Below are 113,215 nucleotides of genomic sequence, written 5' to 3' on the forward strand. Positions count from 1 at the left end.
CGAGCAGGTCCTTGAGGCCGAGCGCGTAGAGGATCGTCCCGGTGACCATCGGCAGGTGCAGGAACGTGTAGACCGAGCGGCTCAGCCGCAGCCGGGCGTTCCGGTCCCGGGCGTGGTGCAGCGCCTGCTCCAGCGCGAACGCCAGCGTGTCGAAGTACGCCCACCACAGCGCCGCCACGATCGCGATGCCGAGCAGCGCGGCCACCGCCACCGGACCGGTCAGCGGCAGCCCGGTCTTCGGGCCGAGCCCCAGCGCGATGATCGACTCGCCGAGCGCGACGAGCACCATCAGCGCGTGCCGTTCCGCCCAGTGCCCGGCGGAGACCACCACCCACCAGTGCCAGGCCACGGTGGTCCCGACCCCGTACTCGACAAGCACCGCGAGCGTCCAGAGCGCCAGTTGCAGCCCGACCGCGAACCGGCCGTCGGGCAGCCAGGCCCGGACGACGCCGGCGAGCACGAGCAGCACGGTGGCCACGACCGGCACCAGGACGCGCAGCAGGAACCGCCGACGACGCACCGGGTCGGCCCGGTCCACCCGGCCGAACACGGTGAGTTGGGCCATCCGGATCACGAAGTAGCAGCCGGCGAAGACCAGCGGGCCGGGCAGGCCGCCGGGACGGTCCTGGAACGCGCCGGGCGCGCTGAGCACGAGCAGGAACGTGGCCGCCACGGTCACGAAGCCGACAAGCGGCAGCATGCCCTGGTCGGCGCGGCAGGCGTTGCCCACCCGCGCGAAGCCGGTCCACGACCACCAGAGCAGCGCCAGCACCAGCAGGAAGCGGTAGAGGTTGACCGGGGTCAGTACGGTGGCGGTCAGCGTGGTGACGCTGAGGAACGCGAAGACGAAGACCAGGTCGTAGAAGAGTTCCAGCCGGGTGGTGCGGGAGCCGGGCGCGGCTGCGCGTATCGCCCACGACCAGCGGGCGTCGCTCCGGTTCCCCACCCGGGCAGTCTGCGGGCACGACGCCGTCGCCGGACCCGGTTCCGCCGGCAACCACCGGAACGGGAACGGTCGCTCAGGCGATGACGCTCGGCTCCCGCCACTGCGGCCGGCCGGCCCGGTCCAGGTCGTAGCGGACCGCGGCGAGCCGCCCGACCGCCTCCGCCAGCTCCGCGGCGGGCAGCGTGAACGGCAGCCGGAGGAACCGCTCCAGCGTGCCGTCCAGGCCGAACCGTGGGCCGGGCGCCAGCCGTACGCCGACCTCCTCGGCCGCCCGGGCCAACGCGCTGGAGATCGGGCCGTCCAGCTCGGCCCAGAGCGTGACGCCGCCCCGCGGCACCCGGAACCGCCAGTCGGGCAGCCGGTCGGCGAGCGCGGCGACCAGCGCGTCCCGCTGGCCGGCGAGCTGGGTCCGGCGGGCCGCCACGATGGCCGGCGCCTGGGCCAGCAGGTGCACCGCGACGAGCTGGTCGAGGACCGGACTGGCCATGTCCACGCCGACCCGGGCCGCGGCCAGTCGCTGCACCTGCGGCGCGGAGGCGCGGACCCAGCCGATCCGCAGCCCGCCCCAGTAGGGCTTGCTCATCCCGCCGATGCTGATCACCCGGGAGTGCCTGTCGAAGACCGCCACCGGCGGCGGCAGCGGGGTGTCGTCCAGCGGCAGGTCGACGAAGGACTCGTCCACCACCAGGTCGGTGCCGGCGGCATGGGCCGCGCCGACCAGCCGCTCGCGCAGGTCGGCCGCCATCAGGTGACCGGTCGGGTTGTGGAACTCCGGGATCACGTACGCCAGCTTGGGCCGGGTCTGCCGGAGGCTGCCGAGCAGCAGGTCGGCGTCCCAGCCGTCGTCGGAGAGCCCGTGCGTGGCGATCCGGGCCCGCCGGGCGGCGAGCGCGGCGAGCGCGTTGGGGTAGGTGGGCGACTCCACGAGCACCCCGCCGCCGGGGGACAGCGCCAGCCGGAGCACCAGGTCCAGTGCGTGCTGGGTGCCGCTGGTGACCATGATCTGCTCGGGGCTGGTGGGGAGGCCACGCTCGGTGTAGCCGCGGGCCACCGCCTCGCGCAGCTCGATGATGCCGGTGGGGTGGTAGCCCGCGCCGCCGAGATAGCGGGGCAGGTCCTCGGCCGCCGCGCGGGCGGCGGGGACGAGCTGCGGCGGGGCGGAGAGCGCGGCGACCCCGAGGTCGATCATGTCCCGGTCGTCGAGCGGCGTCCAGAGGCCGGTGCTGGCCACCCGGTGGGTGCCCGGCAGCATGGTCCAGCTCCCAGCGCCGCGCCGGCTCGCCAGGTGGCCGCTCTCCCGCAGTTCCCGGTACGCCGCGGTGACGGTGGTCCGGCTGATCCGGAGCGCCTCGGCCAGTTCCCGCTCGGCCGGCAGGCGTACCCCCAGGGGCAGCCGGCCATCGGCGAGCAGGCCACGGACAGCGGCGGAGAGCGCGACGTAGTCCGGGCTGCGCCGCCGGCCGGGCAGCGCGTGCCACTGGCCGAGCAGCCGCGCCAATTGGACACCGCGCACCTGGCTGGTCATGGCCACTCCTCCCCGATTGGCCTCTCCGGCTCGGTCGATTGGACCCTAGGGTGGCATGCATGGCACAGCTTGGCAATCTCCGGGACCGGCCGATGCGGCGACTCACCCAGCTCTACGCCGGCCTGGTCCTCTACGGGCTCAGCATGGCGCTGATGATCCGGTCCGGGCTGGGCCTGGATCCCTGGGACGTGTTCCACCAGGGGCTGGCCCGGCAGACCGGCCTCTCCTTCGGCACGGTCACCATCGCCGTCGGCGCCGTGGTGCTGCTGCTCTGGATCCCGCTGCGGCAGCGCCCCGGGCTCGGCACGATCAGCAACGTGGTGGTGATCGGGCTGGTCGTCGACGGCACCCTGACCGTGCTGCCGCCGGGCGAGGGCCTGCCGGTACGCGCCGCGCTGCTCGTGGTCGGCATCGTCGCCAACGGCGCCGCCACCGGCCTCTACCTGGGCGCCGGGCTCGGCCCCGGCCCGCGCGACGGCCTGATGACCGGCCTGGTCGCCCGCCGCCCGCGCCTGTCGATCCGGCTGGTCCGGACCGTCATCGAGGTGAGCGTGCTCGCCCTCGGCTGGCTGCTCGGCGGCACCGTCGGTCTCGGCACGGTGGCCTACGCGCTCGCCATCGGGCCGCTCGCCCAACTGTTCATCCCGATCTTCGCGATCCCGGCCCGACCGGTCCGCGCCTACGCTGCGTGAGCGCGTTCGGGCCGACCGCCATCGTACGGGCCGGCCCGGAGCGCGCTGAGCTGCGACGACGCGCGCCGGCAAAACCGGGTGTTTTCTCCGCCGTCGCGGGCGGGCATCATTCGTGCATGGGGGACAACGGATGGCGTTGGAGCGACGCCTGGATCTTCGTGGCGTTGGTCATCGCGAGCGGCGCCGGCCGGCACCGCCGGGCCGCCGCCACACGCCGCCCCGAGGGGGTACGCCTCGCCGACGTCCTCTCCACCGCCGACCACCTCAACCAGGCCATTCCCGAACGACACGAGGTCGAGGGGGCGGTCCGGCGGCTCGTCGGCGCCGGCCTGGTCAGCGTCGCCGACGGCTGGTTCCGGGTCACCCCTGATGGCGAACGGCTCTGGCGCACCCGGCCCAGCGCCGGGCTCGGCACCACTGTCGACACCGTGCAGGGCGTGCTGACCCGCCGGCACCCGCCGGGCGAGTCCGAGTGGCAGCTCGCCGAGGATGACCACGCCGCCGCCGTCCAGGAGTACGTGGTCCGCTCCATCCCGATGCCCCGGCGGTCCCCGGAGGGTCGCTCCGGGCGGCAGTGACCCGTGGGCCCGGCCGGGTCAGCGCACCGGGTGCCCGGCGCCGCGCAGCGCGTCCTTGACCTCGCCGACGGTCAGCTCGCCGAAGTGGAAGACACTGGCCGCGAGCACCGCGTCGGCGCCCGCGCCGACGGCCGGCGGAAAGTGCGCCACCGCGCCCGCGCCACCGCTGGCGATCACCGGCACCTCGACCACGTCCCGGACCGCCTGGATGAGCGGCAGGTCGAACCCGGCCTTGGTGCCGTCCGCGTCCATCGAGTTGAGCAGGATCTCGCCGGCGCCCAGCTCGGCGCCGCGCGCGGCCCACGCCACCGCGTCCAGGCCGGTGCCGCGCCGGCCGCCGTGCGTGGTGACCTCGAAGCCGCTGGGCGTCACCCCGGCCGGCGCGCGCCGCACGTCCAGCGAGAGCACCAGCACCTGGCGGCCGAACCGGTCGGCGATCTCGGCGATCAGCTCCGGGCGGGCGATGGCCGCGGTGTTCACCCCGACCTTGTCCGCCCCGGCCCGCAGCAGCGTGTCGACATCGGCGACCTGCCGGACGCCGCCGCCCACGGTGAGCGGGATGAAGACCGACTCGGCGGTGCGCCGGACCACGTCGAGCATCGTGCCGCGGTCGCTGGACGACGCGGTGACGTCGAGGAACGTCAGCTCGTCCGCCCCGGCCCGGTCGTACGCCGCCGCCAGCTCCACCGGGTCGCCGGCGTCGCGCAGGTCGACGAAGTTGACGCCCTTGACCACCCGTCCGGCATCCACGTCCAGACACGGAATGACCCGCACCGCCACCGTCATGCCGGAAAGCCTAGCCAACGCGGAAGCGGCGGTGGCCGGCCGGTGAGGCCGGTCACCGCCGCTTCCGTGGGGGGGGTCAGAGGCGGACGAGCATCTTGCCGAGGTTCTCGCCGCGCAGCAGGCCGAGGAAGGCGTCCGGGGCCTGCTCGATGCCGTCGACCACCGTCTCGTCGTACGACAGGCGACCCTCGCGCAGCCAGCCGGCCACCTCCTGCACGAACTGCTCGCGCAGGTGACCGTGGTCACCGACGAGGAAGCCGCGCAGCGTCAGCCGCTTGCCGATCACCAGCGCCAGGTTGCGCGGGGCGGCCGGCGGCTCGGCCGAGTTGTACTGGGCGATCATGCCGCAGATGGCGGCCCGGCCGTGCAGGTTCATCGCCCCGATCGCGGCCTCCAGGTGCTCCCCGCCGACGTTGTCGAAGTACACGTCGACACCGTCCGGGGCGGCGGCCTTGAGCTGCTCGTACACCGGCCCGTCGTGGTAGTCGAAGGCGGCGTCGAAGCCGAGCGCGGCGAGCCGCTCGACCTTCGCCCGGGAGCCGGCGCTGCCGATCACCCGGCCGGCGCCGCGCAGCTTCGCGATCTGCCCGACCATCGAGCCCACCGCGCCGGCCGCGCCGGAGACGAAGACCGTCTCCCCCGGCTTCATGGCGGCCACGTCGAGCAGCCCGGCGTACGCGGTCAGCCCGGTCATGCCGAGCACGCTCAGGTAGGCGCTGACCGGCGCGAGGCCGGCGTCGACCTTGCGGACGGCCGTCGCGTCGACAAGCGCGTACTCGCGCCAGCCCAGGCCGTGCAGCACGATGTCGCCGGGCTTGACGCCCGCGGCCTCGCCGGCCACCACCTCACCGATCGCGCCGCCGTCGAGCGGGGCGTCGAGCGCGAACGGCGGGACGTACGACTTGACGTCGTTCATCCGTCCCCGCATGTACGGGTCGACGGACATGAACTGGTTGCGCACCACGACCTGACCCGGCCCCGGCGTCGGCACGTCGGTGGTGACCAGCCGGAAGTTGTCGGCGGTCGGCCAGCCCTCGGGGCGGGACGCCAGGTGGATCTCCCGGTTCACGCTGCTCACAGGGCCTCCTTCGATCGCGACTGCGGGGCTCGCAAACCCGGCTCGCTCCTCGCGCTCACAGGGCCTCCCGGACGGTCAGCGCGACCTCGATGTTGCCGCGGGTCGCGTTCGAGTAGGGGCAGACCTGGTGGGCCGCCTCGACCAGCTTCTCGGCGGCCGGGCGCTCGACGGCGGGCAGGTCAACCACCAGTGTCACGGTCAGGCCGTAGCCGCCGCTGCCGTTCGGGCCGATGCCCACCTCGGCCTCGACGACCGAGCCGGCGACGTCCGCCTTGGCCTGGCGGGCGACGATGCGCAGCGCGGAGTGGAAGCAGGCGGCGTAGCCGGCCGCGAAGAGCTGCTCGGGGTTGGCCGCGCCGCCGGCGCCGCCCATCTCCTTCGGCACGGCGAGGTTCAGGTCGACGGTGCCGTCGGAGGTGCGGACGTGGCCGTCGCGACCGTCGCCGGTGGCCTTGGCGGACGCGGTGTAGAGGACCTGCATTGTCACTGCTCCTTCTGTCGGTGGATCGTCTCGGTGACCCGGGTGAGCGTGTCGCGGAGATTGACCAGTTCGGCCGCGGTGAGGCCGGTGGCCACGGCCACCCGCATCGGCACGTCCGCCATCCGCTCCCGCAGCGCCCGGCCGCGATCGGTGAGGCCCACCTCGACCCGGCGCTCGTCGGCGGCCGAGCGGGTTCGCACCACCAGGCCGGCCCCCTCCAGCCGCTTGAGCAGCGGGGAGAGCGTGCCGGAGTCGAGCCGGAGCCGCGCGCCGAGCTCGGAGACCGTGGGGGCGTCGTCGTCGCGCTCCCAGAGCACCAGCAGCACCAGGTACTGCGGGTAGGTCAGGCCGTGCTCGTCGAGGATGGGCCGGTAGACGTCGGTCAGGGCGCGCGACGCCGCGTAGAGCGCGAAGCACACCTGCCGGCGTAGCACCAGATCATCGGTCACCCGTCGAACTGTAGCGCGCAATCAAGTTGTGCACAACCTATAGCCGCCGCTTCGGCGGAAGGACGAGCGAGCGGCCCTGCCAACTTGATGGCGTAAACGACTCAACGCGCCGGAGATCGGGCGCACAGGCGTTGACCCATCCACGCCATCAAGTTGGTAGCGCCTCACGACCTACCTCTCTCCGGGTCGGAGAGAGGTAGGGCCGGGCGGGCCGGCTCAGGGCCCGGGGACGTACGCCTCCAGCTCGATCTCGACCAGATGCTCCGGGTCGAGCAGACCGGCCACCACCACCATGGTCGCCACCGGACGAACCGGGCCGAACACCGCGTTGTGCGCCCGGCCCACCTCGTCGACGTAGAGCCGGTCGGTCACGTACATCCGGGTCCGGACCACGTCGGCCGGTTCCGCGCCCACCTCGGCCAGCGCGTCCAGGCCGATCCGGATCGCCTGCGCGGTCTGCGCCGCCGCGTCCCCCACGTGCGCCGCCCGACCGTCCACCGTGGAGGTGCAGCCGGCGGTGATCGCCAGCGCGCCGGCCCGGACCACCCGGGAGTAGCCGTAGAGCGCCTCCCACGGGCCGCCCGAGCCGAGCCGGGTCACCACCGGCGACCCGCCCACCTCGATCGTCACGCGCCGGTCCGCAGCGTGGCGAGCGCCTGGGCGACCGTGAACGCGCCGGCGTAGAGCGCCTTGCCGGCGATCACGCCCTCCACGCCGACCGGCTCCAGCGTGGCCAGCGCCCGCAGGTCGTCGAGCGTGGACACCCCGCCGGAGGCGATCACCGGCGCGTCGGTGCGGGCGCACACCTCGCGCAGCAGGTCCAGGTTCGGCCCCCGCATGGTGCCGTCCTTGGTGATGTCGGTGACCACGTACCGCGCCGCGCCGGCCGCGTCCAGCCGGGCCAGCACGTCGTAGAGGTCACCGCCGTCGCGGGTCCAGCCCCGCGCCGAGAGGGTACGCCCGCGCACGTCCAGCCCGATCGCCACACGGTCCCCGTACTCGCCGCAGATCCGGTCGCACCACTCGGGATCCTCCAACGCGGCGGTGCCGATGTTGACCCGGGCCGCCCCGGTGCCCAGCGCCGCCCGCAACGACTCGTCGTCGCGGATCCCGCCGGACAGCTCCACCTTGACGTCGAGCTTGCCGACCACCTCGGCGAGCAGCGCCGCGTTGGAGCCCCGACCGAACGCCGCGTCCAGGTCGACCAGGTGGATCCACTCCGCGCCGTCGGACTGCCAGGCGAGCGCCGCCTCCAGCGGGTCGCCGTACGCGGTCTCGCTGCCGGCGGCGCCCTGCACGAGCCGGACGGCCTGGCCGTCGGCGACGTCCACGGCGGGCAACAGGTCAAGGCTCAACGGTTGTCTCCTCGCATCCTCAACGACGGTCCAACGCGATCACCACGATCGCCGGCAGGACCAGCAGCAACAACACGACCAACGCCAGACGCAGCGCGAGGTCGTCGACGAAACTCCAGATGCCGATCACCGCGACGGCGGTGAGCAGCACGATGGCCGCCCGCTCCCGCCGGCTGTGCCGGCGCAGCCGACCGGTGCGCCCCCGCCGCAGCCGGGGCGTCAGCCGACGTACCCAGGCCCGGCGCCGCTCCCGACGGGCCACCCGCCGGGCCCGGACGGCGCGTTCCCGCTCCTGCTCGGCCTCGCGGGCCGCCCGACGGCGGGCCCGCTCCTTACTCAACAGTGCCGAGCCAGTTGCGCAGGAGCGCCGCGCCCGTGTCGGCCGACTTCTCCGGGTGGAACTGGGCGGCGGACAGCGCCCCCCGCTCCACCGCCGCCACGAAGTCGCCGCCGTGGTGCGCGGTGGTCACGACGGCGCCGGCGGCGGCGAGCGCGGCCGGGTCGGTGACCCCGTAGGAGTGCACGAAGTAGAACCGGGCGTCGGCCGGCAGGCCGGCGAAGAGCACCGACCCGACCGGCGGGCGCACCGTGTTCCAGCCCATGTGCGGCAGGCGCGGCGCGGGCAGCTTCGTCACCCCGCCGGGCAGCAGGCCCAGGCCCTTGGTCACGACGCCGTGCTCGTCGCCGTGCTCGAAGAGCACCTGCATGCCGACGCAGATGCCGAGCACCGGGCGGCCCGCCGCCACCCGCTCGGCGATCACCGGGCCGGCGCCGAGCGCCTCGATGCCCGCCATGCACGCGGCGTACGCGCCGACGCCCGGCACCACCAGGCCGTCGGCCCCGGCGGCGGCGGTCAGGTCGTCGGTCACGGTGACGTCCGCACCGGCCCGCTCCAGCGCGCGCTCGGCCGAACGCAGGTTGCCCGAGCCGTAGTCGAGCACCACCACCCGCCGGGCCATCAGCCCTCCCCGGGGAGCAGCCAGAGCAGCCCGCCGGCGGTGGCCAGCACGGCCAGCAGGCCGGTGACCACCACGGCGGCGCGGGCCGCGCCCTGCTTGTACAGCGACCACGTCCCGCCGACCAGCACCCCGGCCAGGATCAGCAGCAGCGTCGGCAACACCTTCATCGCTACAGGGCGCCCTTCGTGCTGGGCACCACGCCGGCGCTGCGCGGGTCGATCGCGGTCGCCTCACGCAGCGCCCGGGACACGGCCTTGAACTGGGCCTCGACCACGTGGTGCGCGTCCGGGTGGCCGCCGGGCCGGGCCGCCCGCAGCACGTCCACGTGCAGCGTGACCCGGGCCGACTGGCCGAACGACTCCCAGATGTGCCGGGTCATGCTGGTCGGGTAGACCGGCCCGATGTACGGCGACAGCGCCGGCTCGTCGTGCACCACGTACGGCCGGCCGGACAGGTCGACCGCGGCCCGCACCAGCACCTCGTCCATCGGGACGGTGGCCGAGCCGTACCGCCGGATGCCGGCCTTGTCGCCCAGCGCCCGGTCGAACGCCGAGCCCAGCGCGAGCGCGGTGTCCTCCATGGTGTGGTGCGCGTCGATCTCCAGGTCGCCGACCGTGTGCACGGTCAGGTCGAAGCCGCCGTGCCGGGCGATCTGGTTCAGCATGTGGTCGTAGAAGCCGACGCCGGTCTCGATGTCGGCCTTGCCGGTGCCGTCGAGGTCGATCTCGACGAGCACCTTGGTCTCGTTGGTGACCCGCTCGATCCGGGCGGTGCGGTTCATGACAACTTCTCCATCGCGGACAGAAAGGCGTCGGTCTCGGCCGGGGTTCCGGCGGTGACCCGCAGCCAACCGGGCAGGCCGACGTCGCGGACCAGCACGCCGGCGTCGAGCAGGGTACGCCAGGCGACGCCTTGGTCGCCGCCGACGTCGAACAGCACGAAGTTGGCGTCGCTGTCGGCCACCCGGCGCCCCCGCGCGCGCAGCTCGGCGACGATCCGGTCGCGCTGGACCATGATCGCGGAGACGGTGCCGAGCAACGCGTCCCGGTGCGCCAGCGCCGCCCGGGCGGCGGCCTGGGTGAGCGCGGAGAGGTGGTACGGCAGCCGGACCAGCTGCACCGCCGCCACCACCGCCGGATCGGCGGCCAGGTAACCCAGCCGGCCGCCGGCGAACCCGAACGCCTTGCTCATGGTGCGGGTGACCACCAGCCGGGGGTGGCCGGGCAGCACGGCGAGCGCACTGACCGTGCCGGGCCGGGCGAACTCCGCGTACGCCTCGTCCACCACCACCATGCCGGGCGCCTCGGCCAGCACGGCGGCGACCACGGCCGGGTCGAGCGCGGTGCCGGTCGGGTTGTTCGGCGAGCAGAGGAACACCACGTCCGGGCGGTGCGCGCGAACCTGGTCGACCGCGTCGGCGGCGGTCAGCCCGAAGTCGGCGCCCCGGACGCCGGGGATCCACCGGGTGCCGGTGCCGAGCGCCAACAGCGGGTGCATCGAGTACGCCGGGGTGAAGCCGAGCGCGGTGCGCCCGGGGCCGCCGAACGCCTGGAGCAACTGCTGCTGGATCTCGTTGGAGCCGTTGGCCGCCCACACGTGGTCGGCGGTGAGGTCGTGGCCCAGGTACGCCGCCAGGTCGGCGCGGAGCGCCACCGCGTCCCGGTCCGGGTAGCGGTTGAGGTCACGCAGCTCGGCTGCGACCGCCTTGCCGATGGCCTCGACCACCGGCTCGGGCACCGGGTAGGAGTTCTCGTTGGTGTTCAGCCGCACCGGCACGTCGAGCTGCGGCGCGCCGTACGGGGAGCGTCCGCGCAGGTCGTCCCGGATCGGCAGGTCGTCGAGCGTGGTCACGAGTCGTCTCCGGGGAAGCGGACGCGGACCGCCTGGCCGTGCGCCGGCAGGTCCTCCACGCCGGCCAGCGTGACCACGTGCGGGGCCACCTCGCGCAGCGCCTGCTCGGTGTACTCCACCAGGTGGACGCCGCGCAGGAAGGACTGCACGGACAACCCGGAGGAGTGCCGGGCGCAGCCGCCGGTGGGCAGCACGTGGTTGGAGCCGGCGCAGTAGTCGCCGAGCGACACCGGCGACCAGGCGCCCACGAAGATCGCACCGGCGTTGCGCACCCGCAGCGCCCACTCGCGGGCGTTCTCGGTCTGGATCTCCAGGTGCTCGGCCGCGTACGCGTCGACCACCCGCAGCCCGGCCGCCAGGTCGTCGACGAGGACCACGCCGCTCTGCTCGCCGCGCAGCGCGGTGCCGATCCGTTCGGCGTGCTTGGCCGCCGGCACCTGCCGGGCCAGCTCGGCGTCGACCGCGTCGGCCAGCTCGGTCGACGGCGTGACCAGCACGCTGGCTGCCAGCGGGTCGTGCTCGGCCTGGCTGATCAGGTCGGCGGCGACGTGCGCCGGGTCGGCGGTGTGGTCGGCCAGGACGGCGATCTCGGTCGGGCCGGCCTCGGCGTCGATGCCGACCACGCCGCGCAGCAGCCGCTTCGCGGCGGTGACCCAGATGTTGCCCGGCCCGGTGATCATGTCGACCGGGTCGCAGCGCTCGTCGCCGGCCGGGTCGACCGTCGCGCCGTACGCGAGCATGGCCACCGCCTGGGCGCCGCCGACCGCGTACACCTCGTCGACGCCGAGCAGCGCGCAGGCGGCGAGGACCCGCGGGTCGGGCAGGCCGTCGTTGTCCTTCTGCGGCGGACTCGCCACCACCAGCGAGCGCACCCCGGCCGCCTGGGCCGGGACCACGTTCATCACCACCGTCGACGGGTACATGGCCAGGCCGCCGGGGACGTAGAGGCCCACCCGGTCGACCGGCACCCACCGCTCGGTCACCGTGCCGCCGGGCACCACGGTCGTGGTGTGGTCGGTCCGGCGCTGGTCGGCGTGGACCTTGCGGGCCCGGGTGATCGACTCCAGCAGCGCGGCGCGGACCTGCGGGTCCAGCTCGCCCTCGGCGGCGCGGATCACCTCGACCGGCACCCGCAGATGCTCCGGCGCGACGCCGTCGAACCGCTCGCTGGCCTCCCGGATCGCCGGGTAGCCATGCTCGCGGACCGCCTCGACGAGGGGGCGGATCCGCTCGACCGCGACGGAGACGTCGAGCTGGGCACGGGGCAGCAGGCGGCGCGGGTCGGGCACCCCGCCGCGCAGGTCGATCCGATTCAGCACACCTGCGAGTCTAGGCCGCCGCCGATCGGACCGGCCGGGGCCGCCCGCACGCCGGGACGGTGAGCCGGGACACCCAGGCCGGGCGCGGGGGAGCTACGCTCGATCACGTGAGCGCACGGCTGCCGGTGTTCCCGCTCGGGACCGTCCTCTTCCCCGGGCTGGTCCTTCCGCTGCACATCTTCGAGGAGCGCTACCGAGCCCTGGTCCGCCACCTGGTCGGGCTGCCCGAGGGCGCGCCACGCGAGTTCGGCGTGGTGGCGATCCAGGCCGGCTGGGAGGTCGCGCCGGCCGGGCCGCCGGGCCGCTCCGGGCTGGCCGGCGGCGAGATCACCCTGCACGAGGTGGGCTGCACGGCCGAGCTGCGGCAGGTCACCGAGCTGGCCGACGGCGGGTTCGACATCGTCACGGTGGGCCGGCGCCGGTTCCGCATCGCCGAGATCGACGACGACGCCGAGCCGTACCTCACCGCCGAGGTGGAGTGGCTGCCCGAGCCGACCGGTCCGGACGAGGTGGCCGACGTGCTGGCGGCCCGGGTGATCTCGGTGTTCCGGAACTATCTCGGCCTGATCCGGCCGGACCAGGAGGAGATCTCCGAGCAGCTCCCGGAGGACCCGACCGTGCTGTCGCACCTGGTCGCGGCGACCGCCGCGCTGACCGTCGCCGACCGGCAGCGACTGCTCGCCATCGACGACACCCCCGGTCGGCTCCGCGCCGAGCTGCGCCTGCTCAACCGCGAGTCGGCGCTGCTGCGCCAGGTCCGGGCGGTGCCGGTGCCGCTCAGCGAGCTGGCGGGTCTTCCGGCGCCGAACTGAACCCCGGCGGGTCCGACCGGTCGCCGTCCCTCGGCCCCGGGCCGGCCGGCCCGGGGCCAGCGCTCTCCGACGCCGCCGGCCACCCGCCGTCCGGGCCCGACGCCGCCGGCCACCCGCCGTCCGGGCCGGGCGGGGCCGGCCACCCGCCGTCCGGGCCGGGCGGGGCCGGCCACGCACCGGGCTCCGGCTCGGGGCGCAGCGACGGCCATCGCGACCAGCCGGCCAGCAACGTGTACGTGACGGCCGCGCCGAACGCCGCGAGCAGCAGGTTGCCGTGCGGCAGGGGCAGCGGACCGAACCAGTCGACACCGCCGGCGCGCAGGTCGGCCGGCTTGGTGAAGTCGGTGCCCGGTGGCGCGGTGTCCAGCAGCCGCTGGAAGGTGCCCAGCCCGATCCGCCGGCCCACCTGCCAGGCCACCACCGCCGCGCCGAGGCCACCCAGCGTCGCCGCGAGCAGGCCGGCCGGGCCGCGCCGGCGGCGCAGCAGCACCCACAGCGCGATGGCGGAGAGGACCCCGAAGCCGAGCGCGAGCAGGCTGAACCAGCCGTCGGCCGCGATCGGTTGCTCCGGCTGCGGGACCGCGTACACCGCGCCGTCCGGCGTCTGCCGCACCGGCGTGCCCGGCGCGGCCCACGCCCACAGCAGACCCAGCGGCACCCCGAGCGCGGTGAGCAGCGCCGCCACGCCGAGGACCGTCGCCACCGGCCGGCCGCCGTCGCGGCGCGCGCCGGGCAGCTCCTGGACGACGTCCGGATGGCCGGCGAGCGGGGCCGCGCCGGGCGCGGTGACCGGGGTGCCGGCGGGCACCGGAAGGCCACCGGGCCAGCCGGACGGCTGCTCGGCGGGCGGCTGCTCCGCGGCGCCGGGACGGTCGGCGGTCCGCTCGGGGTCAGGGGTGTCCGGGCTCACCCGGTGATCCTCTCAGGCCCGGGCACGGCGTGGGGCGGTGGTCGGGCGCTCAGCGCGCGAACGGCTCCACCATCACCGCCGCCGCCTTCAGCCAGGCGTGCCGGGTCTCGGCCTGGAGCTGGTGGTACTCGATCGAGGAGCCGGTCTCCAGCGCCGGGTCGTAGGGCACCACGGTGACCGCCCGGGTACGGGTGGCGAAGTGCCGTTCCAGGTCGTCCTGGAGCGAGGTGCGCCCCGGCGTCGGGCAGGAGATCAACGTGACCGCGTTGTCGGCCAGCTCGCCCATGCCCACCTCGTGCAGCAGATCGAGCATCCAGTCCGCGCTGAAGGCGGCGTCCTCACGCGGCACGGTGGTCACCACGAGCTGGTCGGCGGCCTGCATGACGGTGCGCCAGTTCGGACTCTCCACGTTGTTGCCGGTGTCCACGCAGACCACCTCGTGGGTGCGGCGCAGCAGCTCCAGCACCCGCTTCACGGTGAACTGGTCGAGTCGCTGGGCGAAGCGCGGGCTCTCCTCGCCGGCCAGCACGTCGTACGAGCCGTCGGCGGCGTGCCGCAGGTAGTCGTCGAGGTGGGACAGCAGGGTGTCGCCGTCGAGGATCTCGATCTGCGCGAGGTCGTGGACCAGGTGGCGGATGGTGCGGGCGTGTCGGGCGCTGCCGGCCCGCAGGCCCAGCGTGCCCCGCAGCTCGTTGTCGTCCCAGGCGAGCACGCCGCGCCCGCGCACGCTGCCCACGGTCGCGGCGGCGAGCACGGTGGCGGTGGTCTTGTGCACCCCGCCCTTGGGGTTGGCGAACGCGAGCACCCGGGGGGTGCCCAGCTCGCGGCGGAGCACGCCGGTGGCCCGTTCCAGCTCGGCGTCCGGCGCCGGGGCGCGCCACCGCGCCGGGGCCGCCTCGATCCGGCCCGGCCGTGCCTCGACCGGCCGGCGCGGGGTGGGCACGACGGGTGGTTCCGGCGGCGGCGGGATGCCGGGCCGGTACCGGCCGCGGTCCAGCAACGCGTAACGGGACTCCGCGGGCGGCGGTGCGGGACGGTAGCCGCCGTCGAGCAGGGAGTATCGCGACTCGACAGGCGCCTCGGCCCGCCCGCGCGGCTCCGGCTCGGCCCGCCAGGACGGCTCGACCGGCGGCTCCGCGGGGTACGACGGCTCGGGTCGCCAGGACGGCTCCGCGCGCGGCTCGACCGGGGACTCCGTGGCGTAGGACGGGTCGACGCGCCAGGACGGCTCGCGCGGCTCCGGGGCGTAGGAGGGTTCGGCCCGCCAGGACGGCTCGGCCACCGGCTCCGGATCGGTGCGGTACGCCGGTTCCGCCCGGTACGCCGGCTCGCCGTCGAGTCGCGGGTCGGCGCGGAAGGCCGGGTCCACCCGGAACGTGGCCTCGGCCCGGTAGCCGGGCTCGGCGACGTACGACCCGTCGGCGGCGCGACCGACGGCGGCGGCGCGGCCGGTCCAGCCGGTGCCCGCGCCACGGCGCGGCAGCGCTTCGGGGGGCGGCGGCACGGATTCCTCGGCGTGCCGGTCGGCGTCGGCGTGCTCCGCGCCGCGACCGCCGAGCCGGGCCCGGTCGAGCAGCGCCCGCCACCGCGGTGCCGGCTCACCCTGCCGACCCCAGCCGGTCTCGCTGCCGTCCAAGGATTCGCCCTCCCCCAGCCCATCGATCTGACGCCTGACAGGCTACGAACGAAACCCTATTCGGACCACTCCCCGCGCCGCACATCGCCCGGTGGCTCTGCTCACCGTGGCACCCGGCGGACCGGCGCGCATCCGGGCGTCTCAGGAGGTGGGAGTGGGATTGGCCGGAGCGGAGCCGGGGACCGGCGACCGACCGGCCGGTGAAGGTCCGCTCACTGTCGGTGCGGCTTCCGACGAATCGCCCATTCCGCCGTCCCCGGTCGGGCCGGTGTCGGCCGGTGGCCGGGCCACGTCCCGCTGCTCGGGCAGCGGCGGGGTGAACACGGTCCGGTCCAACCGGGTCACCTCCGGCGCCGGATCCACCACCCGTACGCCGGGACGGTCGGCGAGCGAGCGCAGCGCGTCCGGCGCGGCCCGGACCACCGCGGCGTAGACACAGGCGCACCCGGCCCGGTAGCCGGCCGCCTCCCGGGCCGCGACCGCCGCGCCGGTGTCGTACTCCCGACGCAGCCCGGGATCGGCGGTGGCCGCCGGGGCGGCGGCGCGGGCCCGGTAGTCGGCGGCCTCCCGGTCCTTGCGTGCGGCGACCCCGGCCATCCCGCCGACCACGTCGTCGGGCAGCCGCAGCGCGGCGATCCGGACGATCTCGGTCTGCCGGCCGGGCAGCGGCACGCGCGCGATCACCGCCGAGACCGGCGTCCCGGCCAACGCGGTCGCCACCCGGGCCGGCGTCAGGTAGGCGGCGAACGTGACGAGCGCCCAGCCGTCCGGCGCGTCCAGCCGGGCCAGCTCCGCGCCGGCGGCCCGCTGGTACGCCGGAACGGACCCGCCGGCGGCCACCCCGACGCGGGTCACCTCGCCGACCGTGCGGTCACCGACCGGCCGGTCCCGCCGCTGCGCGACGGCCACCACCAGCACCAGCAGCGCGCAGCCGAGCGCGAGCCAGGTGAGCGCCGCGGCACGCGCGCGGCGCGGCGGCGCGGTGTCGTCGTCGTCCACGGTCAGTCGCGCAGGATCTCCAGCGCCCGGGCCAGGTCGTCCGGGTAGTCGCTGACGAACGTGACCTCGTCGCCGGTGCGCGGGTGCCGGAAACTCAGCGAGCGGGCGTGCAGCCACTGCCGGGACAGCTTGAGCCGGGCCGACAGGGTCGGGTCCGCGCCGTAGGTCAGGTCGCCCACGCAGGGATGCCGCAGGGTGGAGAAGTGCACCCGGATCTGGTGCGTACGCCCGGTCTCCAGCCGCACGTCGAGCAGGCTGGCCGAGGGGAACGCCTCCAGCGTGTCGTAGTGCGTGATGCTCGGCTTGCCGCCGGAGACCACCGCCCAGCGGTAGTCGTGGTGCGGGTGCCTGTCGATCGGCGCGTCGATGGTGCCGCGCAGCGGGTCCGGGTGGCCCTGCACCACGGCGTGGTAACGCTTCTCCACCTCGCGCTCCTTGAAGGCGCGCTTCAACGCGGTGTAGGCCAGCTCGCTCTTGGCCACCGCCATGATCCCGGTGGTGCCCACGTCGAGCCGGTGCACCACGCCCTGCCGTTCGGCGGCGCCGCTGGTGGAGATGCGGTGGCCGATGCCGGCCAGCCCGCCGATGACGGTCGGGCCGGTCCAGCCGGGGCTCGGGTGCGCGGCCACCCCGACCGGCTTGTCGACCACCACGATGTCGTCGTCGGCGTAGACCACGGTCAGGCCGGGCACCGCCTGCGGCACCACGGTCGGCGGGGCGGCCGGCGCGGGCAGCGTGACCTCCAGCCAGGCGCCGGCCTTCACCTTGTGCGAGTTGGCCCGGGCCATGCCGTCGACGAGCGCGTCCCCGGCGTCCACGAGCGCCGCCGCGGCGGTGCGGGACAGCCCGAACAGCCGGGACACGGCCTGGTCCAGCCGCATGCCGTCGAGCCCGTCCGGGACCGGCAGGGAGCGGTGGTCGCCACCGGTGGCGTACGCGGCGGTCACGCGCGCTCCTTCTCGTCGGCCCGGGTGTCGTCGGTGGTGGGTTTCGCGCCGGCCCGGGAGCCGTCGCGCTGCCGGCCGGTCAGCTCCAGGAAGACCGCCAGCACCACGCCGCAGACCAGCGAGCTGTCGGCCAGGTTGAACACCGGGTAGTGCTCGCCGTACGGGCCGAACAGGCTGATCATGTCGACCACGTGGCCGACGAAGTGCCCCGGCGCCCGGAAGATCCGGTCGGTGAGGTTGCCCAGCGCCCCGCCCAGCACCAGGCCCAGCGACACCGCCCACGGCAGTGAGCGCAGCCGCAGCGCCATCCAGCCGATCCACCCGATCACCGCGAACGTGATCAGCGGGAAGATCCAGGTGTGGTCCGCGCCGATGCTCCAGGCGGCCCCGCTGTTGCGGGTGAGGGTGAAGTAGACGGCGCCACCGAGCACCGACAGCGGCTCCTCCCGGCCGGGCAGCTCGCTGAGCGCGAGCTGCTTCGTGCCCAGGTCCGCAAGAAGCGAGAAGAGGGCGACGCCGAGCAGCAGGCCGACCGCCGTGCGGCGGGGCGCGCCGGCCCCCGACTCGGTGGTGCCGGACCCGGCGGGCGGTGCTGCGGTCATCTGCTCCCCATCGACGTTCGCGACGGTGGCGGTCACCGTCTGCGGTTCGGCCGCCGGGGAGCGGACGACGTCAGCGCCGCTCCGCCAGCTGCTTGCAGCTCACGCAGAGGGTGGCCGACGGGAACGCGGCGAGCCGCTCCACCGGGATCGGGTTGCCGCACCGCTCGCACCAGCCGTAGCCACCCTCGTCGAGCCGCTCCAACGCGCGCTCGACCTGCGTGATCCGCTCCTTGATGCTGTTGGCGAGAGAGATCTCCTGCTCACGCTCGAACGTCTTGGTGCCGGTGTCGGCCTGGTCGTCCCCGGCCGAGTCGGTCAGCCGGTCGCGCTGCAGCTCGGTGATCTCGCTCAGCGTCTGATCGTACTCGGCGTTGAGCTCGTCCCGCCGCGCCGCCAGCGCGGCCCGGATCTTCTCGGTCTCCGTCGCGCTGCGGGTGGCCTTCGCCACCGGCTTGCGACCGGCGGTCCTGGTGTCGGCTGGCTTCGCCATCGTCAGCTCCCTCAGCCGCAGTGGCGCGGCGGTCAGCGGTACGTGGGCAGGGGGCACCGGCGCGTCCCCCGCGAACGGAACGGGGCACACGGCGCCCCGCCGTGCACTCCGGAGGTTGGCAAGAATACGGAACGTACAGGCGTCCGACAACGTGCCGCACCGTCGCTCCGGGTTTCCGCCCCGAAGTGCCAACTATCGGGGCAAAAGGAACGCTAGCAGATCAGCCGGTCCGGTCCTCGCCGTACTCCCCAAACCACCGGGCCAGGCGACCGCGACGACTGACCGCCCGCAGCCGCCGCTCCGCGGCGTCCCGCACCCCCGCGGTGGCCACGATGAGCAGGCTGTCCCCCACCTTCAGCCGGGTGTCCGGGCCGGGCACGAACCCGACCCCGTCACGCAGCACCAGCGTGACCGCCGCGCCCACCGGCAGCCGCAGCTCGTCCACGTGCACCCCGCCCAGCCGGGAGCCGGGCGGCACCTCCAGCTGGAGCAGGTCGGCCCGCATCCGCTCCAGCGGCGCGGTCTCCAGCAGGATCTCGCTCGCCTCCGCCGGCGCGGTCACGCCCAACCGGCGGGCGGCCGGAGCGAGCGTGCCGGCCTGGAGCAGCGTGAAGATCACCACCAGCACGAAGACCGCGTCGAAGAGCCGGTCCGCGCCCGGCACCCGCAGCGAGAGCGGGATGGTGGCCAGCACGATCGGCACCGCGCCGCGCAGCCCGGCCCAGGAGAGGAAGATCTGCTCGCGCCGGGAGACCCGGAACGGCAGCGCGGAGACCGCCACCGACAGCGGCCGGGCGAACAACAGCAGGGCCAGTCCGGTGATCACGGCCGGCAGCACCGCCGCGTCCAGCCGGGTCGGCGAGACCAGCAGCCCGAGCAGCACGAACAGGCCGATCTGGGCCAGCCAGGCCAGCCCGTCGGCGAACCCGAGGATGGCCTGCCGGTGCGGCAGGTTCGAATTGCCGAGCAGCACCCCGGCCACGTAGACGGCGAGGAAGCCCGAGGCGTGCAGCACCGAACCGGCCGCGTACGCCAGCACGGTGAAGCCCACCACCGCGATCGGGTAGAGGCCGGCCGAGGGCAGCGCGGCGCGACGCAGCGCGTACCGCCCGGCCAGGCCCGCGCCCACGCCGACCGCCGCGCCGGCACCCAACTCGTACCCGAGCAGCAGCGCCTCGTACCACCAGGGGTGGGCCGCCGCCACGCCGGCCCGGGACAGCAGCAGCACCAGCAGGACCACCGGGGCGTCGTTCATCCCGGACTCGGCCTCCAGCGTGGCCACCAGCCGGGGCGGCAGGCGCAGCCGGCGCAGCGTGGCGAAGACCGCCGCGGCGTCGGTGGAGGAGAGCACCGCGCCGTAGAGCAGGGCCAGCCGCCAGTCCAGGCCGAGCAACAGGTGCACCACCACGCCGACGACCACGATGCTGACCACCACGCCGACCGTGGAGAGCACGGCCGCCAGGCCGAGCACCGGCCGCAGCGTGCTCCACCGGGCGCTCAGGCCACCCTCGGCGATGATCACGATGAGCGCGCAGAAGCCCAGCACCCGGGTCAACTCGACGTCGTCGAAGCGGATGCCCAGGCCGGCCTCGCCGATGAGCACGCCGAGCGCCAGGTAGACCAGGAGGCTGGGCACGCCGAGCCGGGTGGAGAAGCGCACCGCGCCCACCGCGACCAGCAGCACGGCGGCGCCCACCAGCAGCGCGAGGTTCAGCCCCGGCGTCATCGCGTACCGGCCCGCCGGACCCTCATTCCGCGCTGCCGTCGCGCAGCCGACGCAGCACCTCGGGCAGGCGGTCGGCCGGGCGCTCGACCAGGAAGAGCTTGTCCCGGCTGGCGGCGCCGGACCGCAGCGACACCACCGCCGGCCGGACGCCGAGCGCGTCGGCCAGCGCGCGCCGGGCCGCCTCGGTGGCCCGGCCGTCCACCGCCGGCGCGTGCACGGCGACGACCAGGGCCGGGCCGTACGGCCCGTCGAACCGGCCGCCCACCCGGGCCCGGGCCGCGCCGGGCTTCACGCGCACCGCGACGGTGAGCGGGGTGTCCGCGGTCGTCATGGTCAGCGTGGCCGGGCGTCGGTGAGCAGCGTGGTGGCGGCGGCGCAGTACGCGCACGGCGTGAAGCCGAGCCCGACCGCCTCGGCGACCGGCAGCGACTCGGCCGGCCGGCCCACCAGGTGGGGACAGTCGGCCAGGTGGAAGCGGGGATGGCCGTCGACCACCTGAACCTCGTCGGGCAGTCGCACCAGCCGGGCGATCTCCCCGGCGGAGAGGAACTCGGCCGACGGATCGCCGGCGAGCGGCCCGCCCGGGGCGGGCGAGGTGGGCGTCGGCTCGGCCGACGGCGGCGCGACCTCCGACTCGACCGGCGAGTAGGCCACGAACGGCGCGGCATCCGGCCCCGTCGGCGACGAGTGGGCGCCGGACGACGGGACGTCCAGCCCCATCGGCGAGGAATAGTCGCCGGTCGACGGGGCATCCGGCCCGTCCGACGGTGGAAACCCACGGGCGTCCGACTCGTCCGGCGGCGGGTAGACCCCGCTTGACGGCTCGTCCGGCGGCGAGTAGGCGCGGGCGGGCGGCGCGTAGGGCTCGGCCGCCGGCGGCCCGGGCGGTTGCCGCCACCCGGGTCCACCGGCACCGACCGTGGACGTGTGATGCGGGACCGGGCTCACCGGCTCGTCCGGGGACGGGCCGGCGGGAACGGTCCGGGAACGCGGGCCGGCGTCCCGGCCCGCCGCGGCCCGGGCCGCGGCCGCCTGGCGGGCGAACACGACGAAGGCGACGGCGGACAGCAGGCTGGCCGCGATCGAGACGATCAGCAGCGAGCTGGACCCACCGGCCAGCCCGACCACCAGCAGCACGACCGCGACGAGGATGAGCAGGACGCTGGCGGCTATCACGGCTCACCCCCGGCCGCGTCGTGTCGGACTGGTGCCATCGGTGGCCGCCACGGGGACGGCCACCGACGTGGGATCAGCGGCCGGACTCGAGCGAGCCGGCGCCGCGGCCCCCGCCGAAGGAGCCGGCGAGGCCGGCGGTGGCGAGGCCGTTGCTGCCGCCGACGGCACGGGTGCCCTCGCGGTTCATCTCGACCTCGATGCCCTGGCCACGACCGTCGAGGTCCCGCAGCTGGCTCTCCAGGTACGCCTTGAGGCGCGTGCGGTACTCACGCTCGAACTGCTTGAGCTCCTCGATGTGCTTCGACAGCGCGGTGCGCTTGGCGTCCAGGCCGCCCATGGCCTCCTGGTGCCGCTGGCGGGCGTCCCGCTCCAGGGCGTCGGCCTTGGCCCGCGCCTCGCGGGTGACCTCCTCGGCCTTGGACCGGGCCTCGGAGAGCAGGCTGTCGGCCTCGCGCCGGGCGTCGGAGACGTGGTCGTCGGCGGTGCGCTGGGCCATCATCAGCACCCGCAGCGCCTGCTGCTCGCCGTCCCCGGTCACGCCCACCGGGCTGCCCTGGGTGCGGACCTGCTCCAGCTCGGCCTGCATCGCGCGGGCCGCCTGCTCGGCGGCCGCCTTGTCGCGCTGCACGCGGTCGAGCTGGGCCTTGACGTCGTTGAGCTCCGCCGCGAGCCGGGCGTCGCCGCCGGGGCCGGCGGGTGCGCCACCCCGACCGCCGCGCTCCACCTGGGCGCGCAGCTCGTTGTTCTCCTCGATCAGACGGGCCAGCTCACGCTCGACCTCGTCCAGGAAGGCGTCGACCTCCTCCTCGTCGTACCCCCGCTTGCCGATCGGCGGCTTTTTGAAGGCGACGTTGTGGACGTCGGCCGGGGTCAGCGGCATCGAAACTCCTCGGGTCAGTTGCGGCCGCGAAAGCGCTCTGGTCAGGCGAACGCCACGATCAGGCGCTGTAACACGAACTCCATCAGCACGAACAGGATAACCAGGAGCACAAGGGAGGCCAGGTCGATGCTCACGGTACCAATTCGCAGTGGTGGGATCACACGCCTCAACGCTCGCAGGGGCGGATCAGTGACGCTCCACACGACTTCCAGTCCCGCCGATGCCCCCCGGCCGGGTTGCCAGCGACGGCCGTAGGCGAGCACGGCCCCGAGGACAAATCGAGCCAACAGGACAAGCAGGAAGAAATACAGCAGCAGGTAGAGCACCTGGAACAGGATCGACAACACAGCAGGCGACGTCCCTCGGTCGTGCGGGCTAGCTCAGGCTGAAAAAGCCGCCCTCAGCGATCTTGGCCTTGTCCTCCGCGGTGACCTGGACATTGGCCGGTGAGAGCAGGAACACCCGGTTGGTCACGCGCTCGATCGTACCGCGCAGGCCGAACGCGAGCCCGGCGGCGAAGTCGACCAGTCGGCGGGCGTCCGCCTCGTCCATCTCGGTGAGGTTGATGATCACGGGAACGCCGTCCCGGAAGTGCTCGCCGATGGTCCGCGCCTCGCGGTAGGTCGTCGGGTGCAGCGTGGTGATCTGGTAGCGCTGCTCGTCCTCCGGGACCACCGTCCGCTCGCGCGGCGGGGCCTGCGGCGCCAGGGCCAGATTGTCCCGGGTGTGGTACGACAACGCGCCGGAACCCTCGCCGGCGGAGGAACGGGTGATGGAGCGGACACTGCTGGACCGCTCGGCCCGCTCCGGACGCTCCGGGCGCTCGACCTCGGAGCGGTCGGCGTCGACCGCGCGGCTGGTGGCGCGCTCGGTCAACCGGCCTCGCTCACCGGCCCGGGTCCGGGGTGCCGGCGGCTCCTCCGACTCCTCGTCGTCCTCGTCGGCGAACTCCTCGGCGTACCGGCTCGACCGGTAGCGCGACGAGTCACGGTAGCCACCCTTGTCGTAGCCACCGTCCTCGTACGCCCGCTCGTCGTCCTCCTCGACGAGACCGAGCCAGACCCCCGCCTTGCGCAGTGCACCCATCCCCGCGCCCTTCCGTCCGCCATGCGGCACGCGCCCCCGTGCCGTGTCGCTTGATCACGAGTGGACGATCATGCCCACCGGACCGGACCGGCAATCCCCTGACGTGCGGTTCGCGGCCCGCCCGCCACGGCCCCCGGGCTTCGGGAGACGCCGTCCTGAACAACACTGATGTAATTTGCTTCCGTCCGGGCCAGGCTACCCCAGCGTGGGGCGCATTCCGAGCAACGCGCTGCCGACGCGGACATGTGTCGCGCCGTGGCCGATCGCGCTCTCCAGGTCGCCGCTCATCCCCGCCGACAGCACCGTCGCGCCCGGATGGTCGGCGCGCAGCCGCGCCGCCACCTCGGCCAGCCGGGCGAACGCGCGGTCCGGCTCCCAGCCCAGCGGGGCCACCGCCATCAGGCCGGCCAGCCGCAGCCCACCCGCCCCGGCCACCGCGGCGGCCACCGGGTCGAGGCCCCGCTCCGGGTCGGCCACGCCCGGCAGCGCGCCGCCCCGGGCCGGGTCACCGTCCACGCTCACCTGCACCAACACATCCAGCGGGCGGTCCCGGGCACCGGTCGCGGCGGCGTCCAGGGCGGCCGCCAGCCGCACGCTGTCCACCGACTGGACCACGTCGGCGTACCGGACCACCGAGCGGGCCTTGTTGCGCTGCAACTGCCCGATGAAGTGCCAGCGCGGCACCGCCCCGGCACCGGCCACCGCCGCCGCCTTTCCGGCCGCCTCCTGGTCCCGGTTCTCCCCCACGTCCGTCACGCCGAGCCCGGCCAACGCGACCACGTCGGCGGCCGGGTACGTCTTGGTCACCGCGACCAGGGTGACCTCGTCGGCGTGGCGGCCGGCCGCCACGCAGGCGTCGGCGATCCGGGCCCGGACCCGGGCCAGCCCGGCCGCGAGTTCGGCGCGACGCTCGGGTCGCACCGCGGTGGATGAATCCGTCATCGGCGGGGTTCAGGACCCGTTCTTGAGGAAGTCGGGCACGTCGACGTCGTCGAAGAGCACCCGGCGGGACGGCTGCTGCGGCGCCGGCATGGTGGCCGGCGGGTTCGCCGGCGCGTTCGGCTGGGTGGGCGGGTTCTGGTTGCTCTTGCGCGGCGGGTCGACCGCCTTGTAGGCCGGGGTGCCACCGTCGAAGCCGGCCGCGATCACGGTCACCCGCACCTCGTCGCCGAGCGCGTCGTCGATCACCGCGCCGAAGATGATGTTGGCGTCCGGGTGGGCCGCGTCGGTGACCAGCTGCGCCGCGTCGTTGATCTCGAACAGGCCGAGGTCCGAGCCGCCGGCGATGGAGAGCAGCACGCCCCGCGCGCCGTCCATGCTCTGCTCCAGCAGCGGGCTGGAGATGGCCGCCTCGGCCGCCTCGACCGCGCGGTTCTCGCCCCGCGCGCTGCCGATGCCCATGAGCGCGCTGCCCGCGCCGCTCATCACGCTCTTCACGTCGGCGAAGTCGAGGTTGATCAGGCCCGGCGTGGTGATCAGGTCGGTGATGCCCTGGACACCGGAGAGGAGGACCTGGTCCGCGGTGCGGAACGCGTCCATCATGGAGATGTTGCGGTCGCCGAGCGCGAGCAGCCGGTCGTTCGGGATCACGATGAGCGTGTCGCACTGGTTGCGCAGCTCCTCGATGCCCGCCTCGGCCTGCACCTGGCGGCGCTTGCCCTCGAACGAGAACGGCCGGGTGACCACACCGATGGTGAGCGCGCCGAGCTTGCGGGCGATGTTCGCCACCACCGGCGCGCCGCCGGTGCCGGTGCCGCCACCCTCGCCGCAGGTGACGAACACCATGTCGGCGCCCTTGAGCACCTCTTCGATCTCGTCGCGGTGGTCCTCGGCGGCGTTCTTGCCGACGTCCGGGTTGGCGCCGGCGCCCAGCCCCCGGGTCAGTTCCCGGCCGACGTCGAGCTTGACGTCGGCGTCGCTCATCAGCAACGCCTGCGCGTCGGTGTTGATCGCGATGAACTCGACGCCCTTGAGCCCAACCTCGATCATCCGGTTGACGGCGTTCACGCCGCCGCCCCCGATGCCGACGACCTTGATGACCGCCAGGTAGTTGTGCGGAGGTGTCATCTCCGGTCCTTTCCCTTCGAGATTGGCATGGGCCGACCCCACACGGCTTGGCCGGACCAGAGGAGAACCCTCACCCTCTACTAGAGGCTTAGAGTTATGTCAACCACTGATCTCTTCGGGGCAACGTATGCGCCGCCGCGCCAGGAGCCAAGGACCCTTTCCGGCGTGTCGCCGACCGAGCGACCGGTCACACAGGCCCGTTCGCTGAGTGACCGGTCACTGGAACGTGACCACGTCCGGCGCGCTGACGTCGATCCGGTCCGCCCGGCGCGGCAACAACGCGGTCGCCACCGCCGACTTGTCCGCGCTGCGCGCGGCGTCCCCCCAGAAGACCTGCCGGTCGTCGCGCAGCAGCAACGTGATCCGGGCCAGCCCGGCCACGTCCACCGTGACCAGCTCCGCGCGCAGCTTCTCCCCGAGCGCGGCGAGCACCGCCAACCCGGCCCGGGTGCCCGGATCGTCCGGCCCCGGCCGGGCCACCCGGACCAGCGGCAACCCGGCCGGGGCCTGGTCCAGGCGCTGGAATACCACGCCGGCGGCGTCCACCACGGCGAAGCGCCCGCCCTGCGGCACCGCGGCCACCGGCACCCGCTCCTCGACCCGGATCACCAGCGTCGCCGGCCAGTCCCGCTCCACCGTGGCCCGGGCCACCGGCGGCAACGTGCCCACCCGGCGGGCCGTCGCGGCCAGGTCCACCCGGGCCAACGGCGCGTCGTCCGGAACCGCCGCGGCGTCCCGGATCTCCACCGCCGTGACCAGCCGCGCGCCGACCACCCGCACCTCACGGACGCCGAACAGCCCGGTGCCGAGCACCGTCCAGGCGACAAGCGCGGCCAACGCGGTCACCGCCGCGGCCAACGCCCACGGCAACGCGGCGCGCATCCGCCGCTGCCGGGCCCGGGCCATGAACCGACGGGTGGACGGCGGCACGGCGTCCGCCCCGGCCCGGACCAGCTGCCAGCGCCGGACCGGGCTGCGCCGCCCCGCGCCACCGTCCTGGCCGGGCGTGCGGCCCCGGGCCGGGCCGGGACTCATCCGGCGGTGGCCGCCGCGCCGTCCGGACCGACGCCGGCGCGGAGCGCCGTGGCGCCGCCGGTGCGGGCCAGCAGGGCGTCCAGCAACTGGTCACCCATCAGCGAGATCGGCGGCGCGCCCATGGTCACCACCACGTCGCCGGTCCGGGCCCGGCGGGCCACCTCGGCCGGCACGTCGTCCCACGCCTCGACGAAGACCTTCCGGTCCGCCGGCAGCGGCACCGCCTCGATCAGCGCGACCGACCCCTCACCGGGCTGGCGCGGCTCGCCGGGACCGAAGACCTCCAGCAGCACCAACTCGTCGGCGATGCCGAGCGCGGCGGCGATCTCCGCCTGGAGGTCGCGGGTGCGGTACAGCCGGTAGGGCTGGAAGACCACGATCAGCCGGCCGTCGCCGGCCACCTCGCGCAGCGTCTGCAAGGCCAGCGTCATCGAGGTGGGGTGGTAGGCGTACTCGTCGTAGACCAGCACGCCGTCCGCCACGCCCTTGCGCTCGAACCGCCGCCGCACGCCGGGGAACGCGCCGAGCGCGGCCTCCGCCGCCGCCACCGGCAGCTCCAGCAGGTACGCGGCGAGCACCGCGGCGGCGCTGTTGAGCGCCATGTGCCGGCCCGGCATCGGCAGCCGGATCTCGCCCAGCGACCGGCCCTCGACCTCGGCCAGGTAGCGCACGCCCTGCGCCGAGGAGACCACGTCGCTCATCCGCAGGTCGGCGTCGGCGGACTCGCCGTACGTCCACACCCGACGACCCTCCGCCCGGAGCGTCTCGGCCAGCCGCCGGCCACCGGCGTCGTCGGCGCAGGTGACGACGAAGCCGTCCGGGTCGGTGAGCCGGGCGAACTCGGCGAACGCCGCCTCCAGCGTGGCCAGGTCGCCGTACGTGTTGAGGTGGTCCGCCTCGACGTTCGTGATGATCGACACGTACGGGCGGTAGATGAGGAAGGAGCGGTCGCTCTCGTCCGCCTCGACCACGAAGTGCTCGCCGGTGCCGTGGTGCGCGCCGGAGCCGACCTCGGAGATCTCCCCGCCGATGACGAAGGACGGATCGGTGCCGGCCTGCTGGAGCACCATGGTCACCATCGACGTGGTGGACGTCTTGCCGTGCGTGCCGGCCACCGCCACCGTGCGCCGACCGGTCATCGCCGCCGCCAGCGCCTCGGAGCGGTGCAGCACCCGCAGGCCCCGCCGACGCGCCTCGACCAGCTCCAGATGGTCCTGCGGGATGGCCGAGGAGTAGACGACGGTGTCCACCCCGTCCAGGTTGGCCGCCTCGTGGGTGGAGTGGATCGTCCCGCCCAGCGCGCGCAGGCCGGCCAGCGACGGCCACTCCCGCAGCTCGCTGCCGGAGACCGGCAGGCCACGGGTGAGGAAGAGCCGGGCCAGCCCGGCCATCCCGACCCCGCCCACCCCGATCAGGTGGATGCGGCCCAGGTCCTCCGCGGTCATCGTGCCGGCGGGCGTGAACTGCGCGGTGTTCATGAGGGGTACCTTCCCGTCGCGGCGACGCCCATTACGGAGCCACCGTTGTTCGCGACTGCGGGGCTCGCAAGCTCACTCCTCGCGCTCACCGGCTCACCGCCTCGTAGACGAAGTTCAGCAGCGCCACGTCGCCGTCGCGGCGACCGTAGCCGGCCGCGGCGTGGCTCATCGCGTGGAGGCGTCGCGGGTCCCGGATCAGCGGGATCACCGTGCGCTCCACCCAGGCCGGGGTCACCTCGGCGTCGTCGACGAGCAGCCCACCGCCGGCCTCCACCACGGGCAGCGCGTTGCGCTTCTGCTCCTGGTTGCTGTGCGGGTAGGGCACGTACACCGTGGGCAGGCCGATCGCGGCCACCTCGGCGCAGGTCATCGCGCCGCCCCGGCCCAGCATCAGGTCGGCCGCCGCGTAGCCCAGCTCCATCTCGGACAGGTACGGCAGCGTCACGTACGGCACCGGTAGGTCGCTGGGGACGGAGACCGGCTCGTTGCGGGCGCCGATCACGTGCAGCACCTGCACGCCGTTGCGGGCCAGCTCCTTCGCCGCGCCGGAGACGGCCAGGTTGATCGAGCGGGCGCCCTGCGAGCCGCCGGCCACGAAGAGCACCGGCAGGTCGGGACGGAGCCCGAAGTGCGCGCGGGCCGCGTCCCGCAGCGCCGCCCGGTCCAGCCCGGCGATGCCCCGGCGCAGCGGCACCCCGACCACCCGCGCGTCGCGCAGCGCCTCGGACTGGGCCGGCTGGTGCGGGAAGCCCACCGCGACGTGCTTGGTGAACTTCATGCCCATCCGGTTCGCCACGCCCGGCGGCACGTTCACCTCGTGGATGACGATCGGCAGGTCGCGCCGCCACGCAGCCAGGTAACCGGGGACCGAGACGTACCCGCCGAAGCCGACCACCGCGTCGGCCCGCACCTCGTCGATCACCTTGCCCGCGGCGCGGGCCGCCTTCCACATCCGGTCCGGGGTGCGCACCAGGCTCATGTTGACCGAGCGGGGCAGCTGGTAGGCCGGGATCTGCCGCAGGTCGTAGCCGGCCGGCGGGATCAGCTCGTTCTCCAGCCCCTTCGGGGTGCCCAGGCAGGTGATCCGGACGCTCGGGTCGTGTCGGCGCAGGCAGTCGGCGAAGGCGAGCAGCGGGTAGATGTGCCCACCCGTGCCCCCTCCGCAGAGCACCACCGAACGCAGCGGACCCATCAGCGTCTCCTCTCGTTCGCCGCGCCGGCGCGCGCCCGGTCGGACCGGGCGCCGCGGGTCGCGGCCTGATCGTCCTGCCGACGCTGTCGGGACCGGGGCACGGGCCCTCGGTCCGCCGGAGGCGGCGCCGGTCGGCGACGCCGGCCGGGAAGCGGCGGCAACGGGGCCCACACTAGTCGGACCCATCGGGCCGGCGGACGGGCGTTCAGGGCCCGGGCCGCGTCCGGCTCGGCGCGGGCGAAGGAGGCGAGCATGCCGATCGCGGCCAGCGTCACCACCAGCGCGCTGCCGCCGTCGGAGATGAACGGCAGCGGCACGCCGGTCAGCGGCAGCAGCCCGGTGACGCCGCCGATGTTGATGACGGCCTGACCGACCAGCCAGGCGGTCACGCCGGCCGCGGCGAGCCGGCGGAACGGGTCCTCCACCCGGCGGGCGATGCGCATGCCGGTGTACGCCAGCACGGCGAAGAGCACCAGGATCACGGTGCAGCCCACCACGCCCAGCTCCTCGGCGACGATGGCGAAGATGAAGTCGTTGTGCGCCTCGGGCAGCCAGTCCCACTTGAAGACGCTCTGGCCCAGGCCGACGCCGAACCAGCCGCCGTTGCCGATCGCGTACCGGGCCATGATGGGCTGGTAGCAGTTCTCCAGCTTCAGCTCGATGCAGGTCTGCGGATCGGGCGGGTCGAGCCACATGGTGAGCCGGCCCAGCCGGTAGTTGTCGGCGTCCCGGGAACCGGAGCCGGCGCCGAGCGAGGCGGCGGCGACCAGCAGGCCGATGCCGGCCAGGCCGATCGCGGAGAGCGCGGCGAAGACCCGGGTCCGGACGCCGGCCGCCCAGAGCAGGCCCACCACGAGCGCCAGCAGGCAGAGCATGCTGCCCAGGTCGTTGTAGCCGACCAGCACGAAGATCAGGCCGACCACCGGGAACAGCGGCGTGGCCAGCTCCCGCCACCAGCCCAGCGCGGCCCCCTTGCGGGCCAGCACGTGCGCCGCCCACAACACCAGCGCGAACTTGGCCACCTCGGCCGGCTGGAGCGAGATCGGGCCGAGGGAGAGCGAGAGGAGTTCGCCCTTCAACGGCCCGATGGACGCCACCCCGAACAGTGATTCCAGCGCGACCAGCAGGTTCAGCAGGAGCAGCAGCGCCACCGCCACGCCGAGCGCGGGGCGGCTCACCGCCCGGAACGTGCGCGCGGGCAGCCGCTGGCAGGCCCAGAACGCGCCGACGCCGATCACCGCGAACACGGTCTGCTTGGTCAGCGAGGCGGCGGCGTCACCGCCCTCGGCGTAGTCCCGCACGCTGGTCGCGGAGAAGACCATGGTGAGGCCGATCAGCAGCAGCAGGCCGGCGCTGGAGAGCAGCAGGTAGTAGGAGGCCAGCGGACGGGCCAGCAGGCCGCGCAGCGCGGCCAGGCCGCCCGCCGGGTCCCAGCGCGCGCCGGCCGGCGGATCGCCCGGCGGCGTAGCCGCGGGCGCGCGGCGGGCCGGCGGTTCGGTGCTGACCTGGATGTCTCGTCCCTCCCCCACCCGCTCATCATGGCGGCTCGACCCGCCCGCCCGTGGCGCAACCCCACGGTCGGCGTGTCGGATCTGAAGGAGGGGCCCCCTTTTAACAGACGTCTGTTAAAAGGGGGCCCCTCCTTACACCGCTAGCTCACCGCGGCGAGGAACTCGCTGTAGAACAGGCCCAGCGCGATGGCCACACCGATGCCGGCGATGATCCAGAACCGGACCACGATGTTGACCTCGCTCCAGCCGGCCAGCTCGAAGTGGTGCTGGAGCGGCGACATCCGGAACACCCGCTTGCCGGTGGTCCGGAACGAGATGATCTGGATGACCACGGACATCGTGATGATCACGAACAGGCCGCCCAGGATCGGCAGCAGCAGGATCGTCCGGGTGGACATCGCCATGCCGGCGATCAGGCCGCCCAGCCCCAGCGCGCCGGTGTCCCCCATGAAGATCCGGGCCGGCGAGGTGTTCCACCAGAGGAAGCCGACGCAGGCCCCGGCCGCCGCGCCGGCGATCAGCGCGATCTCCAGCGGGTCACGCACCGTGTAGCAGTACGCCTCGGTGTAGTTCGGGTCCGCGCACCAGTGCCGGTACTGCCAGAACGCGATCAGCGCGTACGCGGCGAGCACCATCACCGAGGCGCCGGTGGCCAGGCCGTCCAGGCCGTCGGTGAGGTTGACGCCGTTGGTCGCCGCCATCACCACCATGATGATCACGATGACCGCGCCGATCTTGCCGATCTCCAGCGCCGGGATGTCCCGGATGAAACTCAGCGTGGTGCTGCCCACCGTCGCGGTGTTCGTCGCGTTGCCGCTGACGTCGGTCATGCTCGACGGGAAGTAGAGCGCCACCACGCCGAAGACCGCGCCGACCAGGATCTGCCCGGCCAGCTTGCCGCGCTTGTTCAGGCCGCCGCTGTGCCGCTTGCGGACCTTCAGGAAGTCGTCGACGAAGCCGACCGCGCCGGAGAACACCATCAGCCCCAGCAGCACCAGCGCCGTGATGGTCGGCTCGACCTGCGCGATCTGCGCGTCCGGCAGCGTGGTCAGGGCCAGGTGCCCGGCGACGTACGCGATGACGGTGGCCAGGATGAAGACCACGCCGCCCATCGTCGGCGTGCCCTTCTTGCCCTCGTTGCTGGCGAGCCCGAGGTTCGATCGGATCGGCTGGCCGGCCTTCAGCCGGGCGAACACCTTGATCGCGATCGGGGTGCAGAACAGCGAGATCAGGAACGCGACGCCGATGGCGACGATGACCGCCCTCATGCGGCGCCGCCCTCCGTCGCCGTCTCCCGGGCGTCCGCGCGCAGCGCGTCGGCCACGTCCCAGGTCCGGTACCGGGAGCCCTTCACCAGCACCACGTCCGACGGACGCAGCTCGCTCCGCAGCACCTCGACGGCCGCCGCCTGATCGGTGAGCAGCACCGACTCTCCTCCCCAGTTGCCTACCGCTGTCGCGCCCTCGTGGATCGGCGCCGCCGGCTCGCCCACCACGAGCAGCCGGTCGATTCCCAGCTCGGCCACGAGTCGGCCGACCTGCTGGTGTCCCTCCCGTTCGAAGTCGCCCAACTCGGCCATGTAGCCGAGCACCGCGACCGTACGCCCCGCGCCGCGCATGCTGGCCAGCGCGCGTAGCGCCACGCCGGTGGAGGCCGGGTTGGCGTTGTACGAGTCGTCGATCACGACCACGCCGTCGGGGCGTTCGAACACGTCCATCCGGCGGGTGGAGACCAGGCCCAGCTCGCCCAGCGCCGCCGCCAGCTCGGTCAGGGGCAGGCCCAGCTCGCGGGCGACCGCCGCGGCGGCGAGCGAGTTGGACACCTGGTGCCGGCCGGTCAGCCCGAGCCGCACCGGGGCGTTCCCCTCCGGCGTCACCAGCGTGTACGACGGCCGGCCCCGCCCGTCCAGCGTCACGTCCACCGCGCGCACGTCGGCCTGCGCCGACTCGCCGTACCGGACCACCCGGGCCGCGGTCCGGGCCGCCATCGCGTCGACCCGCGGGTCGTCGGCGTTCAGCACCGCCAGCCCGTCGGCGGGCAGCGCCTCGACCAGCTCCCCCTTGGCCAGCGCGATGGCGTCGACCGAACCGAACTCGCCCAGGTGCGCCACCCCGACGTTGAGCACCACCGAGATCCGCGGCGGCACCACGTCGCACAGGTAGCGGACGTGCCCGACGCCGCGGGCGCCCTTCTCCATCACCAGGTAGCGGGTCTCCGGCGTGGCCTGCAACGCCGTGTACGGGTGCCCCAGCTCGTTGTTGAACGAGCCGGGCGGCGCCACGGTCGGGCCGAGCCGGACCGCGAGCTGGGCGATCAGGTCCTTGGTGGTGGTCTTGCCGGACGAGCCGGTCAGCCCGATCACGGTCAGTGCGGGCAGCCGGTCGACCACCGCGCGGGCCAGCCGGCCCAGCGCGTCGAGCGCGTCGTCGACAAGCACCATCGGCACGCCCGGCAGCTCGCGGGAGCCGAGCACGGCGACCGCGCCGGCGTCCACCGCCCCGGCCGCGTAGTCGTGGCCGTCCACCCGCTCGCCGGGGAACGCCACGAAGAGCCCACCGGAGGTCACCTTGCGGGAGTCGAACTCCACCGTGCCGGTGACCCGGGCGTCCGGGTCGGCCCCGGCCAGCCGGCCACCGACCACGGCGGCCACCTCGGCCAGCGTCAGCGGGATCATCGGCCACCCACCAGGTCCCCGAAGCGGGCCCGCAGCGCCACCGCCAGCTCCACCCGGTCGTCGAACGGCAGCACCTCGCCGCCGATCTCCTGGCCGCGCTCCTGCCCCTTGCCCAGCACCGCCACCACGTCACCCGGTTCGGCCACCCGGACCGCCTCCTCGATCGCCGCCCGCCGGCCGGGCACCTCGATGACGCGGGCCGGGGTGGCCGCCGCGTACGCGCCGGCCAGCACCTCGGCCCGGATGGTGGCCGGGTCCTCGGTCCGCGGGTTGTCGTCGGTCACCAGCACCACGTCGGCGCCCCGGGCGGCCACCTCGCCCATCACCGGCCGCTTGCCCCGGTCCCGGTCGCCGCCGGCGCCGAGCACGCAGACCAGCCGCCCACCGGTGAGCCCGCGCAGCGCCGTCAGCACCGCCTCGATCGCGTTCGCCTTGTGCGCGTAGTCGACCACGCCGCGCACCGGGGCGTCACCGCTCACCAGTTCCAGCCGGCCGGGCACGCCGCCGCAGGCGGCCACGCCGCGCGCCGCGGTGTCCGGGTCGACGCCGGCCGCGACCAGCGTGGCGACGGCCAGCAGCGCGTTGGCCACGTTGTGCCGGCCCGGCAGCGCCACGCCGGTGGGCAGCGCCACCGCGTCCGGGCCGTGCAGCGTGAAGTGTTGCGCGTACCCCTCGCCGGAGACCTGGTCGGCCCACCAGGTCGCGCCCCGGTCGCCGGCCGCCGAGTAGGTCACCGTGCCGGGCTTGTGGAGCGGGCGCAGCGCCGGGTCGTCGTGGTTGAGCACCTCGACCCGGCAGCGCCCGTCGAAGAGCCGGGCCTTGGCGGCGAAGTAGTCCGCCTCGTCGGCGTGGAAGTCGAGATGGTCGGAGCCGAAGTTGGTGTAGCCGCCGACGTCGAACCGGACGCCGCCGACCCGGCCCATCACGAGCGCGTGGCTGGACACCTCCATCACCACGGCGTCCACGCCGCGCTCCCGCGCCACGGCGAGCATGGCGTGCAGGTCGGTGGCCTCCGGGGTGGTCCGGACGCTGTCCACCACCAGGTCGCCGAGGCGGGTCTCCACGGTGCCGATCAGGCCGGTGACGTGCCCGGCGGCGCGCAGCCCGGACTCGATCAGGTAGCTGGTGGAGGTCTTGCCGGCGGTGCCGGTCACGCCGATCACGGTCAGCCCGGCGGTCGGGTCGCCGTAGATGGTGGCGGCGACCGTGCCGAGCACCCCGCGGGCGTCGTCGACGACCAGCACGGGCAGGCCGGCGTCGGCGGCCAGCGGCACCCCGGCCGGCTCGGTAAGCACGGCCACCGCGCCGGCGGCGGCCGCGGCGGCGGTGAACTCCGCGCCGTGCCGGCGGGAGCCGGGCAGGGCGGCGTACAGGTCACCGGGGCGGACCTCGTGGCTGGCGTGGGTCACCCCGGTGACGGCCAACTCGGCGGCCCCCTCCGGCGTGGGAACGGCCAGTCGGTCGGCGAGGTCGCCGAGCCGGACGGGGAGCACGGTGGTGGGACGTGGATTGCCGGGCACGGCGTCAGACCCTACCCGGTCGTCCGGTTCCGACCGCACAGCCGCCCCGGTGGTTCGTCGCCACCCACCGATGATGTCGCGCCCGGCCCGCTCAGCGCGGAAAGACCTCGAACTTCGGCGACTTGTCGGTCAGCGACGGCGGCACCCGGTAGTGCCGGAGCGTGAAGCCCATCATCTCCCGGAACGCCGGCGCGGCGACCGCGCCGCCCCCGCCGTCGGGGCTCCAGACGAAGACCGCCACCACGTAGCGCGGCTTCTCCGCCGGGGCCATCCCGATGAACGAGCCGACCTCGCCGGGCTGCTGCTTGCCGTTGTCGTAGCGCAGGCCGGTGCCGGTCTTGCCGGCCACCCGGTAGCCCGGCACGGCGGCGGCCAGGCCGGTGGCCCGCCCGTCCGGGCCGTCGACAGTGGTGACCGCCTCCAGCATCCGGCGCAGCGCGGCGGCGTTGGCCGGGCTGAGCACCGAGCGGGAGGTCGGGGCGGCGCCCGGCGTCCGGGTGCCGTCCGGCCCGATGGTCTCCTTGATCAGGCGCGGCTGCACGTACGTCCCGTTGTTGGCGACCGCGTTGTACGCGGCGGCCATCTGCAACGGCGTGGCGTCCACGCTGTGCCCGATCGGCACCGACCCGTACGCCGACCCGCTCCACTGGTCGGCCGGGAGGATCCGGCCCGGCGCCTCGCCCGGCAGGCCCTCACCGGTCGGCTGGCCCAGCCCGAACCGCTTCTGGTAGTCGATCAACCGGTCCCTGCCGAGCTTCTCGGCGATCTCGATGGTGCCCACGTTGGACGAGAACGCGAGCATGCCGGGGACGCTCATGGTGCGGCCGTCGGCCGGGTGGGTGTCGCGGAACGTGACGCCGCCCCGGACGATCGTGTTCGCCACCGGGAACGTGGTGCTCGGCGTGATCACGCCCTCCTGGAGCGCGGCGCCGTAGGTGATCGCCTTGTGGATCGAGCCCGGGTCCACCACGAAGCTGGTGGCCGCGTCGTCCCGGTCGGCGGGCGAGTTGACCTTCGTCGGATCGGCCGCGTCGTACGTGGGCTGGCTGGCCTGGGCCAGCACCTCACCGGTCGGGACGTCCATGATCACGGCGGCGGCGACGCTGCCCTTCACCTGGGCGACCTGCTTGGCCAGGATCCGCTGCGTCATGAACTGGAGGTCCCGGTCCAGGGTGAGCTGCAACGAGCTGCCCGGCCTCGGCTGGGTGGTGCTGCTGTAGCCGCCCGGGATGGGCGCGGCCAGGTCGCCCTGGCCCACCTCGTACGTCCGCTTGCCGGCCTGACCGCGCAGCAGGTCGTCGTACTTCGCCTCCAGGCCCTCCAGGCCGTTCATGTCCTGGCTGACGAAGCCGAGCAGGTTCGCCGCCAGGTCACCGCCGGGCACCTCGCGCCGCTCGTCGCGGTGCACGTCGATGCCGGCCAGGTCGAGCGCCATGATCTGCTTCGCGGTGCCGATCTCGACGCCCCGGGCCAGGTAGACGAACTGGAGGTCGGTGTCGGTGCCGGGCAGCTTGCTCGGCTTCATCTTGTCGGCCAGGTCGGAGGCCGGCACGCCGAGCAGCGGGGACAACGCCCGCGCGGTGGCGAACCGGTCCTTGACCCGGGTCGGGTCGGCGAAGACGTACCGGGCCTCCACGCTGTGCGCCAGCGGCTCGCCGGTGCGGTCGAGGATGGCGCCGCGCGGGGCCGGCAACTCGACCACGGCGAGCCGCTTGGGCAGGCCGCCGTCGGCGTACGCCGGGGTGTCCACGGTCTGGAGGTAGACCAGCCGGACGCCGATGCTGGCGAACAGCGTCAGCGCCAGCACGGTGGCGAGCCGCAGCCGCCGGCGCGGGTCGCCCAGCCGGGGCGGGCGACGTGGCTTGCGGACCGGCCGGCGGGCCGCCGGCCGACGCGGGCCGGGCCGGCGGCGCGGCGGCGCGTCCTCCTCGTCGTCGAACGGCTCCCCGACCGGGCGGGCCGAGACGGTCCGCACCACGCCGGCGCGTCCGCCGGCCGCCGCCGCCCGGCGGCCGGCGCGGGCGCCCTCGCCGGAGGCGGCCGGCTCCCGGCGGCCGGCCCGCCCGGCCCGGCCGCCGTCGAGCACCTGCAACGCCGGCCGGAACGGGTCACCGGACCGGGTGCTGCGGGGGGTACGCCGCTGTTCCGCGCCGCCCTCGCGGATGGTCCGGCCGCGCGGGGTGTACGCCCGCGCGTCGGAGATCCCGCCGACGCCCGGCTCACGCGGCTCGGCCCCACGCGACGAGCCGCGCCGGGAGCCCGTGGGGTCCCGGCGCGGTTCGTCCGATCTCGGTGGCACCGATCAGCCTCCGTTGCCCTGCTGGCCGACGCCGGTGGGAGCACCCTCGGCGGGGTGCGGCACGCCGATCGTCCGCCCGTCCGGCAGCCGGATGTAGGCCGGGTCCGCCGACTCGACCAGGCCCAGCTTGCGGGCGTTGGCGGTGAGGTTGCCCGGCGCCTTCTGCTCGGCGATCTCCTTCTTCAGCTCCTGCTCGTCCACGTCGAGCTTGGCCTGCTGCTGCTCGAGCTTCTCCAGCCGGAAGGCGTTCTCGTTGATCTTGGTGTTGACCGCCAGGATGCCGAGCACCCCGCCGACCACGAGCACCAGGATCAGCCCGACGAAGGGCGCCCGCGGCACCCGGATCGGCGGCGGCGGGGCGACCCGCAGCCGCGGCGCCGTCGGCGGGGCGACCCGGGTGCGCTCGGCCGGCCGCAGCGCGGCGCTGCCCTCGGTCGGGTACTCGCGCGTCCCCCGGGCGCGGGTCCCCTCCCGACGGTCGGCCGCGGTCGTCGTGGTGTCTCGCATGGTGCGCGCCGTGGTCCGGCCCCCCGACCGCGGTGCGCGCTGCCCGACGGCCCCCCGGCCGTCGCGCTTCTCGACGTTCATGTCCCCTCCCCCTCCTCGTCCGTCCCGTTCCCCGGTTGGTGCATCGCCTTCACCCGGCGGCGGTACCGTTCGCGGTCGGTACGCCCCTGCCGGGTCGCCTCCGGGTCGAGCCGTTCCGCGGCCCGCAGCCGCACCGAGGCGGCCCGCGAGTTCGCGGCCACCTCGGCCTCCCCGGGCAGCTCCGCGCCCCGGCTCAGCAGCCGGAACGTCGGACCCGACCCGGGCAGTTCGACCGGGAGGTCGACCGGGCCCTTGCTGCGGACCCGGTCGGCGAGCGCCTGCTTGGTGAGCCGGTCCTCCAGCGAGTGGTAGGACAGGACCACCAGGCGGCCGCCCACGGTGAGCTTGTCCAGAGCGGCCGGCAGCGCCGTCTCCAGCGCCGCCAGCTCTCTGTTTACCTCGATCCGTAAAGCCTGAAACGTTCTCTTTGCCGGGTGTCCGCCGGTTCGTCGGGCCGGGGCCGGGATCGCGTCCCGCACCAGCTCGGCCAACCGCGCCGACGACGTGATCCGGGACCGCTCCCGCTCCCGGATGATCGCCGAGGCGACCTTCCCGGCGAACTTCTCCTCGCCGTACACCCGCAGCAGCCGGGCCAGATCCGGGTGGGAGTAGGTGTTGACCACCTCCTCGGCGGTCACCCCCCGGGTCTGGTCCATCCGCATGTCCAGCGGCGCGTCCTGCGCGTACGCGAACCCGCGGTCGGGCGCGTCGAGTTGCAGGGACGAGACGCCGAGATCGAACAGCGCGCTGTCGATCGCCGGGTAGCCGAGCCGGTCGAGCACCTCGGGCAGCTCGTCGTAGACGGCGTGCTCCAGGTGGATCCGGTCGGCGAACCGGGCCAGGCGGACCCGCGCGTGGGCGAGCGCCTCGGTGTCCCGGTCCAGGCCGATCAGGACCGTGTCCGGGTGTGCCGTGAGCACCGCCTCGGCGTGCCCGGCCAGGCCGAGCGTGGCGTCGACGTGGACGGTCCGGCCGGGGCGGTCCAGCGCGGGGGCCAGCAGCTCGAGACACCGCTCGAGCAGCACCGGCACGTGCGTGCCGCGAAGCTCCCCCATGTCGACCCCCACCGTTCGAAAACCGTCTGTGTGCACGTGTCCGTCGTCGCCACGACGCCTCGCCATACCGCCAGATCCCCATCCGCTCCCGCCCGCCGGAGGCCGCGGCCCTCCGTCTCGGATCGTGCGCCTGGCACCGGGGAAGGGGTGCCAGGAACTCGAAAGCGGCTGGAGATCTCGCAGTACGTCGGGCGCCGTCACGCCCTACAGACCGCCGGGCAGCACCCCCTCCTCGATGTCGGCGAAGTCGTCTTCGCTCTCCGCGAGGTAGGCCTCCCAGGCCGCCCTGTCCCAGATCTCCACCCGGGTGCTCGCCCCGATCACGACCAGCTCCCGGTCGAGGGCCGCGTACGACCGCAGGTGCCCGGGAATCGTGACCCGACCCTGCTTGTCCGGCACCTCGTCGTGCGCGCTGGCGAAGAAGACCCGGCTGTAGGCCCGGGCCGCCTTGCTGGTCATCGGCTGCGCGCGCAACTGGCCGGCGATCCGCTCGAACTCGGGCATCGGGAAGACGTAGAGGCAGCGCTCCTGCCCTTTGGTGATCACGACACCCCCCGCCAGCTCGTCCCGGAACTTGGCCGGCAGGATCAACCGGCCTTTGTCGTCCAGGCGCGGGGTGTGGGTGCCGAGGAACATCGGCCCAACCCCCTCGCCCTGAGCGGCGTTCGCGGCGCCGCTGACCCCCCGGGCCGGTGTGGCCCTCCCGGCCTCACCATCGCGCCCCACTCTACTCCACTTCCCTCCACCTGCAACCAGAATCGCCTGGTCGGCGCGGCGTTTCCGCGCGCAAAACCGCACGTCAACGCGGGTGGGGCCCAGTGGAGGGGGGTGACCGTCCCCGGCGGCGGTCCGTTACCCGACATCGGCCGCCCCCGTCCGGCCGAGCGCGCTCCGGCCGTCCGCCGTGCCGTCCCCGGCCGAACGGTTCGCCGTCGGCGGCGATCTGGCGGAGACCGTGGTCCGGTAACCTCGCTCGGGTGACGGACGCGAAGATGCCCTTGCGGGCAAAGGTGGCCAGCTCCGTGTCGCGCACCGCCGCGGCGCTGTCGCGGGCCGCGGGCCGTGGCGACGGCTCGGTGATCGGCGGCTGGATCGGCCTCAAGATCGACCCGGACCTGCTCGCCCACCTCTCGGCCGGGCGGGCCATCGCCCTGGTGTCCGGCACCAACGGCAAGACCACCACCACCCGGCTCACCAGCGCCGCGGTCGGCGTGCTGGGCCGGGTCGCCTCCAACGCCTTCGGCGCCAACATGCCCACCGGGCACACCTCGGCGTTGGCCAAGGCCGGCAGCACGCCGTACGCGGTGCTGGAGGTGGACGAGCACTACCTGGCGCAGGTCCTGGAGGCGACCGAGCCGCACGTGGTGGCGCTGCTCAACCTCTCCCGCGACCAGCTCGACCGCGCCAAGGAGGTCGCCATGATGGCGCAGCTCTGGCGTGCCGCCCTGGTCCGGCACCCCGACGTGCGGGTGGTGGCCAACGCCGACGACCCGATGGTGGTCTGGGCCGCCACCCCGCCGGCCGACCCGGCCCAGGGTCACGTGCCGCCGCACGTCACCTGGTTCAGCGCCGGCCAGCGCTGGCACGACGACTCGTGGGTCTGCCCCGAGTGCGGCTCCACCATCCAGCGCTCCGGTGGCCAGTGGTGGTGCACCGGCTGCCCGCTGCGCCGCCCCGAGCCGCAGTGGACGGTGGAGGACGACGGCGTGCTCGACCCCACCGGCGCCTGGCACAAGATCCAGCTCCAGCTCCCCGGCACGGTCAACCTCGGCAACGCGGCCACCGCACTGGCGGTCGCCGCCGAGTTCGGCGTCCGCCCGGTGGACGCGGTCTCCCGGCTCGGCTCGGTCACCTCGGTGGCCGGCCGCTACGCCCAGGTCGACCGGGACGGGCGCAACATCCGGCTGCTGCTGGCCAAGAACCCGGCGAGCTGGCTGGAGGCGTTCGACATGGCCGACGTCGCGCCGACCCTGCTCTCCATCAACGCGCGCGACCCCGACGGGCTGGACACGTCGTGGCTGTTCGACGTCGACTTCGCCCCGCTGGCCGGCCGGCAGGTGCTGATCACCGGCGACCGGGCGTACGACCTCGCGGTGCGCCTCGACGTCAACGGCGTGCCGTTCCGGCACGTGCGCACGTTCGACGAGGCGGTCCGCGCGGTGCCGCCGGGCCGGCTGGAGGTCATCGCCAACTACACCGCCTTCCAGGACATCCGAGCGGAGCTGGACCGTGTCAACTGAGAGCCTGCGCATCGTCTGGGTCTATCCCGACCTGCTGTCCACCTACGGCGACCGGGGCAACGCGCTGATCCTGGCCCGCCGGGCCCAGCTGCGCGGCATGCCGGTCGAGGTGCTGGAGGTCCGCTCCGACCAGCGGCTGCCCGCCACCGCCGACATCTACCTGATCGGCGGCGGGGAGGACGGTCCGCAGGCGTTGGGCGCCCAGCGCCTGCTCGCCGACGGCGGTCTGCACCGGGCGGTGGCCCAGGGCTCGGTGGTGTTCGGCGTCTGCGCCGGCTACCAACTGCTCGGCACCTCGTTCTTCGCCAAGGGCACCCGCTGCCAGGGGCTGGAGCTGCTCGACCTCTCCTCCGACCGGGGTCCGACCCGGGCGGTCGGCGAGCTGGCCGGCGAGGTCGACCCGCGGCTGGGCATCCCGCACCTGACCGGCTTCGAGAACCACGGTGGCCGCACCCATCTCGGTCCGGGCGTGTCGCCGCTGGCCCGGGTCACCACCGGGGTCGGCAACGACGGCGCCACCGAGGGCGCGTGGCGGGGCAAGCTGCTCGGCACCTATTCGCACGGCCCGGCGCTGGCCCGCAACCCGGACCTGGCCGACCTGCTGCTGCGCTGGGCGACCGGCATCCACCAGCTCCCCCCGCTCGACGACACCTGGGCCGACCGGCTCCGGTCCGAGCGCCGCGCCGCGGTGGCCGCCGCCGCCCGGGCATGACCGGGGCCGCCCGGCCGGGGCGGCGACCGGCGGTCCGCCGCCTCGTCGGGTTACTGGGGCAGCCGTCGGCGCGCCGGTTCGGGCTGCTGCTCCTGCTGCTCGCCGGGTTCGGCGTCACACTGCTGCTGGTGCCCCGGCCGGACGCGGCCGACCTGCCGCGGCTCGCCGACTCGCTCGGCGGGTACGCCCCGGTCGCGGCCGTGGTCGGGGGCGCGCTGCTGCTGGTCGCGCTGGTGCCCCGGACGTTCGTCACGCTGGCCTCGGGCGCGATCTTCGGGCCGGTGCAGGGTGCCGCGTACGCGCTCGGCGCGGCGCTGCTCGCGGCGGCGCTCGGCTTCGCGGTCGGCCGGCTGCTGGGCCGGGACTTCGTGGCCGAGCGGGTCCGCGGCCGGCTGGCCCGGCTGGACGGCTGGTTCGCCCGGCAGAGCGTGTTCGGGGTGATCACCGTCCGGCTGCTGCCGATCGCCGGCTTCGGGTTGGTCAGCTACGGCTACGGCACCACCGCGGCCCGGGTGCTGCCGTTCCTGGCCGGCAGCGTGATCGCCTCCGCCCCGACCGCCATCGGCTACGCCGCGATCGGCGCGGCGGTGACCAGCCCCGGTTCGATCAACTGGTACGCCGCCGCGCCGGCCAGCCTCGGCCTGATCGCCAGCGTGCTGATCATCCATCGCTGGTGGCGGGCCGAGCGACAACGCCGGCTCGGTCCGAGCTGACGTGGCCGGCACCGGGGGGACGCTGCCCGGCGGGTTCGTCGCCGCGCTGCTGGGTCACCTGGCGTCGACCGCGCCCGGGATCGCGCCCGCGTACCTCGGGGTGGACGAACAGGGCCGTCGCTGCCGGCTGCTCTGCGACGCCTACGAGGGCCCGGCACGCGCCGGTTGCGCACTCGCGGCGGGCCACCGGCCCGCGGCCCCGGGTCGCGTGGAGACACGTCCCCGGTGCGGCCTGCGCCTGGGAGTGCCTACGAACTTGATGGCGTAGGTGGCTCAGCCACGACGCCTCCCGGCGTGTGGTGCCGGCGAGTCATCCACGCCATCAAGTTCGTAGGCTCCGCGGAGTCACCTCTGCGGTCCCGGGCGGCGACCGGCAACGACCCCCGACCTCGGGTCAGGCGACGACCGAGACCATCCGGCCCTTCACCACGATCACCTTGCGCGGCTCCTTGCCGGCCAGCGCGCCGGCGACCGCCTCCAGCGCGACCGCGCGGACCACGTCCTCGGGCGCGTCGGCCGGCACCTCGACCCGGCCCCGGACCTTGCCGTTGACCTGCACCGGGTAGGTCACCGACTCGGCCACCAGCAGGGCCGGGTCGGCCACCGGGAAGTCCGCGTACGTCAGCGAGGTGTCGTGGCCCAGCCGGCGCCACAGCTCCTCGGCGATGTGCGGGGCGAACGGGGCGACCATCAGCACCAGCGGCTCGGCCACCTCGCGCGGCGTCTCCGCCAGCCTCGTCAGGCCGTTGGTCAGCTCGATCAGCTTGGCGATCGCGGTGTTGAACCGGATCGCGTCCATGTCGGCGCGGACCCCGTCGATCACCTTGTGCAGCAGCCGCCGGGTCGCCTCGTCGGCGGGCGCGTCGGTGACCCGCGACGCGCCGGTCCCCTCGTCGACCACCGCGCGCCAGACCCGCTGCAGGAACCGGTACGAGCCGACCACCGCCCGGGTCTCCCACGGACGGGACACCTCCAGCGGGCCCATCGACATCTCGTACACCCGGAACGTGTCGGCGCCGTACGCCGCGCACATCTCGTCCGGGGTGACCACGTTCCGCAGCGACTTGCCCATCTTGCCGTACTCGCGCCGGACCTCCGTCTCGCCGTGGAACCACCGGCCGTCGACCTCGACGACCTCCTCGGCCGGCACGTACGCGCCGCGCGGGTCGGTGAACGCGTACGCCTGGATGTAGCCCTGGTTGAACAGCCGGCGGTACGGCTCGAACGAGGAGACGTGCCCCAGGTCGAACAGCACCTTGTGCCAGAAGCGGGCGTACAGCAGGTGCAGCACGGCGTGCTCGGCGCCGCCGACGTACAGGTCGGTGCCCCCGCAGTCGCCGGGCCGCCGCGGGCCCATCCAGTACGCCTCGTTCTCCGGCTCGGCGAAACGGTCGGCGGCGGTCGGGTCCACGTAGCGCAGCTCGTACCAGCAGGAGCCGGCCCACTGCGGCATCACGTTGGTCTCCCGGGTGTACCGCTTCGGCCCGTCACCCAGGTCCAGCTCCACCTCGACCCAGTCGCGCCGCCGCGACAGCGGGGTCTCCGGGTTGCTGGCGGCGTCCTCCGGGTCGAACGTCTTCGGCGAGAAGTCGTCCACCTCGGGCAGCTCGACCGGCAGCATCGACTCCGGCAGCGCGATCGGCGCCCCGGTCTCGTCGTACACGATCGGGAACGGCTCGCCCCAGTAGCGCTGCCGGGAGAACAGCCAGTCCCGCAGCCGCCAGGTGGTCGCGCCGACGCCGCGCCCCTCGGCCTCCAGCCACCCGATGGCCCGGGCCTTCGCGTCGGCCAGCCCCAGGCCGTTCAGGTCCAGGCCGGCCGCGGGTGCGGCGCTGTTGATCCGCGGCCCGTCCCCGGTGTACGCCCCGCCGGTGAACCCCTCCGGCGGCTGCACGGTACGCACCACGGGCAGCTCGAAGACCTCGGCGAACGCGTGGTCCCGCTCGTCCTCGGCGGGCACCGCCATGATCGCGCCGGTGCCGTAACCGGCCAGCACGTAGTCGGCGATGAAGATCGGCACCGGCGCGCCGGTGACCGGGTGGTCGGCGTAGGCGCCGGTGAAGACGCCGGTCTTCTCCCGGGTGTCGGCCTGCCGCTCCATGTCCGTCTTGGCCGCGGCGGCCTTGCGGTACGCCTCGACCGCCTCGCGCGGGCCGGCGTGTCCGCCGGTCCAGGCGTCCCGGGTCCCCACCGGCCAGGCCGCCGGCACCAGCGCGTCGACCAGCTCGTGCTCGGGCGCCAGCACCAGGTAGGTGGCGCCGAAGATGGTGTCCGGCCGGGTCGTGAACACCCGCACCGCGGCGGCGGCGGTCGGGAAGTCGATGTGCGCACCGGTGGACCGGCCGATCCAGTTGCGCTGCATCAGCTTGATCGGCTCGGGCCAGTCCAGCGTGTCCAGGTCGTCCAGCAGCCGGTCGCCGTACGCGGTGATCCGCATCATCCACTGCTTCAGGTTGCGCTTGAAGACCGGGAAGTTGCCCCGCTCGGAGCGACCGTCGGCGGTGACCTCCTCGTTGGCCAGCACGGTGCCCAGCCCGGGGCACCAGTTCACCGGCGCCTCCGAGACGTACGCCAGCCGGTGGTCGTCGACGACGCGGCGGCGCTCGGCCACGGTCAGCTCCGCCCAGGGGCGGCCGTCCGGGGTGGGCCGGGTGCCGCCCTCGAACTCGGCGATCAGCTCGGCCACCGGGCGGGCCCGGCGCGCGTCCGCGTCGTACCAGGAGTTGTAGACCTGCAGGAAGATCCACTGCGTCCAGCGGTAGAACTCGGTGTCGATGGTGGCGACCGAGCGCCGCTCGTCGTGGCCCAGCCCCAGCCGGCGCAGCTGCGCCTTGTACCGCTCGATGTTGGCCACCGTGGTGGTCCGCGGGTGGGTGCCGGTCTGCACCGCGTACTGCTCGGCCGGCAGGCCGAACGCGTCGAAGCCCATCGCGTGCAGCACGTTGTGCCCGGCCATCCGCTGGTAGCGGGCGTAGCAGTCGGTGCCGATGTAACCCAGCGGGTGACCGACGTGCAGGCCCGCGCCCGACGGGTACGGGAACATGTCCAGCACGTACAGCTTCTCGGCGCCGGCTCGGGGGTGCCCCGGGTCGGCCAGCGGGCCGGTCGGATTCGGGGCGTGGAAGGTGCCCTCCCGTTCCCAGGTGTCCTGCCAGCGGTGTTCGATCTCCTCGGCCAGGGCGGCGGTGTACCGGAACGGGGGAATGTCGGTGGCCGGTGCGGCTGCCTCACTCATGGCGTCTCCTCAGGTCTGCTGGGGGCACAAAAAAGCCCCTCGCGCAGGAGGGGCGGCCGTGCTGTCGCGCGTTCAGCGCATCAGCACGGCTCGGTAAGAAGCAGGAAGACTCCGGCCATGGGTCGCAGTGTACCCCGGTCCCCCGTCCGGCGAATATTCCGGGCGTAACCGACCGACCACCTGCGGGAGTCGGCGTTCCCGGCAAACATGGTTAGCCTGAGAGGCCAGTGAGATGCGTGCGGCAGACGAGGCTCGGCGTCGCGAACCCAACGGCGGGTCCAGGTGCTCTATACAGAGCTGCCGTTCCGGCGACGAGGAGGAGGCCCGTGACACAACAGACCTGGGACGAGGTGGGCGGTCTGCTGCCGCACGACGAGTTCCGTGCCGCCAGTGAGGCCGTCGTGGCCAACATCGAGCAGGTCATCGAGGGCAAGACAGCCACCGTCCGGCTCGCCCTGGCGGTGCTGCTCGCCGAGGGCCACCTGCTCATCGAGGACGTTCCCGGCGTCGGCAAGACCAAGCTGGCCAAGGCGATGGCCCGCTCCATCGACTGCTCGGTCCGCCGGATCCAGTTCACCCCCGACCTCCTGCCCAGCGACGTCACCGGCGTCAGCGTCTACAACCAGGAGACCCACGACTTCGAGTTCCGCCCCGGCGCGGTCTTCGCCAACCTGGTGGTCGGCGACGAGATCAACCGGGCCTCGCCGAAGACCCAGTCGGCCCTGCTCGAGTGCATGGAGGAGCGGCAGGTCACGGTCGACGGGGTGACCTACCAGCTCCAGACGCCGTTCATGGTGATCGCGACGCAGAACCCGATCGAGATGGAGGGCACCTACCCGCTGCCCGAGGCGCAGCGGGACCGGTTCACCGCCCGCATCGCGATGGGGTACCCGGACCCGAACGCCGAGCTGGCCATGCTGGACGGACACGGCGCCACCGACCCGCTGTCCGGCCTGCGCCCGGTCTCCGACGCGGCCACCGTGCGGCGGCTGATCGGCCACGTCCGCCAGGTGCACGTCGCCGACGCCGTCAAGCAGTACGCGATCGCCCTGGTGACCGCCACCCGAGAGGCGCCCGACCTGCGACTCGGCGCGTCCCCGCGGGCCACGCTGCAACTGCTGCGCACCGCCCGCGCGGTGGCCGCGCTGGAGGGCCGCGACTACGTCCTGCCGGACGACCTCCAGGCCCTCGCGGTGCCGGTGCTGGCACACCGGATCATCCCGACCGCGGACGCGCAACTGGCCCGACGCACCACCGACGCGATCGTCGCCGAGTTGGTGCACCGCCTGCCGTTGCCGCACGACCGGCAGCGCTCCCCGTACGACACCCGGCCCGGCGGTGGCGCCGGCAACGGCAACGGCCGGGGGCCGTACGAGCCGCGGAGGCCGTGACGTGCGCGACGGGCTGCGCGGGCTGACCACCCGCGGGCGCTCCTTCCTGGCGGCCGCGGTCGCCGCCGCGCTCTCCGCCGCCATCCTCGGTGAGAAGGACCTGCTCCGGGTGGCCGTCCTGCTCGCCGTCCTGCCGCTGCTGGCCGCCGCGTACGTCGGCCGCAGCCGCTACAAGCTGGCCTGCAACCGCACGCTCGATCCGCACCGGGTGCCGGTGGGCGCCAGCTCCCGGGTGGTGCTGCGGCTGCAGAACCTGTCCCGGCTGCCCACCGGCACGCTGCTGCTGGAGGACCGGCTGCCCTACGCGCTGGGCAGCCGGCCCCGGGTGGTGCTGGAACGGCTCGGCGCGCACCAGGCCAGCTCCGTGGCGTACACGGTCCGGGCCGACGTGCGGGGCCGCTACGACGTGGGCCCGCTGGTGATCCGGCTGACCGACCCGTTCGGGCTGTGCGAGCTGACCCGCTCGTTCCCCAGCACCGACCACCTCACGGTGATCCCCCAGGTCACCCCGCTGCCCGCGGTGCGGCTGCCCGGCGAGTACGCCGGCAGCGGCGACAGCCGGGCCCGCTCGGTGGCCGTGCACGGCGAGGACGATGCCGCCACCCGGGAGTACCGGATGGGCGACGACCTGCGCCGGGTGCACTGGAAGTCGACCGCGCGCACCGGCGAGCTGATGGTGCGCCGCGAGGAGCAGCCCTGGGAGAGCCGGGCGACGGTGGTGTTGGACACCCGCGCCGCCGGGCATCGCGGCGAGGGTCCGACGGCCAGCTTCGAGTGGGCCGTCTCGGCCGCCGCCAGCATCGCCGTGCACCTGCGCCAGGCCGGCTACAAGCTGCGCCTGGTCACCGGCAACGGCGCCGACGTGGGTGCCACCGAGGCCGGTGGTGAGGGGGTGCTCCTCGATCACCTCGCCGAGGTGCACCTCGACCGACGCGGCGAGATCACCGCGCTGGTGCAGCAGGTCCGGCAGCGGGCCGACGGTGGCCTGATCATCGCGCTGCTCGGCACGCTCGGCGACGCCGAGGCGGAGCTGCTGGCCGGGCTGCGCGGCAACGGCGCCACCTGCGTGGCGTTCCTGCTCGACAGCAACACCTGGCTGAACCTGGCGCCGAAGGCACGGGCCGAGGCGGAGCGGGCGCACGGCAGTGCCGCGCTCGCCCTGCTGCAGAGCGGCTGGCGGGTGATCGGGGTGGAGCACGGCAACCGACTGCCGGCGTTGTGGCCGCAGGCCGGGCGCGGCTCCCAGGGCTTCGCCCTGCGGGCGGCGCTGGCCGAGACCGTCGCCGGAGGCATGCGATGACCGGAAGGGTGGTTCGGTGATCCCGCACCGCAACATCGGCTTCGTCGCCGCGGCGGCGACGCTGCTGGCGGCGGCTCCGCTGTCGGCGATCTTCGAACGCTGGACGTGGCTGGTCCAGGCGGCCATCGTGGTCGCCGTGGTGGCCGGCGCGGCGACGCTGGCCCGGCTGGGGCGGGCCCCGCTCTGGGGCCAGTTGCTGGCCATGCTGGCCGGCCTGACGCTGGGCCTGACGTGGGTCTTCCCGGGCGGCACCGAGGCGTTCGCGTTCGTGCCGACCCCGGCCACGTTCGCCCACTTCGGCGACCTGCTCCAGACCTCGTTGCAGGACATGCGCGGCTACGGCGTCAAGGTGCCCGACGTCGACTCGCTGCTCTTCCTCGCCGTGCTCGGCATCGGCGCGGTGGCCGTGGTGGTGGACGTGCTCGCGGTCGGGCTGCGCCGGCCGGCGCTGGCCGGGCTGCCGATGCTGGCCATCTACTCGGTGCCGGTGGCGGTCTACGTGGACAGCGTCCCGGCCACCCCGTTCGTGGTGGGCGCCGCCGGCTACCTGTGGCTGCTGGTCACCGACAACGTCGACCGGGTGCGCCGGTTCGGGCGCCGGTTCACCGGCGAGGGCCGCGACGTCGACGTCTGGGAGGCGTCGCCGCTGGCCGCGGCCGGCCGCCGGCTGGCCGTGGTCGGGGTGGTGGTGGCGGTGGCGCTGCCGCTGGCCGTGCCGGGGATGACCGGCGGTCTGATGAGCAACCTCGGCAGCGGCCCCGGCGACGGCAACGGGCGGCCCGGCCAGGGCGGCAGCACGGGCCGGATCGACCTGTTCGCCGCGCTCAGCGGGCAGCTCAACCAGAGCGAGCGGTTCGACCTGGTCAAGGTCACCACCAACGAGCCGAACCCGTTCTACCTGCGCCTCGGCGTGGTGGACGATCTGCGGCCGAGCGGTTTCCAGGCGCGCGTGCCCAGCGGGCAGCCGGTCACCCGCGGCCTGCCCGATCCGGCCGAACGCGCGCCCCGCGGGGTCGAGCAGCAGCGCTACCGCGCCACCGTCGAGGTGACGAAGAACCTGAACATGCCACTGATGCCGGTCTACGCCGAGCCGGTGAAGACCGATGACCTGGCCGGCAACTGGCGCTACGACCCGCAGCAGCAGATCGTCTTCTCCAGCCGGGACAACGCCCGCGGCAAGCGCTACTCCTTCGACTACGTGCGGTCGACGTTCAGCCCGGCGGCGCTGCGCGCCGCGCCGTCCCTGCCGTCGGACAGCGCGGTGCTGCGCCAGCAGACCGTCACCCCGTCGGTCCCGGCCGTCGACCGGCTGGTCGAGCGGCTGGTGAAGGGCCGGCAGACGGACTACGACAAGGTCCGGGCGGTCTACGACTACTTCTCGGTGGAGAACGGGTTCACCTACGCGCTCTCCACCCGCGCCGGCAGCAGCGGGGACGACATCACCGACTTCCTGGCCACCAAGGTCGGCTACTGCCAGCAGTACGCGGCGGCCATGGCCTGGCTGGTGCGGGCGGCCGGCGTACCGGCCCGGGTGGCGGTGGGGTTCACCAACGGCAGCAACGGCGGCGACGGCTCCTACGTGCTGACCAACCAGAACCTGCACGCCTGGACCGAGGTCTACTTCGGCGGCATCGGCTGGGTGCCGTTCGACGCCACCCCGGCGGCGAGCATCCCGGGTTCGGTGCGGTCGGCCTGGGCCCCGGACACCGACGCCCCGGAGGAGATCACCCCCGCGCCGGGCAGCAGCGCCGCGCCCGACGCGACCGACCCGTCGGCCGGCCCGAACGAACCGGACCGCCTGGACAAGGACGCCGACCAGGGCCTGGCGGTCGGCGACAACGGGCCGACCCGGCAGGACCGGGTCTGGCCGTGGTGGCTGGCCGGGGTGCTCGCGCTGCTGGCGTTGCTGGCCGCGCCGGCCCTGCGCCGCTCCGCGCTGCGTCGTCGGCGGCGGGTCCGGGCGACTCTGCCGGCGGCCACCGCGATGGCCGTGCCCGGGCAGCGGGGCCGCGGCCCCGAGATGGTGGTCGGGGTGGACGCCGAGGCGGCCCGCGCCGACGCGCACGCCGCCTGGGACGAACTGCTCGACACGCTTGTCGACTTCCATGTGCCGGTGGACGGCACGGAGACGCCGCGGGCCACTGCCGAGCGGTTGAGCCGGGAGGCGCTGGTCGAGGACGCCGGCGCGGTGACCGGGGTACGGCTGCTGGGTCGGGCCGAGGAGCGGGCCCGGTACGCCCGTGACCCGCTGACCGACGCCGAGTTGCAGCCGGCCCTGCGGACGGTCCGGGGAGCGCTCGCCGCCCGGGCGGACCGGCGGACCCGGCTGCTGGCGGCGGTGCTGCCGCCGTCGGTGCTGGCGCGGTGGCAGACCGCCCTGGCCGAGCGGTCGGCCCGCCTGGTCACCGTCACCGGGCAGGCCCGGCAGCGGATGCTGCGCTGGAACCCGCGTCGCCTGCTGGCCAACCGCCCCGCCCGCTGACCCCTCCCCCTCCCTCTCCCCTCCCCCGTCACTGATTGACGGAAAGAGTGGTTATCCGGGCCCGGATAACCACTCTTTCCGTCAATCAGGGGGACAACGCACGGGGTGGGGGGTGACGCGGCGAATGCGCTTGCCGGCACAGCCGGCAAGCGTCCGTCGCGGCCCCGCCCGGGTCAGGGGCGGGGCGTGGTCAGCGGTGGCCCTCCGGGCGCTGCCGCCAGCGGTCCTCCATCCGGTCGAGGAAGGAGCCCCGGCGGCCACTGCGGCCACGGGGACGACGCCGACTTGTCGTTGTGCCGCCCACCACGTGCAGGTCGGGCGACTGGGACCGGCGGTGCGACTGCACCGCGTAGCCCAACGAGGCCAGCATGACGACGAAGCCCGCCACGGCCACCGCAGGAATCTTGATCACGGCACCGTAGATCAACAGTGCCAGACCAGCGACGACCACGCCGGCAGCGACGAGCACGCGACGCCGCGCGTGGAAACGCGGGTCGCTGGCGCGCACGGCCGAGGCGAACTTGGGATCCTCGGCAAGCGACCGCTCGATCTGCTCGAACAGCCGCTGCTCGTGCTCCGAGAGCGGCACGGCACTCCTCCCCGGTCACGTTGGTCGGCCCGGTCGGGCCGACAGACCGTGGCAGCCAACCGGCTGCTTACCCGCAAGTCTACGAGGGGGCTCGCGCGTCGGAAAGCGGGACGACCTACGGCCGGGTCGGTTTTTCGACTTGTCGTGGATCGCGCCGGCCGAGAAGACTGGCCGGACCTATGACGGACCGCCCGAAACGGGCGGCCGCCGCGTCCGCCGCCGCTTCCGCCTCCCGCCACCCCCGCTCCGGCGCACCCAGGGTGAGCTGCTGCGGCGTCTCCTCCGCCGCGGCCAACCCCTCCATCCGTACGCCGACCAGGCGAACCGCCTCGCCAGGGGCGAGAGCGAGCCAGAGCGCCCACACCGTGTCGAACATCTCCCGTGCGGTATCGGTCGGCACGCCGAGCGTGCGGGAACGACTGATCGTGCGGAAATCGGCGAACCGGACCTTCAGCGACACCGTGCGACCCACCTGACCGGCCGCCCGCAGCCGGGCGCCCGCCTTCTCGGCCAGGGCGAGCAGCGCGCGCCGGATCTCGACCGGGTCGGTGACGTCGGTGTCGAACGTGACCTCCGCCCCGATCGACTTCTCCACCTGCTCCGGGGAGACCCCGCGCGGGTCCCGCCCCCGGGCCAGCTCGTGCAGGTGCGTCGCGGACGCCTCGCCCACCGCCCGACGCAGCAGACCGGCCGGCGCCTCCGCCAGGTCGCGCACCGTACGCAGGCCGAGCCGGCGCAACGCCTCCGCCGAGCGTTCCCCCACCCCCCACAGCGCCGACACCGGCAGCGGGTGCAGGAAGTCCAGCACCCGGTCGGCGGGCACCACGAGCAGGCCGTCCGGCTTGGCCCGGGTGGAGCCCAGCTTGGCCACGAACTTCGTCGGCCCCACCCCGACCGAGCAGGTCAGCCGCTGCTCCTCGGCCACCCGGCGACGGATCAGCGCGGCGATGGCCGCCGGTCGCCCGAACAGCCGGCGGGCACCGGCCACGTCGAGGAACGCCTCGTCCAGGGAGAGCGGCTCGACCAGCGGGGTGACGTCCCGGAAGATCTGCATGACCGCCCGGGACGCGGCCGAGTAGGCGGTGAAGTCGGGCGGCAGGTAGACCGCGCCCGGGCAGAGCGCCCGCGCCCGGGCGGTGGGCATCGCACTACGGACCCCGAATTCCCGGGCCTCGTAGCTGGCGGAGCTGACCACGCCGCGTGGACCGACGCCGCCCACCACCACCGGCCGGCCACGCAGCTCGGGGCGGCGACGCACCTCCACCGAGGCGAAGAACGCGTCCATGTCGACGTGCAGGATGGAACAGCCGGTGTCGTCGGCGTCCGGCCCGAAGCGCGGGTCACCGCCGCCCCGGGGCAACGACTGGCTGCGGCCCATGCCCGCAGGCTAGCCCGCCGGTCCGACAACCCCACCGGTCAGCCCCGTCCGGTTGGGCCCGGCCGGACCGGTCAGCCCCGGACCACCAGCAGCGGGACGGTCATCTCCGCGGCGGTGTCCGCGCCGTGGTACGCCACCAGCCGCGACACCATCGGCGGCTCGGACCGGGTGGCGACCACCGCGTACGTGTCCCGGCAGACCACCACCACGTCACCGATCCGGGCCAGGTGTGCCTCCGGCACCGGCCCGAACCAGCCGGTGGCCACCGCCTCCGCCCGGGTCAGCACGTCGGCCGCCCCGCCCAGCACCCCACGCCAGGCGGCCACCACGTCGGCCTCGGCGCCCGGCTCCACGTGCAGGTAACGGACCCGGGGCTCGCCGGCCACCACCCGCACCCCGGCCCGCAGCCGAGGATCGGCGTCCAGGTCGATCCGGTGCCCGGCGGGAATGTCGAGCTGGCCGTGGTCGGCGGTGACCAGCAGCGCGGCGTCCGGCGGCAACCCGTCCAGCAGGCGGGCCAGCAGCGCGTCCACCTCCGTGGCCGCGGTCCGCCAGGGCGCGGAGTCGACGCCGCTGAGGTGCCCGTGCCGGTCCAGGTCGGGGTGGTAGCCGGAGACCAGCGTGGGCCCGACGCCGGCGGCCAGCGCGGTGAGCATCCGGGCGGCGAGCGCGTCGATCCCGGCCGCGCCCCGGTAGTCGCCGCCCCGGTTGGCGGCCAGCGTCAGGCCGCTGCCGGCGAACTCGGGGCGGCTCACCACGGTCACCGCCACGCCGGCGGCGCGGGCCCGCTCGTACCAGGTGGGGACCGGTTGCCAGCGGAACGGGTCGGGATCGCCGGCCCAGTCGACGTGGGTGAGCACCCGGTCGGTGCCGGGCACCCGGACCGTGAAGCCGAGCACGCCGTGCGCGCCCGACGGGGCGCCGGTGCCGAGGCCGACCAGGCTGGTCGGGGTGGTGGAGGGGAACCCCACGGTGAGCGGCGTGCCGGTGGTGGCGGCCAGCCCGGCCAGCGTCGGCGCGTACCGGGCGGCGGTGGGGATCTGGTGCCAGCCGAGGCCGTCGACGAGCAGCACGGCGACCCGGCGGACCCCGGCGAGCCGGGGAGTCAGGTCGAGCCGGTCGACCGCGCCGGGCACGCCGAGCAGCGACAGCGCGCTGGGCAGCACGTCGACCAGGCTGCCGCCGTCGTATCGGGGCGCGACCCGGTCCAGTGGGGCCGGGACGGGGCCGGTCATGCCGGGCGGCGGGCGAACAGGTGCAGTTGGGCGGCCAGGTCCCGGTACGGCGACCGACCGGCCAGGGCCCGTTCCAACTCCACCAGGGCGGCCGGCTGACCGTCGGCCACGGCGGCCGGCAACAGGTCGGCGAGCACGCGTACGCCGTGGATCTCCTCGACGACGAGCCCGGCGGCGGTGAGCAGCGCGGTCGCGCCGTCGGCGTCGTAGCGGCGGCGCAGCGTGTCCCGGCCCCCGGCGGTGCCGTGCGGGTCGGCCGCCAGCGCGGCGGCAGCGTCGAGCTGCCCGTTCATCGCCCGGCCGAGCACCGCGGCGGCCCGCGCGGCGACCAGCACGCTGGCCGCGCCGCCGGGACGCAGCGCGGCGACCAGCGCCGCCGTCACCGGCTGCGGGTCGTCGACCACCTCCAGGACGGAGTGGCAGAGCACCAGGTCCACCGAGGCCGGTTCGACCAGCCCGGCGAGCGCGTCGGCGTCGCCCTGCGTCGCGCGTACCCGATCGGCGACCCCGGCCTCGGCGGCCCGGCGGGTCAGCGCGGCGAGCGCGTCGGGGCTGGCGTCGACCACGGTGACCCGGTGGCCGGCCTCGGCGAGCGGGACGGCGAAGCCGCCGGTCCCGCCGCCGACGTCGAGCACGGCGAGCCGTTCGTCGGCCCGCCGGCTCAGCTCGGCCCGGAGCACCGACCAGATCACGGCGGTGCGGGGGGTGAGGGTTCGGGTCTGCTCCACCCCGCCGAGCCTAGGGGTCAGGACTCGCCGCCGCCGGCCGGGTCCTCCTCGGCGCGGGAACGCTGGGCGTTGGCCACCGGGCCGTCGGTCACCTGGTGCTCGCGCGGCTCGATCTCGTGGGTGGGCGCCCACCCGGCGCCGAGCCGGGTCCGTCGGACGTTGGCCACGCCACCGGGGTACGTGCTGTGAAAGGTCATCTGGTTCATCCCCCATACCCGGGTGGGCCGCTCTGCCCACCCGTGTCCGGGAGTCTCCCGTGTCCGGCCCCGGGAAACCGTAATGTGGATCACTACGGTCAACGGAAATCCCGGGACGCCGGCGTGACGGGCGGCTCGATCGCGTCCAGCCGGTCCGCGGTGAGGTTCGTGACGCCCTCGTGCCGCTGCAACCGGCCCCGCACCACCAGCGCGCCGCTGGTGCGGGCGATTCGACGGTAGCGCTGCCACAGCCCCGGCGAACACGTGACGTTGAGCATGCCGGTCTCGTCCTCCAGGTTGAGGAACGTGACCCCGCCGGCGGTCGCCGGCCGCTGCCGGTGGGTGACGATCCCGCCGACCCGGATCCGCTGCCCGGGCGGCACCTGGCCGAGGCGGGCGATCGGCACCGCGCCCAGCGCGTCCAGCCGACCCCGGATGAACCGGGCCGGGTGGCTCTCCGGGGACAGGCCGGTGGCCCAGACGTCGGCGACCAGCCGGTCCACCGCCGCCATGCCGGGCAGCGTGGGCGGGTCCGCGCCGGTCACCGTGCCGGGCAGCCGGCCGGGCCGGTCCTGGGCCGCCGCGCCGGCGGCCCAGAGCGCCTGCCGCCGGGTCAGCCCGAAACCGGCGAACGCGTCCGCGGTGGCCAGCGCCTCCAGCTGCGCGGCGGTCAGACCGGTCCGTCGGGCCAGGTCCGGCATGTCCCGGTACGGCCCGTGCGCGACCCGCTCCGCCTCGATCCGCTCGGCCGCGTCGTCGCCGAGGGTACGGACGCTGCCCAGCCCGAGCCGGACCGCCGGCCCGCCCAGCCCCCAGGCGTGCGGCGGCTCCCCCGGCAGGCTCCCCCACCGGGTCTCCGGCGTCGACTCCAGCACCGCCCTGGCGCCGCTGGCGTTGATGTCCGGCCGGCGTACCTCCACCCCGTGCCGGCGGGCGTCGTCGGCCAGCGTCTGCGGCGAGTAGAAACCCATCGGCTGCGCGTTGAGCAGCGCGGCCAGGAACGGGCCCGGGTGGTAGCGCTTCAGCCACGAGCTGGCGTAGACCAGGTACGCGAAGCTCATCGCGTGGCTCTCCGGGAAGCCGTAGCTGGCGAACGCGGTGAGCTTGCGGTAGACGTCGTCGGCCAGCTCACCGGTGATGCCCCGCTCGGCCATCCCGGCGTAGAGCCGGTCGGCGATCCGGGCCATCCGTTCCACCGAGCGTTTCGCGCCCATGGCCCGGCGCAACTGGTCCGCGCCGGCCGCGTCGAAGCCGGCCAGGTCGATGGCGAGCTGCATGAGCTGCTCCTGGAACAGCGGCACACCGAGCGTCTTCTCCAGCGCGTTGCGCATCAGCGGGTGCGCGTACGTGACCGGCTCCTGGCCGTTCTTGCGCCGGATGTACGGGTGCACCGAGCCGCCCTGGATCGGGCCGGGCCGGATCAGCGCCACCTCCACCACCAGGTCGTAGAACTCGCGGGGTTTGAGCCGGGGCAGCGTGGCCATCTGGGCCCGGCTCTCCACCTGGAACACGCCGACCGAGTCGGCCCGGCAGAGCATGTCGTAGACCTCGGGGTCGTCGAGCGTCATCCCGCCCAGGTCCAGGCTCATCCCGATCATGTCGTAGCCGTAGTGCAGCGCGGACAGCATGCCGAGGCCGAGCAGGTCGAACTTGACCAGCCCGACCGCGGCGCAGTCGTCCTTGTCCCACTGGAGCACGCTGCGGCCGGGCATCCGACCCCACTCCACCGGGCACACCTCGATCACCGGCCGGTCGCAGATCACCATGCCGCCGGAGTGGATGCCCAGGTGCCGGGGGAACGTCTGCAACTCGTTCGCGTACGCGACCACCTGCTCGGGGATGTCCGCCACGTCGACCGTGGCGACCGAGCCCCACCTGTCGATCTGCTTGCTCCAGGCGTCCTGCTGGCCGGGCGAGAAGCCGAACGCCTTCGCCACGTCCCGCACCGCCGACCGGGGCCGGTACGAGATGACGTTGGCGACCTGGGCGGTGTGCTCCCGGCCATAGCGGGCGTAGACGTGCTGGATCACCTCCTCCCGCCGGTCGGACTCGATGTCCACGTCGATGTCGGGCGGGCCGTCCCGTTCCGGGGCGAGGAACCGCTCGAACAGCAGCCGGTGCCGGACCGCGTCCACGTTGGTGATGCGCAGCGCGTAGCAGACCGCCGAGTTGGCCGCCGAGCCCCGCCCCTGGCAGTAGATGTCCTGCTGCCGGCAGAACGTGACGATGTCGTAGACCACCAGGAAGTAGCCGGGGAAGCCCAGCTCGTCGATCATCCGCAGCTCGTGCTCCAGCTGCGCGTACGCCTCCGGGTACGCCTCGGGCGGGCCGTAGCGCTCCCGGGCGCCGTCCATGGTCAGCCGCCGCAGCCAGCTCATCTCCGTGTGCCCGGCCGGTACCGGGTACGCCGGCAGTTGCGGCGCGACCAGGTGCAGGTCGAACGCGAGTTCCGCGCCGAACTCGGCGGCCCGCGCCACCGCCCCCGGGTACGCGGCGAACCGCGCCGCCATCTCCGCGCCGCTGCGCAGGTGGGCGGTGGCCGCGGCGGGCAGCCAGCCGTCGATCTCGTCCAGGCTGCGCCGGGCCCGCACCGCCGCCAGGGTGGTGGCCAGCCGACGTCGCCCCGGCGTGGCGTAGTGCACGTTGTTGGTGGCCACCGTGGGCAGCCCGGCGGCGGCGGCCAGGTCGGCCAGCGCGTCGTTGCGGTCGGCGTCGACCGGGTGGCCGTGGTCGGTCAGCTCCACCGCCACCGTCTCCGCGCCGAACAACGCGGTCAACCGGTCCAGTTCCCGCGCCGCCGCGTCGACCCCGTCGGTGAGCAGCGCGGCCGGCACGTGCCCCTTGCGGCAGCCGGTGAGCACCAGCACGTGGTCCCTCAGCTCGGCGGCGATCTGCTCCAGCTCGCCGTAGACCGGGCGGCCCTTCTCACCGCCGCGCAACTGGGCCCGCGAGATGGTGGCGGCGAGGCGCGCGTACCCCTCGTGGCCGTGCGCGAGCACCAGCAGGTGCCGGCCGAGCGGGTCGGGTTCGCCGTTCTGCGGGCCGGGCAGCCCGAGCGACAGCTCCGCCCCGAAGATCGTCGGCAGCCGCAGCGCGCGGGCCGCCTCGGCGAAGCGCACCACGCCGTAGAAGCCGTCGTGGTCGGTGACGGCGAGCGCGGTGAGCCCCAGCCGGGCCGCCTCCTCGGCCAGCTCCTCGGGATGGCTGGCCCCGTCGAGGAAACTGAAGTTGGAGTGCGCGTGCAGCTCCGCGTAGGGCACCGTGCCGTCCGGGCGGGTCAGCTCCGGCGGCCGGTACTCCTCGCGTCTGCGGCTCCAGGCCGGGGCGTCGCCGCCGTCGGCGTCGACCGCGAGCGGGTCCACCACCTGCGGCTCCACCACGTGCAGGTGCCGCTCACCGCGGGCTCCCTCACCCTTCGCCCGTCCGGAGAGCACCTGCTCCAGCTTCGACCAGGGCATCCTCGGGTTGTGGAAGCTCATGCCGCGCTCCCCCGCGCGCGATCTGTCGAGATCTTGGAAGATTTCGGCCCCCAGAGGGGCCACGGGCTTCCCAGATCTCCCGCGCCAACCACGTGCACCGGCCGAGGGTCGACCCACGAGTGCCTACGAACTTGATGGCACGGATGGATCACGGCGACGACGACAGCGGTCAGGGGCCACGATCCGTTTACGCCATCAAGTTCGTAGCCACCGGCAAGTTTGTGGCCACCGGCGGATAGAAGTCGGCGCGGCACGGCAGCACGCCACCGAACCGGGGCGGGCTGCTCAGTCATAGATGGCCTCCACCAGCCACTGCCCGCCCTCGACGGCGAGCAGCAGGGCGGAGCCGTCGGCCAGGCAGACCTGGAACCGGGCCCGACGGCGGGCCTCGACCGGCGCCCACCAGCGCTCGTCCACCGGCCACGGGCCGACCCATCCGGTGATCTCGGCCGGCCGGCCGGTGCCCACGGTCAGCCGGGCCGGCGCCGCGCTGACCGCCAGCCGGGCACTCACCACGACCGGCTCCCCCGCCGCGTCGTGCACCTCGGCCGCCAGCGGGGTGGGCAGCACCACGGCCGGTGCCGGCGGCGGGATCCGCCCCGGCCACGGCGGCTCGGGCACCGCCCTGACCCGGCCAGCCCGACCGCTTTTGCCAGCCGGGCGACCGGTCCGCACCGCCGTCCGGCCCGGATCGGAGGACCCGACCGGTGCGAGGGCCGACCCGGCAGCCGGAGCCGGCACGGCGGACAGCCCTGACCCGACGGAGGAGGCCGGCCCGACGGACGGGGCCGGCCCCGGCACGGTGGGGCCGGGACGGGCGGGCACCCGCTCGTCGCCCCACGGGACCAGACGCACCTGGTCGGCCGGGGAGCGACCCCCACCCAGGACGGCGGTGACCACCGCCTCGGGGCCGAGGATGCCCTGCACCCGGTTCAACGCGCGGTGCGCCCGCTCCCGCTCCGCGCCGGTCTCCCCCCACAGCCCCGGTTGCAGGCCGGCCTGGGCGAGCACCCCGTCCGGCACCAGCCGCAGCCGGATGATCCCGGCGGTCGGGCGGGCCGGACGGGCCCCACCCCGGCCGTTGCTGCCGGAGAGCCACCCGTCGAGCTGCCAGCGGACCCGGTCGGCGATGGCCGCGGCGGTGAGCAGGCCGTCGTGCCGCCAGACCCGGTGCAGTTCCTGACCGTGCGCGGTGACCGCCTCGATCCCGAGCCGGGTACAGGCCAGCCCGTACGCGGCGAGCCGCTCGTGCAGTCGCTCGGCCAGCGTCCGCGCGGCGAACGCGGCGGCGTCGACCCGGTCGATCGGCTCGTCGTGCTCGGCGGTGACGGTCAGGTCGGCGGGCGGTCGCCGGACCGCGAGCGGTCGGTCGTCCCGCCCGGCGGCGAGCCGGTGCGCCAACGCCCCGTCGAAGCCGAACCGGGCCAGGACGTCCCCGGCGGGCAGCGCGGCGAAGTCACCGAGGGTGCGTACGCCGAGGCGGCGCAGCAGGTCGGCCAGGGCGGGCCGGCCGAGCGCCTCCACCGGCCGGGTGGCCAGGAACGCCGCAGTGCCGCCCGGGGGCACGATCCGCCCCTCCCGGGCGGCCAGGCCGGCCGCGAAGACCCCGTCGGCGATGCCGACCTGGCTCTCCACCGCGCAGCTCTGGGCCACGTGCTCGACGATCCGTTCGGCCGCCGCCTCCTCACCGCCGAGGTAGCGGCTCGGCCCCCGGGCGGCCGTCGCGCAGGCGCCGGGACGGATCACCTCGACGCCGGCGACCACCTCCTCGACGGCGGCCACCACCGGCTCGAACGCCCGCGCGTCCCGCCCAGGATCGTGGTCGACCACGGTGACCTGCGGGCAGCGTCCCTGGGCCTCCCGCCGGCGCAGCCCGCGCCGGATCCCCTCGGCCCGGGCCCGCTCGGAGCAGGCCACCACCCGGTTGGCGTGCAGCACCACGACCGGGTCGGTGGCGGGCACGCCGTCGACGATCTCGGCCGCGAGGACGGGCCAGTCCGGGCACCACAGCAGCAGCGCCCGCGCCGGGGCGCTCACGGCCCGGCCACCGGGGCGACCACGCGCAGCCGGCGGCCCGGGGCGGCGGGGGCGCCGGACCCGGCCGAGCGGGGGATCACCCGGGTCAGCTCGTCGCCGGGCAGCCACACCTTGATCTCCTTGGGTCGGGCGGCGGCGCCCCGGCCACGGGCCGAGACGGTCACCTCGCGGCGGCGCAGCCGCCCGCGCCCCGGCCCGAGCCCCTGCCAGACGCCCCGGACCACCTGGAGCGTCACGTCCGCCCCGTCCCACCGGCCGTACGGGACCAGCACGCTGCCACGTTGCCGGGCCCGGGCGGCCAGCCGGGCGGAGACCGAGGCGGCGACCGAGGCCGGCACGGCGGTGACCACCACGTCGACCCCGTCGATGAGCGCGGCGACGACGGTGGGCCACTCCGGCCCGGGATCGGGCACCAGGGCGAGCCGGTCCAGGGCGATCCCGGCCTCGGCCGCCGCGCCGGCCCCGAACGTGGGCACACCGACCACGGCGCACCACGAGCCGGCCCGGGACGCCTCGGCGAGCAGCGCGAGGATCAGCGAGGTGGCGCCGCTGTGCCGGGGTCGGCCGACGCCGACCGCGACGGTGCTGCCGCGTCGCAGCCCACGGTTGGGCAGCAGCCCGGTCAGCTCGGCCCGGACGGGGAGCACCCGGTGGCCACCGGCCGCGTCGGGCGCACTCGCCGGACGCACCAGTTCGGCCAGGGCGGCGGAGCCGACCACCATGCGGCCCGCCATCGGACCAACCCCCCGTCGTGTTTTCGCCACGGGCCGGCCCGTGGTTGGTGCTGTGGATCATGTGGTGCGCTGGACCGTGTGGTGCGGCGTCCGGCCCCCCGGGTCCCGCCGATGGCGGCCGGACGCCACGACTTCAGGCGGCGGCCGCCCCGGCTCGCGGCGCGGCAGCCGACCCGGAGCGCGGCGCGGTGTCGGAGCCGCCGAGGTGCAGGGGCCGGGGCAGGCCGTCGAGTGCCGGCTGGTGCGGCCGGCCGAGTGCGGTCTCCACCACGGTCACGAACTGTTCGGCGGCCCGGAGCAGGTCGTCGGCCTCCCGGGCGGTGACCACCCGGGGAATGCCGGCCTCGGCGGCGGCTCGCTTGCCGGCGCCGGCGGCGAAGTAGGCGGCCCACTCGTCCAGCTCGGGGGCGACGGTGGCGAGCAGCACCCAGACGCTGGTGATCCGGTTGCGCCGGGTGGGCGCGGGCCGGGCCCGGGCGGCCAGCACGGCGGCGGCGGCGCGCAGCGCCGCGAGGTGGGCGGCGGCGTACCGGAGACCGTCGGGGCGGGTGCGGGCGGCCTCGGCCAACCCCTCGCGGGCCACCGCGAGCAACTGGGCGGGGGTGCGGTGCGGCAGCACGTGCGCGGGCACCGTGGGCGCCTGGGCCGGACTGGTCGGCATGGGTCTCTCCTCCGCGTGTGGCCGGGGCGGGCGGTCGCGCGACGGGGGAAACCGTCGCCCGGTCGCCCGGAGCGGTCGGTGCGGAGGAAGACGCACCTCAGGTGGCGGCCGGCCGGATGTGGACGCTTCCCCACACCCACACCCGGCCGGCGTGCCGGCGGGTCCGTCGCCCGCCGCCCGGGGGTCGTGGGCGGCGGGCGACGACCTGCCTGACGGGCTCGGACTCGCGACTGTCCGAAGCCCGGTGCGGCCCGCGGAGCCGCACCTTGTCCGGAAGTCGGCGCCGCGAAACACCGCTTCCGGAGCTGGAGAACGGGTGGGCGACCCGAGCGCGTACGGAGCGGGTCAACCGCGACCCGCGTCAAACGCGATCCAATCGAACACTCGTTCTAACTACCCTGACAGTACACCTCCCCACCGACGAAAACGCAACGTGTGACGTGCCCGGGACACGCCGGGCGGGCGGCCGGATTCCCAGCCGGCGCACAGCCGCGGCAAAGGCGGCCCGGAACTCGTCGGACCAGGGTTACCCCCATGAACGTCAGCCGTACCGAAAAGCCCTTCCGGTGACCGCCACCGTGGCCGGCCGGCGCACGGTGCGCCGCACCCCGCCGGCCGCCCCCGCCTGGTGGGCCGACGTCGCCGGCGGCCTCGCCGCGCTCAGCCTGCTGGTCGTCACCGCCCTCTGGACCGCCGACCGTGGCGTGCAGGAGCTGCTGGCCGGCACGGCCTCCGGACTCACCTCGCTCGGCCGGCTCACCGGCCTGGTCAGCGCCGACCTGATGCTGATCCAGGTGGTGCTGATGGCCCGGGTGCCCCTGCTGGAGCGTCGCTTCGGCCAGGACCGGATCGCCCGTTGGCACCGGCTCGCCGGTTTCACCTCGTTCCACCTGCTCCTGGCGCACGTGCTGCTGACCGTCCTCGGGTACGCCGGCACCGCCCGCCAGGGGGTGCTCGCCGAAGCCTGGGACCTGGTCGTCACGTACCCGGGGATGCTGTTGGCCACCGCGGCGCTGGCGCTGCTGGTGCTGGTGGTGGTCACCTCGGTCCGCGCGGCCCGACGGCGGCTGCGCTACGAGTCCTGGCACCTGCTGCACCTCTACGCCTACCTGGGCGTCGCGCTGGCGCTGCCGCACCAGCTCTGGACCGGCGCCGACTTCATCGCCTCGCCGCTCGCCCGCGCCTACTGGTGGACGGTCTACCTGCTGGCGCTGGCCAGCGTGTTGATCTGGCGGCTCGGCCTGCCGGCCTGGCGCTCGCTGCGGCACCGGATCGAGGTGGCCGCGGTGGTGCCCGAGGCGCCCGGGGTCACCTCGGTCTGGCTGCGCGGGCGGGACCTGCACCGGCTGCCGGTCCGGGCCGGGCAGTTCCTGCTCTGGCGGTTCCTGGACGGGCCGGGCTGGTCCCGGGCCCACCCGTACTCGCTGTCCGCGCCGCCGCGCGGCGACCTGATGCGGATCACGGTCAAGGACCTGGGCGACGACAGCGCCCGGGTGGCCGCCCTGCGCCCCGGCACCCGGGTGCTGATCGAGGGGCCGTACGGGCGGCTCACCGGGCAGCACTGGCGGGGCGGCGGGATCACCATGCTGGCCTGCGGCGTCGGCCTCACCCCGCTGCTGGCGTTGCTCTGGGAGCTGCCGTACGCGCCGGGGCAGGCGGTGCTCGCCTACCGCGCGCGTACCGGGGAGGACCTGGCCTTCTCCGCCGAGCTGGACCGGCTCGTCGCGGAGCGCGGGCTGGTGGTGCACCACCTGGTCGGCCCCCGGGCGGCGCGGCCGTCCTGGCTGCCGGCGTACGCCGAGGGGCTCGCCGAGGCCGAGGCGTTGCGCCGGCTCTCCCCCGGCGTGGCCGGGCACGACGTCTTCCTCTGCGGCCCGGACGGCTGGGTCGACGCCGTCCGCGCCGCGACCCGCGCGGCCGGAGTGCCCGACGCGCACGTCCATCACGAACGGTTCGCCTGGTGACAGGCGCGAAGGGAGGATCCGTGCGACGGATCACCATCTGGCTGCTGTCCACCGTGGCCGCGTTGGTGCTGCTGTTCAGCTACCGGACCAGCACCATGGGCGCCGGGGAGAGCGGCGCGGTCGCGGCCGGGACCGACCCGGGCGGCGGCTCGTGGAGCGGCACGGACGGCGGCACCGGCGCCGACCCGTCCGCCGGCGGCGCCACCACCGACGGCGGCACCGGCACCGGCGACGGCGGCACCGGCAGCCCCACCGGCGGCGACAGCGGCACGGCCACCGGGTCGGTGGCGCAGACCCGGTGGGGGCCGGTGCAGGTGAAGATCACCGTCTCCGGCGGGAAGATCACCGACGTCACCGCCGTGCAGGTGCCCGACGGCAACCGGCGGGACCAGGAGATCAACGACTACGCGGTGCCGATCCTGCGGCAGGAGGCGCTCGCGGCGCAGAGCGCCCGGATCGACAGCGTCTCCGGAGCCACCGTCACCAGCGACGGCTACCGGGAGTCGCTCCAGTCCGCCATCGACGCGGCGCACCTCGGATGAGCGACCGGCGGGCCTGGGTGGCCCAGGTGATGGGGCTACCGGTCAGCGTGCACCTGCGCGGCCCGCGGGTGCGTACCGGGGCGGTCGAGGAGCGGGTGGCCCGGCTCTTCGCCGAGCTGCGTGCGGTCGACGCGGTGTTCAGCACGTACCGGCCGGACAGCGTGCTGGGCCGCCTGCGCGGCGCGCCGCCCGGTCCGGCGGCCACCGCCGACCCGCTGGTGCGCGAGGTGGCCGGGCTCTGCGAGACGGCCCGCGTGCGGACCGGCGGCTGGTTCGACGCCCGCCGCCTGCCGCTGCCGCGGGGCGGCACCGGCTACGACCCGTCCGGCCTGGTCAAGGGCTGGGCGGTGGAACGGGCCGCCCGGCACCTGACCGACCTGGCCGACCACGACCTGTGCCTGAACGCCGGCGGGGACGTGCTGCTGCGGGCCGGGCCGGGCCGGCCGGCCTGGCGGATCGGGATCGAGGACCCCGACCGTCCGGACCTGGTGCTCGACGTGGTCGAGCGGGCCGCCGGCGCAATCGCCACCTCCGGCACCGCGCGGCGCGGCGCGCACATCACCGACCCGCGCGCCGGGCGGCCGGCCGAGGCGGTCCGGTCGGTCACCGTGGTCGGTCCCGAACTGCTCTGGGCCGACGTGTACGCGACCGCGGCCGTCGCCCGCGGCACGGACGCGCTGGACTGGCTGGCCACCCTGGACGGGTACGCGGCCCTGCTGGTGGACGCCGCCGGCCGGGTCCGGGCCACCCCGGGCTGGCCCGGCTCCCGGGCCGTATCTTCTCCGCTGACGGACGGATGCCGGGGAGGATGAACTCGTGGGGACCGGTGAGGTCGACAAGAAGCGGCTGTTCGAGTTGCTCTGGGGCACGCCCGTCGGGCCCCGGCGCGGGCCGCGTCCCACGCTCTCACCCGCCGTCGTGGCCCGCGCCGGCATCGCCGTCGCCGACGCGGACGGGCTCGACGGGCTGACCATGCAGCGGGTCGCCGAGTCGCTGGCGGTGACCAAGATGGCGCTCTACCGCTACGTGCCGGGCCGGGCCGAGCTGGTCGCCCTGATGCTGGACGCGGCGCTGGGCGAGCCGCCTCCGGCCCCGGCCGTCGACCCGGCCGCACCCGACGTTCCGGCGCCGGGTGCGCGGGGTGAGCCGACGCCGGCCCCGACTGCCGACCGGGCCGCGCCCCCGGCGCCGGTCGGGGCGGGCTGGCGCGGGCAGCTCGACGACTGGACCCGGCGGCTGGTCGAGCGGTTCCGCCGGCATCCCTGGGCGCAGGCGGCAGCCGTCGGCGCGCGGCTGCCCGGCCCGAACGAGCTGGCCTGGGTGGAACGCGTCGTCGCCGCGCTCGCCGGCACCGGGCTCACCGCGTCCGAGCGGCTCGACGTGGCCACGCTGCTGGTCGGGCACGCCCGCAACCTGGCCGGCCTCCCGCCCGGGTCCGGCCGGGAGGCGGCGTTCGGCGCGCTGGTGCACGGCCGCGAGGACCGCTTCCCGGCCCTCGCCGCCGCCCTGTCCGACCCCGCCCCCCGGTCCACCGCCCCCACCCGCGACTCCCCCACCACCCCCGACCCCACCCTGGACTTCGGCCTCGCCCGCATCCTCGACGGCATCCAGGCCCTGCTCCACACCCGCACCCCGCACCCGCGCTCCACCCGCCACCCACCGGTCGACCATGAGGTTGACGGTCCGACACGCCGAGGGGCGACACCGCCAACCTCATGATCAACACACCCGGGTCCGGCCGGGGACCGGGTGGGGGGAGAATCGGGGCATGCAGTCACAACCACATCCGAACGTGCGGGCGGTGCAGCGGGCGCTCGACGACGCGGGCGCACGGGACGGGTCCGGCCGGGCCAGCGCCGTCCGGCTGCTGCCCGAGGCGGTGCACACCGCCGCCGCGGCGGCCGCGGCGCTCGGCGTCGACGTCGGCGCCATCGCCAACTCACTGGTCTTCGACGCGGACGGCAAGCCGCTGCTGGTGCTCACCTCCGGCGCGCACCGGGTGGACACCGCCGGGCTGGCCGCCACGCTGGGCGTGACCCACCTGCGCCGGGCCACCCCCGACTTCGTCAAACGGCACACCGGGCAGGTGATCGGCGGGGTCGCCCCGGTCGGCCACCCCGGGCCGTTGCGCACCCTGGTCGACACCGCCCTCGAGGGGTACCCGGAGCTGTGGGCGGCCGGCGGCGTGCCGCAGGCGGTGTTCCCCACCACGTACGCGGAACTGCTGCGGATCACCGGCGGCGACCCGGCCGGGGTGGCGTGAACCCCGACCTGGTCACGCTGCACGTGTGGCGCGTCCCCCGGCGGGCCGTGCCCGGGGCGCTGGCCCGGATGGCGACCCACCCGGCGCGGCTGCGCCGGCTGTCCGGTGTCCGCTTCGCCAAGCTGCTCGGCACCGGGACCGGCACCGGCTTCGGGCCGGGCGACGCCGACCTGACCCGGTGGGCCGCGCTGGTGGTCTGGGACTCCCCGGCCGACGCGACCCGCTTCGACACCTCCCCGGTCGCCCGTTCCTGGGCCCGGATCGCCGACGCCGCCGTCCGGGTGGACCTGCGCCCGCTGACCAGCCGGGGCCGGTGGTCCGGCCGGGAGCCGTTCGGCGCCCCGGCCGGCGGGCGGGTCACCGGGCCGGTGCTGGCGCTGACCCGGGCCCGACTGCGGGCCCGTCGGGCGGCCACGTTCTGGCGGGCCATCCCGCCGGTCGCCGGTGAGCTGCACGCCGCGCCGGGGCTGCTCGCCCGGTTCGGCGTCGGCGAGGCGCCGCTGGGCTGGCAGGGCACGGTGAGCGTGTGGCGTGATCCGGCGGACCTCGTCGCGTTCGCGTACCGTTCCCCCGAGCACCGCGCCGCGATCACCCGTACCCCCACCGAGGGCTGGTACGCGGAGGAACTGTTCGCGCGGTTCGCGGTGGGCGACGTCCGCGGCGACCGTACGGTGCTCGGCTGGGTCGCCGCCGAGGGCGACCCCGACTCCGCGAGAGGGAACGCATGAGGCTGGTGCGGTGGACGCCAAACGACCTGGTCCGGCGGCTGGACGACGTGGTCGCCGTCTACGGCGAGGCGATGGGCTACCGCGCCGACCTGCTGGAGGCCCGGCGCGGCTACATCGCCACCCACGTCCGCCGACCCGGGTTCCGGGCCGTCGCCAGCCTGACCACCGAGGGGCACCTGGCCGGCTTCGGGTACGGCTACCTCGGCGCCACCGGCCAGTGGTGGCACGACCAGGTGTACCGGGCGTTGAACGCGCAGGCCCGGCAACGCTGGCTGGCCCGCCCGTTCGAGGTGGTCGAACTGCACGTCCGCCCGCCCGCGCAGGGGCACGGTGTGGGCGCCCGTCAGCTCCGCGCGCTGCTCACCATGGCCGAGGGCGACACCACCCTGCTCTCCACCCCGGAGGCGGACGAGCAGGCGTCGCGGGCGTGGCGGCTCTACCGCCGGTTCGGCTTCGTCGACGTGCTGCGGCACTTCCACTTCCCCGGCGACGAGCGGCCGTTCGGCGTGCTCGGCCGGGACCTGCCGCTGCCCGCCCCCGAGCCGGGGACGACATGAGCCGCGCCCGGGTGCCCTGGGCGCTGCTGGCCGTGCTGGTCCTCGCCCAGATCTGCTACCCGCTCACCGGCGGCACGACCCGCGCCGGGCTGACCGTGGCCACCGTGGTGCTCGGCTGGCTGCTCTCCGTCGGCCACGCGCTGCTCACCCGGGGCGCCCGGGTCGCCGCCGCGCTGGTCGCGCTCGTCACCGGCGGCGGGTTCGCGGTCGAGGCGCTCGGCGTGGCCACCGGGTTCCCGTTCGGCAGCTACGACTACTCCGGCGAGCTGGGCCCGAAGCTGGCCGGCGTGCCACTGATCATCCCGCTGGCCTGGACCTGGATGGCCTGGCCGGCGTGGCTCACCGCGGTCCGGCTCACCCGCTCCCGCGCCGCCCGGGTCGCGCTGGCGGCGGTGGGGCTCGCGGCGTGGGATCTGTTCCTCGACCCGCAGATGGTGGCCGAGGGCTACTGGACCTGGCTCGACGCCACCCCGGCGCTGCCCGGCCTGCCCGGCATCCCGGTCAGCAACTATCTCGGCTGGCTGGGCTTCGCGGTGCTGCTCGCCGCCGCGCTGCCTCCGCTCGCCGGGCCGTCCGTCGACCGGGTGGACGGCCGGGACGGCCCGATGTTCGCGCTCTACCTCTGGACGTACGCCTCCAGCGTGCTGGCGCACGCGGTCTTCCTCCGGCTGCCCGCGTCCGCGCTGTGGGGCGCGGCCGGCATGGCGGTGGCCGCGGTGCCGCTGGCGGTGGTGCTGTGGCGGGCCCGACGCGACCGCGCCGCCGCCCCGGATGCCGCGCCCCGGGTCGACGCGCCGGCATGACCGCCGCGCTCGCGCTGGTGGTGGCGGTCGCCGCGCTCACCGGGCACACGCTCGTCAACGCCGTCGCCTGGCTGCGCCGCCCGACCGGCGGCCCGGCCGAGGTGACCGAGCCGGTGGCGGTGCTGCTGCCGCTGCGCGACGAGGCCGACCGGGTCACCCCGTGCCTGCGCGCGCTGCTCGCCCAACGCGGCGTGCCCGGGCTGCGAATCGTGGTGCTCGACGACGGGTCCACCGACGGCACCGCCGACGTGGTCCGCGCGGTGGCCGGCGCCGACAGTCGGGTCACGCTGCTCACCGGCGTCGCGCCGCCGCCCGGCTGGCTGGGCAAGCCGCACGCCTGCTGGCAGCTCGCCACCCGCGCCGACCCGGAGCCGACCGTGCTGGCGTTCGTCGACGCCGACGTGGTGCTCACCCCGTACGCGGTCGCGGCGGCGGTGACCGAGTTGCGCGCGGCCGGCGCGACGCTGCTGTCGCCGTACCCCCGGATCGTGGTGCGGACGGCGGCCGACCGACTGGTGCAGCCGCTGTTGCAGTGGTTGTGGCTGACGTTCCTGCCGCTGCGCGCGATGGAACGCTCGCGGCGGCCCTCGCTGGCCGCCGCCGGCGGGCAGTTCCTGGTCGTGGACCGGGCCGGCTACCTGCGGGCCGGCGGGCACGCGGCGGTGGCCGACAAGGTGCTGGAGGACATCGAGCTGGCCCGGGCGGTGAAGCGGTCCGGCGGGCGGATCGCGCTGGCCGACGGCTCCCGGCTGGCCTCCTGCCGGATGTACGAGGACTGGCCGCAGCTACGCGACGGCTACACCAAGTCGCTCTGGGCCTCGTTCGGGCATCCGGCCGGCGCGGCCGTCGTGCTGGCCCTGCTGCTCCTGCTCTACACCGCGCCGCCGCTGCTGGCCGTGGCCGCGCTGGTGGCCGGCGCGCCGACGGTGGCCGGGGTGGCGTTCGGCGCCTACCTGGCCGGCGTCGCGGGACGCGTGGTCAGCGCCCGGGCCACCGGCGGCCGGGCCTGGCCCGACGCGCTGGCGCACCCCGTGTCGGTCGTGGTCCTGGGTTGGCTGACCGTCCGGTCGTACCATCTGCGGAAGCGACGCCGGCTCACCTGGCGGGGTCGCCCGGTCACCTAGGAGGGGCACCCCATGGCGCGCATCGTGGTCATCGGCGCCGGCGTGGGCGGGCTCGCCACCGCCGCCCGGCTCGCGGTCACCGGGCACGAGGTCACCGTCCTGGAACGGGCCGGCACGGTCGGCGGCAAACTCGGCCGTTACACGCACCACACCCCGGAGGGGGCGTGGCGCTTCGACACCGGGCCGAGCCTGGTCACCCTGCCGCAGGTCTTCTCCGACCTGTTCGAGGCCACCGGCGCGAAGCTCGACGAGTACCTCGACCTGGTCCCGCTGGACCCGATCGTGCGGCACGTCTTCCCCGGCGGCGGTCCCGCGCTGGACTCCTGCGCCGACCCGGACGAGTTCGCCGCGCGGATCGGCGCCGTGTTCGGCGACCGGTCCGCCGCCGACTGGCGGCGGCTGTGGCGCCGGGCCGAGCGGGTCTGGGCGGCCTCGCACCGGGACATCCTGCGCCGCACCGTGGACTCGCCGCGCGACCTGGCCGCGCTGGCCTGGCGGCTGGGCGACCTCGCCGCCATCGGCCCCGGCCGCACGCTGCGCGGGTTGGGCCGCAGCTACCTGTCCGACCGGCGGCTGCGGATGCTGCTGGACCGGTACGCCACCTACACCGGCGCCGACCCGCGCCGCGCGCCGGCCGCGCTGGTCGCCGTGCCCTACGCCGAGCTGGCGTACGGCGGCTGGTACCTGCGCGGCGGGCTGGGCACGCTCGCCGACGCGCTGCTGTCGCGCTGCCTGGACCTGGGCGTGCTGATCCGCACCGGCGCGGCGGTCACCGGCATCGACGCGGCCGGCGGCCGGGTGCACGGGGTACGCGTCGCCGGGTCGGCCGCGCCGGTCCCCGCCGACGTGGTGGTGGCCAACACCGACGCGCTCACCGTCTACCGGGACCTGCTGCCCGACCCGCGCCGGCTGGCCGCGCTCACCGACCGCAGCCTGGCCGGTTTCGTGCTGCTGCTCGGTGTGCGCGGCGACTCCGGGCTGGCCCACCACAACGTCTTCTTCCCGCGCGACTACGACGCCGAGTTCGACGCCGTGTTCGGGGCTCCCGGTCGCGGCGTACGGGCCCGCCCGGCGCCCGACCCGACCGTGTTCGTCACCGCCGCCGACGACCCGGCGGTCCGGCCGGACGGCCACGAGGCGTGGTTCGTGCTGGTCAACGCACCTCGGCACGGCACCGCCCCGGACGCGGTGGACTGGCGGCGGCCGGGGCTGGCCGAGGCGTACGCGGACCGCGTCCTGGACGTGCTGGCCGAGCGCGGCGTGGACGTCCGGGACCGGCTGGTGTTCTCGGAGATCCGCACCCCGGCCGACCTGGACGCGGCCACCGGCGCGCCGGGCGGGGCGATCTACGGCACCGCGGGCGGGCTGCTGCGCCCGGCCAACCGGGGCCCGGCCGCCGGCCTGTGGCTGGTCGGCGGCTCCACCCACCCCGGCGGCGGCCTCCCCATGGTGACCCTCTCGGCCGAGATTGTCGCCACCGCCATCGGCCCGGCCTGGTGAAAGGAGGGGCACCTTATTAACGCCTCCGGTAGAGAAGGGGCCCCTTCTCACCACCTCGGCAGGGGTCAGCCGGCGTCGACGAGGGCGCGGCGGACCGCGGCGAGCAACTGCCCGAGCCCGAAGCCGGCGAGCAGCACCCACACCGTGGTGGCCATGGTGATGGTGCCGGCGGTCAGGTCGGCGTCGATCAGCCCGGTGAGCCCGGCGACCAGCAGCCCGACCAGGGCCACCGAGACCCGGGTGGGCCGCTCCCCCACGGTGACCGCGCCGATCTCCCGCATCCCGGCCGAGACGGACCGCGCCCGCACGTACTCGTGCAGCCAGGACAGGCCGCCGGCCGCCGCGACCAACGCGCCGGGCGCACCGAGCAGCCAGAACGCGACCAGCCAGGCCACCTCGCCGAGCCGGTCGGCGACCGAGTCGTAGACGTAGCCCAGCCGGGTGGTGCGGCCGGTGGCCACCGCCACCGCGCCGTCGACGCTGTCCGCCACGGCGGCCAGCAGCACGAACAACGCGCCCAGGAACGGCCCGTCGCCGGCCCGCCCCACCAACAGGGGTACGCAGAAGCAGAGCAGCACCCCGAACACGGTCACCGCGGTCGGGCCGACGCGCAGCCGGCCCAGCACGAAGCCCACGTGATAGGCGAAGCGCAGCCAGGCGCGCACCACCGGCGCGGCGCCACGGGGATCGAACCCACCGTGCAGCCGCGCCCACGCTGTCGCGTACTGGTCCCAGTTCAGCTGTGTGCCCACCACGGATCAACCGTAGAAGGGTGGCCCGGGTGTCGTGTGTGGCGGGTGGTCGTCACACCCGAGCGTCGGCCCGCAGCCGCTGCCACACCTCGCGGGTCGCGGTGGACCGGTTGAGCGTGATGAAGTGGATCCCCGGCACGCCCTCGTCCAGGAGCTTCCCGCACATCTCCCCGGCCTGCTCGACGCCGAGCCGGCGGACCGCCTCGGGGTCGTCGGCCACCCGCTCGAACCGCTCGGCCAGCGCGGGCGGGAACGGCGCGCCGGAGAGCTGCACCGAACGCGCGATGGTGCCGATCTGGGTCACCGGCATCACCCCGGCGAGGATCGGAGTGTCGCAGCCGGCGGCGGCGACCCGGTCGCGCAGCCGCAGGTAGTCGTCGGCGTCGAAGAACATCTGGGTGATGGCGAACTCGGCGCCGGCCCGGCACTTGCGGACGAAGTGCGCGGTGTCGCTGTCCACGTCCGGCGAGCGCGGGTGCTTGTACGGGAAGGCGGCCACACCGACGCTGAAGTCACCGCTGTCGCGGACCACGCGGACCAGGTCCTCGGCGTACCGGACGCCCTCGGGGTGCGCGATCCACTCGCCACCCGGGTCGCCCGGCGGGTCGCCCCGCACGGCAAGCACGTTGCGCACCCCGACCGACGCCAGCCGACCGATCACGTGACGCAGCTCGGCGGTCGAGTGGTTGACGGCGGTGAGGTGCGCCATCGGCAGCAGCGTGGTCTCGGTGGCGATCCGTTCGGTCACCGCGACCGTGGTGTCCCGGGTCGAGCCGCCGGCGCCGTAGGTGATCGAGACGAACGAGGGACGCAGCGACTCCAGCTCGCGGATCGCCTGCCAGAGCAGCTTCTCCCCGGCGTCGGTCTTCGGTGGGAAGAACTCGAACGAGAAGGTCGGTTGGCCGTCACGGATCAGCTCCCCGATGGCCGGCTGGGGGTTGGGGAGGACCGAGGGTAGACCGAGCGCCACGGACCGACTGTAGCCGGACCGGGCCGCTGTGCCGAGAACCTTCCCAGTCCACGAACGGGTCGATACCGGAACGTCGCACCCCCGGAGTAGGAACGACGGCAGCGCGGCGGGACGGCGGGTGGCCGGCCCGGGGGCCCGCGCGGGGGTCGCCCCGACGGCGACGCGCCGGTGCGGCACGGCCGGGCGTCCGCGTCGCCACCGCGCCGTCGCCCCGGAGGTCCCGATGTCCCCGTCCCCGCCGTCCGGCCCCCGCCAGCTCGGGCCGCTCCTGGCCGAGTTGCGGGCCGCCCGCGGCTGGAGCCAGCAGCGGATCGCCGCCGAGCTGTGCGCCGCCGCCGGCGTGCCCACGCTCACCCGGCACGAGGTGTCCCGGTGGGAGCGCCAACTCCGGCTCCCCGGCGACTTCTGGTCCGTCTGGCTGGCCCGGGTCCTCGGCGTCCCGGGCGAGCTGATCACCGAGGCCGCGGCCCGCAGCCGCCGACTCCGCCGCGGGCCGGCCGGTCGCCGGCCCGAATCGGCCACCGGACCCGCCGGTGCGACCGACACCGCCGGTCACCTGCCCGAGCCGGCCACCGGACCCGCCGGTGCGACCGACACCGCCGGTCACCTGCCCGAGCCGGCCGCCGGACCCGCCGGTGCGACCGATGCGGCCGGTCGGCCCGCGCGGGCCCGTGGCGGCACCCGGGCCGCCGGTTGCCCGGCTCGGTACTCCGGCGCCCGCCGGGGTCGCCCGCGTCCACCCGCCCGTACCGGCCGGCCCCCGCAGCCGGGCGGGCCCGGGTCGGGGCGGGCCCGGGCCGTCCCGCGCCGGACGGCGCGCCGGGGCGGCGACGAGGCGGGTCAGGCGGGAACCGACTAGCGTCGTGGCGTGACCCACGCTGCTCCCGTCTCCCCCGTCGACCGTGCCGGCCTGCGCCAGCGGATCGACAAGGCGCTCACCGAGTTCCTCGCCGGCCAGCGCGCCTGGCTGACCACCGTCGACGACGGTCTGCTGCCGGTCGCCGAGGCGATCGAGGCATTTGTGCTGGGTGGCGGGAAGCGGCTGCGCCCGGCGTTCGGCTACTGGGGCTTCCGGGGGGCCGGCGGAGTCGACTCCGACCAGGTCGTCGCCACCCTGGCCGCGCTGGAGTTCGTCCAGGCCAGCGCGCTGATCCACGACGACCTGATGGACCGGTCGGACACCCGGCGGGGGGAGCCGGCGGTGCACCGGCGGTTCGCCGCCCGGCACCGCGAGGCGGGCTGGGGCGGCGACGCCGACTCCTTCGGTGACGCCGCCGCGATCCTGCTGGGTGACCTCTGCCTGGTCTGGTCCGACGAGTTGCTGCACTCCGCGGGCCTGCCCCCGGCGACGGTGGCGCGGGCCCGGCCGGTCTTCGACGAGATGCGCACCGAGGTGACCGTCGGGCAGTACCTGGACGTGCTGACCCAGGCCACCGGCGACACCTCGCTGGAGCGGGCCGGCAAGGTGGCCCGGTACAAGTCGGCGAAGTACACCGTCGAGCGTCCGCTGCTGCTGGGCGCCGCGCTGGCCAACGCCCCGGCCGAGGTGCACGCGGCCTATTCGGCGTACGGGTTGCCGCTGGGTGAGGCGTTCCAGCTCCGCGACGACGTGCTGGGGGTGTTCGGCGACCCGGAGCGCACCGGCAAGCCGGCCGGCGACGACCTGCGCGAGGGCAAGCGGACGTACCTGGTGGCGGCCGCGCTGGAGACGCTCGACCCGGCCGGCCGGGAGCTGCTGCTGGACGGGCTCGGCGAGCCGGGTCTGGACGCCGCCGGGGTGACCCGGCTCCGCGAGCTGATCACCACGAGCGGCGCGCTGGAGCGCACCGAGCGCCGGATCGCCACGCTGACCGAGAGCGCGCTGGCCGCGCTGACCGCTGTCGACCTGGACACCGAGGCCCGCCAGGCCCTGGTCGACCTGGCCATCGCCGCCACCCGCCGCGCCGACTGACCCCGCCCCGCCCCCTCTCACCCCCCACCCAAGATCCGCACAGATTCACGGAAAGCGTGGCTGTCGAGCGCGAAACGGGCACGCTTTCCGTGAATCTGCGGGGCCGGTGGGTGGGGTGGGTGGACGAGGGCGTGGGGTGGGGTTAGAAGGCGACGGCCTGGGCTCGGCGCTTGACCTCGCGGGCCAGGTCGCCGGAGAGGGCGGCGGCGGGCGTGCCGGGGAGGGACGGGTCCTCCCGGTAGAGCCAGCGCAGCGCCTCCTCGTCGTCGTACCCGGCGTCGGCGAGCAGGTTGAGCACGCCGGGCAGGTGCTTGAGCACGATGTGGTTGGCCACCAGGTCGGCCGGGATCCGGCGGACGCCGTCGCGGCGTACCGCGAGCAGTTCCCGGTCCCGGATCATCTGGTGCACCTTGCTGATCGACAGGTCGAGGCGCTCGGCCACGTCCGGCAGCGCCAGCCAGCCGGCCGGGTCGGTCGGTCCGGGCAGGTCGGCACCGGTCTCGGCGGGTACGGAATCGGTCACCAGAACACCCTGCCACGTGCCCGTCGCACCCGACGCACGGCACCCCCGGACCGGCCCGTGGCGTGTGGCGGTCCACCCGCGTCGTACCCCGGCGGTAGCATCCTGTTCAACCTTCACCCTCCCGACACATAGACTGCCTGCCGATGGACACACAGGTCGCCGACACGTTGCTGGGCTCGCTGATCGACGGGCGCTACCGCATTCGCGGTCGCGTGGCTCGTGGCGGCATGGCGACCGTGTACACCGCCACCGACGAGCGCCTGGAGCGCACCGTGGCGGTCAAGATCATTCATCCCACCCAGGCGCCGCAGGCGCGGGCCCGGATGGCCGGCTTCGTCGAGCGTTTCACCGACGAGGCGAAGACCATCGCCCGGCTCACCCACCCGAACGTGGTCGCGGTCTACGACCAGGGCATCCACGCCGGCCTGCCGTACCTGGTCATGGAGTACGTCCGTGGCCGCACGCTGCGCGACGTGCTCGCCGAGCGGCGGCGGCTCCGCCCGGACGAGGCGCTCGCCATCGCCGAGCAGATGCTCGCCGCGATCGCCGCCGCGCACCGGGCCGGTCTCGTGCACCGCGACGTCAAGCCGGAGAACGTCCTGGTCGCCGAGGCGCCCACCGGCGCCGGCGGCAACCTCGTCGACAGCGTGGTCAAGGTGGCGGACTTCGGGCTGGCGCGGGCCGTCGAGGCCAGCGCCGAGGAGGACAACGGCAACCAGCTCATGGCGACCGTGGCCTACGTGGCACCGGAGCTGGTCACCCAGGGGCACGCCGATCCGCGCACCGACGTCTACTCGGCCGGCATCGTGCTGTTCGAGATGCTCACCGGCCGGGTGCCCTACGACGGCGACCGTCCGGTGGAGGTCGCCTGGCAGCACGTCGACCGAGACGTGCCGGCGCCGTCGACCCTGGTCCCGGCGCTGCCGCCGGTCCTCGACGTGCTCGTCGCCCGGGCCACCCGACGGGACCCGGCGGCCCGCCCGGCCGACGCCGGCGCGCTGCTGACCGAGGTGCGGTCCGCCCGCGATGAGCTGGGCGACCCGCACGCGCACACCGCGGTGCTGCGCCAGCTCAGCGACGACACGGCCGTGTTGAGCCAGCCGACCCAGGTGGTGGCCGCCGTCCGCCCGGCCGAGCGGCCGGCCTGGGCGCGGCTGCCGGAGGGGGGCGGCGCACAGCAGCCGCACCGGCGGCGCGCCGACGAGCCGGCGGGGCCGGGCGACCGGCTGGCCGCCCTGCGTACCCGGATCATGGGCTCGCCGCGCGGTCGGCTGGCGGTCGCCGCGGTGGTCGTGGTGCTCGGCCTGGTGGCCGCGGTCGGCGGCTGGTGGTTCGGGGTGGGCCGGTACACGGTCGCGCCGCAACTGGTGAGCCTGACGAAGGCCCAGGCGGAGGCGCAGGCCCAGCGCGGCGGCTTCACGCTGCGCTACGCCGACGCCCGCTACGACGAGAAGGTGCCCAAGGACACCGTGCTCGGGCAGGCGCCGGGCTCGGCCGCCCGGATCGTCAAGGGCGGCACCATCACGCTGACGCTGTCCCTGGGCCCGGAGCGACTGCCGGTGCCGGACGTGGTGGGCAAGGACTTCGAACTCGCCCAGACCGAGCTGACCGACGCGAAGCTGGCACCGGCCAAGGGAGCCTCCCGCTACGACGACGCGTTGCCGGCCGGGGTGGTGCTGGCCACCGACCCCAAGGTGGGCACCGTGGTCAAGCCCGGGTCGAAGGTGACGCTGATCCTCAGCAAGGGCCGCGCCCCGGTGACCGTGCCCAACCTGGTCGGCAAGAACATCAACGAGGCCCGGGGCATCCTCGGGAAGCTCGGGCTGACGGCGGAGGAGAACTACAAGGACTCCGACAAGCCGAAGGACGAGATCCTCGGCCAGAGTCCGGCCGACGGCACCGGCGTGGAGAAGGGCACGAAGGTCAAGCTGGAGATCAGCAAGGGCCCGCCCCAGGTGGCCGTCCCCCGCGTCATCGACATGCCCTGCCAGCAGGCCAAGCAGACGCTGGAGAGCCAGGGCTTCCCGGTCAACATCCAGCTCAACCCGAACGGCGTGGCCCGGCTGCAGAACCCGGCCGAGAACACGCCGGTGCCACCGGGCACCACGGTCACGGTGACCTGCCTGTGAGCCCGGCGGAGGCGACCGGCGGGCGTCGGCGGGTGGGCTCGCACACGCCCACCTCGGGTGGGCTGGCGCGGGCGGCGCTGCCGTACGCCGAGGCCACCGCGTCCGAGGTGGTGCAGGTCTACGTCTCCAACTCGCGGGGCTGGGCGCTGCCGGCGGGCGACCCGGCGCAGGACGCGTTGTTCCGCGACGGCTGCGGCGAGCGTGGCCTGCCGGTGTTCATCCACGCCTCGCTGCTGGTCAACCTCGGCTCCCCCACCCCGGCGACGGTCAACCGGTCGGCCGAGACGCTGGCCCACGCGCTGCGCCGGGGGCGGGCCATCGGCGCCGAGGGCGTGGTGTTCCACGCCGGCAGCTCGGTCGACACCGGGCACGCGGAGGCGGCGCTGCGGCAGGTCCGGGAGTCGCTGCTCCCGCTGCTGGACGAGACCGCGGCCGTCGGCGGGCCGATGCTGCTGGTCGAGCCGAGCGCCGGGGGCGGCCGGTCGCTGGCCTCCCGGGTCGAGCACCTCGGCCCCTACCTGGACGCGGTGGACCGGCATCCGATGCTCGGGGTCTGCTTCGACACCTGTCACGCCTGGGCCGCCGGGCACGACCTGGCCGCCGAGGGCGGCATGACCGCCACGCTGGACACGCTGGTCGCCACCGTGGGCGCCGACCGGCTGCGGCTGGTGCACGCCAACGACTCGAAGGACCTGTGCGGCTCCACCCGGGACCGGCACGAGAACATCGGCAAGGGCAGCATCGGCGAGCCGGCGTTCGCCGAACTGATGCGCCATCCGGCGACCGCCGGCGTGCCGGTGCTGGTGGAGACGCCCACGGAGAAACACGTCGGCCACGCCGCCGACATCGCCACCCTCAGGCGCCTGAACCCCTGACCGTTGGTGGCGGACACCCACCGCTTGCTCGGCCGGGTCGGCCGCCCGCCCGGTTGATCAAGGAGTTCGCGTCCCGATCAGCGCCGGAACCGACCCGAACTCCTTGATCACCGAGGCGGCGCGGAGTGCCGGCCAGGCGCGCCTGACGGCGGTCAGGCGCGCAGGACGGCGGTCAGGATCTCGGCGGCGCGGTCGACCTGGGCGTCGGTGACGTCCAGGTGGGTGACCAGCCGGGCGGTCCGCGGGCCGAGCATCGAGATCAACAGACCCTCCGCCCGGGCGGCGGCCGCGAGGGCGTGCGCGTCGAGCGGATGCTTGGTGAGGTCCAGCGGCACGATGTTGGTCCGCACCCCGGCCGCGAGCACGCCGTGCGGGGCGACCGCCTCGGCCAGCCGGGCGGCCTTGGCGTGATCGTCGGCGAGCCGCTCGACGTGGTGCGCCAGCGCGTACCGGCCGGCGGCGGCGAGGACGCCGACCTGCCGCATGCCGCCGCCCATCCGCTTGCGCAGGAACCGGGCCCGGGCGATCTTCTCGGCGCTGCCCACCACCAGCGAGCCGACCGGCGCGCCCAGCCCCTTGGAGAGACATACCGACAGCGTGTCGAACAGCACGCCGTACTCGGCCAGCGGCACCCCGTCGGCCACGTGCGCGTGCCAGATCCGGGCGCCGTCGCAGTGCAGTGCCACCTCGTGCTCGTCGGCGACCTCGCGCATCCGCCGCAGCGTCGACAGCGGGATCACCCCGCCGCCGCCCCGGTTGTGGGTCTGCTCGACCGCGATCGCCCGGGTCGGCACCGCGAAGTAGCCGTCCGGCCGGATCATCCCTTCGACCACGTCGGGGTCCAGCTCCGCGCCGACCGCCGGCCAGGTCCGGGTGGAGATTCCGGCGTACGCGGCGGCGGCGCCGACCTCGTACGTGACCACGTGCGCGTCGGCGTCGCAGAGCAGCTCGTCACCGGGTGGGACGAGCAACTGGAGCGCGAGCTGGTTGGCCATCGAGCCGCTCGGGGCGAACAGCGCCGCCTCGTGCCCGAACCGGGCGGCCACCTCGGCCTCGAGCGCGGTGACGGTCGGGTCCTCGCCGTAGACGTCGTCGCCCACCTCGGCGCTGGCCATCGCCTCCCGCATCGCCGGCGTCGGCCGGGTCACGGTGTCCGTCCGAAGATCGATCACACTATCCACGGTATTCCCTTCGGCTGCCGACTGCGGGGCTCGCAAGCTCACTCCTCGCGTCAGCCACTGTCATTCCTTCGGCTGCCGACTGCGGGGCTCGCAAGCTCACTCCTCGCGTCAGCCACGGAGCATCTCCGCCACCAGGAACGCCAGCTCCAGCGACTGCTGGGTGTTCAGGCGCGGGTCGCAGGCGGTCTCGTACCGGTCGGGCAGGTCGAGGTCCTCGATGCCCTGGGCGCCGCCCAGGCACTCGGTGACGTCCTCACCGGTCAGCTCGACGTGCAGGCCGCCCGGGTGGGTCTCCAGACCGCGGTGCACCTCGAAGTAGCCGAGCACCTCGTCGACGATCCGGTCGAAGTGCCGGGTCTTGTAGCCGTTGGAGGACTCGTGCGTGTTGCCGTGCATCGGGTCGCACTGCCAGACCACCTTGGCGCCGGTCGCGGTGACCTTGGCGACGATCGGCGGCAGGGCGTCCCGGACCCGGTGGTTGCCCATCCGGCTGATCAGCGTGAGCCGGCCGGGGACATTGTCCGGGTTGAGCTTCTCGCACAGCTCGATCGCCTCGTCCGGCGTGGTGGTGGGGCCGAGCTTGACGCCGATCGGGTTGGCGATCCGGGAGATGAAGTCGATGTGCGCCCCGTCGATCTGCCGGGTCCGCTCGCCGATCCAGAGGAAGTGCCCGGACAGGCCGTACGCCCGGCGGTCGGAGATCCGGGTGAGGGCCCGGTCGTACTCCAGCGCGAGCGCCTCGTGGGAGCAGTAGAGCGTGACCGTGCGCAGGGCCTCCTCGTCGGTCATCCCGCAGGCCCGGATGAAGGCGATGGCGCGGTCGATCTCCCGGGCGATCGCCTCGTAGCGCTCACCGGCCGGGGACTGCCGGACGAAGTCCTTGTTCCAGTCGTGCACCGCGTGCAGGTCGGCCAGCCCTCCGGCCAGGTAGGCCCGCATCATGTTCATCGCGGCGGCCGAGTTCGCGTACGCCCGGATCATGCGCTGCGGGTCGGCGACCCGCGCCTCCGGCGTGGCCTCCAGCGAGTTGATCATGTCGCCGCGGTAGGCGGGCAGGCCGCGCGCGTCGGTGGGCAGCGACCGGGGCTTGGTGTACTGCCCGGCGACCCGGGCCACCTTGATCACCGGCAACGACGCGCCGTAGGTGAGCACGATCGCCATCTGGAGCAGGGTGCGGGCGTTGGCCAGCAGGTGGCTCTCGGTGTTGTCGGCGAACGTCTCCGCGCAGTCGCCGCCCTGGAGCAGGAACGCCTTGCCCTCGCAGACCAGGGCCAGTCGCCGCCGCAGCTGGTCGACCTCGTAGGGCGCGACCACGGACGGCACCGTGTCGAGCACGGTGCAGACCTCGGCGACCTGCGCGGGATCGTTCCACGGCGGGGTCTGCGCGCGCGGCAACTCCCGCCAGCGGTCGAGGCCGAGGGCCACGTCCTCGGCGGAGTCGGCGGTCGGGCGGCTGGTCTGCAGACCGGTGCTGCCCACGGCGGGGTGACTCAGCTGATGCCACTCATGGCGCATGAAGGGAAGCGTACGGCGACCGCCCGGGACGCTCCACCCCGAGGGGGACGGTTCCGGTGCGTGGGAGATCCACGCCAGCCGGCGCCTCGGGTCAGGGCGTGCCGGCCGGCTGGGCGGATTCGCCGCCCTGGGCCTCGCCGGCGATGCACCAGTCCGCGCCGGTGCGGGTGACCGTGAACAGCAGCGCGCGGGTGGCCGTCTCGGATCCCGCGGCGACCGTGATCGAGGCGCTCACCTCCTGGCCACGCGGCCCGGTCCGGACGTCGGTGATGGTGGCCTGCGGGACCGTGAAATGGTCGGCGAAGTCGCCGTTGGGGCCGGTGGCGGCCGTGTCGAAGGCGGCCTGAAGCGGGGCGCAGAGCTGGCTGCGGCCGGCGGCGACGTCGCGGGCGGCCAGCGCGTCGAGGTACGCCTGCACCCGCTCCCGACTCTTGGTGGCCGCCTCCTGCGCCGGCGCCTGCTGGGTCGCGGACGCGGAGCCCTCGGCGCTCCCGGCGCTCTTGTCGCCGCCGCAGGCGGTCAGCGCGACCGGCAGGAGCGCGAGCACGACGGCGACGGTCACCACCCTCCGGTGCTGCTGACCCATCGATCCTCCCATCGGCGCCGGGGGCACCGTGAGGTGCCCGGCCGGCGAGTGTGTCACACCGACCCGCGCCGGTCGTCGGCCTCCCCCATCCTCGCCTCGATCGCCCCGTTCGGCCAGGCGGCGCGCCTGCCGGCGGCGGCCCGGCCGGACGGTCACTAGTCTCGGGTGGCGCGGCGGCCCCCGGACCGCGCTTCCCGGAGGTGACGAACCATCCTCACCGTGACATCCGTCGACACCGCGTGGCTGCCCCCGGCCGAACGGTTCGACTTCTGGCAGGACCTCGTCGCGCGGCAGTCGACGACGGCCACGATCCGGAGCGCGTACACGGACGACTTCACCGCCTCGGCCCGCGTGCTCGATCTCGGCACGCTCCGCCTCGGCGTGTGGCGTTACCCGCCCCTGGAACTCATCCGCTCCGCGCGCATGATCGACAGCGGCGATCCGGAGTTGTACCACCTCGCCCTGCCGTTGTCCGGACGCGGGGTGGTGACCCAGCAGCGCCGCGAGGCGCCGCTCTCCCCGTCGGCGTTCACCCTCGTCGACACCGTCCGACCACACGGCTCCCGGTTGCGGGCGGACGGCGCGACGCCGTCGGCGGCGGTGGAGACGTTGACCGTCCTGGTGCCGCACCGGGCGTTGCCGGTGGCCCCGCACCGGCTGGCGGAGCTGTTCGCCGCCGGGATCCCGGCGCGCACCGGGATGGGCGCGCTGCTCGCCGCGTTCCTGCGGCGGATCGTCGCGCACCCGGAGCAGTACGCGACGGCCGACGTCCCGCACCTCGACCGGATCGCGCTGGACCTGATCGCCGGCGCCCTGGCCGGGCGGCTGGAGGTCACGCGGGAGCTGCCGGTCGACACCCGGGTCACCGGGCTCCGGGTACGGGTGGCGGCGTTCGTCCGGCGGCACCTGACCGATCCGGGGCTCTCCCCGGCCGCCGTCGCGGCGGCGCACCACCTGTCGTTGCGGTCGCTGCACCGGCTCTTCGAGGGCACCGGTACGACGGTCGGTGGCCTGATCCGCGCCGGCCGGCTGGAGCGGGCGGCCCGGGACCTGGCCGACCCGGCGCTGCGGCGGTTGACCGTCGCGCAGATCGGCGCCCGGTGCGGGTTCACGCACCCGGCGCACTTCAGCCGCGCGTTCCGGAGCGCCTACGGGTGGTCCCCGGGCGAGCACCGGCAACGGGCCGCCCGGGGTTGACCACGCGGGCGGGGAGGGGCTGGTGCGGCCCCTCCCCGCCGGGTGGGTGGTGCGTCGGCCCTCGGCTCAGCCGAGACCGCCCTTGATGGCGCCGATCAGCTCACCGTTGCTGGTGTCTCCGGAGAGCTCCCAGAAGAAGGCGCCACCGAGGCCCTGGGTGTTGGCGTAGCTCATCTTCCCGCCGATGGTGGCCGGGGTGTCGTAGCTCCACCAGTTGCTGCCGCACTTGGCGTACGCCGTGCCGCCGACCGTGGCCGTGGCCGGGCAGGTGTTCTTGAGGACCTTGTAGTCCTCGATGCCGGCCTCGTAGGTGCCCGGGGCCGCGCCGGTGGCGGTGCCGCCGGGTGCGGTCTGGGTCACGCCGGTCCAGCCGCGTCCGTAGAAGCCGATGCCGAGCAGCAGCTTGTTGGCCGGCACGCCCTTGGACTTGAGCTTCTGGATCGCCGCGTCGGACCAGAAGCCCTGCTGCGGGATGCCGCTGTAGGAGTAGAGCGGGGAGTGCGGGGCGGTCGGCCCCTGCGCGTTGAACGCGCCGAAGTAGTCGTACGTCATCGGCATCAGCCAGTTGAGGTTGGTCGCCGCGCCGGCGTAGTCGGTCGCGTCGATCTTGCCGCCGTTGCTGCCGTCGGCGGTGATCGCCGCGGTGACCAGGAAGCTGGAGCCGAACTTGCTCCGCAGCGCCGAGACCACGTTCTTGAACGCGTTCGGGCCGCTGGCGTCGCACTGGAGGCCGCAGGCGTTCGGGTACTCCCAGTCGACGTCGATGCCGTCGAAGACGTCCGCCCAGCGCGGGTCCTTGACCAGCGAGTAGCAGGAGTCGGCGAACGCGGCCGGGTTCTGCGCGGCCTGGGTGAAGCCGGCCGACCAGGTCCAGCCGCCGAAGGACCAGAGCACCTTCAGGTTCGGGTACATCTTCTTCAGCTTGCGGAGCTGGTTGAAGCTGCCGCGCAGCGGCTGGTCCCAGGTGTCGGCCACGCCGTCGACGCTGTCCGCCGCGGTGTACGCCTTGTCGTAGTCGGCGTAGCTGTCCCCGATGCTGCACCGTCCGCCGGTGGTGTTGCCGAAGGCGTACAGGATGTGGGTCAGCTTGGCGGCGGAGCCGCTGGTGTGGATGTTCTTGACGTGGTAGTTGCGGCCGTAGACGCCCCACTCGGCGAAGTAGCCGACCACCTTCTTGCCACCGGTCGGCGGCGTGGTGGTGGGGGGCGGCGTGGTCGGCGGCGCCGTGGTGGGCGGCGCCGTCGTCGTCGGCGGCTTGGTGGTCGGTGCGGTGGTGGTCGGCGGGGCGGTCGTCGGGGTGCCGCCACCGGCGCAGGAGCCGCCGTTGACGGTGCAGTTCAGCGGCCCCTTGTACGCCCCGGTGCCGTTGTAGCCCCAGTTGAAGCTGGCTCCGGGCGCGAGCGACCCGGCCCAGCTCTTGTTGACCGCGACGTAGTGGTCGCCGGTGCGGGTCACGTCGGCGTCCCAGGAGCTGCTGATCGAGGTGCCGGAGGGCAGGTCGAACTCGATGCGCCAGCCGTTCACGCTGGCGCCGGTGCCGTTGGTGACGGTCACCCGCCCCTCGTGACCGGTCCCCCAGTCCTGCACCTTGGTGAACGTGGCGGTGACGCTGCCGGCAGCCGACGCGGTGGTCATGGGCACCGCGGCGACCGCGAGCGCGACCACGGCGCCGGTGGCCCAGAGGGCCCGGCGGAGCGATCTCTTCATACGGCGTCTCCCCAAACAGTTAGGAAACTTTCCAAATTGATTGCTGAGACGCTACTCACGCCGTCATCAGTTCGTCAAGATGCAGATGCGTCGATTTCACGGGTGGCGCGGGGCGAGGCCGACAGCGGCCCGTAGCCTCGTCGCATGACCGTTTTCGACGTGCAGATCGACGCCCTCACCGGCGGCCCGGCCGACCTCGACCGCTACCGCGGCCGCGCCCTGCTGGTGGTCAACGTGGCCTCCCGCTGCGGCCTCACCCCGCAGTACGCGGGCCTCCAGGCGCTCGCCGACGCGTACGCGCAGCGCGGGCTCACCGTGCTCGGGGTGCCGTGCAACCAGTTCGCCGGCCAGGAGCCGGGCGGCGCGGCCGAGATCGAGGAGTTCTGCCAGGTGAACTACGGCGTGACCTTCCCGCTCACGGAGAAGGTCGACGTCAACGGGCCGGACCGGCACCCGCTCTACGCCGAGCTGGTGGGCACGCCGGACGCCGAGGGGCACACCGGCGACGTGCGCTGGAACTTCGAGAAGTTCCTGGTCGCGCCGGACGGCACGGTGGCCGCCCGGTTCGCCCCCCAGGTCACGCCCGACGATCCCGAGCTGCGGGCGGCGATCGAGAAGGTGCTGCCGGCCTGAGCGCACGCCGCAGCGGCGTACCTCCCGCCGGAGGCACGCCGCTCGCGGTGCGCGGGTCAGCCGGCCGCGGACCGGAAGACCGGGTAGTAGCCGCCGGACTGCCCGGCGACCGTCGGGTGGTACGAGATGGTCAGGTTCAGCACGTTCAACGCGTGCAGCCACTTGGTGCCGTAGCTGCACAGCTGGTGACCGACGAAGATGGACCGGACGTCGGCGAACGTGAAGCCGGCGGAGGTGGCGGCCGTGCGGGTGATGTCGTCGAGCAGGTTGATGCCCTCGTTGATCTTCGCCCGGGAGGTGGCGGTGAGCCCGACGCAGACGGTGCCGAGCTGGTAGAAGACCGGGTAGCCGACCACCACGACACGCGCCGAGGGGGCCCGGCTCTTGATGCCGTTGTAGACGTTGGCGAGCCGGCCGGGCATCTGGGTGCGGGCCACGTTCATGGCCGCGTTCACGGCCGACACGCACTGCGTCTCACCCTGGAGCACGCAGGTGCTCATGATGTTGGCGAAGCCGACGTCGTTGCCGCCGATCGTGACGCTGACCAGTGTGGTGGTCGAGGAGAGCGCGGAGAGCTGGCCGTTGATCACGTCCGCCGTGGTGGCGCCGGAGCAGGCGACCGAGCGGTACGAGGCCGGCCGGATGTTGGCGTTGTAGAGCGCCGGGTAGGCGTTGGTGCTGCGTAGGCAGTTGCCGCTCTCCGAGGTGTAGCTGTCGGCGCCGACGCCGGAGGCGTACGAGTCGCCGAGCGCGACGTACCGGTCGGACGGGGACGCCTGGGCGGGCGCGGCGGCCAGGGACAGCGAGACCCCGATCGAGGCGGCCAGGGACAGGGCGAGGGTGGCAAGACGGGATCTCCGCACGTCGCACTCCTGGGGGTGGGAAGTGGTGGTGAGAGATTGATATCAATGAGATCACTAAACAGGGAAGATCATCGATTCGCTGTCCCTGCCCATAGAGACTTGTCGTTACAAATCGTTGCCGATCCGAGAAAGCAACCTGAAGGTTTCCGCCGGACGAACAACCTACCTTCGCGGTCGGGAATGTGGTGGGGCCTCGACCGGGTTGGCACCGGACATGACAACTGTGGGACTGATCGGCAGCGGTAACATCGGCGGCACCGTGGCCCGGCTCGCGGTGGACGCGGGCCACCAGGTGGTGCTCAGCAACTCGCGGGGCCCGGAGACGCTCCAGGACCTGGTGACCGAGCTGGGCCCCCGGGCCCGGGCGGCCACCCCCGAGGAGGCGGCGACCGCCGGCGACCTGGTGGTCGTCACGATCCCGCTGCGGGCCTACCGCCAGGTGCCGGCCGCACCGCTCGCCGGCAAGATCGTGATCGACACGAACAACTACTACCCGGAACGCGACGGCAGCGTCCCCGAGCTGGACGACGAGTCGACCACCACCAGCGAGCTGCTCCAGCGGCACCTGCCGGAGTCACGTGTGGTCAAAGGCTTCAACAACATCTACTTCGAGCACCTGCGGACGCTGGGCCGCCCGGCCGGCGCGGCCGACCGGACCGCCCTGCCGATCGCCGGCGACGACGAGGCCGCCAAGGCCACCGTCACCGCGTTTCTCGACTCGCTGGGCTACGACGCCGTCGACGTCGGGCCGCTCGCCGAGGGCTGGCGGTTCCAGCGGGACACCACCGCGTACGCCGGTCTCTACGCCACCGACGGCGACTGGGAGCGGCCGGCGCCGGCCGGCGCGCAGCGGTTGCGCGCCGCACTCGCCGCCGCCCGCCGCTACGCCGACGGCTGACGCACGTCCGTCCGGCGGCCGGTCACACCCGGCCGCCGGGCGGCGCCGGGCCCGCCGGTGACCGGTTCAGACCGGGCGGCGGCCGGTTCAGACCGGGCGGCGGCCGGCGAAGCCGCACTCCACCCGGTGGTACCAGCGGACGTCGGTGTCCCCCTCCAGCCAGCACCAGAGCACCGCGCGGCCGTCGCGCTCACCCGGGAAGTCGAGCAGCACCGGCGCGATGCCCTTGACCTCGATGTCGTGTTGGTGGAACTCGTCCACCACGGCGTGCAGCCGGGCCTCGATGGCCTTCACCTCGGCGAGCCCGCCGAGCGTGCTGGCGCCGTGGTCGGCCAGGTCGACCCGCAGCTCGGCGAGGTCGGCCCGCAACCTGATCAGCTCGTCGACGCGGGGACGCAGGGTGGCCACCAGGTGTCGCGCCTGGGCGAGAGTGAACACCGGGTCAGTATGCGGCACACATTCTGCCTCTCGTAGCCGTGTCGACGTGGCCGACGCCAGCAGGGCAGGATGCCTAACCCAATCATCAGAACCGTGCATGATAATCGGGCGGCGGCAAACCGCGGACGTTCCAACGACCGGAGGCTAGTCGGGGGGAGACCCGGTGCGCGAACCGGATTGCCCGACATCCGGCCAGGCCGCTCAGAACGTCGTCCACACTGAGCTTCGGCGCAGCGCAGCAGGGTGTCAGCGAGGACGCTGGGCACAAGGACGCAGGCGTCCAGCACGGCAACGATCATCAGTGATCGTCACTCGTCCGGCTGGTTGTCCGACGGCTGGCGGCCACGCCTGATCGCCTCGTCGTAGGCGCCCATGTCGATAGCGTCCGCCGTCAACTCGTCCAGAGCCTCGCGGCGCGCTCTCGACCGGCGCTCCTTGTAGGCCAGCACGTCGTGCAACGCGACCCGGCGGCTGGAGTTGGGACGGGTGTAGGGCAGAACGCCATCGTTCATCAGCTTGACCACCGTCGGGCGGGTCACGCCCAGAATCGCGGCGGCCTCTCCGGTCGACAGCTCGACGTCCTCCGCCATCACCCGCACCGGCCGCCCTCTACCGAGGATCGACACGACTTCGGCGAGGGCCTCGCCCACCACGGGTGGCACGTCGATCGGTTCTCCGCCGTCGACGATCAGTTGCAGCCGCCGCCCCCGGAGTGATCGCGAGGCAAAGCGCCCCAGTTCGTCACCGTCGGGCGCCGACCCGCCTGCCGGTACCACCGTCACAAGATCCTCCGTGGATCGATCTCGTCACCACGATAGCCGCCAAAACGAAAAAAACGATAGGCTCAGCCGACGGGCTCGGTCGGCAGGTGGATGCGCTCGGCCGGCACCCCGGCGGCGAGCAGCCGCAGCCGCGCCCCGGCCACCATCGCATGCCATTGTCCTCGGCAATCTCGCGTTGGCTCGCCTTAGGCAGCGCGACCTTGACGGCGCGACCGAGACGCTGCACCAGGCAATCGACGCCGTCGAGGAAAGTCGCGGAGGTGGCGCGGTCAACGTCCTGTTCGCCGCAGGCCGAGAGCTGCGACCATGGCGGGGCCGGCGGGACGTCGAAGAGATCATGGACCGGACGCTCGCCCTGATGGCGTCCTGAGGAGAGCGCATGAACATTGAGCAGGAGAAACGCGAGGTGCGCGAGGCCGTCTGGTCACGACTGGAACAGGCTGGTCAGGCACTTCCCCCCGGCGCTGAGGGACGCATCCCCAACTTCGTCGGAGCCCAACTGGCCGCCGAGCGGCTTGCGCAACATGAGGTGTGGCGTCGTGCCAACGTCATCAAGTCCAACCCGGACACGGCTCAACTGCCGGTGAGGCTACGAGCGCTTGCCGATGGCAAGCTCCTCTACATGGCGGTGCCGAAGATCGCCGACATCCGTCCCTTCTATCTGCTCGATCCCGCCAACCTGAACGCAGCTCCCGCCGACGTCACGACTGGCAGCGGCGCGGCGGACCACGCGCCGAAGGTCAGCATCAGCGAGATGCGGCCGGTGGACCTGGTGGTGTGTGGCAGCGTCGCGGTCAACCGTGACGGCGTGCGGATAGGGAAGGGCGCGGGCTATTCGGACATCGAGGTCGCCCTGCTCATCGAGGCTGGCTTGGTCGGTCCATCCACCATCGTCGCAACGACGGTCCACGCCTTGCAGATCGTCGACGGGCCGCTCCCCGAGTCGTCGCACGACGTCGGCCTCGACCTGATCATCACCCCGGATGAGGTGATCGAGTGCCGGCGACGGCCACGCCCGACCGGCATCTACTGGGATAACCTCAGCGCCCGGAAGATCGACGCCATCCCGATTCTCAAAGCATCATCGACGGGCGGCTGATCGACTGAATCACAGATCGGAGGCGGCTCTCACGCGGTCTCAGTCGACCTGGGCGGCGAGTTCGCGGGCGCGGTCGCGGGCCGCCTCCAGCGCCGCCAGCATGGCCGCGCGTACGCCGTGGTTCTCCAGCTCCCGGATCGCGGAGATGGTGGTGCCGGCCGGCGAGGTGACCGCCTCGCGCAGCTTCACCGGGTGTTCGCCGGAGTCGCGCAGCATCATCGCGGAGCCGATCGCGGTCTGCACGATCAGCTCGTGCGCCACCTGACGCGGCAACCCGAGCAGGATGCCGGCATCGATCATGGCCTCGACGAGCAGGTAGAAGTAGGCGGGGCCGGAGCCGGAGAGCGCGGTCACCGCGTCCTGCTGCGACTCGGGCACCCGGATGGTGGCGCCGAGCGGGGAGAACATCTCCTCGGCCAGCGCCAGGTGCGCCGCGGTGGCGTGCGCGCCGGGCGAGATCGCGCTCATCGCCTGGTCGACAAGCGCCGGGGTGTTGGTCATCACCCGGACCACCGGGGTGCCCTCGGGCAGCCGCCGGTTGAAGAAGCCGGTGGGCAGGCCGGCGCAGAGCGAGATGACCAGCTTGCCGGCGGGGACCTTCGGGCCGATCTCGTCGAGCAGGGCGGCGGCGTCCTGCGGCTTGACCGAGACGGCCAGCACATCGGCCTCGTCCACGGCGGTCGGGTTGTCCACCACCCGCACGCCGTAGCGCTCGGTCAGCTCCTGCGCGCGGGCCGGTCGGCGGGCGGTGGCGAGCAGCCGGTCCACCGGCCAGCCGGAGCGCAGCAGCCCGGAGAGCATCAACTCGCCGATCTTGCCCGCGCCGATCACCGCGACCGTGTTCCCGCCCACTGCGCCTCCTCGTCAGACGACTGTTAGAAGGGGCCCCTGCTATGCGGCAGGCGTTAACAAGGGGCCCCTCCTTGCACCTCAGCTGCCGAAGAAGACCTCGGCCTCTTCGTAGCGCTCCAGCGGGACGGTCTTCAGCTCGCGGGTGGCCTCGGCCAGCGGGACGCGGACGATGTCGGTGCTCTGCATCGCGACCATCTTGCCCCAGTCGCCCTCGTGCACCGCGTCGATGGCCTGGAGGCCGAGCCGGGTGGCGAGCACCCGGTCGAACGCGGTCGGGGTGCCGCCGCGCTGGATGTGGCCGAGCACCACGGTGCGGGCCTCCTTGCCGGTCTTCGCCTCCAACTGCTCGGCGAGCCACTGGCCGATGCCGCCGAGGCGGACGTGGCCGAAGGAGTCGAGCTCCTGGTTGTGCAGGACCATCTGGCCGTCCAGCGGCTGGGCGCCCTCGGCGACCACGACGATCGGGGCGTACTGGTGCTGGAAGCGCTTCTCGACGTAGCCGGCGACCTGCTCGACGTCGAACTGCCGCTCCGGCAGCAGGATCACGTTGGCGCCACCGGCGAGGCCGGCGTGCAGGGCGATCCAGCCGGCGTGCCGGCCCATCACCTCGACGACGAGCGTGCGGTGGTGGCTCTCCGCGGTGGTGTGCAGCCGGTCGATCGCCTCCATGGCGATGTTGACAGCGGTGTCGAAGCCGAACGTGTAGTCGGTGGCGCCCAGGTCGTTGTCGATCGTCTTCGGCACGCCGACCACGTTGACGCCCAGCTCGTGGAGCTTGGTGGCGACGCCGAGGGTGTCCTCGCCGCCGATCGCGACCAGCGCGTCCACGCCCTGCGCGGCCAGGTTCTCCTTGATCCGCTCCACGCCGTTCTCAATCTTGAACGGGTTGGTGCGGGACGAGCCGAGGATGGTGCCGCCGCGCGGCAGGATGCCGCGCACCTCCGCGATGCCCAGCGGCTTGGTCAGCCCCTCGAGCGGGCCCTTCCAGCCGTCCCGGAAGCCCACGAACTCGTGACCGTAGGTGGCGACGCCCTTGCGGACCACCGCCCGAATCACCGCGTTGAGACCAGGGCAGTCGCCGCCGCCGGTGAGCACGCCGATACGCATGATCTGCTCATCCTCCTGAAGCATCAGGTGAAGCCCGGATTAAGCCCCAGGATATGTGTCGGATCAGACCATCGGCGCCATTGCCGGCCCGGGGCGGGCCGTCACTGCGAACTGTAGTCGGCGCACGTGTACGCCGGCACCGCGCCCCGGCCCGTCCCGCCCGCCGGACCGGCTACCGGTCAGTAGCCGACCTCGTGGTTCTCCCCCGCCTTCGGCGGCTTCCCGGTCACCGCCGCCTTGGCGAAACCGAGCAGGTTGACCACCGTGCTGCTCGGCGAGTCCCAGTACTCCGCCGAGCCGGCGTGCACCTTGATCAGGGTGATCCCCGGCGTCTGGAGGCCGTCCGGGAACCACGCCTTGAGCAGCGGGTTCCACAGGTCCTTCGCGCGGTCGGCGTCCCACTCCTCGGTGGCGGTGCCGGCCACCGACACCCAGGCGTTGTGCTCCTGGTCGGAAAAGCCGACATTGACCTGCGGGTTCACCCGGATCTGCCGGATCTTGGCGGAGTCGGCGTACGCGAAGAACCACAGGTCGCCGTCGAAGTCGGCCTCCTGGAGGCCCATCGGCCGGCTGACCAGTCGCCCGTCGACGGCGCTGGTGGTGAGCAGGCAGATCCGGGCGTCCCGGATCAGCTCGGTGACCTTGCGCCGGGCGTCCGCGGCGCTGGTCGGTTCGTTGCTCATGGGGCACTCCTGTCTCGGATCGGCGTGATGCCGCCTCCGGTGCCCCGGGCAGAACGGGTCAAACCTGCCGTGCCGACCGGGCATGCCCTCACGGCCCTCGCTGCGCTCGGTGCGTTCGCCCATGCCGTGCCGACCGGGCATGCGCTCAGCGCGTGGTCATCGCCCGCCAGCGGGCCAGGTTGTGCCGGGCGTCGACGAGCGCGTCATGCCGGCCGGCCTCGGCCTCCGGCAGCCGCGGCCGGCCCCGGTCGTCCCAGAGTTGCCGCAGTTCCTTGGTGAACCGGGGGATCTCCCGGGGCAGCGCCGGCATGGCGCCCCAGAGCTGGGCCAGCACCACGTGGTCGTACGCGGCGTACCAGGCCCACAGCTCCAACTGCTCGCCCGGGCGGTCCCGCACCGGGGCCAGCAGGAACTCGTGCAGGTCGTCCCGGATCCGCTCCCGGGAACGCCAGGCCCGGTCGGCCGGCGAGGGGAGCTTGTCCAGCACGTTGCGCCGCACCCAGGGCACCGCCCGGGAGTCGTCGAACTCGGTGGAGACCGCGTAGAACTCGCGGCCGTACTCGTCGACGACGCCGATCGACACCAGATCGACGGTGCGGCCGTCCTCGATGAATTCGCAGTCGTAGAAGTAGCGGTAGACCATCGGTCCCATCCTCGCCCATCGGCTCCGCCGGGCCGTCGCCGGGGCGTCCACCGAGGTCGGCGCGGACCGGCCACCCGGCCGGCCATGGTCACGGAAGTGTCTCCGGGGGTGTACAGCACGCTACCGGCGCGTCATGATCTGATGTGTACCGCCGTCGGGCGCCGAACCGGTTGAACTGCCTCGTACCGGGACTGACCGCTTCACCCGGTGTGCGAGCTGGTGACTTCTGACCGGGGAGGGGTTGAGCCGTGGAGTCTCGCCTGCCGGAGCCGGGTGACGCGCTCACGGGCGTGGAGATGTTCGCCGGGCTGGAGCCGGAGGTGCGGCAGCGGGTCATCGCCGCGGCCGTGCCGCGCACGTACCGCAAGGGCCAGCTCCTCTTCGTCGAGAACGACCCGGGCGAGTCGCTGATCGTGCTGCGGCGCGGCGCGGTGGCGGTGTTCCGCACCGCGCCCACCGGCGAGCGCGCCGTACTGTCGGTGATCCGACCCCCGGACGTGCTCGGCGAGGTCTCCCTGCTGGACGCCTCGACCCGGTCGGCCTCGGCGGAGGCGATCGAGGACTGCGCCGCGCTGGCGCTGTCCCGGCCCGCCTTCATGGAGCTGGTGCACTCCAACCCGCGCATCCTGGACGCGGTGATGCGCTCGCTCGGCCAGCTCATCCGCCGGCTCACCGAGCAGAACGCCGACCACGTCTTCCTCGACCTGCCCGGCCGGGTGGCCAAGACGCTGGTTCGGCTGGCCGGCGAGAGCCAGGCCCCGATGATCACGATCGAGTTGAACCAGAGCCAGCTCGCCGAGATGGCCGGCGGCTCGCGGCAGAGCGTCAACCAGGCCATCGGCTCGTTCGCCAGCCGCGGCTGGCTGCGCACCGAGGGGCGCCGCATCGTGGTCACCGACGTGGCCGCGCTGCGCCGCCGCGCCGGCATGAGCGACCGCTAGCCCGACCAGGTCCGGCAGCCGGACGACGAACGGGCCCGCCGGACGACGGCGGGGCCCGGCGGTCACCCCGCCGGACCCCACCCGATGGCACCGTCGTGCCGCGTCAGTCGTCCTTGGTGTCCGCCGGAGGCGCGCTCGGGCCGGGCCCGATCTTCGACGGGTCGGTCTTCTTCGGCGGCGTGGTCGTGGTGGTCGTCGTGGTCTCGGTCGATCCGGTGCCCGTGGGCTGCTCCACCATGCCTTTTTCCTCCAGTTCGGCGAGTGTGACGGCGTCCACGTCGACCGTGTCGCCCGAGGCCCACACCGTCCCCCGTGGATCGGTCCATGAGGCGGAAAGCCGGACGTGCACGGCACTCTCCCTGTCGACGGGACTTCCTGCTAGGGGAGACTAGACCCGGCCGAACAGCCGCGACGTCCCGCCGACCCGTCGGGTACCCGACTGGCCGACCGCGCGGGACAATGGGGACCTCACGCGTACGGAGCCGGACATCGACCTCACCTGTAGACACTGCGCCCGGACCGCTGGGCCGGACGACCGCTTCTGCGGCGGGTGCGGCCGGCCGCTCGCGGCGGCCTGTCCGGGCTGCGGGCACGCCAACGACGTCGGCACCAACTTCTGCACCAGCTGCGGCCAGCCGCTGCGCGACCACGCGGTCGCGGTGCAGGAGGACCGCCGGCAGGTCAGCGTGCTCTTCATCGACATCGTTGACTTCACCACCTACGCCGAGCGGGCCGACCCGGAACAGGCCCGCGGCCTGCAACAGGTCTACTTCGCCACGGTGCGCCGGCTGGTGCACCAGTACGGCGGCGTGGTGGAGAAGTACATCGGCGACGCGGTGATGGCGCTGTTCGGGGCGCCGGTGGCGACCGACAACGACGCGCTGCGCTGCGTACGCGCCGGTCTGGAGCTGCAACGGAGCCTGGCCCGGCAGCCGGCCGGCCCGCACCCGCCGCTCGGTTTCCGGGTCGGCATCGCCACCGGCGAGGCCCTTGTCGACCTGGCCGCGGCGCGCGACGGCGGGCAGGCCTTCGTCACCGGCGACGTGGTCAACACCGCGAGCCGGTTGCAGGCGCTGGCCCCGACCGGCGGCGTGGTGGTCGACGAGAGCACCTGGTCCGCCACCCGACGTGAGATGGAGTACGCCGACCAGCCCCCGGTGACGTTGCGCGGCCGGTCGGCGGTGAGCCGGATCTGGCTGGCGGTGCGGGCCCGGCCCCGGCGCGACGGGCAGGGCGCCGAGCTGACTCCGATGGTCGACCGGGACCACGAGCGGGGGTTGCTGGTCAGCGCGCTGCACCGCACCGTCACCGAGCGCACCTCCCAACTGCTGACCGTCTTCGGCCCGGCCGGGGTGGGCAAGAGCCGGCTGCTGCGCGAGCTGGCCCGGCACGCGGCGAACCTGCCCGGCGCGCGGGTCACCTGGCTGACCGGCCAGTGCCCGCCGTTCGGCGAGAACGTCACCTACGCCGCGCTCGCCGACATCGTCCGAAGCTGGGCCGGGCTGACCGGCGCCGACGACCCGGCCGGCACCCGGGAGCGCCTGCGCGAGCGCCTGGGCCGGCTCGCCGACCCGCACGCGGTCCGGCTCGCCGAGGCGCTCGGCCCGCTCGTCGGCGTCTCCGGCGAGCGGCTCACCTCGGCCGAGACCGAGGCGGCGTGGCGGCGCTTCCTGCTGGCGCTGGCCGCGACCGGCCCCACCGTGCTCGTCTTCGAGGACATGCACTGGGCGGACGAGGCGATGCTCTCCTTCGTCGAGCAGCTCGGCGCGGCGGCCCGCAACGTGCCGCTGCTGGTCGTCGCGACCGCCCGGCCGGAGCTGCGCGAGCGGCACCCGGCCTGGACCGGGACGATCAGCGGCGCGATGTCCATCTCGGTGCCGCCGATGCACGACGGGGACATCGACACGCTCTACTCACTGCTGCTCGGCCAGGCCACGCTGCCCAGCGAGGCCCGCGCGCCGTTGATCGAGTTCGCCGACGGCAACCCGCTCTACGCCCAGGAGTACGCCCGGATGCTGCTCGACGGCGGGCTGGTCGAGCGCTCGGCCGGCGTCGGGCGGCTCGATCCGGCCGCTGGCGCCGGGATGCCGCGTACCGTCCAGGCGGTCATCGCCAACCGGCTGGACCTGCTCGACCCGGCGGACCGCGCGGTGCTCCAGGCCGCCTCGGTGGTCGGCGTGCAGTTCTGGGCGGCGCCGGTGGCGCTGGCCCTGGGCCGGCCGGCGGAGTGGGTGGAGCGGGCGCTGCACCGCCTCCAGCGCCGCGACCTGGTCTTCGAGCTGCCGGTCTCGACCATGCCCGGCCAGTCGGAGTACCGCTTCCGGCACGTGCTGGTCCGGGACGTCTGCTACCAGCGACTGCCCCGGGCGGAGCGGGTCGTCCGGCACCAACGCGCCGCCGACTGGCTGCAACAGCTCACCGACGGCCGGCAGCACGACCTGGCCGAGGTGCTGGCCAACCACCGGTGGGCGGCCCACGAGATCGCCCGGACGGTGGGGCTGGACCAGGCGCCCTACGCCGTCGCCACCCGGTCCGCGCTGCACCGGGCCGCCCGCCGGGCGTACGAGCTGCACGCGCTGGAGACCGCGGCGACGCTTGTCGCCCGCGCGCTCAGTGTCGAGTGCGGGCCGGACCCGGCGCTGGAGCTGTTCCAGGCCGAGCTGGCGTTCTACACCGACCGCGACGGCTTCCTGGTCGACGGCGGCGCGGAACTCCTCACCGGCCTCGCCGGGCGGCTGGCCGACGCCGGCGACCTGCCCGGCGCGGCGAAGGCGTGGCGGCTGCTGTCCACCGCGGCCTGGGCCCGCGCCGACCGGTCGGAGACGCGGCGCTGCCTGGACCGCGCGATCCGGCTGCACGCCGAACTGCCGGACAGCGAGGACAAGGTCGGCGCGCTGCTGGAGCTGGCCCGGGCGCACATGCTCGACGCGGAGACCGAGCCGGCCTGCGCCGCCGCGCGCAGCGCCGCCGAGCTGGCCGAACGGCTGGAGCTGCGCGAGGCGCGGGCCAACGCCCGGATCACGCTGGCGGTGGCCCGCTACCAGGCCGGCGCCGAGGCGGCGTACGCCGAGCTGGCCGAGGTCACCGAGGAGTGCCGGGTGGAACGGCTCACCAGCCGCCGCCGCGCGGTGCACAACCTGGCCTGGGCGTTGCAGGAGGAGGGGGACCTGGCCGGCTCGGCCCGCCTGGTCGACGAGCAGCGCTCGCTCGACCTCGCCGACGAGCACGGCCTGACGGCCAGCTTCAGCGACCAGTGGGCCCGCTCGTACTACCGCGGCGACTGGACCGCGGCGCTGCGGATGGCCGAGGGGTCCACGCGGCGGCCGACCGACGAGTGGGACCTGCACATCGTGGCGGTCTCCGGCTGGATCCGGGCGCTCGGCGACGACCCCGACGCCGGCGACGCCGCCCCGGACCTGGTGGACCAGGCGCTGGTCGCGGCCCGGCGCAGCGGCTTCCACCGGGTGCTGCGGTCCACCGTGGCGCACGCCGCGCTCTGCCGGGCGGTGCAGGGTCGGCGGGACGAGGCGCTGGCGTTGCTCGCCGAGCTGGACGAGGACTGGCGGCGGACCCGGATGATCCCGTTCGCCGAGTGGGTGCCGGCGGTCGGTCACGTCGCCGGCCTGCTCGGCGGCGACGCGGCGGTGCTGGTGCGCGACCTGCTGTTCCGCGCCCCGCGCGCCACCCGTTGGGCACGCGCGGCCGGGCGGTCCGCCGACGCGGCGCTGGCCCGACGCGACGGGGACGCCGCCCGGGCGGGCCGGCTGTTCACCACCGCGGCGGCGGACTACGCGGGGATGACCGACGTCACCGATCAGATGATCGCCTCCGCGCTGGCGGTGGGACCGCTGGCCGAGGCGGATCCGCCGGCGGCGGCGGCGACGCTGGCCCGGGTACGCGCGTTCGCGGACCGGCACGCCGCCGCCGGCCTGCTCCGGGTCGCCGGGGCGGGTTGAGCGTCAGGCGGGGACCGGCTGCCGCGGCGGGTTCTTCGCCTTCTGCGCGTACGTGTCGACGTACTCGCGACCGGACAGCTCCATCAACTCGTACATGATCTCGTCGGTGACCGCCCGCTCGACGAACCGGTCGCCGGCCAGGCCGGCGTAGCGGGAGAAGTCCAGCGGCGGGCCGAAGCGGATCCGGACCCGACCCAGGTTGGGCACGATCTGGCCGGTGGGTTGGATGGCGTCGGAGTTGAGCATGGCCATCGGGACCACCGGGGCGCCGCTGGCCAGCGCGAGCCGGGCCACCCCGGTCTTGCCCCGGTAGAGCCGGCCGTCCGGAGATCGGGTGCCCTCCGGGTAGATGCCGGCGATGCCTCCGGCGCGCAGCACCCGGAGCTGGGTGTCGAGGGCCGCCCGGGCGGCCTGGCCGCCGGAGCGGTCGACCGGGATGGTGCCGGAGCCGACGAAGAACATCTTGGTCAGCCACCCCTTGAGGCCCTTGCCGGTGAAGTATTCGGCTTTCGCGATGAAGGTGACTTTTCGCTCGACGATCAACGGTGTGAAGATCGAGTCGGAGAACGAGAGGTGATTGCTGGCCAGGATCACCGGGCCGGTGGCCGGCACGTGCTCCAGCCCCTCGACCTGCGGGCGGAAGACCAACCGCAGCAACGGGCCGAGGATGATGTACTTCAGCAGCCAGTACAGCACCGGGGTCCTTCCGGGAGAGGTGGCGACACGCGGGATCGTGCGGGACGAGGGTACGAACCACGTACGCCGCGCCACAACGCACTCCCGGAACCGGCCTCCGACGTGTCAGGATTCAGGGCACGACGTCAGGCCGTGGCGAAGGGGGTGGCCGGTGTCAGGGGGCGGGGCCCGTCGAGGGCGGCGGGACAACGGGCTCGACGCGGCCGAGTACGCGGTCGCGGGCGACGTGGATCCGCGCGTCGGTGAGCACCTGCTCGACGTGCTGGCCGCCGGCGGCATCGCCGCCTACCTCCAGCCCTCCGCCGACCTCAACCCGGTGACCCGCACCACCACGGTGCCGGCCCGACCGGTCGACCGGCTCTACGTCGACCGGTCCCACCTCACCACCGCCCGGGACTACCTCACCCAGCTCGCCGACGAGGGGGCCGAGCCGTCCCGCGCCGACGAGCCCGACATCGAGGCCGAGTGGGCCAAGATCGTGGCGGGTTTCCACACCGCGCCGGCCGCCGGCAGCCACCCCTGGCCGGCCGCCGAGGACGTCGACGACCCGGCCGCGCCGGGCGGCGCCGCCGCCGGCCGCGCCGAGGAGCCGGCCGGGCCGACCGCCACGGACGTGCGCCGCCTGCCGTTCGCCGCGGACGTGTCCGGCGTCTCGGTGAGCCGCGGTCGGCACGACGAGCCGTCCCTGCTGGACGGGCTGGACACGTTCGGCGCCGACCTGCCGGAGGACGCGGAGGAGGAGCACTACACCCCGCCTCCGCCGCCGCCGTTGCCGCGCTTCTCGAAGTACGCGGTGCTGGGCGTGCTCTGCATCGTGGTCGGGTTCCTGTTCTTCCTCTCGCCGACCGTGATGTCGCTCGTCGACCCGTCGGTGGTGACCGTGCTCGGCTTCACCGGCATCCTGGCCGGTTTCGTGATGCTGATCTGGCGGCTGCGCCCCGGCGACCAGGACGACCACGACCCGGACGACGGCGCGGTCGTCTGAGCCGCCGCGGCGGTTGCCCGGATCGCGGGACGCGGTACGCCCCGCGGCGATCCGGTAACAGGGGTGTAACTTACGGTCAGTAGGAATACCGCTGAACGTCACGTCCCGCACCGGCTGTCCGGTTTGCGCTTTCCCCGGTGGCCGGTACCCCTGCTGAGCGGATTGCCCGAGATGCGACAGAGCCCCCTCGTGGTGGTGGCCAACCGCCTCCCCATCGACGACAGTGTGGCGCCGGATGGCGCCTTCGAGTGGCGCCGCAGCCCTGGCGGCCTGGTGAGCGCCCTGCACCCCCTGCTCCGGCACACGCCCGCGACCTGGGTGGGTTGGGCCGGCGGCACCGGCCCGGCACCCGACCTGCCCGACGTGGACGGTGTCCGGATGCGCAGCGTCCCGCTGAGCGCCGAGGACTTCCGCGACCACTACGAGGGCTTCGCCAACGCCACCCTCTGGCCGCTCTACCACGACGCGGTCGAGCAACCGGAGTACCACCGCCGCTGGTGGGAGGCGTACCAGCGGGTCAACCAGCGGTTCGCCGAGGCCGCCGCCGAGGTGGCCGAGCCGAGCGGGCTGGTCTGGGTGCAGGACTACCACCTGCAACTGGTGCCCGGGATGCTCCGCGCGCTCCGCCCGGACCTGCGGATCGGCTTCTTCCTGCACGTGCCGTTCCCGCCGCCGGAGCTGTTCATGCAGCTCCCCCGCCGGGCCGAGCTGCTGCGCGGGATGCTCGGCGCCGACCTGATCGGCTTCCAGCGGGCCCAGGCCGCGCACAACTTCGCCCAGCTCGCCGCCAAGGTGCTCGGCCTGTCCGCGAGCGACCGGCGGATCGGCGTCGACGACCGGGTGGTGCGCATCGGCGCGTTCCCGGTCGCCATCGACACCGCCGAGATGTCCGCGCTCGCCGCCCGACCCGAGGTGGCCGAGCGGGCCCGTCGGCTCCGGCAGGATCTCGGCCAGCCCGAGCAGGTGATCCTCAGCGTCGACCGGATGGACTACACCAAGGGCATCGAGCAGCGCCTCAAGGCGTACCGGGAACTGCTGGCCAGCGGCGACGTCAAGGTACGGGACACCGTGCTGGTGCAGGTGGCGGTGCCCAGCCGGGACCGGGTCGCGCAGTACCAGATCCTGCGCGACCGGGTGGAGCACCAGGTGGGGCGGATCAACGGCGAGTTCGGCCGGGTCGGCGAGCCGGCGATCCACTACCTCACCCAGCCCTTCGACCGGGCCGAGCTGGTGGCGCTCTACCGGGTCGCGGACGTGATGGCGGTGACGCCGCTGCGCGACGGGATGAACCTGGTGGCGAAGGAGTACGTGGCGGCCCGGGTGGACGGCACCGGCGCGCTGCTGCTCAGCGAGTTCGCCGGCGCGGCCGCCGAGCTGGAACAGGCGTACCTGGTGAACCCGCACGACCTGGACGGGCTCAAGCAGGGGCTGCTCGCCGCGCTGCGGGCCGGCCCGGAGGACGTCGCGACCCGGATGCGTGCGATGCGGGAGCACCTGGCGCACAACGACATCCACGCCTGGGCGGCGTCCTACCTGAGCGCGCTGGAGGAGAGCGGGTCGCTTGTCGGCCGCCGGGCCACCCTGCGGTGACCCGGCGTCCGGCGCTCAGCCGGGGGTGGGCGCCGGGTCCTTGTCCAGCCAGTCCAGGATCGCGTCGATCGGCTCCCGCCAGCGGGCGTCGAGCATCAGGTCGTGACCCATGCCGGGGAAGAGCAGCGGGGCCGAGGCGTACCGGCGGGCCGCCCGGGTGAGCGCCGTCGCCGGCAGCACCCGGTCGTCGGGGCTACCGAGCACCAGCACCGGCGGCCGGCCCACCGCCGGCTCCGGCTGCCGGCCGGTGAGCAGTTGCCACTGCGCGCGACGGCCGGCCCGACCGAGCCGGGCCACGTGCCGGCGCGCGTCGGCGTCGGGCAGTTCCCGGCTGAACAGTTGCCGCCGGTTGAGCCGCAGCCCGGCGCCGAAGACCGCCGGCACCGTGCCGGCCGGGTTGCGCCGCAGCGCCGCGCCGAACGTCCCCCAGCCGCCGAGCACCGGCGCCACCAGCACCACGGCCCGCGCCGGGTAGCGGGACATCGCATGCGCCACCACCCGGGCGCCGGCGCCGTGCCCCACCAGCACCGCCTGCCGCGGCAGGCTCGCCGCCACCTGCGTCACGTCATGGGTGTACGCGCGCAGCGTCGCGTCCGGCGCCGGCCCGCTGTCGCCGTGTCCGCGCAGGCTCAGCGCGTACGCCGGGAAGCCGCGACCGGCGGCGTGGCCCAGCCAGTGTTCGGCGAACGCCCACGCGCCGTGGCCGAAGCCGGGCACGAACAGCAGCGGTGGCTTGGCCTCCTCCTGCTCGGGCAGCGCGGCCAGCACCTCGCGGCGTACCGGCCGCTCCGGCCGGGCCCACTCCCAGGCCCGGACCACCCGCACCCGCTCGCTGGTCATTTGTTGTCCTCCAGCTCGTGCAGGGCACGCTGCAACGCGCGCAGGTAGTCGGCGTGCCCGACCTCGAACCAGTGCCGGGTGCTGTCCTTGACCTTCGCCGAGTACCGCTCGCCGAGGCCGGCGCGGACCCGCCGGTCGAACGCGGCGACCCGCTCCGGCCGGGCGATGCGCAGGGTGAGCAGCCGGGCGAAGAGCACGCTCTGCCAGTGCGAGATGGTGAAGATGCCGGAGTCCGGCTGCACCAGGCCGACCACGGCCAGCGTGGGGTGACCGGCGGTGAACGCGTTCAGCCACAGGCGGGGCCGGCCGGAGCCGTCCTCGTCGCCGAGCACCCGGCCGTGCAGGAACTCGAAGCGCGGCAGGTACCCGGTGGCGAAGACGACCAGTTCCGGGTCGATCCGTCGACCGTCGCTCAGCTCGACGGCGCGGTCGTGGAAGCGGGCCACGTCCGGCACCGGGGTGATCTCGCCGTGCCCGACGTAGTACACGAGTTGGCTGTTGGCGATCGGGTGCGTCTCGTACACCCGGTGGTCGGGCTTCGGCAGGCCGAACCGGGTCAGGTCGCCGACGGTCAGCCGCAGCGTCCAGTGGTAGAGCCACTGCCGCACCCGCAGCGGCACCCGCAACGCCAGCAACGTGTCGTTGACCTGGTCGGCCGGGCGGCCGAGGACGTACTTGGGGGCGTACCAGTAGCCACGCCGGGTGGAGTGCCAGCAGTGGGACGCCTGTTGGGCCGCCTCGACCGCGATGTCGCAGCCGGTGTTGCCGGCGCCGACCACCAGCACCCGCTTGCCGCGCAACTGGGCCGGGTCCTTGTAGGACGAGGCGTGCATGACCTCGCCGCGGAACTCCGCCAGCCCCTCGTACCGAGGCAGTTTGGGCGACCAGTTGTGGCCGTTGGCCAGCACCACGGCGGCATAGCGGGAGGTGCGCTCCGGGCCGTAGCCGCCGGTGCTGCGGGTGGTCACGTCCCACCGGTCCCCCTCGACCGGCTCGACCCGGACCACCTCGGTGCCGAACCAGACGTGCTGGCGCAGGTCGAAGTGGTCGGCGTAGCGCTCGAAGTAGGACAGCAGCTGGCTGTGGTGCGGGTAGTCCGGCCAGTCGTCCGGCATCGGGAAGTCCGGGAACTGGGTGAACGGGCGGGACGAGATGAGATGTGTGCTGCCGTAGACCGGGCTGCGGTCGTGCCGCCAGTTCCACGCCCCGCCGACGCCGGTCTCCCGCTCGTAGCAGTCCACGCCGAAGCCGGCCTCGCGGAGGTTCTTGACGGCGGTCAGCCCGCTGGCGCCGGCGCCGATGACGCAGACCGTGTCGCCCCGGTCGGAGACCGGGCGGTCGTCCCGGCTCGGGACGGCCGTGGGGTCCGGTTCGGGGCGGCCGAGATCGGTGGAGGAGGACACCGGGAAATCTCCTTTGTGCGGCACGCGTGCCGGGTCGGTGCGAAATCCTGCCGAGAATGCCCGCCGTTGTCCAGCCGCCTCGGCGCCGACGTGGCTCGTCGCGGTGGGCCGCCTGACGCTGGGTGACCGACCGATCCTTCACTCAGTGTGCCGGTCGACCGGCGCGGCAGTCACATCCGCCCGGCGCCTTTGCTCTGCAGCCATTACCGCAGCACCGCCTGTGAGCTGCACGGGTCCGAAAAGGTCGGTGAGGCGAGCCGCGTCGCTCCGATAACTGCGGGTAGCCGATGCGTATGGGGCTGCAGAGCAAAGGGGCCACCGGGATGGTCACCTCGCCGCCGACACCTCACGTTCCGTCACGGCCGGGGTCGCGACCCCGGGACACCGAGGCGCGGCGGTCAGCCGGCGGCGGGCAGCAGCAGGTCGACCAGGACCGGGAAGTGGTCGCTGGCCCGGCGGGTCCGCGGCGTGTCCACCACGTCGTAGTCGACCACGGTGATCCGCGGGTCGACGAAGAGCGCGTCGATGCGGCGCCGGGGATCGGCGCAGGAGAACGTGTGCCGGTCGGCCCGGTCGGCGGCGACCGCGGTGTCGGTCAGCCCCTCGGCCACGGTCCGCCAGGCCGGTCCGTCCGGCCCCTCGTTGAGGTCGGCGCCGGCCACCACCGGCAGCGGGGACGCGGCCAGCTCCCGCTTGAACGCCGCCGCCTGGGCCGGCCGCTCGGCCGGGTCGGTGGACAGGTGCGAGCCGGCCAGCAGGAAGTCGACGCCGCCCACCCGGCACCGCGCGTACGCGGCCCCGCGCAGGTGCCGGCCCGGCGTCAGCGGGTAGCGCGTGCACCGGGTCTCGGTGACCCGTACCCGGAGGCTGGTCAGCAGCAGGTTGCCCAGCGACGGCAGGCCGCCGGCGGCGACCACCAGGCCGAACGAGTCGGCCAGCGTGGCGCACTTCTGCCGCCACCGGAACCGGCGCGGCCCCTCCTGGACGATCACCACGTCCGGCGCGGCCTCGCGGACCACCTCGGCCAGCGCGGCGGTGTCGTCACGCTGGCTGTGGACGTTGTAGGACAGCACCCGCAGCGGCACACCCGACACGTCAGATCCTCCGGGCCAGGTCGGCGGCGCCGATCACGCCGGCGGTGTTGCCCAGCTCGGCCGGGCGCACCTCGGCGACGGGCAGGCGGCTGCGCTGGGCCAGCGCGTCGGTGAACGACCGCCGGGTCGGGCCGAGCAGCAGGTCGCCGGCGTCGATCACGCCGCCACCGACCACCAGCACCTGCGGGTCCAGGATCTGCGCCATGTCCGCGAGGCTGGTGCCGAGCCAGCGCCCGACCTGGGCGAACGCCTCGGTGGAGACCAGGTCGCCGTCCTTGGCCGCGGCGGTCACCATCGGACCGGTGATCGCCTCCGCCTCGCCGTCGGCCAGCTTCAGCAACGCGGTGGCCCGGTGCGGCTCCTGCCGGGCGGCGGCGCGGGCGAAGCGGACCAGCGCGCTGCCGCTGGCGTACTGCTCGATGCAGCCGAGCCGGCCGCAGCCGCACTGGTGGCCGTCCGGCACGGTGAGCATGTGCCCCAGCTCGGCGGCGATGCCGTTGGCGCCGCGGACCAGCTCGCCGCCGAGCACGATGCCGCCGCCGACGCCGGTGCCGATGGTGAACATGACCATCGAGTCGTCGGCGTCCCGGGCCGCGCCGTAGCGGAACTCCGCCCAGGCGGCCACGTTCCCGTCGTTCTCCACGATCACCGGCAGCCCGGTGGCGTTGCTGACGTACTCGCGCAGCGGCTCGTCCCGCCAGGCCAGGTTGGGCGCGAAGAGCACGGTGGAGCGGGTGGCGTCGATCCAGCCGGCCGCGCCGATGCCGACCGCCTCGACGGTCCGGCCGGTGGTCAGCTCCGTGACCACCTCGATGATGACGTCCCGGGTCTTGGCCACGTCGTCGGCGGGGGTGTCCCGTCGCGTCTGCACGAGTACCGCACCGGTGTCGTCCACGACACCGCCGGCCACCTTCGTGCCACCGACGTCGACTCCGATGGTCAGCGTCACCGCTGCCACTCCCCTCTGCTGTGCTGCCCCGGGCGCCGGCCGAACCGGCCGTGCGATCCGGGATGTCCGGTGGTCAGGCCCCGTCGCCTGGTGCGTCCGCGCCCGCCTCGCCGGGCGCCCGCGAGGCGGGCACCGTGGGCCGGCCGGCCGGCGGCCGGCTCGTCGCCGGCCCCGCCGGCCCGGCGGCGTCGACGGGCGGCTGCGACGGCTCCGGCTCGGCGTGCCTGCCGCCACGCCGCGACCCCGAGCCGTCGGAAGCACCCGGATCGGCCGCGCCCTCCCCCCGGGTGGCGGCGGACCACACGTCCTGCTCGGGTGCCGGCTGAGAATCATGCCCGGTACGGGTCGCCTCGCGCCACACGTGATCTCCCGACCCGGTCGGCGCGGGGCCGCCGGGGCCGGTCGACGCCGCCGGGGCCGGCGGGTCGGCCGGTGTCGCCGGAGCGGCCGGTTCCGCCGGGGCGAACGCCCGCAGCAGGCTGGCCACACCGGCCGCCAGGTCACCGGCGCCGGTGGCGAGCCGCTCGGCGAATTCCGGACTCGGGTCCCGCAACGCCGCGATCCCCCGGCAGACCGGGCAGACGCAGCATTCCGGCGAGCCGGTGGCGAAACCGGCGCCGGCGCCGGTCGGGATGTGACCGAGGACACCCGAGAGGATCCCACCGAGCGGGCCGCGGTCCCCGGCGCCGGACGAGGCGGCGGCCATCCGCGCGGTGGCCAGCAGCGTGACGACGAGGCGCTCGGCCTCTTCCCGGGCCGAACCCGGATCAGTGGTGCCCATGGTTCGGCTCCTCCAGCGTGACGACCGGGACGGCGATCGGATCAGTTGGCCGCACCGGGTGCTTCTACCCGGCGCTTGAGCTGCTTCAACGCCGTATCCATGATCATTTTTTCGGCCTTGCGGCGGAACATGCCGAGCATCGCCACGGACAGCTCCACCTCCAGCGTGTAGGTCACCGTGGTCGTCCCGTCCGGGTTGCCGACCAGGTCGTACGACCCGCGCTGGGACCGCTGCATCGTCGACGGCGCGACCAGGTGCCACTCGATCCGGGAGATGTCCTCGGCGTACTCGTACGCCAGCACGTACTCGTCGGCCAGCACGCCCGCGTCCAGCGTGAACCGGACCTGACTGGCGTAGCCGTCCTCGTACTCCTCGATCACCTCGGCCCGGCGCACCGACTCGGTCCACTCCGGGTAACGGGGGAAGTCACAGATGACCGCCGCCACCTGCTCCGGTGACGCGCCGACGATGATCGACTGGGTGGAGGAGTCCGCCATGGGGGGAGGCTACCCGGCTCCCCACCCGGGCGGGCGGGTAGGTTTCGACAGAGCCGACCAGGCCGGCCCGGCGCCGGTGCGAGCACGAGGGAGTGCAGGTGCGCGAGTTCTCCGTCCCGCCGATCGTCACCGTCGGCGACGCGGCCAACCTGACCGACCCGGTCTGGGAAAACGCCGAGGTCGCCCCGGACACCGTGCAGTTCGTCCGGCCGGCCGGCGACGCGGGGCCGGTCGAGGTGACCTGCCGGCAGTTCCGCGACGAGGTGGTCGCGGTGGCCCGGGGCCTGATCGCGGCCGGCGTGTCCCCCGGCGACCGGGTCGCTCTGATGAGCCGCACCCGCTACGAGTGGACCCTGCTCGACTACGCCATCTGGGCGGCCGGCGCGGTCACCGTGCCGATCTACGAGACCTCCAGCGCCGAGCAGGCCGCCTGGATCCTCGGTGACTCGGGCGCGGTGGCCGTGGTGGTGGAGAGCACCGCGCACGCGACGCTCGTCGCCGGCGTCCGGGACCGGCTGCCCGACCTGCGCGAGGTCTGGCAGATCGAACTGGACGCGGTGCACGAGCTGGTCACCGCCGGCGCCTCGGTGGACCCGGCCGAGGTCGAGGTGCGCCGCTCGACGCTCCGGGCCGACGACCTCGCCACGATCATCTACACCAGCGGCACCACCGGCCGGCCGAAGGGCTGCGTGCTGACCCACCGCAACATCTACGCCGACATCGCCAACGCGGTGCCGGTGCTGCCGAACCTGTTCCGCCAGGGCGCCTCCACCCTGCTCTTCCTGCCGCTGGCCCACGCGTTCGCCCGGCTGATCCAGGTCGGCGTGGTGCAGGCCCGGGCCACCATGGCGCACTGCGCGGACACCAGCGACCTGGTGGGCGCGCTCCAGGAGTTCAAGCCGACGTTCGTGCTCTCCGTACCCCGGGTCTTCGAGAAGGTCTACAACGGCGCGCGGCAGAAGGCCGAGGCGGACGGCAAGGGCAAGATCTTCGACCGCGCGGAGAAGGTCGCCATCGCCTGGAGCGAGGCGCTGGAGACGCCGGGCGGGCCGGGCCTGGCGCTGCGCGCCCAGCACGCGCTCTTCGACCGGCTGGTCTACGGCAGGCTGCGGGCGGCGCTGGGCGGCCGGTGCCGCGACGCGATCTCCGGCGGCGCACCGCTCGGCGCCCGGCTCGGGCACTTCTTCCGGGGCGTCGGGGTGACCGTCTGCGAGGGGTACGGCCTCACCGAGACGTCGCCGGCCGCCGCCGCGAACCTGCCCACCGGCACCCGGATCGGCACGGTCGGCCGCCCGCTGCCCGGCGTCACCGTCCGGATCGACGACGACGGCGAGATCCTGATCTCCGGCGACATCGTCTTCCAGGGGTACTGGCACAACGAGGCGGCCACCGCCGAGGCGCTCACCACCGACGGCTGGTTCCGCACCGGCGACCTGGGCCAGCTCGACGCGGACGGCTACCTCAGCATCACCGGCCGGAAGAAGGAGATCATCGTGACCGCCGGCGGCAAGAACGTCGCCCCGGCGGTGCTGGAGGACCAGGTGCGGGCGCACCCGCTGGTCAGCCAGTGCGTGGTGGTCGGCGACCGGCAGCCGTTCATCGCGGCGCTTGTCACCATCGACGAGGAGGCGCTGCCGAAGTGGCTGGCCGGGCAGGGGCGCCCGGAGACCACGAGCGCCGCCGAGCTGCGTGACGACGAGGCGCTGCGGGCCGAGGTGCAGGGCGCGGTCGACCAGGCCAACCAGTCCGTCTCCAAGGCCGAGGCGATCAAGGTGTTCCGGATCCTGCCCCAGGACTTCACCGAGGCGACCGGCGAGCTGACCCCCTCGCTGAAGGTCAAGCGGCAGGTCGTCCACAAGACGTACGCCACGGAGATCGCGGAGATCTACCGGCGCTGACTACGATCCGTCAGGTGCCCGCCTCCACATCCGGACAGCCGCAGACGCAGCTCCTCGCGGTCGCGGCCCGCGCGGTTCTCCTCGCGCTGGTCGCCGCCCTGACCCTGTTCGCCACCCGCGACGCCACCGAACTCTGGTGGATCGCCCTGCTCGGCGTCGCCGGGCTGCCCGCCGTCCTGGCCCCGCAGCACCGGCTGCTCACCCCGATCAGCCGCTTCGCCGAGGTGGTGGTGCTCGGGCTGGCCGCCAGCCAGGTCGCCGCCGACGCCCACCTCACCGGCGTCACCGACGGGATGGGCGCGTCGGCGGTGCTGCCGTACCTGGCCGTGCCGGTCACCGTGACCGCGCTGCGCCGCCGGTTCTCCGAGGGTGCCGCGCTGCTCGCGGTCACCGCGGCGACGCTGCTGGTCAGCGCCGCGTTCACCGAGGTCGGCGGCGAGCCGCAGCTCGGCCAGCTCGGTTACCTCGCGGTCTGCGCGCAGTGGCTGATCCTGGCCGGCCTCGGCCTCTACACCGCCGGCACGCTCCAGCGGGTGATGCGGGTCCGCGGCGAGGGCAAACCCCAGCCGTACGCCGAGGCCACCCGGCTGTTGACCCAGCTCCGGACGGTGGCCCGGCAGCTCCCCGGCGCCACCCTGGACCCGGGCGGCATCTCCGAGCACCTGCTGGAGGAGCTGCGGGTGGTGGCGAAGACCGACCGGGGCGCGGTGCTCTCCGCCAGCGGCGGCGGCCGGCTGGTGGTGCTCGCCCAGATCGGCGCGGACCGGGTCGACTGGGAGACCACGCTCGACGCCGACTCGGCCATCGCCGACGCCTGGGCCAGCCAGCAGCCGACCGTCTCGGCCCGCTCGCAGGCCCGGTCCCGGCACTCCGGTGAGGTGTCCGCGCTGATCGTGCCGCTGGTCGCCGGCGTCCGCACGGTCGGCCTGGTGGTGATCGAGGCGGACACCGGCGCCGCGTACCCGCCGCCGGTGGTGTCCCGGGTGACCGCGCTGACCGGCCCGGCGGCGCTGCGGCTGGAGGCCGCGCTGCTCTTCGACGAGGTGCGCTCGCTGGCCACCAACGAGGAGCGGCAGCGGCTGGCCCGGGAGATCCACGACGGGGTCGCCCAGGAGCTGGTGATGGTCGGGTACGGCATCGACAATGCCCTGGCGTACGTCGACGAGGACCCGAAGGAGACCGCCGAGGCGCTGCGTACGCTGCGGCACGAGGTCACCCGGGTGATCCAGGAGCTGCGGTTGAGCCTGTTCGAGCTGCGCAGCGAGGTGGACCGGCACGGTGGCCTGGCGGCGGCGATCGCCGAGTACGCCCGCACCGTCGGCGCCTCCGGCGGGCTGCGGGTGAACCTGTCCCTGGACGAGTCCACCGCCCGGCTGCCGGCCGCCACCGAGGCCGAGTTGCTGCGCATCGCCCAGGAGGCGGTGACCAACGCGCGCAAGCACGCCGGCGCGTCGAACCTCTGGGTCACCTGTGAGGTGGATCCCCCGTACGCCCGGATCGAAGTGTCGGATGACGGTCACGGCATCGGTGACCAGCGGCCCGAGGGGCACTATGGTCTTGCGATCATGGCGGAGAGGGCGGAACGTATCCGAGGCCGGTTGGAGATCAGGCCGCGGCAACCCAGCGGCACAACCGTGGCGGTGGTACTCGGCTCGTCGCCCCGGCGCGATAAGGTGCGCGGCAGCGCCGCAGCAGCAGAAGGGGAGTAACCCGAGGATGACCACTAGCCCGACACCGGCCACCCGGACCAAGGTTCTCCTTGTCGACGATCACGACCTGATCCGCAAGGGTCTGCGGCACGCCTTCGAGCGGGACCGGCAGTTCGAGGTCGTGGGTGAGGCCGCCACGGCCGCGGAGGGTGTGCGCCAGGCCGGCGCGCTCCAGCCCGACGTGGTGATCATGGACCTGCGACTGCCCGACGGCAGCGGTCTGGAGGCCACCCGCGCGCTGCGCAAGTCCAGCGCCTCGATGGGCATCGTGGTGCTCACCATGTACGCCGGTGACGACCAGCTCTTCGGCGCGCTGGAGGCGGGGGCGAGCGCGTTCGTCCCGAAGACCGCCCCGGCCGACGAGGTGGTGGCCGCTGCCCGGCACGCCGCCTCCTCCCCCAGCGCGTTCACCGCGGCCGACCTGGCCGAGGCGATGAAGCGCCGGCTGGCCCCGTCCGGCCCGCAGCTCTCCCCCCGCGAGGGGCAGGTGCTGCGTCTGCTCGCCGACGGCATGAGCGTGGCCGGCATCGCCAAGCAGCTCTTCGTCAGCGAGTCGACCGCCAAGACCCACATCTCCAAGCTCTACGAGAAGCTGGGCGCGGCCAACCGGGCCCAGGCGCTGATGACCGCGCTGCGGCTGGGGCTGCTGGAGGCCCCCGACGCGCCGAAGTTCTGACGGCACCGCCGGAGAGGCCCCGTCCGCACGCCGGACGCGGGCCTCTCCGGCATTCCGGGCGCGGGTCGACCGCGTACGGTGAACGGCCGGACGCGGAACGGCGGCGGTCTTTGCACCGCGACAGCGGCCGGGCAGAATACCCGGGTGATCCGCGCGGCGGTGACGCCGCGCGTCGCCGACACCCAAGGGGCAGGGACATGCAGCGGCCGGACTGGGCACCCGAGACCATCGACGTCGAGCGCCCGAGCGTGGCCCGCATGTACGACTACTACCTGGGCGGTTCGCACAACTTCGCGGCCGACCGGGCCGCCGCGCGGGCGATGGTCGAGGCGGTGCCGGAGGCCCCGCTGATGGCCCAGGCCAACCGCGCCTTCCTCCGCCGGGCGGTGCACTACCTGGCCGAGACCGGGGTGCGGCAGTTCCTGGACATCGGCTCCGGCATCCCGACCGTGGGCAACGTGCACGAGATCGCCCAGGGCATCGACCCCGGGTCCCGGGTGGTCTACGTCGACGTGGACCCGGTGGCGGTCGCGCACAGCCAGGAGATCCTGGCCGGCAACGAGCGGGCCGCCGTGGTCCGGGAGGACCTGCGCGACCCGGTGGCGATCCTGCGCCATCCGGAGGTCACCCGGTTGATCGACTTCACCGAGCCGGTCGCGGTGATGGTCGTGGCGGTACTGCACTTCATCCCGGACTCCGACCGCCCGGAGGAGGTCCTGCGGACGCTGCGCGCGGCGCTGGCGCCCGGCAGCCACCTGGTGCTCTCCCAGGCCAGCGACGACGGCCGGGACGGCACCGGCGAGCGGGCCGAGGCGGAACGGGTCTACCGGCGCACCGACAGCCAGCTCTTCATCCGCGGTCGGGCCGAGCTGACCGCGCTGTTCGCCGGGTTCGAGCTGGTCGACCCGGGTGTGGTGTGGGTGCCGCAGTGGCGACCGGACGCCCCCGACCAGGCGGAACACGCCGAACGGGCGGTCTTCATGGGCGGGGTCGGGCGGCTCGGTGCCTGACGACGTGGCCACCGTGACGGCCGGCCGCTGCCGCCCCGGCGTCTTCGCCCGGGCCTGGGCCAAGGCGGTCTCCGGGACCAGCTACCTGCCGATGACCCAGGCGCAGCTGGAGGAGATGCTGCAACGGCTCACCGAGCGGCTCGCCCAGGCGATGCGCGCCGACCCGTTCGACCTGCGGATCGGCCAGCAGGTGGGCGCGGAGCTGGTGCAGTCGCACATCGCCTCCGCCGAGGGCCTGGGTCGCACCGTCGAGGTGATCCAGCTCCGGCTGGTCCGCGACCTCGACCTGGACGTCGACGACGTCGAGGACCGGATGTCCCGGCTGCTCGCCACCGTCGCCACCGGGTACGCCCGGGCGCTGCGCGACCGCACGCTTGACGAGCAGGAGTCCATCCGGCGGGCCGCCATGATGGCGCGCGCCCAGGCCGAACGGGCGTTGCGGGACAGCGAGGCCCGGTTCCGGCACCAGGCCACCCACGACCCGCTGACCGACCTGCCGAACCGCACACTGTTCACCGAGCGGCTGACCGCCGCGATCGTCGCGCCCGGGCGGGGCGCGGACCGGATCGGGGTCTGCTTCCTCGACCTGGACCGGTTCAAGGTGGTCAACGACTCCCTCGGTCACCAGGTCGGCGACTCGCTGCTGGTGGCGGTGGCGCAGCGGCTGCGCCGGACGCTCGGCGAGCACCTGGTGGCCCGCCTGGGCGGCGACGAGTTCGTGATCCTGGTGGAGCGCACCGCCGGCACCGACGATGTGGTCAAGGTCGCCGAGGCGGCGCTGGAGGCGGTACGCGAGCCCGCGCTCGTCGACGGGCACGAGCTGACGGTGTCGGCGAGCATCGGCATCGTGGAGCGGCCGGTGGCCGGCACCTCGCCGATGGAGCTGATGCGCGCCGCGGACAGCACGCTGCACTGGGCCAAGGCCGCCGGCGGGGCCCGCTGGTCGTTGTTCGACGCCGACCGTAACCGCCGCGAGCTGGCCCGGTACGCGCTCTCCGCGGCGATCCCGGCCGCGCTGGACCGGGGCGAGTTCTACCTCGACTACCAGCCGCTGACGTCGCTGCGCGACGGCCGGGTGCTCGGCATGGAGGCGCTGGTGCGCTGGCGCCACCCGGAGCTGGGGGTGCTCCGGCCGGACAGCTTCATCCCGCTGGCCGAGGAGACCGGCCTGATCGTCCGGCTCGGCAGCTGGGTGCTGGCCGAGGCGTGCCGCGAGGCGGGCACCTGGTCGGCGGCGGGTGGCGACGCGCCGTTCGTCAGCGTCAACCTGGCCGTACGCCAGTTGCACCGGGCCGACCTGGTGCCCGAGGTGCGGGGCGTGCTCGGCCGCACCGGCCTGCCCCCGGAACGGCTGCAACTGGAGGTCACCGAGAGCACCATGATGAGCACCGTGGTCGAGCCGGTCCGGGCCCTGCGGGTGCTCGGCGATCTCGGCGTCCGGGTGGCCATCGACGACTTCGGCACCGGCTACTGCAATCTCGCGTACCTGCGGGACCTGCCGGTGACCGAGTT

The 113,215-nt window shown here is 74.4% G+C and carries 108 protein-coding genes (2 of these 108 only partly in view); 37 read left to right on the plus strand and 71 right to left on the minus strand.

Features of this window, described 5'->3' with window-relative positions:
• Together TPA0908_RS09150 and yczR are read right to left on the minus strand one after the other, a co-directional pair.
• A protein-coding gene (locus tag TPA0908_RS09150) for a low temperature requirement protein A (RefSeq protein ID WP_281936543.1) crosses the window boundary here: on the minus strand, positions 1 to 946 show its 5' portion. It extends 362 nt beyond the left edge of the window; 946 of the gene's 1,308 nt are visible here — the first part of the coding sequence; its start codon is at positions 944 to 946; its stop codon lies off the left edge, out of view.
• A gap of 73 nt (positions 947 to 1,019) precedes the next feature.
• On the minus strand, positions 1,020 to 2,471 hold the full coding sequence (yczR, locus tag TPA0908_RS09155; protein ID WP_281936545.1) for a MocR-like transcription factor YczR: 1,452 nt from the start codon (positions 2,469 to 2,471) through the stop codon (positions 1,020 to 1,022).
• 59 nt (positions 2,472 to 2,530) lie between these two features.
• Here yczR and yczE point away from each other — a divergent pair, with 59 nt between their 5' ends.
• Both yczE and TPA0908_RS09165 read left to right on the plus strand, forming a co-directional pair.
• Entirely contained in the window at positions 2,531 to 3,163 is a 633-nt protein-coding gene (yczE, locus tag TPA0908_RS09160) for a membrane protein YczE (protein WP_281936547.1), read from the plus strand.
• Positions 3,164 to 3,279: 116 nt separating this feature from the next.
• On the plus strand, positions 3,280 to 3,741 hold the full coding sequence (locus TPA0908_RS09165; RefSeq protein ID WP_281936548.1) for a hypothetical protein: 462 nt from the start codon (positions 3,280 to 3,282) through the stop codon (positions 3,739 to 3,741).
• Between the two features lie 18 nt (positions 3,742 to 3,759).
• Here the strand turns inward: TPA0908_RS09165 and hisF are convergent, their stop codons facing one another.
• The 12 genes from hisF to hisD form a co-directional block, all read right to left on the minus strand.
• Complete coding sequence (hisF, locus tag TPA0908_RS09170) at positions 3,760 to 4,527, minus strand: imidazole glycerol phosphate synthase subunit HisF (RefSeq protein ID WP_107157581.1); 768 nt, start codon at positions 4,525 to 4,527, stop codon at positions 3,760 to 3,762.
• A 76-nt stretch (positions 4,528 to 4,603) separates the two neighbouring features.
• On the minus strand, positions 4,604 to 5,605 hold the full coding sequence (locus tag TPA0908_RS09175; RefSeq protein WP_281936549.1) for an NADP-dependent oxidoreductase: 1,002 nt from the start codon (positions 5,603 to 5,605) through the stop codon (positions 4,604 to 4,606).
• A gap of 55 nt (positions 5,606 to 5,660) precedes the next feature.
• Positions 5,661 to 6,086 (minus strand): organic hydroperoxide resistance protein, encoded by a 426-nt coding sequence (locus tag TPA0908_RS09180; protein ID WP_281936550.1) that lies wholly within the window; start codon positions 6,084 to 6,086, stop codon positions 5,661 to 5,663.
• A gap of 2 nt (positions 6,087 to 6,088) precedes the next feature.
• Positions 6,089 to 6,535 carry a MarR family winged helix-turn-helix transcriptional regulator gene (locus TPA0908_RS09185; RefSeq protein ID WP_281936551.1) on the minus strand — a complete coding sequence of 149 codons (447 nt, stop codon included), beginning with the start codon at positions 6,533 to 6,535 and terminating at the stop codon, positions 6,089 to 6,091.
• 216 nt (positions 6,536 to 6,751) lie between these two features.
• Positions 6,752 to 7,165 carry a RidA family protein gene (locus tag TPA0908_RS09190; RefSeq protein ID WP_281936553.1) on the minus strand — a complete coding sequence of 138 codons (414 nt, stop codon included), beginning with the start codon at positions 7,163 to 7,165 and terminating at the stop codon, positions 6,752 to 6,754.
• Positions 7,162 to 7,890 carry a bifunctional 1-(5-phosphoribosyl)-5-((5-phosphoribosylamino)methylideneamino)imidazole-4-carboxamide isomerase/phosphoribosylanthranilate isomerase PriA gene (gene priA / locus TPA0908_RS09195; RefSeq protein WP_281936555.1) on the minus strand — a complete coding sequence of 243 codons (729 nt, stop codon included), beginning with the start codon at positions 7,888 to 7,890 and terminating at the stop codon, positions 7,162 to 7,164. The genes TPA0908_RS09190 and priA overlap by 4 nt, the downstream gene beginning before the upstream one ends.
• Positions 7,891 to 7,909: 19 nt before the next feature.
• Entirely contained in the window at positions 7,910 to 8,230 is a 321-nt protein-coding gene (locus TPA0908_RS09200; RefSeq protein WP_281936557.1) for a hypothetical protein, read from the minus strand.
• Positions 8,223 to 8,849 carry an imidazole glycerol phosphate synthase subunit HisH gene (gene hisH / locus TPA0908_RS09205; RefSeq protein ID WP_281936559.1) on the minus strand — a complete coding sequence of 209 codons (627 nt, stop codon included), beginning with the start codon at positions 8,847 to 8,849 and terminating at the stop codon, positions 8,223 to 8,225. Before hisH ends, TPA0908_RS09200 begins: the two co-directional genes overlap by 8 nt.
• Positions 8,849 to 9,016: a hypothetical protein gene (locus TPA0908_RS09210; protein ID WP_199199777.1), complete on the minus strand. Its 168-nt coding sequence runs from the start codon at positions 9,014 to 9,016 to the stop codon at positions 8,849 to 8,851. Before TPA0908_RS09210 ends, hisH begins: the two co-directional genes overlap by 1 nt.
• Positions 9,017 to 9,018: 2 nt before the next feature.
• Positions 9,019 to 9,630 carry an imidazoleglycerol-phosphate dehydratase HisB gene (gene hisB / locus TPA0908_RS09215; protein ID WP_281936562.1) on the minus strand — a complete coding sequence of 204 codons (612 nt, stop codon included), beginning with the start codon at positions 9,628 to 9,630 and terminating at the stop codon, positions 9,019 to 9,021.
• Positions 9,627 to 10,700 (minus strand): histidinol-phosphate transaminase, encoded by a 1,074-nt coding sequence (locus TPA0908_RS09220; protein WP_281936564.1) that lies wholly within the window; start codon positions 10,698 to 10,700, stop codon positions 9,627 to 9,629. Before TPA0908_RS09220 ends, hisB begins: the two co-directional genes overlap by 4 nt.
• Positions 10,697 to 12,019 carry a histidinol dehydrogenase gene (hisD, locus tag TPA0908_RS09225; protein WP_281936566.1) on the minus strand — a complete coding sequence of 441 codons (1,323 nt, stop codon included), beginning with the start codon at positions 12,017 to 12,019 and terminating at the stop codon, positions 10,697 to 10,699. Before hisD ends, TPA0908_RS09220 begins: the two co-directional genes overlap by 4 nt.
• A gap of 107 nt (positions 12,020 to 12,126) precedes the next feature.
• Between hisD and TPA0908_RS09230 the strand changes: the two genes are divergently transcribed.
• Positions 12,127 to 12,831 carry an LON peptidase substrate-binding domain-containing protein gene (locus TPA0908_RS09230; protein ID WP_281936568.1) on the plus strand — a complete coding sequence of 235 codons (705 nt, stop codon included), beginning with the start codon at positions 12,127 to 12,129 and terminating at the stop codon, positions 12,829 to 12,831.
• Here TPA0908_RS09230 and TPA0908_RS09235 read toward each other — a convergent pair.
• From TPA0908_RS09235 to mraZ, 25 genes are all read right to left on the minus strand, one after another.
• Entirely contained in the window at positions 12,797 to 13,741 is a 945-nt protein-coding gene (locus tag TPA0908_RS09235) for a DUF2567 domain-containing protein (RefSeq protein WP_281936570.1), read from the minus strand. The two genes, TPA0908_RS09230 and TPA0908_RS09235, sit on opposite strands and share 35 nt — an antisense overlap.
• Positions 13,742 to 13,790: 49 nt before the next feature.
• Positions 13,791 to 15,377: an ATPase gene (locus TPA0908_RS09240; protein ID WP_281936572.1), complete on the minus strand. Its 1,587-nt coding sequence runs from the start codon at positions 15,375 to 15,377 to the stop codon at positions 13,791 to 13,793.
• 141 nt (positions 15,378 to 15,518) lie between these two features.
• Complete coding sequence (locus TPA0908_RS09245) at positions 15,519 to 16,376, minus strand: hypothetical protein (protein ID WP_281936574.1); 858 nt, start codon at positions 16,374 to 16,376, stop codon at positions 15,519 to 15,521.
• 2 nt (positions 16,377 to 16,378) lie between these two features.
• Positions 16,379 to 17,323, minus strand: a complete 945-nt coding sequence (locus TPA0908_RS09250; RefSeq protein WP_281936576.1) for an RluA family pseudouridine synthase — start codon at positions 17,321 to 17,323, stop codon at positions 16,379 to 16,381.
• Positions 17,320 to 17,925: a signal peptidase II gene (gene lspA, locus TPA0908_RS09255; protein WP_281936577.1), complete on the minus strand. Its 606-nt coding sequence runs from the start codon at positions 17,923 to 17,925 to the stop codon at positions 17,320 to 17,322. The genes TPA0908_RS09250 and lspA overlap by 4 nt, the downstream gene beginning before the upstream one ends.
• A 70-nt stretch (positions 17,926 to 17,995) precedes the next feature.
• Positions 17,996 to 18,415 carry a TraR/DksA family transcriptional regulator gene (locus TPA0908_RS09260; protein ID WP_281936578.1) on the minus strand — a complete coding sequence of 140 codons (420 nt, stop codon included), beginning with the start codon at positions 18,413 to 18,415 and terminating at the stop codon, positions 17,996 to 17,998.
• A 220-nt stretch (positions 18,416 to 18,635) separates the two neighbouring features.
• Positions 18,636 to 20,141: a potassium/proton antiporter gene (locus TPA0908_RS09265; protein ID WP_281936579.1), complete on the minus strand. Its 1,506-nt coding sequence runs from the start codon at positions 20,139 to 20,141 to the stop codon at positions 18,636 to 18,638.
• Positions 20,142 to 20,163: 22 nt separating this feature from the next.
• Entirely contained in the window at positions 20,164 to 20,472 is a 309-nt protein-coding gene (locus TPA0908_RS09270) for a DUF167 domain-containing protein (protein WP_281936580.1), read from the minus strand.
• A gap of 2 nt (positions 20,473 to 20,474) precedes the next feature.
• Positions 20,475 to 21,317, minus strand: coding sequence for a hypothetical protein (locus TPA0908_RS31855; RefSeq protein ID WP_458575192.1), 843 nt, complete (start codon positions 21,315 to 21,317; stop codon positions 20,475 to 20,477).
• 73 nt (positions 21,318 to 21,390) lie between these two features.
• Positions 21,391 to 22,197, minus strand: coding sequence for a DivIVA domain-containing protein (locus TPA0908_RS09280; RefSeq protein ID WP_107157600.1), 807 nt, complete (start codon positions 22,195 to 22,197; stop codon positions 21,391 to 21,393).
• A gap of 41 nt (positions 22,198 to 22,238) precedes the next feature.
• Positions 22,239 to 22,544, minus strand: a complete 306-nt coding sequence (locus TPA0908_RS09285; RefSeq protein ID WP_091059628.1) for a YggT family protein — start codon at positions 22,542 to 22,544, stop codon at positions 22,239 to 22,241.
• Positions 22,545 to 22,572: 28 nt separating this feature from the next.
• Positions 22,573 to 23,283: a cell division protein SepF gene (locus TPA0908_RS09290; RefSeq protein ID WP_281936582.1), complete on the minus strand. Its 711-nt coding sequence runs from the start codon at positions 23,281 to 23,283 to the stop codon at positions 22,573 to 22,575.
• A gap of 195 nt (positions 23,284 to 23,478) precedes the next feature.
• Positions 23,479 to 24,225 (minus strand): YggS family pyridoxal phosphate-dependent enzyme, encoded by a 747-nt coding sequence (locus TPA0908_RS09295; protein ID WP_281936584.1) that lies wholly within the window; start codon positions 24,223 to 24,225, stop codon positions 23,479 to 23,481.
• Between the two features lie 9 nt (positions 24,226 to 24,234).
• Positions 24,235 to 25,350, minus strand: a complete 1,116-nt coding sequence (gene ftsZ, locus TPA0908_RS09300; protein ID WP_107157603.1) for a cell division protein FtsZ — start codon at positions 25,348 to 25,350, stop codon at positions 24,235 to 24,237.
• Between the two features lie 216 nt (positions 25,351 to 25,566).
• A complete protein-coding gene (locus TPA0908_RS09305; RefSeq protein WP_281936586.1) occupies positions 25,567 to 26,385 on the minus strand; it encodes a cell division protein FtsQ/DivIB in 819 nt (272 codons plus the stop codon).
• Entirely contained in the window at positions 26,382 to 27,863 is a 1,482-nt protein-coding gene (gene murC, locus TPA0908_RS09310) for a UDP-N-acetylmuramate--L-alanine ligase (protein ID WP_281936587.1), read from the minus strand. The genes TPA0908_RS09305 and murC overlap by 4 nt, the downstream gene beginning before the upstream one ends.
• A gap of 85 nt (positions 27,864 to 27,948) precedes the next feature.
• The gene (murG, locus tag TPA0908_RS09315; protein WP_281936589.1) at positions 27,949 to 29,055 is read right to left on the minus strand and encodes an undecaprenyldiphospho-muramoylpentapeptide beta-N-acetylglucosaminyltransferase; all 1,107 of its coding nucleotides are present in this window, start codon (positions 29,053 to 29,055) and stop codon (positions 27,949 to 27,951) included.
• On the minus strand, positions 29,055 to 30,470 hold the full coding sequence (locus tag TPA0908_RS09320; protein WP_281938498.1) for an FtsW/RodA/SpoVE family cell cycle protein: 1,416 nt from the start codon (positions 30,468 to 30,470) through the stop codon (positions 29,055 to 29,057). Before TPA0908_RS09320 ends, murG begins: the two co-directional genes overlap by 1 nt.
• A 236-nt stretch (positions 30,471 to 30,706) precedes the next feature.
• Positions 30,707 to 31,834, minus strand: coding sequence for a phospho-N-acetylmuramoyl-pentapeptide-transferase (mraY, locus tag TPA0908_RS09325; RefSeq protein WP_107157607.1), 1,128 nt, complete (start codon positions 31,832 to 31,834; stop codon positions 30,707 to 30,709).
• Positions 31,831 to 33,240 (minus strand): UDP-N-acetylmuramoyl-tripeptide--D-alanyl-D-alanine ligase, encoded by a 1,410-nt coding sequence (locus TPA0908_RS09330; RefSeq protein ID WP_281936591.1) that lies wholly within the window; start codon positions 33,238 to 33,240, stop codon positions 31,831 to 31,833. The genes mraY and TPA0908_RS09330 overlap by 4 nt, the downstream gene beginning before the upstream one ends.
• Positions 33,237 to 34,799 carry a UDP-N-acetylmuramoyl-L-alanyl-D-glutamate--2,6-diaminopimelate ligase gene (locus TPA0908_RS09335; RefSeq protein ID WP_281936593.1) on the minus strand — a complete coding sequence of 521 codons (1,563 nt, stop codon included), beginning with the start codon at positions 34,797 to 34,799 and terminating at the stop codon, positions 33,237 to 33,239. The genes TPA0908_RS09330 and TPA0908_RS09335 overlap by 4 nt, the downstream gene beginning before the upstream one ends.
• A gap of 52 nt (positions 34,800 to 34,851) precedes the next feature.
• Positions 34,852 to 37,059 (minus strand): peptidoglycan D,D-transpeptidase FtsI family protein, encoded by a 2,208-nt coding sequence (locus TPA0908_RS09340; protein ID WP_281936595.1) that lies wholly within the window; start codon positions 37,057 to 37,059, stop codon positions 34,852 to 34,854.
• A gap of 3 nt (positions 37,060 to 37,062) precedes the next feature.
• Entirely contained in the window at positions 37,063 to 37,647 is a 585-nt protein-coding gene (locus tag TPA0908_RS09345; protein ID WP_281936597.1) for a hypothetical protein, read from the minus strand.
• Positions 37,644 to 38,702 (minus strand): 16S rRNA (cytosine(1402)-N(4))-methyltransferase RsmH, encoded by a 1,059-nt coding sequence (rsmH, locus tag TPA0908_RS09350; protein WP_107162627.1) that lies wholly within the window; start codon positions 38,700 to 38,702, stop codon positions 37,644 to 37,646. Before rsmH ends, TPA0908_RS09345 begins: the two co-directional genes overlap by 4 nt.
• A gap of 204 nt (positions 38,703 to 38,906) precedes the next feature.
• Entirely contained in the window at positions 38,907 to 39,338 is a 432-nt protein-coding gene (gene mraZ, locus TPA0908_RS09355; RefSeq protein WP_281936599.1) for a division/cell wall cluster transcriptional repressor MraZ, read from the minus strand.
• A 356-nt stretch (positions 39,339 to 39,694) separates the two neighbouring features.
• Here mraZ and TPA0908_RS09360 point away from each other — a divergent pair, with 356 nt between their 5' ends.
• The 3 genes from TPA0908_RS09360 to TPA0908_RS09370 are packed head-to-tail and all read left to right on the plus strand — an operon-like array spanning position 39,695 to position 42,367.
• Complete coding sequence (locus TPA0908_RS09360; protein WP_281938499.1) at positions 39,695 to 40,942, plus strand: MurT ligase domain-containing protein; 1,248 nt, start codon at positions 39,695 to 39,697, stop codon at positions 40,940 to 40,942.
• Entirely contained in the window at positions 40,932 to 41,654 is a 723-nt protein-coding gene (locus TPA0908_RS09365; RefSeq protein ID WP_107162608.1) for a type 1 glutamine amidotransferase, read from the plus strand. Before TPA0908_RS09360 ends, TPA0908_RS09365 begins: the two co-directional genes overlap by 11 nt.
• A complete protein-coding gene (locus TPA0908_RS09370) occupies positions 41,651 to 42,367 on the plus strand; it encodes a TVP38/TMEM64 family protein (protein ID WP_281936602.1) in 717 nt (238 codons plus the stop codon). Before TPA0908_RS09365 ends, TPA0908_RS09370 begins: the two co-directional genes overlap by 4 nt.
• Before the next feature lie 394 nt (positions 42,368 to 42,761).
• On the opposite strand, the gene leuS is transcribed toward TPA0908_RS09370, so the two are convergent.
• Positions 42,762 to 45,602, minus strand: coding sequence for a leucine--tRNA ligase (leuS, locus tag TPA0908_RS09375; protein WP_281936604.1), 2,841 nt, complete (start codon positions 45,600 to 45,602; stop codon positions 42,762 to 42,764).
• Positions 45,603 to 45,928: 326 nt separating this feature from the next.
• Between leuS and TPA0908_RS09380 the strand changes: the two genes are divergently transcribed.
• From TPA0908_RS09380 to TPA0908_RS09390, 3 genes are read left to right on the plus strand one after another with little or no spacing between them, the layout of a single operon-like run.
• The gene (locus TPA0908_RS09380) at positions 45,929 to 46,993 is read left to right on the plus strand and encodes an AAA family ATPase (protein WP_281936606.1); all 1,065 of its coding nucleotides are present in this window, start codon (positions 45,929 to 45,931) and stop codon (positions 46,991 to 46,993) included.
• Position 46,994: 1 nt separating this feature from the next.
• Positions 46,995 to 48,293 carry a DUF58 domain-containing protein gene (locus TPA0908_RS09385; RefSeq protein ID WP_281936608.1) on the plus strand — a complete coding sequence of 433 codons (1,299 nt, stop codon included), beginning with the start codon at positions 46,995 to 46,997 and terminating at the stop codon, positions 48,291 to 48,293.
• 16 nt (positions 48,294 to 48,309) lie between these two features.
• Positions 48,310 to 50,775 carry a transglutaminase TgpA family protein gene (locus TPA0908_RS09390; RefSeq protein ID WP_281936610.1) on the plus strand — a complete coding sequence of 822 codons (2,466 nt, stop codon included), beginning with the start codon at positions 48,310 to 48,312 and terminating at the stop codon, positions 50,773 to 50,775.
• A 190-nt stretch (positions 50,776 to 50,965) separates the two neighbouring features.
• Here TPA0908_RS09390 and TPA0908_RS09395 read toward each other — a convergent pair whose 3' ends face one another.
• From TPA0908_RS09395 to TPA0908_RS09435, 9 genes are all read right to left on the minus strand, one after another.
• Positions 50,966 to 51,364, minus strand: a complete 399-nt coding sequence (locus TPA0908_RS09395) for a DUF3040 domain-containing protein (RefSeq protein ID WP_107162615.1) — start codon at positions 51,362 to 51,364, stop codon at positions 50,966 to 50,968.
• A 115-nt stretch (positions 51,365 to 51,479) separates the two neighbouring features.
• Positions 51,480 to 52,742, minus strand: coding sequence for a DNA polymerase IV (locus tag TPA0908_RS09400; RefSeq protein WP_281936613.1), 1,263 nt, complete (start codon positions 52,740 to 52,742; stop codon positions 51,480 to 51,482).
• A 71-nt stretch (positions 52,743 to 52,813) separates the two neighbouring features.
• Complete coding sequence (locus tag TPA0908_RS09405) at positions 52,814 to 53,977, minus strand: alkaline phosphatase family protein (RefSeq protein WP_281936615.1); 1,164 nt, start codon at positions 53,975 to 53,977, stop codon at positions 52,814 to 52,816.
• On the minus strand, positions 53,974 to 54,705 hold the full coding sequence (locus TPA0908_RS09410; protein WP_281936617.1) for a methyltransferase domain-containing protein: 732 nt from the start codon (positions 54,703 to 54,705) through the stop codon (positions 53,974 to 53,976). The genes TPA0908_RS09405 and TPA0908_RS09410 overlap by 4 nt, the downstream gene beginning before the upstream one ends.
• Before the next feature lie 17 nt (positions 54,706 to 54,722).
• The gene (locus tag TPA0908_RS09415; RefSeq protein ID WP_107162619.1) at positions 54,723 to 54,902 is read right to left on the minus strand and encodes a hypothetical protein; all 180 of its coding nucleotides are present in this window, start codon (positions 54,900 to 54,902) and stop codon (positions 54,723 to 54,725) included.
• A gap of 98 nt (positions 54,903 to 55,000) precedes the next feature.
• Positions 55,001 to 58,381, minus strand: a complete 3,381-nt coding sequence (locus TPA0908_RS09420; RefSeq protein WP_281936618.1) for an error-prone DNA polymerase — start codon at positions 58,379 to 58,381, stop codon at positions 55,001 to 55,003.
• Positions 58,382 to 58,666: 285 nt separating this feature from the next.
• Entirely contained in the window at positions 58,667 to 60,418 is a 1,752-nt protein-coding gene (locus TPA0908_RS09425) for a DNA polymerase Y family protein (RefSeq protein ID WP_281936619.1), read from the minus strand.
• Positions 60,415 to 61,152 carry a hypothetical protein gene (locus TPA0908_RS09430; RefSeq protein WP_281936621.1) on the minus strand — a complete coding sequence of 246 codons (738 nt, stop codon included), beginning with the start codon at positions 61,150 to 61,152 and terminating at the stop codon, positions 60,415 to 60,417. Before TPA0908_RS09430 ends, TPA0908_RS09425 begins: the two co-directional genes overlap by 4 nt.
• A gap of 133 nt (positions 61,153 to 61,285) precedes the next feature.
• Positions 61,286 to 61,813 (minus strand): SAV_6107 family HEPN domain-containing protein, encoded by a 528-nt coding sequence (locus TPA0908_RS09435; protein ID WP_281936623.1) that lies wholly within the window; start codon positions 61,811 to 61,813, stop codon positions 61,286 to 61,288.
• Positions 61,814 to 62,379: 566 nt separating this feature from the next.
• Between TPA0908_RS09435 and TPA0908_RS09440 the strand changes: the two genes are divergently transcribed.
• Genes TPA0908_RS09440 through TPA0908_RS09485 form a run of 10 tightly spaced genes read left to right on the plus strand, consistent with a single transcriptional unit; the run spans position 62,380 to position 71,294 of the window.
• Positions 62,380 to 63,777, plus strand: coding sequence for a ferredoxin reductase family protein (locus TPA0908_RS09440; protein WP_281936625.1), 1,398 nt, complete (start codon positions 62,380 to 62,382; stop codon positions 63,775 to 63,777).
• Between the two features lie 20 nt (positions 63,778 to 63,797).
• The gene (locus tag TPA0908_RS09445) at positions 63,798 to 64,319 is read left to right on the plus strand and encodes an FMN-binding protein (protein WP_281936627.1); all 522 of its coding nucleotides are present in this window, start codon (positions 63,798 to 63,800) and stop codon (positions 64,317 to 64,319) included.
• The gene (locus TPA0908_RS09450; protein ID WP_281936629.1) at positions 64,316 to 65,131 is read left to right on the plus strand and encodes an FAD:protein FMN transferase; all 816 of its coding nucleotides are present in this window, start codon (positions 64,316 to 64,318) and stop codon (positions 65,129 to 65,131) included. Before TPA0908_RS09445 ends, TPA0908_RS09450 begins: the two co-directional genes overlap by 4 nt.
• Positions 65,132 to 65,135: 4 nt before the next feature.
• A complete protein-coding gene (locus TPA0908_RS09455) occupies positions 65,136 to 66,038 on the plus strand; it encodes a TetR/AcrR family transcriptional regulator (protein ID WP_281936631.1) in 903 nt (300 codons plus the stop codon).
• A gap of 49 nt (positions 66,039 to 66,087) precedes the next feature.
• Positions 66,088 to 66,582 (plus strand): YbaK/EbsC family protein, encoded by a 495-nt coding sequence (locus TPA0908_RS09460; protein WP_281936633.1) that lies wholly within the window; start codon positions 66,088 to 66,090, stop codon positions 66,580 to 66,582.
• On the plus strand, positions 66,579 to 67,310 hold the full coding sequence (locus TPA0908_RS09465; RefSeq protein ID WP_281936635.1) for a monooxygenase: 732 nt from the start codon (positions 66,579 to 66,581) through the stop codon (positions 67,308 to 67,310). Before TPA0908_RS09460 ends, TPA0908_RS09465 begins: the two co-directional genes overlap by 4 nt.
• A complete protein-coding gene (locus TPA0908_RS09470; RefSeq protein WP_281936637.1) occupies positions 67,307 to 67,867 on the plus strand; it encodes a GNAT family N-acetyltransferase in 561 nt (186 codons plus the stop codon). Before TPA0908_RS09465 ends, TPA0908_RS09470 begins: the two co-directional genes overlap by 4 nt.
• A complete protein-coding gene (locus TPA0908_RS09475) occupies positions 67,864 to 68,670 on the plus strand; it encodes a carotenoid biosynthesis protein (RefSeq protein ID WP_281936639.1) in 807 nt (268 codons plus the stop codon). The genes TPA0908_RS09470 and TPA0908_RS09475 overlap by 4 nt, the downstream gene beginning before the upstream one ends.
• Positions 68,667 to 69,794: a glycosyltransferase family 2 protein gene (locus TPA0908_RS09480; protein ID WP_281936640.1), complete on the plus strand. Its 1,128-nt coding sequence runs from the start codon at positions 68,667 to 68,669 to the stop codon at positions 69,792 to 69,794. The genes TPA0908_RS09475 and TPA0908_RS09480 overlap by 4 nt, the downstream gene beginning before the upstream one ends.
• Positions 69,795 to 69,806: 12 nt before the next feature.
• A complete protein-coding gene (locus tag TPA0908_RS09485; protein ID WP_281936642.1) occupies positions 69,807 to 71,294 on the plus strand; it encodes a phytoene desaturase family protein in 1,488 nt (495 codons plus the stop codon).
• A 65-nt stretch (positions 71,295 to 71,359) separates the two neighbouring features.
• On the opposite strand, the gene TPA0908_RS09490 is transcribed toward TPA0908_RS09485, so the two are convergent.
• Both TPA0908_RS09490 and metF read right to left on the minus strand, forming a co-directional pair.
• Positions 71,360 to 72,049: a CDP-alcohol phosphatidyltransferase family protein gene (locus tag TPA0908_RS09490; RefSeq protein ID WP_281936644.1), complete on the minus strand. Its 690-nt coding sequence runs from the start codon at positions 72,047 to 72,049 to the stop codon at positions 71,360 to 71,362.
• Positions 72,050 to 72,098: 49 nt separating this feature from the next.
• The gene (metF, locus tag TPA0908_RS09495; protein ID WP_281936646.1) at positions 72,099 to 73,016 is read right to left on the minus strand and encodes a methylenetetrahydrofolate reductase [NAD(P)H]; all 918 of its coding nucleotides are present in this window, start codon (positions 73,014 to 73,016) and stop codon (positions 72,099 to 72,101) included.
• A gap of 223 nt (positions 73,017 to 73,239) precedes the next feature.
• Here metF and TPA0908_RS09500 point away from each other — a divergent pair, with 223 nt between their 5' ends.
• Together TPA0908_RS09500 and TPA0908_RS09505 are read left to right on the plus strand one after the other, a co-directional pair.
• Positions 73,240 to 73,875: a helix-turn-helix transcriptional regulator gene (locus tag TPA0908_RS09500; protein ID WP_281936648.1), complete on the plus strand. Its 636-nt coding sequence runs from the start codon at positions 73,240 to 73,242 to the stop codon at positions 73,873 to 73,875.
• 9 nt (positions 73,876 to 73,884) lie between these two features.
• Complete coding sequence (locus TPA0908_RS09505; protein WP_281936650.1) at positions 73,885 to 74,967, plus strand: polyprenyl synthetase family protein; 1,083 nt, start codon at positions 73,885 to 73,887, stop codon at positions 74,965 to 74,967.
• A gap of 142 nt (positions 74,968 to 75,109) precedes the next feature.
• On the opposite strand, the gene TPA0908_RS09510 is transcribed toward TPA0908_RS09505, so the two are convergent.
• A complete protein-coding gene (locus tag TPA0908_RS09510; protein WP_281936653.1) occupies positions 75,110 to 75,490 on the minus strand; it encodes an Rv2175c family DNA-binding protein in 381 nt (126 codons plus the stop codon).
• 143 nt (positions 75,491 to 75,633) lie between these two features.
• Here TPA0908_RS09510 and pknB point away from each other — a divergent pair, with 143 nt between their 5' ends.
• The gene (gene pknB / locus TPA0908_RS09515) at positions 75,634 to 77,619 is read left to right on the plus strand and encodes a Stk1 family PASTA domain-containing Ser/Thr kinase (RefSeq protein ID WP_281936654.1); all 1,986 of its coding nucleotides are present in this window, start codon (positions 75,634 to 75,636) and stop codon (positions 77,617 to 77,619) included.
• Positions 77,616 to 78,494 (plus strand): deoxyribonuclease IV, encoded by an 879-nt coding sequence (locus TPA0908_RS09520; protein ID WP_281936655.1) that lies wholly within the window; start codon positions 77,616 to 77,618, stop codon positions 78,492 to 78,494. The genes pknB and TPA0908_RS09520 overlap by 4 nt, the downstream gene beginning before the upstream one ends.
• A 152-nt stretch (positions 78,495 to 78,646) precedes the next feature.
• Here the strand turns inward: TPA0908_RS09520 and TPA0908_RS09525 are convergent, their stop codons facing one another.
• From TPA0908_RS09525 to TPA0908_RS09535, 3 genes are all read right to left on the minus strand, one after another.
• Positions 78,647 to 79,666: a threonine aldolase family protein gene (locus tag TPA0908_RS09525; RefSeq protein ID WP_281936656.1), complete on the minus strand. Its 1,020-nt coding sequence runs from the start codon at positions 79,664 to 79,666 to the stop codon at positions 78,647 to 78,649.
• Between the two features lie 117 nt (positions 79,667 to 79,783).
• Positions 79,784 to 81,190, minus strand: a complete 1,407-nt coding sequence (locus TPA0908_RS09530) for a class II 3-deoxy-7-phosphoheptulonate synthase (RefSeq protein ID WP_281936657.1) — start codon at positions 81,188 to 81,190, stop codon at positions 79,784 to 79,786.
• A 91-nt stretch (positions 81,191 to 81,281) separates the two neighbouring features.
• A complete protein-coding gene (locus tag TPA0908_RS09535) occupies positions 81,282 to 81,776 on the minus strand; it encodes a hypothetical protein (protein ID WP_281936659.1) in 495 nt (164 codons plus the stop codon).
• 219 nt (positions 81,777 to 81,995) lie between these two features.
• On the opposite strand from TPA0908_RS09535, the gene TPA0908_RS09540 reads away from it, so the two are divergent.
• On the plus strand, positions 81,996 to 82,973 hold the full coding sequence (locus tag TPA0908_RS09540; RefSeq protein ID WP_281936660.1) for an AraC-like ligand-binding domain-containing protein: 978 nt from the start codon (positions 81,996 to 81,998) through the stop codon (positions 82,971 to 82,973).
• Between the two features lie 66 nt (positions 82,974 to 83,039).
• Here TPA0908_RS09540 and TPA0908_RS09545 read toward each other — a convergent pair whose 3' ends face one another.
• Positions 83,040 to 84,680 (minus strand): glycosyl hydrolase family 18 protein, encoded by a 1,641-nt coding sequence (locus TPA0908_RS09545; protein WP_107159878.1) that lies wholly within the window; start codon positions 84,678 to 84,680, stop codon positions 83,040 to 83,042.
• Positions 84,681 to 84,824: 144 nt separating this feature from the next.
• Here TPA0908_RS09545 and TPA0908_RS09550 point away from each other — a divergent pair, with 144 nt between their 5' ends.
• A complete protein-coding gene (locus TPA0908_RS09550; RefSeq protein ID WP_281936663.1) occupies positions 84,825 to 85,313 on the plus strand; it encodes a glutathione peroxidase in 489 nt (162 codons plus the stop codon).
• Between the two features lie 56 nt (positions 85,314 to 85,369).
• Here TPA0908_RS09550 and TPA0908_RS09555 read toward each other — a convergent pair whose 3' ends face one another.
• The gene (locus tag TPA0908_RS09555; protein ID WP_281936664.1) at positions 85,370 to 86,176 is read right to left on the minus strand and encodes an SGNH/GDSL hydrolase family protein; all 807 of its coding nucleotides are present in this window, start codon (positions 86,174 to 86,176) and stop codon (positions 85,370 to 85,372) included.
• A 214-nt stretch (positions 86,177 to 86,390) separates the two neighbouring features.
• Here TPA0908_RS09555 and TPA0908_RS09560 point away from each other — a divergent pair, with 214 nt between their 5' ends.
• Positions 86,391 to 87,074: an NADPH-dependent F420 reductase gene (locus TPA0908_RS09560; protein ID WP_281936666.1), complete on the plus strand. Its 684-nt coding sequence runs from the start codon at positions 86,391 to 86,393 to the stop codon at positions 87,072 to 87,074.
• 87 nt (positions 87,075 to 87,161) lie between these two features.
• Here TPA0908_RS09560 and TPA0908_RS09565 read toward each other — a convergent pair whose 3' ends face one another.
• Together TPA0908_RS09565 and TPA0908_RS09570 are read right to left on the minus strand one after the other, a co-directional pair.
• On the minus strand, positions 87,162 to 87,512 hold the full coding sequence (locus tag TPA0908_RS09565) for a DUF2203 domain-containing protein (RefSeq protein WP_281936668.1): 351 nt from the start codon (positions 87,510 to 87,512) through the stop codon (positions 87,162 to 87,164).
• 308 nt (positions 87,513 to 87,820) lie between these two features.
• The gene (locus TPA0908_RS09570; RefSeq protein ID WP_281936669.1) at positions 87,821 to 88,294 is read right to left on the minus strand and encodes a helix-turn-helix domain-containing protein; all 474 of its coding nucleotides are present in this window, start codon (positions 88,292 to 88,294) and stop codon (positions 87,821 to 87,823) included.
• Between the two features lie 175 nt (positions 88,295 to 88,469).
• On the opposite strand from TPA0908_RS09570, the gene TPA0908_RS09575 reads away from it, so the two are divergent.
• Together TPA0908_RS09575 and TPA0908_RS09580 are read left to right on the plus strand one after the other, a co-directional pair.
• The gene (locus TPA0908_RS09575; protein ID WP_281936671.1) at positions 88,470 to 88,664 is read left to right on the plus strand and encodes a hypothetical protein; all 195 of its coding nucleotides are present in this window, start codon (positions 88,470 to 88,472) and stop codon (positions 88,662 to 88,664) included.
• Between the two features lie 9 nt (positions 88,665 to 88,673).
• Entirely contained in the window at positions 88,674 to 89,393 is a 720-nt protein-coding gene (locus TPA0908_RS09580; RefSeq protein ID WP_281936673.1) for a 5-formyltetrahydrofolate cyclo-ligase, read from the plus strand.
• A 39-nt stretch (positions 89,394 to 89,432) separates the two neighbouring features.
• Here TPA0908_RS09580 and proC read toward each other — a convergent pair whose 3' ends face one another.
• The 4 genes from proC to TPA0908_RS09600 form a co-directional block, all read right to left on the minus strand.
• Positions 89,433 to 90,245 carry a pyrroline-5-carboxylate reductase gene (gene proC / locus TPA0908_RS09585; protein WP_281936675.1) on the minus strand — a complete coding sequence of 271 codons (813 nt, stop codon included), beginning with the start codon at positions 90,243 to 90,245 and terminating at the stop codon, positions 89,433 to 89,435.
• Positions 90,246 to 90,323: 78 nt separating this feature from the next.
• Positions 90,324 to 91,352, minus strand: coding sequence for a 6-phosphofructokinase (locus TPA0908_RS09590; RefSeq protein WP_281938502.1), 1,029 nt, complete (start codon positions 91,350 to 91,352; stop codon positions 90,324 to 90,326).
• A 179-nt stretch (positions 91,353 to 91,531) separates the two neighbouring features.
• Complete coding sequence (locus TPA0908_RS09595; RefSeq protein WP_281936678.1) at positions 91,532 to 92,035, minus strand: pyridoxamine 5'-phosphate oxidase family protein; 504 nt, start codon at positions 92,033 to 92,035, stop codon at positions 91,532 to 91,534.
• Between the two features lie 145 nt (positions 92,036 to 92,180).
• Positions 92,181 to 92,678, minus strand: a complete 498-nt coding sequence (locus TPA0908_RS09600; protein WP_281936680.1) for a polyadenylate-specific 3'-exoribonuclease AS — start codon at positions 92,676 to 92,678, stop codon at positions 92,181 to 92,183.
• A 248-nt stretch (positions 92,679 to 92,926) separates the two neighbouring features.
• Between TPA0908_RS09600 and TPA0908_RS09605 the strand changes: the two genes are divergently transcribed.
• Entirely contained in the window at positions 92,927 to 93,619 is a 693-nt protein-coding gene (locus TPA0908_RS09605; protein WP_091059444.1) for a Crp/Fnr family transcriptional regulator, read from the plus strand.
• Positions 93,620 to 93,722: 103 nt separating this feature from the next.
• Here the strand turns inward: TPA0908_RS09605 and TPA0908_RS09610 are convergent, their stop codons facing one another.
• Positions 93,723 to 93,896 carry a hypothetical protein gene (locus tag TPA0908_RS09610; RefSeq protein ID WP_281936683.1) on the minus strand — a complete coding sequence of 58 codons (174 nt, stop codon included), beginning with the start codon at positions 93,894 to 93,896 and terminating at the stop codon, positions 93,723 to 93,725.
• A 211-nt stretch (positions 93,897 to 94,107) separates the two neighbouring features.
• Between TPA0908_RS09610 and TPA0908_RS09615 the strand changes: the two genes are divergently transcribed.
• Complete coding sequence (locus TPA0908_RS09615; protein ID WP_281938503.1) at positions 94,108 to 97,575, plus strand: ATP-binding protein; 3,468 nt, start codon at positions 94,108 to 94,110, stop codon at positions 97,573 to 97,575.
• A 3-nt stretch (positions 97,576 to 97,578) separates the two neighbouring features.
• Here the strand turns inward: TPA0908_RS09615 and TPA0908_RS09620 are convergent, their stop codons facing one another.
• Entirely contained in the window at positions 97,579 to 98,271 is a 693-nt protein-coding gene (locus tag TPA0908_RS09620) for a lysophospholipid acyltransferase family protein (protein ID WP_281936685.1), read from the minus strand.
• Between the two features lie 151 nt (positions 98,272 to 98,422).
• On the opposite strand from TPA0908_RS09620, the gene TPA0908_RS09625 reads away from it, so the two are divergent.
• Entirely contained in the window at positions 98,423 to 99,256 is an 834-nt protein-coding gene (locus tag TPA0908_RS09625; RefSeq protein WP_281936687.1) for a DUF308 domain-containing protein, read from the plus strand.
• A 171-nt stretch (positions 99,257 to 99,427) separates the two neighbouring features.
• Positions 99,428 to 100,846, plus strand: coding sequence for an alpha,alpha-trehalose-phosphate synthase (UDP-forming) (locus TPA0908_RS09630; RefSeq protein ID WP_281936689.1), 1,419 nt, complete (start codon positions 99,428 to 99,430; stop codon positions 100,844 to 100,846).
• Positions 100,847 to 100,861: 15 nt separating this feature from the next.
• On the opposite strand, the gene TPA0908_RS09635 is transcribed toward TPA0908_RS09630, so the two are convergent.
• The 6 genes from TPA0908_RS09635 to TPA0908_RS09660 all read right to left on the minus strand — a co-directional run bounded on the left by TPA0908_RS09635 (position 100,862) and on the right by TPA0908_RS09660 (position 106,410).
• Positions 100,862 to 101,686, minus strand: coding sequence for an alpha/beta hydrolase (locus TPA0908_RS09635; protein WP_281936691.1), 825 nt, complete (start codon positions 101,684 to 101,686; stop codon positions 100,862 to 100,864).
• Positions 101,683 to 103,089, minus strand: a complete 1,407-nt coding sequence (locus TPA0908_RS09640; RefSeq protein ID WP_281936693.1) for a flavin-containing monooxygenase — start codon at positions 103,087 to 103,089, stop codon at positions 101,683 to 101,685. Before TPA0908_RS09640 ends, TPA0908_RS09635 begins: the two co-directional genes overlap by 4 nt.
• A gap of 398 nt (positions 103,090 to 103,487) precedes the next feature.
• Positions 103,488 to 104,183 (minus strand): endonuclease/exonuclease/phosphatase family protein, encoded by a 696-nt coding sequence (locus tag TPA0908_RS09645; protein ID WP_281936695.1) that lies wholly within the window; start codon positions 104,181 to 104,183, stop codon positions 103,488 to 103,490.
• Between the two features lies 1 nt (position 104,184).
• Positions 104,185 to 105,132: an ROK family glucokinase gene (locus TPA0908_RS09650; protein ID WP_281936697.1), complete on the minus strand. Its 948-nt coding sequence runs from the start codon at positions 105,130 to 105,132 to the stop codon at positions 104,185 to 104,187.
• A 73-nt stretch (positions 105,133 to 105,205) separates the two neighbouring features.
• Positions 105,206 to 105,913 (minus strand): hypothetical protein, encoded by a 708-nt coding sequence (locus TPA0908_RS09655; RefSeq protein ID WP_281936699.1) that lies wholly within the window; start codon positions 105,911 to 105,913, stop codon positions 105,206 to 105,208.
• 41 nt (positions 105,914 to 105,954) lie between these two features.
• Positions 105,955 to 106,410 (minus strand): SRPBCC family protein, encoded by a 456-nt coding sequence (locus tag TPA0908_RS09660; RefSeq protein ID WP_107159917.1) that lies wholly within the window; start codon positions 106,408 to 106,410, stop codon positions 105,955 to 105,957.
• A gap of 98 nt (positions 106,411 to 106,508) precedes the next feature.
• Here TPA0908_RS09660 and TPA0908_RS09665 point away from each other — a divergent pair, with 98 nt between their 5' ends.
• The 5 genes from TPA0908_RS09665 to TPA0908_RS09685 form a co-directional block, all read left to right on the plus strand.
• Positions 106,509 to 108,308, plus strand: a complete 1,800-nt coding sequence (locus TPA0908_RS09665; RefSeq protein ID WP_281936702.1) for an AMP-dependent synthetase/ligase — start codon at positions 106,509 to 106,511, stop codon at positions 108,306 to 108,308.
• A gap of 14 nt (positions 108,309 to 108,322) precedes the next feature.
• A complete protein-coding gene (locus TPA0908_RS09670) occupies positions 108,323 to 110,017 on the plus strand; it encodes a sensor histidine kinase (protein WP_281936703.1) in 1,695 nt (564 codons plus the stop codon).
• A gap of 7 nt (positions 110,018 to 110,024) precedes the next feature.
• Positions 110,025 to 110,693, plus strand: a complete 669-nt coding sequence (locus TPA0908_RS09675) for a response regulator transcription factor (RefSeq protein ID WP_007072219.1) — start codon at positions 110,025 to 110,027, stop codon at positions 110,691 to 110,693.
• A gap of 197 nt (positions 110,694 to 110,890) precedes the next feature.
• Positions 110,891 to 111,703 (plus strand): SAM-dependent methyltransferase, encoded by an 813-nt coding sequence (locus TPA0908_RS09680; protein ID WP_281936706.1) that lies wholly within the window; start codon positions 110,891 to 110,893, stop codon positions 111,701 to 111,703.
• Between the two features lie 91 nt (positions 111,704 to 111,794).
• Positions 111,795 to 113,215: the 5' portion of a putative bifunctional diguanylate cyclase/phosphodiesterase gene (locus TPA0908_RS09685; RefSeq protein ID WP_281938505.1), read on the plus strand. It continues 253 nt past the right edge of the window; the window shows 1,421 of its 1,674 coding nt (coding positions 1–1,421); the start codon lies at positions 111,795 to 111,797; its stop codon lies beyond the right edge, outside the window.

This window comes from Micromonospora sp. AKA38 (genome assembly GCF_027925725.1).
GTDB lineage: Bacteria > Actinomycetota > Actinomycetes > Mycobacteriales > Micromonosporaceae > Micromonospora.

What these genes read in the sequence shown, in the direction of transcription:
- yczR (WP_281936545.1), bottom strand. Translation starts at nt 2,471, where the DNA reads ATGACCAGCCAGGTGCGCGGTGTCCAATTGGCGCGGCTGCTCGGCCAG.
- yczE (WP_281936547.1), top strand. Translation starts at nt 2,531, where the DNA reads ATGGCACAGCTTGGCAATCTCCGGGACCGGCCGATGCGGCGACTCACC.
- TPA0908_RS09165 (WP_281936548.1), top strand. Translation starts at nt 3,280, where the DNA reads ATGGGGGACAACGGATGGCGTTGGAGCGACGCCTGGATCTTCGTGGCG.
- hisF (WP_107157581.1), bottom strand. Translation starts at nt 4,527, where the DNA reads ATGACGGTGGCGGTGCGGGTCATTCCGTGTCTGGACGTGGATGCCGGA.
- TPA0908_RS09180 (WP_281936550.1), bottom strand. Translation starts at nt 6,086, where the DNA reads ATGCAGGTCCTCTACACCGCGTCCGCCAAGGCCACCGGCGACGGTCGC.
- hisH (WP_281936559.1), bottom strand. Translation starts at nt 8,849, where the DNA reads ATGGCCCGGCGGGTGGTGGTGCTCGACTACGGCTCGGGCAACCTGCGT.
- TPA0908_RS09210 (WP_199199777.1), bottom strand. Translation starts at nt 9,016, where the DNA reads ATGAAGGTGTTGCCGACGCTGCTGCTGATCCTGGCCGGGGTGCTGGTC.
- hisB (WP_281936562.1), bottom strand. Translation starts at nt 9,630, where the DNA reads ATGAACCGCACCGCCCGGATCGAGCGGGTCACCAACGAGACCAAGGTG.
- lspA (WP_281936577.1), bottom strand. Translation starts at nt 17,925, where the DNA reads ATGACCGCAGCACCGCCCGCCGGGTCCGGCACCACCGAGTCGGGGGCC.
- TPA0908_RS09260 (WP_281936578.1), bottom strand. Translation starts at nt 18,415, where the DNA reads ATGGCGAAGCCAGCCGACACCAGGACCGCCGGTCGCAAGCCGGTGGCG.
- TPA0908_RS09265 (WP_281936579.1), bottom strand. Translation starts at nt 20,141, where the DNA reads ATGACGCCGGGGCTGAACCTCGCGCTGCTGGTGGGCGCCGCCGTGCTG.
- TPA0908_RS09270 (WP_281936580.1), bottom strand. Translation starts at nt 20,472, where the DNA reads ATGACGACCGCGGACACCCCGCTCACCGTCGCGGTGCGCGTGAAGCCC.
- TPA0908_RS09280 (WP_107157600.1), bottom strand. Translation starts at nt 22,197, where the DNA reads ATGCCGCTGACCCCGGCCGACGTCCACAACGTCGCCTTCAAAAAGCCG.
- TPA0908_RS09290 (WP_281936582.1), bottom strand. Translation starts at nt 23,283, where the DNA reads ATGGGTGCACTGCGCAAGGCGGGGGTCTGGCTCGGTCTCGTCGAGGAG.
- TPA0908_RS09295 (WP_281936584.1), bottom strand. Translation starts at nt 24,225, where the DNA reads ATGACGGATTCATCCACCGCGGTGCGACCCGAGCGTCGCGCCGAACTC.
- ftsZ (WP_107157603.1), bottom strand. Translation starts at nt 25,350, where the DNA reads ATGACACCTCCGCACAACTACCTGGCGGTCATCAAGGTCGTCGGCATC.
- TPA0908_RS09305 (WP_281936586.1), bottom strand. Translation starts at nt 26,385, where the DNA reads ATGAGTCCCGGCCCGGCCCGGGGCCGCACGCCCGGCCAGGACGGTGGC.
- murC (WP_281936587.1), bottom strand. Translation starts at nt 27,863, where the DNA reads ATGAACACCGCGCAGTTCACGCCCGCCGGCACGATGACCGCGGAGGAC.
- murG (WP_281936589.1), bottom strand. Translation starts at nt 29,055, where the DNA reads ATGGGTCCGCTGCGTTCGGTGGTGCTCTGCGGAGGGGGCACGGGTGGG.
- mraY (WP_107157607.1), bottom strand. Translation starts at nt 31,834, where the DNA reads ATGAGGGCGGTCATCGTCGCCATCGGCGTCGCGTTCCTGATCTCGCTG.
- TPA0908_RS09330 (WP_281936591.1), bottom strand. Translation starts at nt 33,240, where the DNA reads ATGATCCCGCTGACGCTGGCCGAGGTGGCCGCCGTGGTCGGTGGCCGG.
- TPA0908_RS09345 (WP_281936597.1), bottom strand. Translation starts at nt 37,647, where the DNA reads ATGAACGTCGAGAAGCGCGACGGCCGGGGGGCCGTCGGGCAGCGCGCA.
- rsmH (WP_107162627.1), bottom strand. Translation starts at nt 38,702, where the DNA reads ATGGGGGAGCTTCGCGGCACGCACGTGCCGGTGCTGCTCGAGCGGTGT.
- mraZ (WP_281936599.1), bottom strand. Translation starts at nt 39,338, where the DNA reads ATGTTCCTCGGCACCCACACCCCGCGCCTGGACGACAAAGGCCGGTTG.
- TPA0908_RS09360 (WP_281938499.1), top strand. Translation starts at nt 39,695, where the DNA reads ATGCCCTTGCGGGCAAAGGTGGCCAGCTCCGTGTCGCGCACCGCCGCG.
- TPA0908_RS09370 (WP_281936602.1), top strand. Translation starts at nt 41,651, where the DNA reads ATGACCGGGGCCGCCCGGCCGGGGCGGCGACCGGCGGTCCGCCGCCTC.
- leuS (WP_281936604.1), bottom strand. Translation starts at nt 45,602, where the DNA reads ATGAGTGAGGCAGCCGCACCGGCCACCGACATTCCCCCGTTCCGGTAC.
- TPA0908_RS09400 (WP_281936613.1), bottom strand. Translation starts at nt 52,742, where the DNA reads ATGGGCCGCAGCCAGTCGTTGCCCCGGGGCGGCGGTGACCCGCGCTTC.
- TPA0908_RS09405 (WP_281936615.1), bottom strand. Translation starts at nt 53,977, where the DNA reads ATGACCGGCCCCGTCCCGGCCCCACTGGACCGGGTCGCGCCCCGATAC.
- TPA0908_RS09415 (WP_107162619.1), bottom strand. Translation starts at nt 54,902, where the DNA reads ATGACCTTTCACAGCACGTACCCCGGTGGCGTGGCCAACGTCCGACGG.
- TPA0908_RS09420 (WP_281936618.1), bottom strand. Translation starts at nt 58,381, where the DNA reads ATGAGCTTCCACAACCCGAGGATGCCCTGGTCGAAGCTGGAGCAGGTG.
- TPA0908_RS09430 (WP_281936621.1), bottom strand. Translation starts at nt 61,152, where the DNA reads ATGGCGGGCCGCATGGTGGTCGGCTCCGCCGCCCTGGCCGAACTGGTG.
- TPA0908_RS09435 (WP_281936623.1), bottom strand. Translation starts at nt 61,813, where the DNA reads ATGCCGACCAGTCCGGCCCAGGCGCCCACGGTGCCCGCGCACGTGCTG.
- TPA0908_RS09450 (WP_281936629.1), top strand. Translation starts at nt 64,316, where the DNA reads ATGAGCGACCGGCGGGCCTGGGTGGCCCAGGTGATGGGGCTACCGGTC.
- TPA0908_RS09460 (WP_281936633.1), top strand. Translation starts at nt 66,088, where the DNA reads ATGCAGTCACAACCACATCCGAACGTGCGGGCGGTGCAGCGGGCGCTC.
- TPA0908_RS09470 (WP_281936637.1), top strand. Translation starts at nt 67,307, where the DNA reads ATGAGGCTGGTGCGGTGGACGCCAAACGACCTGGTCCGGCGGCTGGAC.
- TPA0908_RS09475 (WP_281936639.1), top strand. Translation starts at nt 67,864, where the DNA reads ATGAGCCGCGCCCGGGTGCCCTGGGCGCTGCTGGCCGTGCTGGTCCTC.
- TPA0908_RS09480 (WP_281936640.1), top strand. Translation starts at nt 68,667, where the DNA reads ATGACCGCCGCGCTCGCGCTGGTGGTGGCGGTCGCCGCGCTCACCGGG.
- TPA0908_RS09485 (WP_281936642.1), top strand. Translation starts at nt 69,807, where the DNA reads ATGGCGCGCATCGTGGTCATCGGCGCCGGCGTGGGCGGGCTCGCCACC.
- TPA0908_RS09500 (WP_281936648.1), top strand. Translation starts at nt 73,240, where the DNA reads ATGTCCCCGTCCCCGCCGTCCGGCCCCCGCCAGCTCGGGCCGCTCCTG.
- pknB (WP_281936654.1), top strand. Translation starts at nt 75,634, where the DNA reads ATGGACACACAGGTCGCCGACACGTTGCTGGGCTCGCTGATCGACGGG.
- TPA0908_RS09530 (WP_281936657.1), bottom strand. Translation starts at nt 81,190, where the DNA reads ATGCGCCATGAGTGGCATCAGCTGAGTCACCCCGCCGTGGGCAGCACC.
- TPA0908_RS09535 (WP_281936659.1), bottom strand. Translation starts at nt 81,776, where the DNA reads ATGGGTCAGCAGCACCGGAGGGTGGTGACCGTCGCCGTCGTGCTCGCG.
- TPA0908_RS09545 (WP_107159878.1), bottom strand. Translation starts at nt 84,680, where the DNA reads ATGAAGAGATCGCTCCGCCGGGCCCTCTGGGCCACCGGCGCCGTGGTC.
- TPA0908_RS09550 (WP_281936663.1), top strand. Translation starts at nt 84,825, where the DNA reads ATGACCGTTTTCGACGTGCAGATCGACGCCCTCACCGGCGGCCCGGCC.
- TPA0908_RS09560 (WP_281936666.1), top strand. Translation starts at nt 86,391, where the DNA reads ATGACAACTGTGGGACTGATCGGCAGCGGTAACATCGGCGGCACCGTG.
- TPA0908_RS09580 (WP_281936673.1), top strand. Translation starts at nt 88,674, where the DNA reads ATGAACATTGAGCAGGAGAAACGCGAGGTGCGCGAGGCCGTCTGGTCA.
- TPA0908_RS09590 (WP_281938502.1), bottom strand. Translation starts at nt 91,352, where the DNA reads ATGCGTATCGGCGTGCTCACCGGCGGCGGCGACTGCCCTGGTCTCAAC.
- TPA0908_RS09595 (WP_281936678.1), bottom strand. Translation starts at nt 92,035, where the DNA reads ATGAGCAACGAACCGACCAGCGCCGCGGACGCCCGGCGCAAGGTCACC.
- TPA0908_RS09600 (WP_281936680.1), bottom strand. Translation starts at nt 92,678, where the DNA reads ATGGTCTACCGCTACTTCTACGACTGCGAATTCATCGAGGACGGCCGC.
- TPA0908_RS09630 (WP_281936689.1), top strand. Translation starts at nt 99,428, where the DNA reads ATGCGACAGAGCCCCCTCGTGGTGGTGGCCAACCGCCTCCCCATCGAC.
- TPA0908_RS09635 (WP_281936691.1), bottom strand. Translation starts at nt 101,686, where the DNA reads ATGACCAGCGAGCGGGTGCGGGTGGTCCGGGCCTGGGAGTGGGCCCGG.
- TPA0908_RS09655 (WP_281936699.1), bottom strand. Translation starts at nt 105,913, where the DNA reads ATGGGCACCACTGATCCGGGTTCGGCCCGGGAAGAGGCCGAGCGCCTC.
- TPA0908_RS09660 (WP_107159917.1), bottom strand. Translation starts at nt 106,410, where the DNA reads ATGGCGGACTCCTCCACCCAGTCGATCATCGTCGGCGCGTCACCGGAG.
- TPA0908_RS09675 (WP_007072219.1), top strand. Translation starts at nt 110,025, where the DNA reads ATGACCACTAGCCCGACACCGGCCACCCGGACCAAGGTTCTCCTTGTC.
- TPA0908_RS09680 (WP_281936706.1), top strand. Translation starts at nt 110,891, where the DNA reads ATGCAGCGGCCGGACTGGGCACCCGAGACCATCGACGTCGAGCGCCCG.